The organism is Enterobacter cloacae complex sp. IR5418 (genome assembly GCF_049238105.1).
Lineage (GTDB): Bacteria > Pseudomonadota > Gammaproteobacteria > Enterobacterales > Enterobacteriaceae > Enterobacter > Enterobacter hormaechei.
In genome coordinates this window covers 1-107,182 of the sequence record NZ_JBMKHS010000013.1, presented here as the reverse complement: position 1 = coordinate 107,182, position 107,182 = coordinate 1, and the positions used below count along the sequence as shown (strand labels likewise).

Below are 107,182 nucleotides of genomic sequence, written 5' to 3'. Positions count from 1 at the left end.
AAACACAACCCGCTACGGGGGAGACTTACCCGAAATCTGATTTATTCAACAAAGCCGCTTCCCCACCGTGCACTGGGCCGTTCGTTGATGGTTAAGTTACCCGGATAATCGCTTTCCCACTTATCGCTGAAGGCACGATAAAAATCGTGTCCGACAGAGGAGACGGTGTGGTCGGTCAACAGTCCGGGGACTTCCACCTCAACAGCCTGAAGGTTTCCGGCAGCAAGCATAAAACCTGCGCCAGCAATCCAACGTAACGTGCGTTTCATGCTATTAACGCCTGAGGTTATCGTTTGCCCATGACACCGCCTGCGTGCGATTTTTAACAGCTATCTTTTTGAAAAGATTATAAAGATGCGTCTTAACCATATTTTCGCTGATAAATAACGAACGGGCGATTTCAATATTTGAAGCACCAATACGCAGTTTGTTCAGGATCTCTTTCTCACGGTGCGTCAGAAGAGCCGATTCTGAACTGTTATAGCGATAATTTCCGGAGTGGGTAATAAGGTAGCTGGCCAGCTTTTGCGAAAAATAGCACTCCCCCCGCAATATGCCCTGCAACCCCTCCACGACACGGTTTTCTTCTTCAGTGACGTAAAACACGCCGTTAATATGCGGCCAGCTCTCAATTTCGCGGAAAGGATACTCATCAGGCGTATTCAATAACAACACGCGGATATTATTGTTTTTCCTGCTTAAATTATCTTGCCAGTAATGGATGAGTTTTTTATCCGCTTCCATCATATCGAGAAGAATGATGCTGCCAGGAGCGATATCATCAAAAGAACGTTGAATATTATGCAGTTTCCCGTTAAGCGACAGGCATTGTTTTAAATGCTGCAATAACGCTGTCGCTTGTAAGGAAGGTTTGGTGATCAACAATAATGTATGACCGGGTAAGCTATGGACTTCATTAAACATGATGAAACCCCACGTTATTTATGACACCCGGCAGCTGCCCTTCGTATTATGTAAAGGGCACCAGAAGTACTGACAGGTGTGGCACTGCTGTGTGTAGTTAAAAAACCTTCCTCCAGAGGAGGCGGTAAATTTAAAAAACAAATAACGTACTGCTGTTTTCAATCTAGCTATTGCAAACTTTAAAGCAAGTGTTAATGGTGTAACATAATGTAAAATTCAATATTAATTTGTGTATTTGACGGTCGCAATAGATTTAAAGATAAGGGGAAAGTTGTACAGGTGTATAAACGTGCACACATTTTAAAATGCATGAAATATATTATAATTAATTGAATTATCTTGATTTATATTATTGTAAGCCAAGCGGCAAAAAGTATGAATGTCGATAAAAAGGTAAGACTTCTCTAAGCCGGACGGTTTTCTTAAGAAAACTTGCTTCGTGTCACGCACGTGATCAAGGGCACCGTTGTTTTTGTCTGAACAAGCTGACACAGGTTGGACAACCAGCCTCGCTGTTGTACAGGCGCCGGGAGAAGGCTGTTTTTCCGCATCAGATGCGCGCGGAGGGGTTTTTAGCCGGAACTTACGACTTTGAGGTGAATCAAAATATAAAAATAAGGCGCACGGGTGAGATATAAAACATGTTTCGGCAGACATACTCTTTTCCGTAACGCGGCGTTAACAAAATGAATCGCGTTAGCGGAGAACGGAACAGTTATTTAATCGCCAGGTCCAGGGTGACAGCATGAAAAACAAAACGTTGTTTATGATGTTTACATTACTGGGTGCGCCTGGGTATGTCATCGCAGGTGATTCAGATTTAGCCGCTTCTGAATATAATTTTGCGATAAATGAATTAAGTAAAGCTTCATACAATCAGGCAGCCATTATTGGTCAACAGGGTTCAGGTAATAATGCTGACGTTCGCCAGGGCGGTTCTAAATTACTGTCCGTTATTTCCCAGGAGGGTGGGAATAACCGAGCGAATGTTGATCAGTCAGGGACGTATAATCTTGCTTATATCGATCAGACCGGCAACGGTAACGATGCGAGTATTAAGCAGGGCGCTTTTGGCAACACCGCCATGATTATCCAGAAAGGCTCGGGTAACAGGGCGAATATAACGCAGTATGGTACGCAGAAAACAGCAGTTGTAGTACAGAGACAGTCGCAAATGGCTATTCGCGTTATTCAACGCTAGCGATGTGTGACGCCTTAATCAATCCGATGGGGGTTTACCATGAAACTTATCAAAGTGGCAGTTATTGCAGCAATCGTCGTTTCTGGCAGTGCTTTCGCAGGTGCGGTACCACAATTTGGCGGCGGCCACGGTGGTGGTTGGGGTGGCGGTAATAACGGCCCTGATTCAACCCTGAGCATTTACCAGTACGGCGGCGGTAACTCCGCGCTTGCTTTGCAGACGGACGCCAGAGATTCTGAATTGACCATTACCCAGCATGGTGGCGGTAACGGCGCGGATGTTGGACAGGGATCTGATGACAGCTCTATCGATCTGCTGCAAAAAGGCTTTGGTAACAGCGCCACCATCGACCAGTGGAATAGCAAAGACTCTGTTATCAATGTGAAACAGTTCGGCGGCGGCAACGGTGCGGCGGTAGACCAGACGGCGTCCGGTTCAACGGTGACTGTGCATCAGGTTGGCTTTGGCAACAACGCGACCGCGCATCAGTACTGATTTTTTCTGTATCCAAAAACAGGGCACAGGCCCTGTTTTTTTCGGGAGGATCTCATGAGCACCTTCATTCTCCTTGCCGCGCTTGCCAGCCAGATAACGTTCAGCACGTCACAACAGGAAAATATGACAACCATTATTCCTCAGGTCACCCTGGCGGACGCCTGCGAATGCCAGGTTGAGATGTTATCTGTTCGCGAGGGGCTGGTGGGAAAAAGTACATCGCGGCAGAAAAATACCCTTTTTATACCCGCTAATCAGCCGATTGATTTAAGCCGAATCAGTTTTAATAATCGCTCAGGGGATGCGGTAAAAATAATTGTCACCGTATCTGATGGAAAATCGCTCTATTTATCGCAGCAATGGACCGTACCGATGCACACGCTTTAATCATTCATTAAATCAATGATTTATAAAAGTGGCGGAGCTACGCAGTTAAGCTATGCTGATATCAAGAACCCGGCAATTTGGTTCCGTAAACTGATATTTCATAGGTCATAACGGAGCGTTTTTACCCCTCAAGGACGAATTACATTGAGGAGTACAAATAATGTTCAAATCCGCAGCGTCTATTATTTCTGGTCTGGGACTGCTTTTGTCCTCTTTTTTTTCTCCGGCTTATTCAGCAACCCTTGTAAATGGCGGGGTAATTCATTTTCGCGGCGCGGTGGTTGCTGACCCGTGCGAAGTGACGCCCCGGCATCAGCAGTTTGCAATCTCCTGTCCAAAAAATAACCGTATGGAAACGCATACTATCAGTTATGACGAAGCGCTCCGGGGCCATCGTACGCAATCCGAACTGGCCGCTGTCACCATGAAATACCTGAATGAAAAGAAAACGCTGGCGGTCGTTCAGGTGGATTACCGCTAGCGGCCGTTTCTTTCGCGGCGGTTTTTCTCCTTCTCCCTCTGCGATACACTTATGAAAAAGGCGGGTTGCAGAGGGTGTTTTATGAGACCGCAAATCGACGTTATTCATGGCGATATCACGACGGTACACGTTGACGTGATCGTCAACGCAGCCAACTCCTCCCTGCTGGGTGGGGGCGGCGTGGATGGAGCCATTCACCGGGCCGCAGGTCCTCAGCTTCTCGAAGCATGCAAAACCGTGCGCCAGCAGCAGGGAGAGTGTCCCCCGGGGCATGCGGTTATCACGCTCGCGGGCGATCTCCCGGCCAAAGCGGTGATCCACACCGTTGGCCCGGTCTGGCACGGGGGCGACCGCCATGAGGCTGAGATTCTGGAGCAGGCGTATCGTAACTGCCTGCGGCTTGCGGCAGATAACGGGTATAAAACCATGGCGTTCCCCGCCATCAGCACGGGGGTGTACGGTTATCCAAAGGAAGCGGCAGCAACGATCGCCGTGAATACCGTTTATCACTACCTTTCCCTCAAACCCATGCCGGAAAAAGTCATTTTCGTCTGTTTCGATGAGCAAACCGCCGACCTGTATCAGCGGATTTTGACCGAGCGTAGCCAGGCATTTTGATGCCTGAAATGCAAAAACGGCGCCCCGGAGGCGCCGTTTTGTTATTCCGCTTTAACCTGTGGTTTGCCTGAGAACAGGAAACGCAAAAGCGGGATCCGCAGGTGGATTTCATACAACACGATAGCAATGCCAACCACAAAGACCAGGCCGGTGAAGAAGCCCAGCGCATTCGAGGCGATATGCGGCGTAATGTATGCGCCGAAAAACAGCGTCAGCGGATGGTGAACCAGGTAGATAAACAGCGACGCATTAACGAAATAGGTTACGCGACTGGACTTAAAATTCAGCAGACGATGGCCCAGGGCGAACACCACGTTCACCATCCACAGCCCCATCAGCATCGTTATCACGCTCTCCGTCTCATACATCCATGCGTCGCCGCTGCCGTAGCGCTGATTGAGCAGATAGGCGGCAAAGGCCAGCGCGGCACCCACTGCACACCAGGGGGAGGGGGTAGTAAACAGCGGTTTAAGCCGGGGATGAATAAATGCCAGCGCCCCAATCAGGAAGAAGGGAATATAGAACAGTGTCTGCATCACCACGAAATTAAACAGCCCATCGCTCAAAATGGGTGGGTAGACAATGAACAGGGTACGCCTGACGGCGGCATAAGCGATGCCCAGCGCAAGAAACAGCAGCGACAGCTTGCCGTGGGTGATGTTGCCGAAGAAGGTCGAAGACGCGGTGCTCGCGCGCTGGCGCAGTTGACTGAAGATCAGCAAACTCACCGTGGTGAGCACCACCAGTACCAGCAGGAACCAGAGGTGCGAGATCAGCTCCCAGACCAGGGTATTGTATTTCTCATAGAGGGAGAGATTCGGCCAGTTTTCCGCCTTGCCTTTCACATATTGCAACATGATGAACTGCGGCAGCGTCAGCAGCGGGATGGCCGTCAGCATCGGTATACCCACGCGCTCCACGCGCACTTTCCACCACCGCTTCAGGGGATAGCGCAAGAAGAGCATATAAGAGAAATAGCCGGAAATGACAAAAAACACCTGCATGCGGAAGGCATGAATAAAATCGTTAAACAGCGTTAGCCACCAGGAGGGCAGCTGGCTGTTCACGTGCCAGGTGTGGCTGGAATAGATCAGTGAAATATGAAAAGGGATCCCCAATAGCATGAGCCATGCGCGGATCGAGTCGAGGAAATATTCACGTTGTACAGGGGTTGTGCTCATATAACTTTGCGCATTCTCAGACTTTTCGCCTTATCCCTAAGGCTCATAATGGTTACATTCGGAGCCAACCCTACACCAAGACCGACACCCTGTCTCCAGGATAAGCACGCAAAGTGAAATGCGGGTTCTTTCATTTGCTTAATCCATGAGCCAGCGAGCTGAACAAAGCAGTGATAATGTTGTCGGATTGCCTGAGTTTCCATTAAAATGGATCGGATCGATATAAGCACACAAAGGGGGAAGTGCTTACTTATTATGAAACATAAACCACAAATGATGAAAATGCGTTGGTTGGGTGTAACAGTGCTGTTGTCACTGTATACCTCATCTGCACTGGCCTTTAACATCGATGACGTCGCAAAACAGGCTAAATCGATGGCGGGCAAGAGCTACGAAGCGCCAAAAAGTAACCTGCCCTCCGTTTTCCGCGACATGAAATACGCGGACTATCAGCAGATCCAGTTCAATCACGATAAAGCGTACTGGAACAATATTAAAACCCCGTTCAAGCTTGAATTTTACCACCAGGGTATGTACTTCGACACGCCGGTTGCCATCAATGAAGTGACGGCGACCGCGGTACGCAAAATCAAGTACAGCCCGGATTATTTCAATTTTGGCGATGTGCAACACGATAAAGACACAGTGAAAGACCTCGGCTTTGCCGGCTTCAAAGTGCTTTACCCAATTAACAGCAAAGATAAAAACGACGAAATCGTCAGCATGCTTGGCGCCAGCTACTTCCGCGTGATTGGCGCGGGGCAGGTGTACGGGCTTTCTGCGCGCGGTCTGGCAATTGATACCGCGCTGCCATCAGGTGAAGAATTTCCACGTTTCCGCGAGTTCTGGATCGAACGTCCAAAACCAACCGACAAACGTCTGACAATTTATGCGCTGCTGGACTCCCCTCGTGCGACAGGCGCTTATCGCTTCGTGATCATGCCTGGGCGTGACACGGTCGTTGACGTGCAGTCTAAAGTTTACCTGCGCGATAAAGTGGGCAAACTGGGCGTCGCGCCGCTGACCAGCATGTTCCTGTTCGGGCCGAACCAGCCTTCTCCGGCGACCAACTTCCGTCCTGAACTGCATGATTCCAATGGCCTTTCCATCCATGCGGGTAACGGTGAGTGGATCTGGCGTCCGCTGAACAACCCGAAACATCTCGCCGTCAGCAGCTTTGCGATGGAAAACCCGCAGGGCTTTGGTCTGCTGCAACGTGGCCGTCAGTTCTCCCGCTTTGAAGATCTGGATGACCGCTACGATCTGCGCCCAAGCGCCTGGGTTACGCCGAAAGGCGACTGGGGTAAAGGTAAGGTTGAGCTGGTTGAAATTCCAACCAACGATGAAACCAACGATAACATCGTAGCGTACTGGACCCCGGATCAGCTGCCGGAAGCCGGTAAAGAGATGAACTTCAAGTATGCGATCACCTTCAGCCGTGACGAAGACAAACTGCACGCACCGGATAACGCGTATGTGATGCAGACGCGCCGTTCGACGGGTGACGTGAAGCAGTCCAACCTGATTCGTCAGCCGGATGGCACGCTGGCGTTTATCGTGGACTTCACCGGCCAGGATATGAAAAAACTGGCGCCGGATACTGCCGTGACGGCACAGGCCAGCATTGGCGATAACGGTGAAATCGTTGAGAACGCCGTGCGCTACAATCCGGTCACCAAAGGGTGGCGTCTGACCCTGCGCGTGAAGGTGAAAGATCCGAAACAGACCACTGAAATGCGCGCCGCGCTGGTCAGTAACGATAAGCCGCTGAGTGAAACCTGGAGCTATCAGCTACCTGCCAATGAATAATACATCTGAATATATTGATGCCATGCCGCTGACGGACATTGAAAAAGCGGCACTCCCTGCGAGCGACATCCGCGCGGTTCACACCGCGCTGGATGGTGAACATCGTCACTTTTCCCGTGATGATGATACGCCGCTGGGGTCAGTGAAGGCACGTCTGGAGCAGGCATGGCCGGACTCGCTGGCAGAAGGGCAGTTAATCAAGGATGACGAAGGGCGTGACCAGCTACAGGCGATGCCGAAGGCCACGCGTTCCTCTATGTTCCCCGATCCGTGGCGCACCAACCCGGTGGGCCGCTTCTGGGATCGCCTGCGTGGGCGTGACGTGACGCCGCGCTATCTGTCACGTCTGACCAAAGAACAGCAGGCGTCCGAGCAGAAATGGCGTACCGTGGGAACGATTCGTCGTTACATTTTACTGCTGCTGACGCTGGCGCAGACGGTTGTCGCCACCTGGTACATGAAAACCATTCTGCCGTACCAGGGCTGGGCGTTGATTAACCCTGCTGACATGATTGGCCAGGATATCTGGGTCTCCTTCATGCAGCTGCTGCCGTATATTTTACAGAGCGGCATCCTGTTGCTGTTCGCCGTGCTGTTCTGTTGGGTCTCTGCCGGGTTCTGGACAGCGCTGATGGGCTTCCTGCAACTGCTGATGGGACGTGACAAATACAGCATTTCCGCGTCGACGGTCGGGGATGAACCCCTCAACCCAGAGCACCGCACGGCGCTGATCATGCCTATCTGTAACGAAGACGTTGACCGCGTATTCGCCGGGCTGCGTGCTACGTGGGAGTCTGTAAAGGCGACCGGTAACGCAGCGCATTTCGACGTCTATATCCTGAGCGACAGCTACAACCCGGATATCTGCGTGGCAGAGCAAAAAGCCTGGATGGAGTTGATTGCTGAAGTGCAGGGCGAAGGGCAGATCTTCTACCGCCGTCGTCGTCGTCGTGTGAAGCGTAAGAGCGGGAACATCGATGACTTCTGTCGTCGCTGGGGTAACCAGTACAGCTACATGGTGGTACTGGACGCGGACTCCGTGATGAGCGGCGACTGCCTGAGCGGGCTGGTCCGTCTGATGGAAGCCAACCCGAACGCGGGTATTATTCAGTCCTCGCCAAAAGCATCCGGTATGGACACGCTGTATGCGCGCTGCCAGCAGTTTGCGACCCGCGTTTACGGCCCGCTGTTTACCGCCGGTCTGCACTTCTGGCAGCTGGGTGAATCTCACTACTGGGGCCACAACGCCATTATCCGCGTGAAGCCATTCATCGAGCACTGTGCCCTGGCACCGCTGCCGGGTGAAGGGTCGTTTGCCGGGTCCATTCTGTCGCATGACTTTGTGGAAGCGGCGTTGATGCGTCGTGCAGGATGGGGCGTCTGGATTGCCTACGATCTGCCTGGCTCGTATGAAGAGCTGCCGCCGAACCTGCTGGATGAACTCAAACGCGACCGCCGCTGGTGTCACGGTAACCTGATGAACTTCCGCCTGTTCCTGGTGAAAGGAATGCACCCTGTTCACCGGGCGGTGTTCCTGACGGGCGTCATGTCCTACCTGTCTGCACCGCTGTGGTTTATGTTCCTCGCGCTCTCAACCGCGTTGCAGGTCGTGCATGCCCTGACGGAGCCACAGTACTTCCTGCAACCGCGCCAGCTGTTCCCGGTGTGGCCGCAGTGGCGTCCGGAGCTGGCGATTGCGCTGTTCGCGTCGACCATGGTGCTGCTGTTCCTGCCTAAGCTACTCAGTATCATTCTGATCTGGTGCAAAGGTTCGAAGGAGTACGGTGGTTTCTGTCGTGTGACCCTTTCCCTGCTGCTGGAAGTGCTGTTCTCGGTTCTGCTGGCACCGGTGCGTATGCTGTTCCATACGGTGTTCGTGGTGAGCGCGTTCCTGGGATGGGAAGTGGTGTGGAATTCCCCGCAGCGTGACGATGACTCTACGCCGTGGAGTGAAGCCTTTATGCGCCACGGCTCTCAGCTGCTGCTGGGCCTGGTGTGGGCCGTTGGTATGGCCTGGCTGGATCTGCGTTTCCTGTTCTGGCTGGCGCCAATCGTCTTCTCGCTGATCCTGTCGCCATTTGTGTCGGTGATCTCCAGCCGTTCCACGGTGGGGCTGCGTACCAAACGCTGGAAGCTGTTCCTGATCCCGGAAGAGTATTCTCCGCCGCAGGTGCTGGTGGATACCGATACCTACCTGGAGCAGAACCGCAAACGCACGCTGGATGATGGCTTTATGCACGCCGTGTTTAACCCGTCATTCAACGCGCTGGCAACCGCAATGGCGACGGCGCGTCACCGCGCCAGCCAGGTGCTGGAGATTGCCCGCGACCGCCACGTTGAGCAGGCGCTGAACGAGACGCCAGAAAAGCTTAACCGCGACCGTCGTCTGGTGCTGCTGAGCGATCCGGTGACGATGGCAAGGCTTCATTACCGCGTGTGGTCCGCGCCGGAGAGATACTCTTCGTGGGTGAACTACTACAAGGACGTGAAGCTGAATCCGCTGGCACTGAAGGCGAAGTAACGCTTCTTTACCCGCCAAATAAAATACCGGCTTAATCGCCGGTATTTTTTTAGAGGTCAGAAATGAAAGTAATCATTGTCGTCATGATGGCATGCCTGCTCAGCGGCTGCGGCAGCATTATCAGCCGCACCATCCCCGGGCAGGGCCACGGGAATCAGTACTATCCCGGCGTACAGTGGGATGTTCGTGATTCCGCATGGCGCTATCTCACCGTGCTCGATCTGCCGTTTTCGCTGATTTTCGACACGCTACTGCTGCCCATCGATGCCAGCCACGGCCCTTACAAGTAACGACAGCTTATCGCTCGTCCCATTCATCCGCTGCGGCCTGACCCTCTTCGGTATCCAGCGGCGGTTCAAGCTGAAACTCACCTTCGTCCCATTCGTGCAGCGTATTTTCTTCCAGCCACTCCTGACGTAACTCAATTTCGTCATAGTCGCCGTCGAAAACCGCCTGCGCACCTTCACCACTCAGTATTGGCAGACATTCACCATCTTCACCCTCATCAGCAAAGAATTCGGCCTGCCACATAATATCGCCGTCCTGTAGGACGTATTTTTGGATATTGAGTTGTTGCACGTCAGCATCTTCTTCCTCAATGCCGGGATTATCGGCGAGGAACTCTTCGCGAGCGGCATCAATTGCTTCTTCCAGCGTGGCGTACATGGTCATTGGTGTCTCCCTGTTTTTCGTGAAGGTATTCAGGGAAAGAATAGCTGATTATATGATTTTGCAAGTATGAATGCGTAAATTAGCCGTCACGATGTTGTGTTATGCGCCCCGGGCGTAACGCCCGGGATAAACTGAGCCAGGAATAAACGGCGTTGAACAGCACAACGCCTGCCGTCACGATGAAGACCGCCCGGAAACCGAAACTGGCCGAAATCCCCGCGCCCACCAGCGGTCCGGTGACGTTACCCAGATCGCGAAACGACTGGTTGTAGCTGAAAATACGTCCGGCTATCTGGTTGGTGGAGTTATAGACCAGCAGCGTCTGTACAGCCGGAAGCAGTGCGCCATCCGCAGCCCCCAGCAGGAAGCGCAGGACGCCAAGCTGCCACGGAGTCTGCACCATCGCCATGGGGATCAGCAGCAGGACGGAGACGATCAGGGCACAGATCAGGATTTTTTCCGGGCCAATACGATCTCCCAGCTTGCCGAGCCGCGGTGCGCTCAGCAGCGCGGCCACGCCGGGAACAGAGGCGATCAGGCCGCTGATAAAGGCGATATTGCTGACGTTGCCGGCCAGGTCGCGGACATAGAGCGTCAGAATCGGCGCGATTGAACCGGTGGCCACCTGGATAATCATGGTGGTTACAAACAGGCTCAGCACCAGCTTTGGGTTTTTCAGCGAAGCCAGCACATCACGGGCGTGCAGCATCTCTTTTTTGGCCACGGGCGTGAAATGCTCGCGGATGCAGATAAGCGTCACGAGGAAACAGAGGAATAGCACGCTGGCGGTTATGAAGAATACCGGCCGAAGCCCGTAGTGGTCGGCCAGCAGCCCGCCTGCCAGCGGACCCAGCAGTGCGCCGCTGACACCGCCAGTGGAGAGCGTGCCCAACGCCCAGCCGCTTTTCTGGCGCGGGATTTGGGTGGCGATCAGGGCGTTGGCGTTAGGGATAAATCCCCCGAGCAGGCCCAGAAGCGCGCGTAATATCAGGAACTGCCAGACGTTCTGCGCCACCCCCATCAACAGCATAATGATCGCCATGCCGAGCGCGGAGCGCAGCAGCATAATTTTGCGGCCTTTACGATCCGCCAGCCCACCCCAGAACGGCGACGCAATGGCGGAGAACAGGAACGTAATGCTGAACACCAGCCCGGACCACATATTCAGTGCGCTATGACCGGTGACGCCGAGCTGTTCCACGTAGAGGGGCAGGAAGGGCATCACCAGGCTAAAGGCGGCGCCAGTAAGAAAACAACCCAGCCACGCAACCGTCAGGTTACGTTTCCAGTTTATGGGGGCATCTGTGGGGGACATAACTATCCGCATAATGAGGTGCAGGGCACCGTAAACAGTGAGGTAATAAGCCTGCTAATTATGCGCCTGGGGTATGATTGCCGCAATGACGGGGAGCTTTTAAAGCTAAAACAACATGCGGCCCGGAAGGCCGCATGCAGATTAATACCGGGAAGGGACGCCCTGAGGCCGGGTTTTGAAGCGGCGATGCAGCCACATGTACTGCTCCGGGGCGAGCATAATGCATTTTTCGACAATGCCGTTCATCCACCGCGCGGTGGTTTCCGCATCAATCAGCGGTGGCGCGAGTTCCGGCTCCAGCATGATGAGCTGATAGCCTGAACCGTCTGGTTTACGGCGCGGTACAAACGGCACGATAGCCGCTTTGGACATTCGCGCCAGCATCCAGGTCCCGGTCGTCGTCGCGGCATCGTCCACCGCAAAGAACGGAACAAACACGCTGGATTGCGGGCCATAGTCATGATCCGGGGCATACCAGACCACTTCACCTGATTTCAGGGCGCGGATCATCCCTTTCAGGTCTTTGCGGTCGATCATGCTTTTATTGGAGCGCATGCGTCCGTTGGTCTGGATCAAATCGATTACCGGATTATCGTTAGGACGATAAACGCCAATACCCGGCGCCTGCATGCCGAACATCCGCGCGCCAATTTCGAGCGTCAGGAAATGAACGCCAATCAGCAGGACGCCAGTCTGGTTGGCCTGAAGAGTATGCACCGGATCCATGCCGGTCCCGGCCACTTCCGTCCAGCGCGCCATGCGCTTATCCGACCAGAACCAGGCCATACCGGTCTCCATCAGCCCCATGCCGACCGATTCGAAGTTTTTAACCACCATGTCGTGGCGCTCAGATTCGCTCATATGAGGAAAGCAAAGCTCAAGGTTGCGGTAGGCGATCCTGGCGCGACGTTTCATAACCTGTTGAGCAATGCGGCCCAGTCCTTTACCCATGCGGAAAATGACGGGATAAGGCAGCTGTACAATAAGCCACAACAAGCCAATGCCTGACCATGTTAACCAATAGCGGGGGTGCAAAAGCGCGGCAGTAAATTTCGGTAACTGGGTCATGTCTGTCCTGTGTTCTAACGTCCTGAAGGGCTATTGTCTCATTTTTTAGGGCATAGCCAAAATGTCTGTCATCGAAACCTGAAAGAACAGGCAACTGTTAAGTATGATTTATCAGATTGACTGAAATGTAGCGTAAATTGTGTGGATGTAAATTGTCTTTGTTTGCTATATGATGCCGACCGATTTTTATTTCTCAACGATTGCAGGACTTGTACACCATGCCAGTGTTACACAACCGCGTTTCGAATGAGATGTTGAAAGCGCGCATGTTGGCCGAAACCGAACCGCGCACGACAATCTCTTTCTATAAATATTTCACCATCGACGATCCACAGGCGACCCGCGATGCGCTTTACCAGGCATTCACCGCCCTGAATGTGTTTGGCCGCGTCTATCTGGCGCGTGAGGGGATTAACGCGCAAATCAGCGTGCCGGAAAGCAAAGTCAGCGCCTTTCGCGATCTCCTCTACGGATTTGATCCGGCGCTTAACGGCTTACGCCTGAACATTGCGCTGGATGATGACGGCAAATCATTCTGGGTGCTGCGCATGAAAGTGCGTGAGCGTATTGTGGCGGATGGTATTGACGATCCGAGCTTCAATGCCGCTAATGTGGGGGAGTACCTCAAGGCCGCTGAAGTGAACGCCATGCTCGACGATCCGGATGCGGTGTTCATCGATATGCGTAACCACTACGAATATGAAGTGGGGCACTTCGAAAATGCGATGGAAATTCCTGCCGATACCTTCCGCGAACAACTGCCGAAAGCCGTTGAGATGATGCAGGAGCATAAAGACAAAAAGATCGTGATGTACTGCACCGGGGGGATCCGCTGCGAAAAAGCCAGCGCCTGGATGAAGCACAACGGTTTTAATAAAGTCTGGCACATTGAGGGTGGGATCATTGAATATGCCCGCCGCGCTCGTGAGCAGGGTTTACCGGTGCGTTTTATCGGTAAGAACTTTGTTTTTGATGAGCGTATGGGCGAGCGAATTTCCGAGGACGTGATCGCGCACTGCCACCAGTGCGGTACGCCGTGCGACACGCATACCAACTGCAAAAACGACGGGTGTCATCTGCTGTTTATTCAGTGCCCTGCATGTGCCGAGAAATTTAATGGCTGCTGTAGCGAGCTGTGCAGTGAAGAGAGTATCTTGCCAGAAGAAGAGCAACGTCGCCGCCGTGCCGGGCGCGAGAACGGGAACAAGATCTTTAATAAATCCCGGGGCCGACTGAATACCAAACTGGGTATTCCGGACCCCGAGTAAAACACTGCCCGGCGGCGCGAAAGCCTGCCGGGCCTGTTTTATGATTTCTGCTGAACGCCTTCCACCGAAATAATCAACTCCACATCCTGCGATGCCGGGCCTAAATCGGTGGTGATATTAAAATCTTTCAGATGAATTTTGCCTGCGGCTTCAAAGCCAGCACGTTTGCCACCCCACGGATCGTCGCCCTGTCCCATTAATTTGGCATCGAGTGTGACCGGTTTCGTCACGCCATTCAGCGTCAGGTTACCGGTAATAGCGAGCTTATCACCGTCTTTCTTCACTTCTGTCGACGCAAAAGTAGCTTGCGGGAATTTACCCACGTTCAGGAATTCAGCGCTGCGCAGATGTTTATCACGCTCGGCGTGGTTAGTATCGACGCTGTTGGTATTAATGGTGACGTTCACTTTATCGGCAGCAGGGTTTTTCTCGTCGAAAGTAAATGTGCCATCGAAATCATTGAATGTGCCATATAACCAGCTGTAACCCAGATGCTGAATACGGAAATTGACGAAGGCATGCTGACCCTCCTTATCAATTTTATAGTCAGCGGCAATGGCCGAACCGGTGGTAAATAGCAGCGAACCTAATGCGATACCCAACAGGCGTTTTTTCATTTTATGCTCCAGAGTCAACTGACGAACGGCCTAGCATGCGCTTCAGCGTATCGTCTTTATCAATAAAGTGGTGTTTCAGGGCCGCAAGGCCATGCAGGACAGACAGGATCACTACGCTCCATGCCAGCCACAGATGAACCACACCGGCGGTGTCAGCCTGTGAACCGGCGTCAGTCAGCGTGGCAGGGACGTCAAAAAGCCCAAACACGCTGATCGGTTTGCCGTCTGCGGTCGAAATGAGATAGCCGCTGATCAGAATGGCGAACAGCAGGGCATAGAGAGCGATATGTGCGCCAATAGCGCTTATGCGGGTAAGTCGGCCATGGCTTTTGGGGGCGGGAGGGGGCGTAGAGACATGTCGCCAGATCACGCGAAAAACCAGACCCATCATCAGCAGAACCCCAATGCTTTTGTGCAATTCGGGGGCCTGATGATACCAACCGTCATAATAGCTTAATGTCACCATCCAGAGGCCGAGACCAAACATGGCATAGACGGCAAGTGCAAATAGCCAGTGTAAACACATGGATATTATTCCGTAGCGGCTGGAGGAGTTACGCCATTGCATATGAATTTCCGTTCTCAAATGACTGAGCAATAAAAATGGCCGGATTAAATAAATAATGCAACTGAAAAAAATGAATAATGTTTTTTATTTAATTTATTTCAGCGAATTTGAATGTTTTTCCGCAATGTATTTCAATCGCTTCGTTCAATAAATTTGAGGTGAGGTTTTTTTAAAAATTATAGGTTAAATAAGTTTAAAGGAGTGTCAATAAATGTCAGTGAGGTTTTTCAGAAGAATACAATATAAATGACATCAATGATCGCCAGCAGCGACCAAAGGACAATGTAGAGCATGAAATGCTCGCGGATGTTATTAATGAGGTAATTCACCAGTCTGCGCATCTCGCCCCTCTCGCTAAACAGGCTCCGGTTATTCGGAGCCTGGAGCGGTATTATCGGTTAAAGCGCGAGAGCGCGAAGGGCTTGAGATCAAACGAAGGCGTGATCCCCTGAGCAAACTGGGCGGCAATTTCCCCTAACACCGAGGCAAATTTAAACCCGTGACCACTAAGCCCGGTTACAAGCAGGGTGTTGTCGTGTCCGGGCAGGGTGTCGATGATGAAGTCTTCATCCGGCGTGTTGTCGTAGGTGCACGCTGCGCCGTAAAGCAACCCGCCTACGCCTGGCAGGATATTTCGCAGGAACGTGAAGGCTTCGGAACCATCCTGCGCATAAGCGCCGTATGGCTTGCGTTCTTCCGCGGAGGAAATGACCTGTCCGCCGTTATGTTTGCCAATCTTGAGCGCGTCTTTTTCAGAGGGGAAACCGTAGAACTGATCGCCATTGGGTAACTCGCCGGTAAACGCCGGGAATTTGTTCTGGCTGCTGTAACGCCCGTCCGACTGGAACCATGAGAAGACTTTGCGCACCGGCTGAATGGGCAGGTCCGGCAGCAGTTTCGTCACCCACGTTCCCGCACTCACCAGCAGGCGCGTGGCGGTATATTCACCCTCAGAGGTGTTGACGGTGGAACCTTCCACATGGTGGGTGATACCCGTGACCGGACAGTTGAACAACTGCGCGCAGCCCGCTTTAGCGGCGAGATCAATCCAGGTTTTAATGGCCGTTTCGCTGTGCAGTACCCCGGAATTGGCTTCAAACAATCCAATGTAGTCTTCCGGGACAGAAATTTCCGGCCAGCGCGCCATGATGCCGTTCGCATCCAGACGCTCGACGTCCAGGCGGTAGGCTTTCGCGCTCTCCTCGACGGTCGCCAGAAACGTGGAGTTGGCTGGACCAAGGTTAATGATCCCGGTGCGCTCAAAAATGCGTTCTTCGGTGAGTGCGGCCAGCTCATCCCACAGCGTCTGAGCCCGAAGCACCAGCGGTACATAACGTTCACCTTCACCGTAAGCGTGACGGATCAGACGGGTATTGCCGTGATGGCTTCCTTCAGAGTGGGGAGGGAGGTGGGCATCAATCATCAGCACTTTCAGGCCCGCCTGCGTTGCGTAATAACCGGCGGCAGATCCTACGGAGCCGCTTCCGATAATGATCAAATCGTATTTCATAGGCTTCTCTTTACTAACGCTTTGTTAGCAGAGTAATTAACTATGGGGGCTTATACAAGAACGAAATAAATAAGGCACCGCGAGGGTGCCTGTTGAGTGAAAAGGAGCATAAGGGTTAATGCCGTTTATACTCATTTTCCTGATAGTCGCCAGATTCTATTTTTGCAATGCCTGCTTCCAAAATAGAGATAAACTGACGGGCGACGTCTGTTGTAAGCCACAGCGTCTGTCCAACTTCCGCTTCATCACGGTTTTGCTGATTTGGGGTCTGGTAGTGCAAACGCAGCATCAGCGCATCGTAGCTGTCTACGGTGCTGATATCCCAGCCAACGAGCGGATGGGTCTGGATGACATCACTATTCTTTTCCATTATAACCCCCTTAATGCGTGTTAGAAGACAACGACTTTGAGGTTCAATGCATGTTTTTCTGAAAGCAATTTCAGTATATCAATTAATAAGGGTTAAGAAGGAAAAAATAAACGGGTAGCAACACATTTTTCTGCTTTTTAGGATTGTTCGAACAATAAAACGCCATCTTGTTCACGATTTTCTAAGAAGATGCTGAAATAATTTGAACTTTCAGAAGACGAAACGAAAAAAAGCCGGGGCGACCCGGCAAAAAAACACAATGAGGGAGCAAATATTAATCAGTGATGAACCAGTCGTCGGCGCTTTCCCATGTTTCCTGCAAAATTTCGCTGATACGTTCTTTATCTTCTTTCGCGCCGCCGATGACGGAAAGATGGTTTGCCGTCGCATAACGTACCGTTACGGCGCCATCGTTTTCAGGAAAAGTGCTGTTAATACGTCGGGATAGCTCACCTGCCAGAGCGTCGAGTGCGCCAGCAGGCAGGACGGTGGTTTTGGCAATGGTGACTTCAATACGCATAAATGCCCCCTGTGTAATATACTGTTTATTTATACAGTTATCTTGTCTGTTTGGCAACAGGGGGGACGATTTTTTTAGCGTTTTACCGACCAGCTTACGGTTTCACCGGCCAGGAAGGGGATCAGCGTATCATCGGTAAGTGCAATCGATGCTTCAACCTGGCTGTCTTTACGCTCCAGCTCAATGAACGTGTCATTGACGGGCAGACCGTAGAAACGTGGGCCGTTGAGGGAGCAGAAGGCTTCGAAATAGTCTAATGCATTCATCTCTTCAAACACGGTTGCGTAACTTGCCAGGGCGGTCGGCGCGTTAAAGCAGCCTGCACAGCCGCAGCTCGCCTCTTTACGGTGACGGGCATGCGGGGCGGAATCCGTGCCGAGAAACGCGCGAGGGAAGCCGCTGGCAACCAGCTCACGCAACGCCTGCTGGTGAATATTGCGCTTGAGGATCGGCAGACAATACAGATGTGGACGAACACCGCCCACCAGCATGTGGTTACGGTTAAACATCAGGTGCTGCGGGGTAATGGTGGCGGCAATCAGCTCATTGCCATCCCGGACATACTCTGCGGCATCTTTGGTCGTAATGTGTTCAAACACCACTTTCAGCCCCGGCAGACGCTGGCGCAGCGGCTCCATGACCGTTTCAATAAAACGGGCTTCGCGATCGAAAATATCAATGTCAGCGTGGGTCACTTCCCCGTGCACCAGCAGCGGCATTCCCAGTTTTTGCATACGCTCCAGGACGGGCATGATGGCGTCGATGCTGGTCACCCCATGGCTGGAGTTGGTGGTGGCATTCGCCGGGTAGAGCTTCGCGGCGGTGAACACACCTTCGTTAAACCCGCGCTCAACCTCATTGGGATCCAGCGAGTCCGTCAGGTAGCAGGTCATTAACGGGGTAAAATCGTGCCCGGCCGGAACGGCATCAAGGATACGCTGGCGATAGGCAATCGCGGCCTCGACGGTAGTGACTGGCGGAACCAGGTTAGGCATAACAATCGCACGGCCATAAATTTCGCTGGTATACGGCACGACGGTTTTCAGCATGTCGCCATCACGAAGATGGATATGCCAGTCGTCTGGGCGGCGGATTTTGAGAACCTGGGATTGTACAGTCATGGAAGCTCCGGCTTGAAAGGGATCAGTCATAAGATGGCTGTTTTTGCCGGACACAAATCATAAGCGGAAACGTTTTCGTTTGCACACTATTCCGTTAAAAAAAACGGGCGCCTCAGCGCCCGTCATGTTTAGTCGGTGAAAGGAATGATGATTTCACCCGGTTTCACCTCTATCCCTTTGGCATGTTTTTTCGCCAGAGATTCGCCTTTGCTCTTGTCTTCGCTCAGAACATAGGCAGGCTGTTGGTTAAAGTAGTTCTGCAACGACTGGTTGAGATAAGGCATCAGCGTTTGCAGCACCGGTTTCATTTTATCCGGCGTCACTACTGCATCGACGATTTCCATCTCTTGCAGGAAAATTGCCCCTTTCTCTTTATTGAACACCGGCAGCGCCTTGAGCTTCAGCTTGATGTCCGCTTTCTGATTGCCGAAGAGCGAGGTCATGTCCAGGCTGGCATCGCCGGAAAGGGTGACTTTGTTCGGCTCTTCGCGCCCAATCTGGCTGGCGAGATTCGTCAGGACGATATGCGCATCCGCAAGGCCGGGTACGCCGATATCTTTTGAAAAGTTATTATGTTTTTCCAGCGCCTGATTAATCTCCTGCTCACTGACGGTGTACTGCGTAAGCTGGTTACAACCCACCAGCAGACCACTGACAATTAACGCAGCGGCAATAACGATCTTTTTCATGGCGTTCCTCAACATAAAATCGGCGCATCTGTCCTGATACGCCAGTATGTCAGGGTGATCCTACAGAAACCAGCAGAAAAAACTGATAGTGAAAGGAGGCTATGCGCCAGGCTCCAGCATCCCGCGGGTGCTGCGTTTATCACTGAACTGCCACCAGAGGGCAATCAGCGTCATAAAGCCGACCTTGCCGAGCATGACCCACGGCAGTTCCGGCTGATGAAGCGCTTTTCCGGCATCGAACAGCCAGCCGCCACCGGTATAACCCAGTGCGCCGCCAAGCGCCAGTCCGAGACGGCTGAACCCCATGTAGCTGCCACGGGCCCGGGCGTCGGCAAGTGACGCGCTCAGCGTTTCACGGGCTGGCTCGGCAATGATTGAGCCAATGTAGAAAGTGCAGATCAGCATAAACAGTTGCTGAAGCGAACTCACCAGACCGATGGGCATCATGCTCAGCGTCATCAGCAGCAGTCCGGCCATCAGACGGTGCTCAAGCCGGAAGCGGCGCTCGCTCCAGCGGGCAATTGGATAGAGCAGGGTCAAAGAGAGGCAGGCTTCAATGGCATACATCCATTTCACCGCTGCGGGTGTGCCTGCAATATCGTTAACCATAATCGGCAGCATCAGCATGACCTGCACGGCGAGCATGTAGTACCCGGTCAGCGTTAACACATACGTGACGAAGCGTTTATCGCTCAGCACGCGGTCAAGCCCTTCCCGCACTGGCGCTTTAACCGTCGACAGCTTCCACGCCGGGAGGAACAGACCGTTAAACAGCGCGCAGAGAATAAACAGTACCGCGCCGGTGGCGCAGACCAGACGGAAATCGTATTGCAGCAGCCAGCTTCCCAGCAGAGCGCCCACGACCGCACCGGCGCTGTCCTGCATCATCAAAATTGAGAAGAAGCGGCCCCGGTGTTGCGGACGGATAAGCTTGACCACCAGCGCGGTACGCGGTGGGTCGAAAAGGGTGCCGCCAATTCCGGAAAGGAAACAGGAGAACCACAGTAGCCAGGGTTCATGAGCGATGGCCATGGTGGCGAATCCCGCCGCACGTAACAGCATGCCGGTGACGATCATCGGTTTCGCGCCGAAGCGATCGGCTATTGCGCCGCCAAACACGCCCAGACCCTGTTGTACAAACTGGCGTAAGCCCAGCGCGATCCCGACCATCAACGCCGCCCAGCCCATTTGATCGACAAAACGAATCGATATAAGCGGAAAAACGACAAAAAAGCCGAGTACGACCAGCATGTTATCGACGAGCAGGAAATATTTACCCAGGCTCCTGGCCTGTGATACGCGGGACATTTTCCCTCCAGGGAAAATAAAAGGTGAGCACGTTAACATTCTGCGGTGTCGCCACGCTTTTTCCCATACCCGCTGGCGACAATATTTTTTTATCAAAAAGGTGCTTTGATAGAGAGTTCTCATCGAAAAATGTGAAAAGCGATCAAAATGGTATGTCACTGTTTTCACAGAAGGCACCGGCGCAGGTATAGTAAAGATAACAGGCAGAGCAGAAGCGACGGGAAGGAGTGGTATCGATGTTTGGCTATCGCAGTAATGTGCCAAAAGTGCGTCTGACGACGGACAGGCTGGTCGTTCGTCTGGTGCATGAGCGTGATGCCTGGCGTCTGGCGGATTATTACGCCGAGAATCGCCAGTTTTTAAAACCCTGGGAACCCGTTCGGGACGAGAGCCACTGCTACCCCTCCGGCTGGCAGGCGCGCCTCAGTATGATTGCGGAATTTCACAAACAGGGAAGTGCGTTTTATTTCGCGCTTCTCGACCCTGAAGAGAAAGAGATCGTTGGCATTGCCAATTTTTCAAACGTGGTACGCGGGTCGTTTCACGCCTGCTATCTCGGGTATTCCATCGGCCAGAAATGGCAGGGGCAGGGGCTTATGTTTGAAGCGCTGACGGCGGCGATTCGCTACATGCAGCGCACGCAACATATCCATCGCATTATGGCGAACTACATGCCGCACAATAAGCGCAGCGGAGATCTGCTGGCCCGTCTGGGGTTTGAGAAAGAGGGCTATGCCAAAGATTATCTGCTGATTGACGGCGAGTGGCGGGACCATGTGCTCACCGCGCTCACCACGCAGGACTGGACCGCGGGTCGTTAAGGAGAAAAAAATGAAATATCAGTTAAATGGCGCAGAAGCGCGCGTGATCGGCTGCCTGCTGGAAAAGCAGGTCACGACGCCGGAACAGTATCCTTTGTCCGTGAATGCCGTCACGATGGCCTGCAACCAGAAGACAAACCGTGAGCCGGTGATGAACCTGGGCGAACACGAAGTGCAGGATATCCTTGATGCGCTGGTGAAGCGCCACTACCTGCGCACCGTCAGCGGTTTCGGTAATCGCGTCACTAAATATGAACAGCGCTTTTGTAATTCTGAATTTGGCGATTTGAAACTCAGCGCCGCAGAAGTGGCGGTTATCACCACGCTGCTGCTGCGCGGCGCGCAGACGCCGGGCGAACTGCGCACCCGCGCCTCCCGCATGCATGAATTTCAGAACATGCAGGACGTTGAGCATACCCTGGAGGCGCTGGCCACGCGCGAGGACGGTCCTTACGTCGTCCGTCTGGCCCGCGAGCCGGGCAAGCGTGAAAGCCGCTATATGCACCTGTTTAGCGGCGACGTGGAGCCCTCTGCGCTGGCCGCAGAATCCGATACGGCAGCGTCAAACGACAGCCTGACCGCGCGCGTGGCCGCGCTGGAAGACGAGGTTGCCGGGCTGAAGCAGCGTCTGGATGCGTTACTCGCACATCTTGGAGATTAATCGTGACAACATTACGTATAGGTGTCGTGGGGCTGGGGGGGATTGCGCAAAAAGCCTGGCTGCCCGTTTTAGGCGCCGCGTCAGACTGGACGCTGCAAGGGGCGTGGTCGCCCACCCGCGAGAAAGCAGAGCGTATCTGTAAAACCTGGCGCATCCCTTATGCCGGTTCGCTTCAGGATTTAGCCCGTGAATGTGATGCGGTGTTTGTGCATACCTCAACCGCGACGCACTACCAGGTCGTGAGCGAGTTGCTGAATGCGGGCGTTCACGTCTGCGTGGATAAACCCCTGGCGGAGAATGTGCAGGATGCAGAACGTCTGATTGAGCTTGCCGCGCGGAAAAAGCTGACGCTGATGGTCGGTTTCAACCGCCGTTTTGCGCCGCTCTACCAGCAGCTTAAGGCCCGGTCCGGCTCGTTTGCCTCTCTGCGTATGGATAAGCACCGTACCGACAGCGTGGGGCCGAACGATCTGCGCTTCACGCTGCTGGATGATTATCTGCACGTCGTGGATACGGCCCTGTGGCTGAGTAACGGACATGCACAGCTGCAAAGCGGCACGCTCCTGACCAACGAGCAGGGTGAGATGGTCTATGCCGAACATCATTTTGCCGTTGAGCATTTGCAGGTAACGACCAGCATGCATCGTCGGGCGGGCAGCCAGCGCGAGTCCGTGCAGGCCGTAACGGATGGGGCGCTGTATGACGTTACCGATATGCGAGAGTGGCGGGAAGAGAAGGGCAGCGGCGTGGTCGCGTTACCCGTTCCCGGCTGGCAGAGCACGCTGGAGCAGCGTGGTTTTGTGGGCTGCGCACGTCACTTCATCACCTGCGTGCAGAATCAGACAGTTCCTGAAACGTCCGGGGAGCAGGCTATTCTGGCGCAGCGCATCGTGGAACGACTCTGGCGCGAAGCCATGAGCGAATAATTCACTGTTACATCTGCCGATAGTAATTCGTTGAAATCCGGTTAGACTAAGCGCCGCTTGTTGGCTTTGCCGGGTGGCGCTTTCGCTTACCTGGCCTACAAATCCGTAGGGTTGTGGAACTTCACGTTAATGAACTTATTAAAATCGCTGGCGGCCGTCAGCTCGATGACCATGTTTTCCCGCGTGCTTGGCTTTGCGCGCGATGCCATTGTGGCAAGGGTATTTGGTGCAGGGATGGCGACCGACGCCTTTTTCGTCGCGTTTAAGCTGCCGAACCTGTTGCGCCGTATTTTTGCCGAAGGGGCCTTCTCGCAGGCATTTGTCCCGATCCTCGCGGAATATAAAAGCAAACAGGGCGAAGATGCCACCCGCGTCTTTGTGGCCTACGTTTCCGGATTACTGACGCTGGCGCTGGCGATCGTGACCGTTCTGGGGATGCTGGCAGCACCCTGGGTGATCATGGTGACGGCGCCGGGTTTTGCGGACACGGCGGATAAATTTGCCCTGACCACGCAACTGCTGCGTATCACCTTCCCCTACATCCTGCTGATTTCACTGGCGTCGCTGGTGGGGGCCATCCTGAATACCTGGAACCGCTTCTCCGTTCCGGCCTTTGCCCCCACGTTCCTTAACGTCAGCATGATTGGCTTTGCGCTTTTCGCCGCGCCGCATTTTAACCCACCGGTGCTGGCGCTGGCCTGGGCCGTGACCGTCGGCGGGGTGTTACAGCTTGCTTATCAGCTTCCGCACCTGAAAAAGATCGGCATGCTGGTTCTGCCGCGCATTAATTTCAAAGATGCGGGCGCAATGCGCGTTATCAAACAGATGGGACCGGCGATACTCGGCGTGTCCGTCAGCCAGATCTCGCTGATCATTAATACCATCTTCGCCTCTTTCCTGGTGTCTGGCTCAGTATCCTGGATGTACTACGCCGACCGCCTGATGGAGTTTCCGTCCGGGGTGCTGGGCGTGGCGCTGGGGACTATTCTGCTGCCGTCCCTGTCGAAAAGTTTCGCCAGCGGCAACCATGACGAATACTGTCGCCTGATGGACTGGGGGCTGCGTCTCTGTTTTCTGCTGGCGCTGCCAAGCGCGGTGGCGCTGGGGATCCTGGCGAAACCGCTGACGGTGTCGCTGTTCCAGTATGGGAAATTCACCGCCTTTGATGCCGCCATGACCCAGCGTGCGCTGGTGGCTTACTCGGTGGGGCTGATGGGGCTGATTGTCGTGAAGGTGCTGGCGCCGGGCTTCTATTCACGTCAGGACATTAAAACGCCGGTTAAGATTGCCATTGTGACGCTGATCATGACGCAGCTGATGAACCTGGCGTTTATCGGACCGCTGAAACACGCGGGTCTGTCATTGTCGATTGGTCTGGCGGCCTGTCTGAACGCCGGGCTGCTGTACTGGCAACTGCGTAAGCAGGATATCTTCACACCGCAGCCGGGCTGGGCAAGCTTCCTGCTGCGTCTGGTGATTGCTGTAGTGGTGATGGCGGCAGCGCTGGTTGGCATGTTGTATGTCATGCCTGACTGGGCGCAGGGCACCATGCCTTATCGCCTGATGCGTCTGATGGCCGTGGTGGCCGTCGGTGTGGTGGCGTACTTTGCCACGCTGGCGGTGCTTGGCTTCAAGGTGAAAGAGTTCACCCGCCGCACGGTATAAACGCCAAAAGGGGAGTTCACCAGAAGGTGCTCCCCGTTTTATGACGTGCCGCTACTGCGTCAAATCGAAATCTTTTTCCCGCCCGTGATACGTGTCGTGGCCGTCTGACCATCCGCACCGTACAGCCCCGGCTCTTTATAGGGCTTTAACACTTCAAGCGCCTGCTGATTACGGATAATCTGACCTTCCAGCAGCCAGCCGTTGTGCTGGTTGAGATCGCGAAGATGCTGGGTTTTTTCTGTAATGGTCTGCCAGCGTTCATTGATCTCATCATTGGCGCTGCGTTTCGCGTCTTGCTCAGCGCGTCGCTGTTTTTCCAGATAATCCAGGGTCGCCAGCAGCGAGCTTTTATCTTCAGTAATGCGTTGCAACGCGCTGCCGTTGATTTGACCAGAAGAGAGGTGGTGCTGTTCTGCATCCATCACCGTTTTCAGGTCGTTCAGGACCACCGTCATCTGATCCAGTATTTCTGACAGTCGACTCATACGGTTAGTTACTCTGGAGGAAACTCTGTGCGTCCTGAATCAGCGCATCAGCGATTTTGCTGGTATCCATTTTCAGTTCGCCGTTACGGATAGCCGTTTTCAGCGCTTCAACACGTTCCATGTTGATATCGCTGCTGCCTGGCTGCATCAGCTTCGACTGCGCATCGCTCAGCGTGACGCTGGTGCTGTTAGCCGTCGACGTTTTTTCCAGACGCGTTTTTTGCGGGGCAGCCTCATTCGTTTCGCGAGGTTGTACAGTGCTAACCGGCTTCAGGGCTGATGTACGATCAATGCTCATAGTGTTGTCCTCATCGAGGGTTCGCGGCGTTTGCGCCTGACATCATCATTTGTTGAATATTTATCGGCAGTCGCCGCGAAATCTTTAAAAAGATTACAGGTTAATCAGAATATTCCCATCAGGACCGACCGTGCCGCTGACCACCTGGCCTGAGGACATTCTGACCCGGGCATTTTGCGCCACTGCGGCATTATTCAGCGCTTTTCCTTCGCTGTTGATACTAAAGCCTTCGCCATTAGCGACCACCATCACCTGTTGACCCGCTTTCACCCGCCACGCCTGACGCAGCATGGAGAGCTGTATCGCCTGTCCAGGGGCGACATCGCGCAGGCTCACCGCCTCCTGCGCCTGGTTAATATCCAGCATCGTTCGCGGTGGAAGCTGATCCAGGCGGCCTCGCTTCAGCGTTACGTTGTCAGGTTGCAGCAGGCTGCCCCGGGGAATTGGAACGGCTGCGACAACATAATTGCCCGTCGCCTGAACCGCAACCTGTAAATAGCGTTTTTCATTGGCGCACCGCGCCAGCACGTTCACGTTGCCCCATAGCCGGGTAGTGCCGGTCACGCTAAATGACGGGGCTTCGCAGGAAGGGTAAAGGTTGGGCGGAGTGCGCACGGTCACGCGTACGTCATCACTAAAACCGGCCAGCTTCTGCGCAAAAAATGTATTGAGCTGGTCCTCTAACCCCTCCGCCTGCACCAGAGGGCTTAAAAGCAGTAGGGTCGCCGCCAGGCCACGTTTAAAAGTCCGCATCGCACGTTCCACCATGTCCAGAATTAAGCAAATTCTACCCGCAGTGGTTTTCCATCAACGCAACAAATAGCGACGCATTTTGCGCTTATTCCGTCGATAAGGGAGACGCCTTGAGATTTAAGCTGTGAACTGAAATTTTCTCATCAGCGGAGGAGACATGCTCGATAAACTCGACGCCGCGTTACGTTTTCAGCAGGAAGCGCTCAATTTACGCGCCCAGCGGCAGGAGATTTTAGCCGCCAATATTGCCAACGCGGATACCCCCGGGTATCAGGCGCGCGATATTGATTTTTCCAGTGAACTCAAAAAAGTGATGGAGCGTGGACGTGCCGAAGGAACGGGTGTCTCACTGGCCCTGACATCTTCACGTCATATTCCCGCTCAGGCGATGACCGCGCCTTCGACCGACTTACTTTACCGTATTCCCGATCAACCCTCGCTTGATGGCAACACCGTCGACATGGACCGGGAGCGCACACAGTTTGCCGATAACAGCCTGCAATACCAGACAGGCCTGACGCTACTCGGCGGGCAAATCAAAGGCATGATGACCGTCCTACAGGGGGGCAATTAGTAAATGGCCTTGCTGAATATTTTTGATATCGCCGGTTCGGCATTAACGGCGCAGTCCAAACGACTGAACGTGGCAGCCAGTAACCTGGCCAACGCCGACAGCGTGACCGGCCCTGACGGACAACCGTATCGCGCTAAGCAGGTCGTCTTCCAGGTTGATGCTGCTCCGGGTGCGGCAACGGGCGGCGTAAAAGTGGCGGATGTGGTTGAGAGCCAGGCGCCCGACAAGCTGGTTTACGAGCCAGGCAACCCGCTCGCGGATGCCAGCGGTTACGTGAAAATGCCGAACGTGGATGTGGTCGGGGAGATGGTGAACTCCATGTCCGCGTCACGCAGCTACCAGGCAAACGTCGAAGTGCTTAATACCGTGAAGAGCATGATGCTCAAAACACTCACTCTCGGCCAGTAAAGGAGACACGCATGTCCATCGCCGTAAACGTGAATGACCCGACAAATACCGGCGTCAACAGCACCAGCAGTGCGACCGGTTCCAGCACCCTTACCGGGAGTAATGCCTCCGATTTACAGAGCAGCTTTCTGACCCTGCTGGTGGCGCAGCTGAAAAATCAGGATCCGACCAACCCGATGCAGAACAACGAACTGACCACGCAGCTTGCGCAGATCAGTACCGTCAGCGGCATTGAGAAACTGAACACCACCCTCGGCTCTGTCTCCGGTCAAATCGATAATAGCCAGTCCTTGCAGGCCGCCAACCTGATTGGTCACGGGGTGATGATCCCGGGGACCACGATTCTGGCGGGCACCAGCACCACCGATGGCACCTCAACCACCACCACCACGCCGTTTGGCGTTGAGTTGCAGCAGCCAGCCGACAAAGTCACCGCAACCATCACTGACGCTACGGGGGCAGTGGTACGCACCATTGATATCGGCGAGCTGAAAGCGGGCGTCCACACCTTTACCTGGGATGGCAGCCTGACCGACGGCACGAAAGCGCCAAACGGCTCTTACAACGTGGCAATCAGCGCCAGCAGCGGTACGACCCAGCTGGTGGCTCAGCCGCTTCAGTTTGCCCTGGTTCAGGGGGTCATCAAAGGTAGCGATGGCAACAAGCTGGATTTGGGTACCTCCGGTACCACCACACTCGACGAAGTTCGGCAGATTATCTAAGCCTTCATACTTATCAGGAGTAAGTCATGGCCTTTTCTCAAGCGGTCAGCGGCCTGAATGCTGCGGCCACCAACCTGGACGTCATTGGCAACAACATCGCCAACTCCGCGACCTATGGTTTTAAATCCGGTTCTGCGTCTTTTGCAGATATGTTTGCAGGCTCTAAAGTGGGCCTGGGCGTGAAGGTGGCGGGCATCACCCAGGACTTCACCGACGGGACGACCACCAACACCGGTCGCGGTCTGGACGTCGCCATCAGCCAGAACGGTTTCTTCCGTATGGTGGACGCCAACGGTTCCGTGTTCTACAGCCGCAATGGCCAGTTCAAGCTGGATGAAAACCGTAACCTGGTGAACATGCAGGGGCTTCAGTTAACCGGTTATCCGGTTGCGGGCACGCCGCCGACGGTGCAAACCGGTGCGAATCCGCAGGCGATCTCCATCCCAACGACGCTGATGGCGGCGAAGTCCACCACGACGGCCTCTCAGCAGATCAACCTGAACTCCACCGATACCGCGCCAACCGTCGCCTTCGACCCGGCCAACCCTGACTCTTACAACAAGAAAGGCACCGTGACGGTGTTTGACAGCCAGGGTAATGCGCACAACATGAACCTGTTCTATGTCAAAAACGCGACGCCAGCCAACTCCTGGAAGGTGTATTCGCAGGACGGCAGCGTGGCGGGAAGCGCGGTGACGGAAGAAACCACGCTGACCTTTAACGAGAGCGGTGTGCTGACGGGGGGCGGGAGTATTGATATCACCACGGGTACTGTTCCGGGCGCGACGCCAGCCACGTTTGCCATGAGCTTCGCCAACTCCATGCAGCAAAACACCGGTGCAAACAACATCGTGGCGACGAGCCAGAACGGTTATAAGCCGGGCGATCTGGTGAGCTATCAGATCAACGATGACGGCACCGTTGTCGGTAACTACTCCAACGAACAGACCCAGGTGCTGGGCCAGATCGTGCTGGCAAACTTCGCCAACAATGAAGGCCTGAAATCCGAAGGGGATAACGTCTGGTCTGCCACTCAGTCCTCCGGTGTTGCCCTGCTGGGTACTGCGGGTTCCGGCAACTTCGGTACGCTGACCAACGGCGCGCTGGAAGCCTCGAACGTCGATCTGAGTAAAGAGCTGGTGAACATGATCGTTGCGCAACGTAACTACCAGTCCAACGCGCAGACCATCAAAACCCAGGATCAGATCCTCAACACGCTGGTTAACCTGCGTTAAGCAGCTGACGGGAAAGCGCAATGGATCACGCAATATATACCGCGATGGGCGCAGCAAGCCAGACGCTCAATCAGCAGGCTGTTACCGCCAGCAACCTGGCGAACGCCTCCACGCCAGGTTTTCGTGCGCAGCTCAACGCGCTGCGCGCAGTGCCGGTAGAAGGGCTGTCATTGCCCACGCGTACGCTGGTCACCGCCTCCACGCCGGGCGCCGACATGACGCCAGGCCAGATGGATTACACCGCGCGTCCGCTGGACGTTGCCCTTCAGCAGGACGGCTGGCTGGCGGTGCAAACGGCTGACGGCGGGGAAGGGTATACCCGCAACGGTAATATCCAGGTAAGTGCCACCGGGCAGCTGACGATTCAGGGGCATCCGGTGATGGGCGAAGCCGGTCCGTTGACGGTGCCGGAAGGGTCAGAGCTGACCATTGCGGCAGACGGGACGATCTCGGCGTTAAACCCGGGTGACCCGGCTAACACCGTTGCGCCTGTCGGTCGTCTGAAGCTGGTGAAAGCGGAAGGCAATGAAGTGCAGCGTGGCGATGACGGGATGTTTCGTCTGACCCAGGCGGCTCAGGCCACGCGTGGCGCTACGCTACAGGCCGACCCGACCATCCGCGTGATGTCCGGCGTGCTGGAAGGCAGTAACGTCAAACCGGTGGAAGCCATGACCGACATGATCGCCAGCGCTCGCCGCTTCGAAATGCAGATGAAAATCATCAGCAGCGTCGATGAAAACGCGAGCAAGGCTAACCAACTTCTGGCTATGAGTTAACAGGACTCCCTATGATCAGTTCTTTATGGATCGCGAAAACCGGTCTGGACGCACAGCAAACCAATATGGATGTGATTGCCAACAACCTGGCAAACGTCAGCACCAATGGTTTCAAGCGTCAGCGTGCGGTTTTCGAAGATTTGCTTTATCAAACGATTCGTCAGCCGGGAGCGCAGTCTTCTGAGCAAACCACGCTGCCGTCTGGTCTGCAAATTGGTACTGGCGTGCGCCCGGTTGCCACCGAGCGTCTGCACAGCCAGGGCAACCTGTCCCAGACCAACAACAGTAAAGACGTTGCCATTAAAGGTCAGGGTTTCTTCCAGGTGCAACTGCCTGACGGAACCTCAGCCTATACTCGCGACGGTTCGTTCCAGGTGGACCAGAACGGTCAGCTGGTGACGGCGGGCGGCTTCCAGGTTCAGCCTGCAATCACCATCCCGGCGAACGCACTGAGCATCACCATTGGCCGCGACGGCATCGTCAGCGTCACGCAGCAAGGGCAGGCCGCGCCGGTCCAGGTTGGCCAGCTCAACCTGACGACCTTCATGAACGATACCGGCCTGGAAAGCATCGGTGAGAATCTCTACACCGAAACGCAATCTTCCGGTACGCCAAATGAAAGTACACCGGGCCTGAACGGGGCGGGGCTGCTGTATCAGGGGTATGTGGAAACCTCGAACGTCAACGTGGCGGAAGAGCTGGTGAATATGATCCAGGTTCAGCGCGCCTATGAAATTAACAGTAAAGCAGTGTCGACGACCGACCAGATGCTGCAAAAACTGACGCAACTTTAAGGTGTAGCCCGGTGCGGTAAACCCCGCACCGGCTCCCTGTTTTCGAAGATGAAGGCAATGCAAAAAAACGCGGCGTTTCGTTATCCGATCCTGACTGTTCTGGCCGTCACCCTCAGCGGGTGTGCCTGGATCCCGTCTAAACCATTGGTACAGGGTGCGACTACCGCCCAACCCGTTCCCGGCCCCGCGCCGGTGGTGAACGGCTCTATTTTCCAGACCGCGCAGCCGATTAATTACGGTTATCAGCCGCTGTTTGAAGACCGTCGTCCGCGTAACGTTGGCGATACGCTGACCATTGTGTTGCAGGAAAACGTCAGTGCGAGCAAAAGTTCGTCGGCGAACGCCAGCCGCGACGGCAAAACCAATTTTGGCTTCGACACCGTACCGCGCTATCTGCAAGGGCTGTTCGGCAACGCCCGTGCGGATGTGGAAGCCTCTGGCGGCAACACCTTTAACGGTAAAGGTGGTGCGAACGCCAGCAATACCTTCAGCGGAACGCTGACGGTAACGGTTGACCAGGTTCTGGTGAACGGCAACCTGCACGTGGTGGGTGAAAAACAGATCGCCATTAACCAGGGCACGGAATTTATTCGCTTCTCCGGTGTGGTTAACCCTCGCACCATCAGCGGCACCAACACCGTACCGTCCACCCAGGTGGCGGATGCGCGCATTGAGTACGTCGGCAACGGCTACATCAACGAAGCGCAAAATATGGGCTGGCTGCAACGCTTCTTCCTTAACTTATCGCCGATGTAAGCGAGGTGACCTATGTATAAATTTCTCTTCGCCGTGGCACTGACGCTGGTTGCAACCGTTGCGCAGGCGGACCGCATTCGCGATCTCACCAGCGTGCAGGGCGTGCGTGAAAACTCCCTGATTGGCTACGGCCTGGTGGTGGGGCTGGATGGCACAGGTGACCAGACGACCCAGACGCCGTTCACCACCCAGAGTCTGAATAACATGCTCTCTCAGCTCGGTATTACCGTACCGGCCGGGACCAACATGCAGCTGAAAAACGTGGCGGCCGTGATGGTGACCGCGTCTTATCCGGCCTTTGCGCGTCAGGGGCAGACCATCGACGTGGTTGTCTCGTCGATGGGTAACGCCAAAAGTTTGCGCGGCGGTACGCTGCTGATGACCCCGCTGAAAGGCGTTGACAGCCAGGTGTATGCCCTGGCGCAGGGCAACATTCTGGTAGGCGGGGCAGGCGCGTCGGCGGGCGGCAGCAGCGTGCAGGTGAACCAGCTGAACGGCGGGCGTATTACCAACGGCGCGATCATTGAACGTGAACTGCCGACCCAGTTCGGTACCGGCAACACCATTAACCTGCAACTGAATAACGAAGACTTTACGATGGCGCAGCAGATCGCTGACACCATCAACCGCAGCCGGGGTTACGGCAGCGCCACCGCGCTGGATGCCCGCACCGTGCAGATCCGCACGTCAACCGGGAGCAGTAACCAGGTGCGGATGCTGGCCGATATCCAGAACATGGAAGTGAACGTGCCGGTGCAGGATGCGAAAGTCATTATCAACTCCCGTACCGGCTCGGTGGTGATGAACCGCGAAGTGACGCTGGACAGCTGTGCCGTGGCGCAGGGTAATCTCTCCGTCACGGTTAACCGTTCGGCCAACGTCAGCCAGCCGGATACGCCGTTTGGTGGTGGTCAGACGGTAGTGACCCCGCAAACGCAGATTGATCTGCGTCAGAGCGGCGGTTCGTTGCAGAGCGTGCGTTCCAGCGCCAACCTGAACAGCGTGGTGCGTGCCCTGAACGCGCTGGGTGCAACGCCAATGGATCTGATGTCCATTCTGCAATCCATGCAAAGTGCAGGCTGCCTGCGCGCTAAACTGGAAATCATCTAAATGCTGACCGATAGCAAACTGTTGACCAGTGCCGCCTGGGATGCCCAGTCGCTCAACGAGCTGAAAACCAAAGCGGGCAAGGATCCGGCGGCGAATATCCGCCCGGTTGCCCGTCAGGTGGAAGGCATGTTCGTGCAGATGATGTTGAAAAGCATGCGTGAAACCCTGCCGAAAGATGGCATGTTCAGCAGCGATTCCACGCGGCTTTACACCAGCATGTACGATCAGCAGATTGCCCAGCAAATGACCGCCGGAAAGGGGCTTGGCCTGGCGGACATGATTGTGAAGCAGACCGCAGCCGCTCAGGGGCTGCCGCCTGAAGAGACCCCGCAGCAGGTGCCGCTGAAGTTTGATCTGGAAAAGGTGACCAGTTATCAAAATCAGGCGTTGACGCAGATGGTGCGTAAGGCGATGCCGAAGCCAGCAGAAACGCGTGACGAGCCGCTCTCTGGCGACAGCAAAGACTTCCTGGCGCAGCTCTCTCTGCCAGCGCGTCTTGCCAGTGAAGAGAGTGGCGTGCCGCACCATCTGATTCTGGCGCAGGCGGCGCTGGAGTCGGGCTGGGGTCAACGTCAGATCCGCAGGGAGAACGGTGAGCCGAGCTTCAACATCTTTGGCGTGAAGGCCACCTCCAGCTGGAAGGGGCCGACCACGGAAATCACCACCACCGAATATGAAAATGGTGCGGCGGTGAAGGTGAAAGCCAAATTCCGCGTCTATAGCTCGTATCTGGAAGCGTTGTCGGATTATGTCGGGCTGTTGAGCCGGAATCCGCGCTACACCGCCGTGACCCAGGCCGCCACGCCAGAGCAGGGCGCTCAGGCATTGCAGAATGCTGGTTACGCGACCGATCCAAACTATGCGCGCAAGCTGACCAGCATGATCCAGCAACTGAAATCCATGTCTGAGAAGGTCAGCAAAGCCTATAGCACAGATCTCGAAAATCTGTTCTGAAAGTTCTCAAGTCCCGGTGGAGGTTGCCGATAACCTTCATCAGGACTCGTGTCTGAACGTATAAAAGGAACCCCCATGTCCAGTTTGATTAACAGCGCCATGAGTGGCCTCAGTGCTGCGCAGTCGGCACTCAATACCGTCAGTAATAATATTTCAAGCTATAACGTGGCAGGTTATACCCGCCAGACCACCATTCTGGGGGCATCCAACAGCACCCTGACCGGCGGTGGCTGGGTGGGTAACGGGGTCTATGTCTCCGGTGTTCAGCGTGAATATGATGCGTTTATCACCAACCAGCTGCGCGCGGCGCAGAACCAGAGCAGTGGGCTGACCACGCGCTACCAGCAGATGTCAAAAATTGACGACGTGCTCTCGGATACCACTAATTCGCTCTCTGCCAACCTCCAGGATTTCTTTAAAAGTCTGCAAACGCTGGTAAGTAACGCAGAAGATCCGGCTGCACGCCAGACGGTGCTCGGGAAGGCGGATGGTCTGGTAAATCAGTTTAAAACCAACGATCAATATCTCCGCGATCAGGATGCGCAGGTGAATACGGCGATTTCTACCAGCGTCGATCAGATCAATAACTATGCGAAGCAGATTGCCAATCTTAACGATCAGATCTCCCGGCTGACTGGCGTTGGTGCGGGCGCATCCCCGAACGAACTGCTCGATCAGCGCGATCAGCTGGTGAGTGAACTGAACAAGATTGTCGGTGTGGACGTTACCGTACAGGACAGCGGCACCTACAACATCTCTATCGCCAACGGTTACACCTTGGTACAGGGCAGCAACGCCAGCCAGCTGGCGGCGGTGAAATCCAGTGCGGATCCTGCACGTACAACGCTTGCGTATGTGGATGCAACCGTGGGCAACGTGGAAATCTCAGAAAAACAGATCACCACGGGGTCGCTTGGGGGCCTGTTAACCTTCCGCTCTCAGGATCTGGATCAGGCGCGAAATACGCTTAACCAGATGGCGCTGGCGTTTGCGGATGCCATGAATACCCAGCACCAGGCGGGCTTTGATGCCAACGGGGACGCAGGCGGCAAGCTGTTTGATTTTGGCTCTCCGGCGGTGCTGAGTAACGGCAAAAACACCGGGAGCGCGTCCGTTACGGCAACAATGACGGACAGTACCAAGGTCCAGGCGACAAACTATAAAGTTGAGTACAACGGTACTGACTGGACAATCACGCGTTTGTCAGACAACACCAGCTTCACGGCCAAACCTGATACTGGCGGTAATCTGTCGTTTGATGGTCTCAACGTCAAGATTAGCGGCTCAGCCAATAATAAAGACAGTTTCATCGTTAAACCGGTGAATGACGTTATTGTGAATATGGACGTTGCGATCAGCGACGAATCCAAACTGGCGATGGCCTCCGCGAAAGGAAGCGGCGAAAGCGACAATACCAATGGCCAGAAGCTGCTGGATTTGCAGAGCGCCAAATTGGTGGGGGGGAATAAAACCTTTAACGATGCTTATGCCGCGCTGGTCAGTACGGTGGGCAGCACCACGGCGTCGCTGAAAACCAGCAGCGAAACCAAAGTTAACGTGGTGACGCAGCTGACCAAACAACAGCAGTCAATTTCCGGGGTTAACCTGGATGAAGAGTATGGCAACCTGCAACGCTATCAGCAGTACTATCTGGCGAATGCGCAGGTGCTGCAAACGGCGAGCACGCTGTTTGATGCATTGATCAATATCCGCTAAGGCTGAGGCATAAAAAATGCGTATTAGTACTCAAATGATGTATGAGCAAAGCATGCGCGGCGTGACGAACTCCCAAAGTCTCTGGCTCAGCTACGGCGAGCAGATGTCTACGGGTAAGCGCATCAACCGTCCATCTGACGATCCGATTGCCGCCTCGCAGGCCGTGGTGCTCTCTCAGGCTCAAACGCAAAACAGCCAGTATGCGCTGGCGCGCTCCTTCGCTACGACGAAAGTCTCGCTGGAAGAGAACGTGTTATCGCAAGTGACAACCGCTATCCAGGCTGCTCAGGAAAAGATTGTCAATGCGGGTAACGGTACGTTAAGTGACGATGACCGCGCTTCGCTGGCAACGAACCTGCAAGGTATTCGCGATCAGCTCATGAACCTGGCTAACAGCACGGATGGTAACGGTCGCTATATTTTTTCCGGTTACAAAACCGAAGCGGCGGCTTTCGACCAGACTACGGGTGATTATAAGGGCGGCGGAACGCCAATCAGCCAGCAGGTTGACTCCGCGCGCACGATGCAAATCAGCCATACGGGCACTGAAGTTTTCACCAGCTTCACCAGCAATGCGAAGCCAGAGCCAGATGGTAGTGCGCCAGAAACGAATTTGTTCAAGATCCTCGATGCTGCCATCGATGCGCTGAATGAACCGATTGGCGATGACGAAACGAAGTCTGAGGCGTTTACCGCGGCGATTGATAAAGCCAACCGTGGCCTGAGCAACTCCCTCAACAACGTGCTGACCGTGCGCGCCGACCTCGGCATCAAGCTGGATGAGCTGGGCAAGCTGGACGCTCTGGGTGAAGACCGCGCGCTGGGGCAGACTCAGCAGATGAGTAACCTGGTTGACGTGGACTGGAACTCGGTGATTTCGTCCTACACCATGCAGCAGGCGGCGTTGCAGGCCTCGTATAAAGCCTTTAGCGATATGCAGGGTATGTCTTTGTTCCAGATGAACAGATAAGACGCTGACCGATTGGAACATGTCATGAAACTGGGCATGTTTTGACTGCCCAACCCGTCCGGGTTGGGCATTTTTTTTACACACTTTCGGCCTGTGCGGACAGCACCCGGGCGCCTTCAATCACTCTGATAGCCAGCGCAATGGCACCGCACAGGGTTGCCAGCGCCACCACGCCAGACCAACCTGCCAGCGTATAGATATTGCTGCCTAATGCTGAACCCAGCGCCATTCCGATAAAAATGACGGTAAACAGCAGGGCGTTCAGACGCCCACGTGCCTGCGGCTCAAGGCTGTAGACCAGATTCTGGTGGGCCACAAGACTGGACTGTAAGCCAAGATCGAAACCGACCGCAGAGAGAGCAATCAGGATCAACTGACCGTGTACACCCAGTGCTGGCATCAGGAACATCAGGGCAAACGAGAGCGTCACCAGCGCGGCACCCAGTTGGGTCACTTTACCGGCCCCCAGCTTATCCGCCAGACCCCCTGCCAGCGGTGCGGCCAGCGCGCCTGCGGCACCGGCAATACCAAACCCACCCGCCACGGCGCTGCCAAGGTGATACCGTTCCAGCAGCATTACCGCCAGCGTTGACCAGAATGCGCTAAAGGCAATCGACAGAAAACCCTGGGCCAGTGCGGCCCGACGCAGCGCCGGGTAGCGACGCCAGAGGTGTGCCATGGAGCGCATCAGCGCCGGGTAGCTCAGCGTGGAGTGAACGGCGAAGCGGGGAAGCACGGCCCACATCACCACGCCGACAAAGGCAATACTTGCGGCGGCCAGTTGATACATCACCCGCCAGCCAAAGGCTTCACCCACCACGCCGCTCACGGTTCGGGAGAGCAAAATCCCCAGCAGCAGGCCGGTCATCACCGTGCCGACCGTTTTTCCCTGTTTGCCTTCCGGCGCGAGGATCGCTGCGGCCGGGACAATATCCTGCGCCATGGTGGCGGCCATGCCAATCAGCAGGCTGGTGAGCAACAGGGAGTGCAGTTGTCCGGTCAGGCTACAGCCCAGCAGGAACAGCGCCAGGGCCGCACTTTTTATCAGGATCAACGTTCTGCGGTCATGGCGATCGCCGAGCGGAAGCAGAAACAGGATGCCCAGGGCATAACCCGCCTGGGTGAGTGTCGGGACCAGGCCCATGCCTTCGATGCTCAGGTGCAGGTCTGAACCCATCAGCGGCAGCAGAGGCTGGGCATAATAGATGGATGCCACGCTGAAGCCCGCACCGAGCGCCAGCATTAAAATTACCCAGCGGCTTACGGCCCGGGTGGTGGTGGTTATGTTCATAGGATGTTCCTCATTCGTCGTGTGCGGCTATTTTTTATCAGTACCCCTTGCGACGGTAGCGGGCGCGGTGGTAAAACGCTTATACGTGTAGCGTATGAGTAAGAATGAGATGAAAAGGTCTGAGCGTATAGATCGCGTAGAACTGATGCGGACGTTCGTTCGCATTGTTGAGGCAGGTTCCCTTTCTGCGGCGGCACGCCAGCTGGCAACAACCCAGGCCACGGTGAGCCGACGGTTGCAGTCGCTTGAAACTATGCTGGGCGTGCGCCTGATGCTGCGCACAACGCATACGACCCGGCTGACCGATGACGGCGAACGCTGCTATCAGCATGCCCGACGGGTGATTGACAGCTGGCTGGCGCTGGAAGACGAGGTGGGGCAGACGGAAGATGAGCCTGTCGGGGTGCTGAGGGTGCGCGCTCCACACGCGTTTGGCCAGGATCAGCTTCTGAAACCGTTAACCGAGTTTTTGCAGCGTTATCCGCAGTTGTCTGTTGAGTGGATGCTCAACGATCGGTCAGCTGATTTCCTTGGTGATAATCTGGACTGCGCTATTCGGGTAGGCGCAGAAGTCGATCCGGCGACCGTATCTGTGCTGCTGGCCGAGGTGCCGCGCTCGGTGGTGGCGTCACCGGAACTACTGGCCCGTTATCCCGCGGTTAACACGCCGGACGATTTGCAACAGCTTCCCTGGATTGCCATCAGCTCTTTTTATCAACGCCATGTGGAGCTTTTCCACGATGCATCATCTGCCCCGGCGCGGGTTACCATTACGCCACGCCTGAGTACAGACAGCCTGTATGTGGCGCGCAATACGGCACTCACCGGGCTTGGCGTGGCGGTGGTTTCCAGCTGGACGGTACAGGATGATATTCAGGAAGGACGACTGGTGCATTTACTGCCAGAGTGGCAGCCGGCAGCGTTACCGGTACATCTGGTTTACCCCTGGTCTCGTTATTATCCGGCGCGCTTGCGGCGTTTTCTGGAGTTAATGCGGCAGATAATGCCGGAGGTGACCGGGATGAGAAAGCCCCTGCAACAGCCATAAAAAAGCCGACCCGAAGGTCGGCTTTCAGTCTTAGCGTGCGTTATTCAACAGGCTGAGGACGGGTAGCAGGGGCAGTAGCCATGTGCGTCGCACTGTGACCACCGGCAGCACCTTTACCTTCGAAGTTGAAGTCCGGACGAACCCAGTCGCTATGGCGCGGCGCTTCAGGAACATACTCAGGTGCCGGGGCGCGAGTCATTGGCGCGGTAGCAACGTGAGCAGGCGCTGGCGCGGCAACGGCCTCAACTGGCTCGGATTTCACTTCAGGCGCTTTGACCTCTTCAACAACAGGTTCAACCTGAATATCAACGTCCTGAACAACCTCTTCCGTCACAGTTTCAACGGCAACGTCTGCGGTTTCTTCTGCTACGGAGACCGGCTCAGCTTCTTCCGCGACTTCTTCAGCCACCACGGTATCTTCTTCGGCGATGATCTGCGGGGCGGCATCGACCGGCGCAGCAATCACTTCAGGATGGGTCGTTTCCACTTCCACGGCCTGCGGTGCCGCCGTTTCAACTACCTGCGGTTCAACCACGGTTGCCGCTTCAGTCACGACCTCTTCCACCGCCGCTACCGGTGCAATCACCTCTTCGGTCACAGCCTGTTCTTCAACAGCCTGCTCCGGGCGAGCAACCGGATAACGGATCCAGACTTTACCGGATGCCATTTCAGGTGACGCGCACGCCACGGTCAGTGGCATTGGAGATAGAGTCGGGTAACGCTCGTCACGGTAACGACGACGACGCTGACCGCTCACGCGCAGATGACGTGGAGAACGGCGGGAGCGACGCGGCATACCCGCGTTATCACGGTTTTCGCTGCTTTCGTCCTGCTCAACCTGATTTTCCACTACGGCTGGCAGGTCAACTTTCGCAACCTGTGTACCCGTTGTGCTTTCTGCCGCTTCAACCGCGATAACGTCGTTTTCTTCCGCCTGAACAGCACCCACACGTACTTTCTGGGTCAGCTGACGCTGCTTACGACGCGGCATAACCTGAGTACGCTCTTCCTGCTCCGTGTCCTGCTGTTCTACAGGCGCTTCGCGGTTCAGGTTTTTGACTTCCTGCTGGGCCTGGCGTTTCTCGTCGTTACGACGACGGTTACGCTCGCGGCGAGGCTGCTGCTCGTCACGCTGTTTGCTCTTCTCGGACTCATCGCCCGCCTGCTGGCGAATGTCACGATCTTCAACGTTCTGCTGTTGCTTCTCGCGACGGTTGCGACGGTTGTCCTCGCGTTGCTCACGACCTTCGTTGTTCTCGGAACGATTATCACGGCGCTCGTTACGATCGCTACGGTCGTTGCGGTCATTGCGATCGCGACGATTGTTCTGACGCTTACGACGGTCCTGCTGACGCTCTGGCTTCGCTTCTTTTGGTGCTTCTTTCGGCTGCTCAGGCTGTACTTCTTCGCCAGCAAACATTTTTTTCAGCGCACCGAAGATGCGGCTCAGGAGACCCGGTTGCTCAGGCTGCGCTGTTGGCGCGGCAGGCGCCGCTTTTTGCACAGCAGGTTTTGCCGCTGGTTTTTCCAGCGTTGCTTCCGGCGGTGCTTCCGGCATGATGAAGGTTGCTAATGCTGGCTGCTCAGGCAGTTTACGCTCGGCAGGCTCTTCATCAGATGGCAGCGCCATTTCTTCTTCATGCAGCTTCGGCAGCAGGTAGCTGAGGGTGCTTGTCTCTTCGCCTTTACGCACGCGCAGTACGTGATAGTGCGGGGTTTGCATCTCGTCGTTTGGCACGATGATGCAGCGAACGCCACCCTGACGCGCTTCGATTGCGCTCACCGCTGCACGTTTTTCGTTCAGCAGGTAAGAGGCAATCGGCACCGGAACAATGGCGTGAACCTCTTTGGTGTTCTCTTTCAGCGCTTCTTCTTCAATCAGACGCAGAATAGAGAGGGAGAGAGATTCATTGTCACGCACGGTACCCGTACCGGAACAGCGCGGGCAAACATGATGGCTGGACTCGCCGAGTGACGGGCTGAGGCGCTGACGGGACATTTCCAGCAGGCCGAAGCGCGAGATATGGCTAATCTGAATACGGGCACGATCCTGGCGCACCGCTTCACGCAGACGGTTTTCAACCGCACGCTGGTGGCGAACCGGGGTCATGTCGATGAAGTCGATAACGATCAGACCGCCCAGGTCGCGCAGGCGGAGCTGGCGGGCGATTTCATCTGCGGCTTCAAGGTTGGTGTTGAAGGCGGTCTCTTCGATGTCGCCGCCGCGGGTTGCACGCGCGGAGTTGATGTCGATAGCGGTCAGCGCTTCGGTGGTATCGATAACGATAGAGCCGCCGGACGGCAGACGCACTTCACGCTGGAAGGCAGACTCGATCTGGGATTCAATCTGATAGTGGCTGAACAGCGGGATTTCACCGGTGTACAGTTTAATTTTGCTGGTGAAATCCGGGCGACCCAGCGCGGCGATGTGCTGGCGAGCCAGCTCAAGCACTTTCGGGTTATCAATCAGAATTTCACCAATGTCCTGACGCAGATAATCACGGAAAGCACGCACAATAACGTTACTTTCCTGGTGGATCAGGAACGGAGCAGGACGGCTTTCAGCCGCTTTCTTAATGGCTTCCCAGTGCTTCAGGCGGAAGCTCAGGTCCCACTGCAACGCTTCGGCAGATTTGCCGACGCCTGCGGTGCGCACGATAAGGCCCATGCCGTCTGGCAGCTCAAGACTTGCCAGCGCTTCTTTCAGCTCGGTACGGTCATCGCCTTCGATACGGCGAGAGATGCCACCCGCACGCGGGTTGTTTGGCATCAATACCAGATAGCTGCCTGCCAGACTGATAAAGGTGGTCAGTGCGGCACCTTTGTTGCCGCGCTCTTCTTTATCGATCTGAACGATAACTTCCTGACCTTCACGCAGAACATCTTTGATGTTCGGACGGCCATGGGAGTTGTAGTTGGCAGGGAAATATTCGCGGGCAATTTCTTTGAGAGGAAGGAAACCGTGACGCTCAGCACCGTAATCGACAAATGCAGCTTCAAGGCTTGGTTCAATGCGGGTGATTTTGCCTTTGTAAATGTTCGCTTTTTTCTGTTCGTGTCCAGGACTTTCGATATCCAGATCGTACAGGCGCTGCCCATCCACAAGGGCGACACGCAACTCTTCTTGTTGAGTTGCGTTGATTAACATTCTTTTCATCGTAACTTACTCGTTATTCTTACATTGACGACAAAGCTGCGGGCAAGGTGACGCTTTCCGGGGTATGAACCGATGGCCTCGTGTCTGTTCACGTCGCCAACCTCACGGTTGTCGCTCGCTTAAGAGGCGCAGAGTGTCGGTTGCCTGTATTTCATACGGAAACACAGCGCAATTATCAGGGGAATTGCCTGGGAAAACTCTCCAGAAAACAATCCTTATACCGGGAAGTACTGCAACCCGCAGCCCGCTAACTGCCTGAAAGATCAATACGTCTTACGCCATTGCTGCGTGGATGATCGGTCAGACAAAATTGGTCATTCCGTCGATATCCTTACAAAACCCGGATTTAACGCGGAAAACGGATTCATTATTCCACTGCTCGCCGGGTTATAGCAAGATGACTTTTACCAATTATCACCCGGTTACTCACAGTTTCTTCACTTCAACGGGGTGATTGGTTTAATAACCACCAAATCGATTGCGCGAAAGGGGAGTGGTCCGGATAAAAGTAAATATAAGCATAGAAAAATGAGTGGCGCTAATGCCTGACGCTATTTAGAATCGCCAACCATGAAAACAGAGACTCCAGCCGTAAAAATGGTTGCCATCGCCGACGATGAGGCGGGGCAACGTATCGATAATTTTTTGCGCACCCAGCTTAAGGGCGTGCCAAAAAGTATGATTTATCGCATCTTGCGTAAGGGCGAGGTGCGGGTGAACAAAAAACGCGTGAAGCCCGAGTATAAGCTCGAGGCGGGCGATGAAGTCCGCATTCCGCCGGTACGTGTTGCAGAGCGTGAAGAAGAGGTCGTTTCTCCGAAGCTGCAAAAAGTTGCGGCCCTGAGCGACGTTATCCTTTATGAGGATGACCACATTCTGGTGCTGAATAAACCGTCCGGAACGGCGGTGCACGGGGGGAGCGGCCTGAGCTTCGGTGTGATTGAAGGTTTACGCGCCCTGCGCCCGGAAGCGCGTTTCCTCGAACTGGTTCACCGTCTTGACCGTGATACCTCTGGCGTGCTGCTGGTGGCGAAAAAACGTTCTGCGCTGCGTTCCCTGCATGAACAGCTGCGCGAAAAAGGGATGCAGAAAGATTATCTGGCGCTGGTGCGCGGTCAGTGGCAGTCCCACGTGAAAGTGGTGCAGGCCCCGCTGCTGAAAAATATTCTGCAAAGCGGCGAGCGCATTGTTCGTGTTAATCAGGAAGGGAAACCGTCTGAGACGCGCTTTAAAGTCGAAGAGCGCTACGAATTCGCCACGCTGGTGCGCTGTAGTCCAGTGACAGGGCGTACCCACCAGATTCGCGTCCATACCCAGTTTGCGGGCCATCCGATTGCGTTTGATGACCGCTATGGCGACCGTGAGTTTGATAAGCAGCTGGCGGGCACGGGGCTGTCGCGTCTGTTCCTGCATGCGGCCGCACTGAAGTTTACCCATCCTAATACCGGTGAAGTGATCCGTATTGAAGCGCCGCTGGATGAGCAGTTGAAACGCTGCCTGAAGGTTTTGCGCGGCTGATTTTGCCTTCCTCCCTCTCCCTGTGGGTGAGGGAGGAAGGCCGCAACGCTCACGCCGTCAGCGGATTACACTCTTCTCGCCTTAACATCTGGCACAGCGCAATCAGCGGCAACCCCACCAGCGTGTTCGGATCCCGACCGTCCAGCTTATCGAACAGCGCAATCCCCAGTCCTTCGCTTTTAAAGCTTCCTGCGCAGTTCAGCGGACGTTCACGGCGCACGTAATTCAGAATCTCCTGCTCGCTGAGATGGCGGAAGTGGACATCAAACGGTTCACATTCGGTTTGCAGATGACCGGAGGCAGAATTATAAAGCGCCAGGCCCGTATAAAAGGTCACGATACTGCCTCGCGCACGCAAAAGCTGCTGGCAGGCGTTTTCTTCCGTATGCGGTTTGCCGGTGATTTCGCCGTCCAGCACACAAACCTGATCGGAGCCTATAATCAGATGAGCGGGGTAACGTACGGCCAGCGACTGTGCTTTCTCTTTCGCGAGACGGGCCACCAGATGACGCGGTGACTCGCCCGGCTGTGGTGTCTCATCCACTTCCGGCGCAGCGCATTCAAACGGGATCCCGAGCTTTTCCAGCAGCATTCGGCGATAAGGTGAAGTGGAAGCAAGGACGAGATTTGGCATATTTTTATCACCAGATATAGCGTATCGATGCCAGCCATTTTAAACTACAGGCCGCAATGTGTGCGAATAATTGGCAAAAGGCAGCTCTGGTTGCCTTTTTCTTTGACTCTATGACGTTACAAAGTTAATATGCGCGCCCTATGCAAAAGGTAAAATTACCCCTGACTCTTGATCCGGTTCGTACGGCTCAAAAACGCCTCGATTACGAAGGAATCTATTCTTCCGATCAGGCTGAGCGTATTGCCGAATCTGTAGTCAGTGTGGACAGTGATGTAGAATGCTCCATGTCGTTCGCTATCGACAACCAGCGCCTCGCCGTGTTAACCGGTGATGCAAAGGTGACGGTAACGCTCGAATGTCAGCGTTGCGGGAAACCGTTTGTACAGCATGTTCACACAACGTATTGTTTCAGTCCGGTTCGTTCTGACGAACAGGCTGAAGCACTCCCGGAAGCGTATGAGCCGATTGAGGTTAACGAATTCGGTGAAATCGATCTTCTGGCGCTGGTTGAAGATGAAGTCATCCTCTCCCTGCCAGTCGTTCCGGTGCATGATTCTGAACACTGTGAAGTGTCCGAGGCGGACATGGTCTTTGGGGAACTGCCTGATGAAGCGCAAAAACCAAACCCATTTGCCGTATTAGCCAGCTTAAAGCGTAAGTAATTGAGGAGTAAGGTCCATGGCCGTACAACAGAATAAACCAACCCGTTCCAAACGTGGCATGCGTCGTTCCCATGACGCGCTGACCGCAGTTACCAGCCTGTCTGTAGACAAGACTTCTGGTGAGAAACACCTGCGTCACCACATCACCGCTGACGGTTTCTACCGCGGCCGCAAGGTTATCACTAAGTAATCACGCGTCAGCGTGATTAGGCTTAGTGAGGAACTTCCCCGTGCAAACGGGGAGTTTACCGAACCAGGCTGCGACGATACCTTGACACGTCTAACCCTGGCGTTAGATGTCATGGGGGGAGATTTCGGCCCTACCGTGACAGTGCCTGCAGCATTGCAGGCACTGAATTCTAATTCGCAACTCACACTTCTTTTAGTCGGTAATCCCGACACAATCACGCCATTACTTGCAAAAGCTGACTTTGAACAACGTTCGCGTCTGCAGATTATTCCTGCGCAGTCAGTTATTGCCAGTGATGCCCGGCCATCGCAGGCTATTCGTAATAGCCGCGGCAGCTCTATGCGAATGGCGCTGGAGCTGGTGAAAGAGGGGCGCGCCCAGGCTTGCGTCAGCGCGGGAAATACTGGCGCGCTGATGGGGCTGTCGAAATTATTGCTCAAGCCGATTGAGGGCATTGAGCGTCCGGCGCTGGTGACGGTGTTGCCGCACCAGCAGAAGGGCAAAACGGTGGTGCTCGACCTGGGCGCTAACGTGGATTGTGACAGTACAATGCTGGCTCAGTTTGCCGTTATGGGGTCAGTGCTGGCAGAAGACGTGGTCGGGATTAACAATCCCCGCGTTGCGTTATTGAATATTGGTGAAGAAGAGACCAAAGGCCTGGACAGTATTCGCGACGCTGCGGAAATACTCAAACAGGTCCCCTCCATCAACTATATTGGTTATCTCGAAGCCAATGAGTTGCTGACGGGCAAAACGGATGTATTAGTGTGTGATGGCTTCACCGGAAACGTAACGTTGAAGACCATGGAAGGGGTCGTAAGAATGTTCCTTTCTCTGCTGAAATCGCAGGGGGAGGGTAAAAAAAGGTCCTGGTGGCTGATTTTATTAAAGCGTTGGTTACAAAAAAGCCTGACGCGGCGATTCAGTCACCTCAACCCCGACCAGTATAATGGCGCCTGTCTGTTAGGATTGCGCGGCATCGTGATTAAGAGTCATGGCGCCGCCAATCAGCGAGCATTTACCGTCGCGATTGAACAGGCAGTGCAGGCGGTGCAGCGACAAGTCCCTCAGAGGATTGCCGCTCGCCTGGGATCTGTATTAGCTAAAAGTGACTGAGCGTACATGTATACGAAGATTTTAGGTACCGGCAGCTACCTGCCAAAACAAGTGCGTACCAACGCCGATCTTGAAAAAATGGTAGATACGTCTGACGAGTGGATTGTCACGCGCACAGGTATCCGTGAACGTCGTATCGCCGCGCCAGACGAAACCGTGTCCACCATGGGCTACGAAGCCGCTCAGCGTGCGCTTGAGATGGCGGGCATTGATAAAGAACAGATCGGGCTTATCGTGGTGGCAACCACCTCAGCCACGCATGCCTTCCCAAGCGCAGCGTGCCAGGTACAGAACATGCTCGGCATCAAAGGCTGCCCGGCATTTGACGTTGCTGCTGCATGCGCGGGCTTCACCTATGCGTTGAGCATCGCCGATCAGTACGTAAAATCGGGCGCCGTAAAATATGCGCTGGTGATCGGGGCTGACGTGCTGGCGCGTACCTGCGATCCAACCGATCGCGGCACGATCATTATTTTTGGCGATGGTGCGGGCGCGGTGCTGCTGGGACAGTCCGAAGAGCCGGGTATCATCTCCACGCATCTGCATGCTGACGGTCGCTATGGCGAGCTGTTAACGCTGCCTAACGCCGATCGCGTTAATCCGGACAGTTCGATCTACCTGACGATGGCGGGTAACGAGGTGTTCAAAGTCGCCGTGACTGAACTCGCTCACATCGTTGATGAGACGCTGGAAGCGAACAATCTGGATCGCGCTGCGCTCGACTGGCTGGTGCCGCATCAGGCTAACCTGCGTATTATCAGCGCGACGGCGAAGAAGCTGGGTATGTCTATGGATAACGTTGTGGTGACGCTTGATCGCCACGGCAACACCTCTGCGGCATCGGTACCGTGCGCATTTGACGAAGCGGTACGCGATGGACGAATTAAACGGGGCCAACTGGTCTTGCTTGAAGCCTTTGGTGGCGGGTTCACCTGGGGTTCCGCGCTGGTTCGTTTCTAGGATAAGGATTAAAAAATGACGCAATTTGCTTTTGTGTTCCCGGGACAGGGCTCGCAAACCGTTGGGATGTTGTCTGAAATGGCAGCAAACTATCCGGTAATTGAAGAGACTTTCCGTGAAGCTTCTGATGCGCTGGGTTATGATCTGTGGGCGCTTACCCAACAGGGCCCCGCTGAAGAGCTGAACAAAACCTGGCAGACCCAACCGGCGCTGCTGGCAGCCTCCGTCGCATTGTGGCGCGTATGGCAGCAGCAGGGCGGCAAAGCGCCAGCGCTGATGGCGGGTCATAGCCTGGGTGAATACTCTGCGCTGGTCTGCGCAGGCGTGATTGCCTTCGCTGACGCGGTACGTCTGGTTGAATTGCGTGGTAAATTCATGCAGGAAGCGGTGCCAGAAGGCACGGGCGGCATGTCTGCCATTATTGGTCTGGATGATGCTGCTATCGCTAAAGCCTGTGAAGAATCTGCTGAAGGTCAGGTCGTTTCTCCGGTAAACTTTAACTCGCCAGGCCAGGTGGTTATCGCGGGTCATAAAGAAGCGGTTGAGCGTGCTGGTGCTGCCTGCAAAGCTGCGGGTGCAAAACGTGCACTGCCACTGCCGGTGAGCGTGCCATCCCACTGTGCGCTGATGAAGCCCGCTGCCGATAAGCTGGCGGTTGAGCTGGAAAAAATGACCTTTAACGCACCGACGATTTCCGTTGTGAATAACGTCGATGTGAAGTGCGAAACCGCACCCGACGCTATCCGTAACGCGCTGGTTCGCCAGCTTTACAGCCCGGTGCAGTGGACCAAAACCGTTGAGTTTATGGCGTCTCAGGGCGTTGAACACCTGTATGAAGTCGGCCCTGGTAAGGTCCTTACTGGCCTGACAAAACGTATTGTAGACACCCTGACTGCCTCGGCGATTAACGAGCCGGAAGCAATGAAAGCGGCACTCTCGCAATAAAAGAGGAATACCATGAGTTTTGAAGGAAAAATTGCCCTGGTGACCGGCGCTAGCCGCGGTATCGGGCGCGCTATTGCTGAAACACTGGTTGCGCGCGGCGCGACGGTGATCGGGACTGCGACCAGCGAGAATGGCGCACAGGCCATCAGCGACTATCTGGGTGCGAACGGTAAAGGTCTGGTACTGAATGTGACTGAACCAGCATCTATCGAATCTGTTCTGGAAAATATTCGCGCAGAGTTTGGCGAAGTGGATATTCTGGTCAATAATGCCGGGATCACTCGCGACAACCTGCTGATGCGAATGAAAGACGACGAGTGGAACGATATTATCGAAACCAACCTGTCATCTGTATTCCGTCTGTCAAAAGCGGTAATGCGCGCTATGATGAAAAAGCGTCATGGTCGTATTATCACTGTAGGTTCTGTGGTTGGTACCATGGGAAATGCTGGTCAGGCTAACTACGCTGCGGCGAAAGCAGGTCTGATCGGTTTCAGTAAGTCGCTGGCGCGTGAAGTCGCGTCCCGCGGAATTACTGTAAACGTTGTTGCTCCGGGCTTTATTGAAACGGACATGACGCGTGCGCTGACCGATGATCAGCGTGCGGGTACGCTGGCGGCAGTTCCAGCGGGTCGTCTTGGCGACCCTAAAGAAATCGCCAGCGCGGTTGCATTTTTAGCCTCTGACGAAGCGGGTTACATCACTGGTGAAACCCTCCACGTCAACGGCGGGATGTACATGGTTTAATCACGATCGAAAATATTTGCGTTATTTGGGCAAATGGCCTCAAAATAACGTAAAATCGTGGTAAGACCTGCCGGGATTTAGTTGCAAATTTTTCAACATTTTATACACTACGAAAACCATCGCGAAAGCGAGTTTTGATAGGAAATTTAAGAGTATGAGCACTATCGAAGAACGCGTTAAGAAAATTATCGGCGAACAGCTGGGCGTTAAGCAGGAAGAAGTTGTGAACTCCGCTTCCTTTGTTGAAGACCTGGGCGCAGATTCTCTTGACACCGTTGAGCTGGTAATGGCTCTGGAAGAAGAGTTTGATACTGAGATTCCGGACGAAGAAGCTGAGAAAATCACCACCGTTCAGGCTGCCATTGATTACATCAACGGTCACCAGGCGTAAGTGAACATCTCCAGGCGGTCATTCGACCGCCTGAGTTTTATCTTTTGTCGTCCCACGAATCTCTTTTTTTATCCCTCCCTGGAGGACAAACGTGTCTAAGCGTCGTGTAGTTGTGACCGGACTTGGCATGTTGTCTCCTGTCGGCAATACCGTAGAGTCCACCTGGAAAGCTCTCCTTGCCGGTCAGAGCGGCATCAGCCTAATCGACCATTTCGATACTAGCGCCTATGCAACGAAATTTGCTGGCTTAGTAAAGGATTTTAACTGTGAAGAGATCATCTCGCGCAAAGAACAGCGCAAGATGGATGCCTTCATTCAATATGGAATTGTCGCTGGCGTTCAGGCCATGCAGGATTCTGGCCTTGAGATTACGGAAGAGAACGCGACCCGTATCGGCGCCGCTATCGGCTCCGGGATTGGCGGTCTTGGTCTGATTGAAGAAAACCATACATCTCTGATGAATGGTGGCCCGCGTAAAATCAGCCCGTTCTTCGTTCCGTCTACCATTGTCAACATGGTGGCAGGTCACCTGACCATTATGTTCGGCCTGCGTGGCCCAAGCATCTCAATCGCGACAGCTTGTACGTCTGGCGTGCATAACATCGGCCAGGCCGCGCGTATCATCGCGTACGGCGATGCAGATGCTATGGTTGCGGGCGGCGCTGAAAAAGCCAGTACCCCACTGGGCGTCGGTGGCTTCGGTGCAGCGCGTGCGCTCTCTACCCGAAACGATAATCCTCAGGCGGCGAGCCGTCCGTGGGATAAAGACCGTGACGGTTTCGTGCTGGGTGACGGTGCAGGCATGATCGTACTGGAAGAGTACGAACACGCGAAAAAACGTGGCGCGAAAATTTATGCTGAAGTTGTTGGCTTTGGCATGAGCAGCGATGCTTATCACATGACGTCTCCTCCAGAGAACGGCGCGGGTGCTGCGCTGGCGATGGAAAACGCCATCCGTGATGCGGGCATTACGCCGGCACAGATTGGCTACGTTAACGCGCACGGCACTTCTACGCCAGCAGGCGATAAAGCAGAAGCGCAGGCGGTGAAGTCTATCTTCGGCGAATCTGCCAGCCGTGTACTGGTTAGCTCCACGAAATCCATGACCGGTCACCTGCTGGGTGCTGCGGGGGCAGTAGAGTCAATCTACTCTATTCTCGCGCTGCGCGATCAGGCTGTACCGCCAACCATCAACCTGGATAACCCGGATGAAGGTTGCGATCTGGACTTCGTACCTCACGAAGCGCGTCAGGTTAGCGGTATGGAGTACACCCTGTGTAACTCCTTCGGCTTCGGTGGCACAAACGGTTCTCTGATCTTCAAAAAGGTCTGAGTCTGATTAGTCGCTGACGATAAAAAAGGTCCGCTTGCCGGGCCTTTTTTATTAGGTGAAATCCCCTTGTCCGGCTATCCACATCCTGCCAGACTGAGCCACCACGCATAAGGAGCCACCATGTTTTTAATTAATGGCCTTGAGCAAGAAACGCTGCCAGCAAGCGACAGGGCGACCCAGTTTGGCGATGGCTGTTTCACCACTGCGCGTATTCTCAACGGTGACATATGCCTGCCTGATGCCCATATCCTTCGTTTACGAAAAGCCTGCGAGACATTACTGATCCCCTTCTCGCAGTGGGACACCCTTGAAAGTGAAATGCGGCAGCTGGCGTCAGGCAAAGCATGCGGTGTTTTGAAAGTCATCATCAGCCGCGGCAGCGGTGGCCGGGGCTATAGCGGCTCTGCCTGCCTGCGTCCCACGCGGATCCTTTCCGTTTCTGATTACCCTTCCCATTACGCGCGCTGGCGTGAAGAGGGCGTAGTCCTGGCGCTTAGCCCGGTACGTCTGGGGCGAAACCCGATGCTCGCTGGCATAAAACATCTTAACCGCCTTGAACAGGTGCTTATTCGTACTCATCTTGAGCAGACGGAGGCCGGGGAGGCGCTGGTTCTTGACAGCGAAGGGTACATTACGGAATGCTGTGCGGCTAATTTACTCTGGCGGAAGGGCAGTGACGTGTTCACGCCTTCGCTGGAGCAGGCCGGAGTCAACGGCATTATGCGGCAGTTTTGTTTGCAACAGCTGGCACGCGCAGGCTTTCGCGTTGTCGAAGTCAACGCAAAGGAAGAGGCGCTGATGGTCGCTGATGAAGTCGTTATCTGCAATGCGCTGATGCCCGTTGTGCCCGTTCGCGCTTATGGCCACAAGTGCTGGTCATCCCGCGAGCTGTTCCAGTTTTTAGCCCCGATATGTGAGCAAACCAGATAGTCATGAAGAAAATGTTGCGCTTTGTCCTTCTCCTTATTGTTGCGTTGGGTATCGCTGGCGGAGCGGGAGTATGGAAAGTTCGCCAACTGGCGGACAGTAAAATCCTGATTAAAGACGAGACGATTTTTACCCTGAAAGCGGGGACCGGGCGGCAGGCGCTTGGTCAGCAGCTGTATGGCGACAAAATTATTAACCGCCCACGCGTTTTCCAGTGGCTGCTGCGTATTGAGCCGGAACTGTCCCACTTCAAGGCGGGCACCTATCGCTTTACCCCTGGCATGACCGTGCGCGAGATGCTGCAACTGCTGGAAAGTGGTAAAGAAGCCCAGTTCCCGCTGCGTTTTGTGGAAGGTATGCGTCTGAGCGATTATCTCCGGCAGTTGCGTGACGCGCCGTACATCAAGCATACGCTGAAAGATGATCGCTACCAGACCGTGGCAGACGCCTTAAAATTCGAACATCCCGAGTGGGTTGAAGGCTGGTTCTGGCCCGATACGTGGATGTATACGGCAGGTACGACGGATGTGGCCATTCTGAAGCGCGCGCACAACAAAATGGTCGCGGCGGTAGAAGCTGCCTGGAAAGGGCGAGCGGATGGCCTGCCGTATAAAGATCAGAACCAGTTCATGACGATGGCCTCGATCATCGAGAAAGAGACGGCCGTTGCTGCCGAACGTGACCAGGTTGCTTCGGTGTTTATAAACCGTCTGCGCATCGGCATGCGTTTGCAAACCGATCCTACCGTCATCTATGGCATGGGCGAAAACTACAACGGCAGGATCTCCAGAAAAGATCTGGAGACGCCAACGGCGTATAATACCTACGTGATTAGCGGCTTGCCGCCTGGACCGATTGCGACGCCGAGTGAAGCATCGTTGAAGGCCGCCGCGCACCCGGCCAAAACGCCGTATCTCTATTTTGTGGCTGACGGAAAAGGGGGGCACACGTTTAATACCAACCTGGCCAGCCACAATCGCTCCGTTCAGGACTATCTGAAGGCACTTAAGGAAAAAAATGCGCAGTAAATACATTGTCATTGAGGGACTCGAAGGGGCGGGCAAAACCACCGCCCGTAACGTGGTGGTTGATACGCTGAAATCGCTTGGCGTCGCCGACATGGTCTTCACCCGCGAGCCGGGCGGTACGCAGCTGGCGGAAAAACTGCGCAGCCTGGTTCTGGATATCAAATCCGTTGGCGATGAAGTTATTACCGACAAAGCGGAAGTGCTGATGTTCTATGCGGCGCGCGTTCAGCTGGTAGAGACGGTGATCGCGCCCGCTCTGGCAGAAGGGAAATGGGTGATTGGCGATCGTCACGATCTCTCAACCCAGGCGTATCAGGGCGGTGGCCGGGGTATCGATCAGACCATGCTGGCTACGCTTCGCGACGCGGTTCTGGGCGATTTCCGTCCTGACCTGACGCTGTATCTGGACGTAACGCCTGAGGTGGGCCTGAAGCGCGCCCGGGCCCGCGGCGAACTGGATCGCATTGAACAGGAGTCTTTCGACTTCTTTAACCGCACCCGCGCGCGGTACCTGGAACTGGCCGGGCAGGACGATACCATTCGTACCATCGATGCGACGCAATCCCTGGAAGACGTTACGCGTGATATTCAGCAAACCGTTACGCAGTGGCTACAGGAGCAGCAGGCATGAAATGGTATCCATGGTTGCGCCCACACTTTGAACAGCTGATCGGCAGCTATCAGGTTGGTCGGGGGCATCATGCGTTACTGATCCAGGCGCTGCCGGGAATGGGGGATGATGCGCTGATTTACGCCATCACCCGCTTTCTGATGTGCCAGCAGCCGGAAGGGCATAAAAGCTGCGGTAAGTGCCGGGGTTGCCAGCTCATGCAGGCGGGTACGCATCCTGACTATTACACCCTCGAACCGGAGAAGGGCAAAAATACGCTCGGTATTGACGCGGTGCGTGAGGTTAGTGAGAAACTGTACGAATATGCGCGTCTGGGCGGGGCGAAAGTGGTGTGGCTGAAAGACGCCGCGCTGCTCACGGAAGCGGCCGCCAACGCCCTGTTAAAAACCCTGGAAGAGCCGCCAGAGAATACCTGGTTTTTCCTCTCCTGCCGTGAGCCGGAACGCTTGCTGGCGACGCTACGCAGTCGCTGCCGTCTTCACCACCTCGCTGTACCTCAGGAGTCCTGGGCGCTCGCCTGGCTTGAGCGAGAAGTGACGGTGTCACAAGATGCGGCGCGCTCGGCGTTACGCCTGTGCAGCGGCGCGCCTGCGGCTGCGCTGGCCTTATTGCAGCCGGAGGTGTGGTCCCAGCGTGAAACGCTTTGTCGTGCGGTTGAATCCGCCCTCGACAGCCACGACTGGCTTAGCGTAATGCCAGCGCTGAACAGCGATCAGGCTGCGGAACGGCTCCACTGGCTGGCTGCGCTGCTGCTGGATGCGCTCAAGATCCAGCAAGGGGCTACCCTTCTGACTAACCCTGACGTGTGGACGCTGGTCACCACGCTGGCGAATTGCCTGTCAGGGCAGTCGCTGCTCGCTATCCTTCATGATATCTGCCAGAGTCGTGAACAACTTTTGACAGTGACCGGTCTTAATCGTGAGCTTTTACTGACCGACCAGTTACTGCGTATCGAACACTACCTGCAACCGGGTGTAATACCACCGGTTTCCCACCTCTGAGAGAGACATTATGTTTTTAGTCGACTCACACTGCCATCTTGATGGCCTGGATTATCAATCCCTGCATAAAAATGTGGACGACGTGCTGGCGAAAGCCGCCGCGCGTGATGTGAAATTTTGCCTGGCTGTGGCGACCACGCTGCCGGGTTATCGCTCCATGCGTGAACTGGTTGGCGAGCGCGATAATGTCGTTTTCTCCTGTGGCGTACATCCGCTGAATCAGGACGAGGAGTATGACGTTGAGGACTTACGGCGCCTTGCCGCAGAAGAGGGCGTTGTGGCGATGGGTGAAACCGGTCTCGACTATTTCTACACCCCGGAAACAAAACCTCGCCAGCAGGAATCCTTCCGCAACCACATCCGTATTGGTCGTGAACTGAATAAGCCGGTTATCGTTCATACCCGCGATGCACGCGCCGACACGCTGGCGATCCTGCGGGAAGAAAAGGTGACGGATTGCGGTGGCGTACTACACTGTTTCACAGAAGACAGAGAAACGGCGGGTAAGCTGCTTGATTTAGGCTTTTATATCTCGTTTTCGGGGATCGTCACGTTCCGCAATGCTGAGCAACTGCGTGATGCGGCGCGTTATGTTCCGCTGGATCGTATTCTGGTGGAAACCGATTCCCCGTACCTGGCGCCGGTGCCTCATCGTGGTAAAGAGAACCAGCCAGCGATGACCCGGGATGTCGCTGAGTATATGGCCGTTCTGAAAGGTGTCAGTATTGAAGAGCTGGCTCGCGTGACGACGGAAAACTTCGCCAGCCTGTTCCATATCGACCCCGCCCGCCTGCAATCTGTCTGATACACCTGTTATTTTTAGGCTCGTAATTAATAAGTAAAACGAGTAAAGTTCACCGCCTCATTTGGGGCGGTGATGGCGTTTTTAGACACATCCAGACATGCTTTATGTAAATATCTGCAAGTTTTTTGACCGTCTTGAACTGAAACGTGATAGCCGTCAAACAAACTCAGAGGGAATTATTTTACTCTGTGTAATAAATAAAGGGCGCTTAGATGTCCTGTCCACGGCGCGGTACTCCCCCCGGGCCAATGCGTGAAAGCGTAAAAAAAGCACAAATACTCAGGAGCACTCTCAATTATGTTTAAGAATGCATTTGCTAACCTGCAAAAGGTCGGTAAATCGCTGATGCTGCCAGTATCCGTACTGCCTATCGCAGGTATCCTGCTGGGTGTCGGTTCTGCAAACTTCAGCTGGCTGCCAGCCGTAGTTTCCCACGTGATGGCCGAAGCAGGCGGTTCTGTTTTTGCTAACATGCCGCTGATCTTCGCTATCGGTGTTGCTCTGGGCTTCACCAATAACGACGGTGTATCCGCTCTGGCGTCCGTTGTTGCTTACGGCATCATGGTGAAAACCATGGCTGTGGTTGCGCCACTGGTACTGCATTTACCTGCTGAAGAGATTGCCGCTAAGCACCTGGCGGACACCGGTGTTCTCGGTGGTATTATCTCCGGTGCGATTGCAGCGTACATGTTTAACCGCTTTTATCGCATCAAGCTGCCTGAGTATCTGGGCTTCTTCGCGGGTAAACGTTTTGTGCCGATCATTTCTGGTCTGGCCGCGATTTTCACCGGTGTAGTCCTGTCCTTCATCTGGCCACCAATCGGTACGGCAATCCAGACCTTCTCTCAGTGGGCAGCTTACCAGAACCCGGTTGTGGCGTTCGGTATCTACGGCTTCATTGAGCGCTGCCTGGTACCATTTGGTCTGCACCACATCTGGAACGTTCCATTCCAGATGCAGATTGGTGAATACACCAACGCAGCAGGTCAGGTGTTCCACGGTGATATTCCTCGCTACATGGCAGGCGACCCAACGGCAGGTAAACTGTCTGGTGGCTTCCTGTTCAAAATGTACGGTCTGCCAGCCGCTGCAATTGCTATCTGGCACTCTGCTAAACCAGAGAACCGTGCAAAAGTGGGCGGTATCATGATCTCCGCAGCGCTGACCTCGTTCCTGACCGGTATCACCGAGCCGATCGAGTTCTCCTTCATGTTCGTTGCGCCGATCCTGTACATCATCCATGCGGTACTGGCAGGTCTGGCATTCCCAATCTGTATTCTGCTGGGTATGCGTGACGGTACGTCCTTCTCTCACGGCCTGATCGACTTCATCGTTCTGTCCGGTAACAGCAGCAAGCTGTGGCTGTTCCCAATCGTGGGTGCGGGCTACGCAGTGGTGTACTACACCGTCTTCCGCGTGCTGATCAAAGCACTGGACCTGAAAACTCCGGGTCGTGAAGATGCAACTGAAGACAGCAAAGCCGGTGTGACCAGCGAAATGGCACCTGCTCTGGTCGCTGCCTTCGGCGGTAAAGAAAACATCACTAACCTGGACGCGTGTATCACTCGTCTGCGTGTGAGCGTTGCCGACGTGGCGAAAGTAGACCAGCCGGGTCTGAAAAAACTGGGCGCAGCGGGCGTCGTTGTTGCAGGTTCTGGTGTTCAGGCAATCTTCGGTACGAAATCCGATAACCTGAAAACCGAAATGGATGAGTACATCCGCAACAACTAAGCTGTGACCTGGGGAGACTAAGGCAGCCGAATGGCTGCCTTTTTTATTACTGCGGTTTGTGGTGCCGGGTGGCGGCTGCGCCTTACCCGGCCTACGTGATGGGTAGGCCCGGTAAGCGCAGCGCCACCGGGCTTCTGTCACTCAGAAATCGTAGCTTGCGCTCACCGAAACGTTCAGCGGCGCGCCATACACCACATAAGATCCAACGTAGTCGTAATACTCTTTATCGAACAGGTTGTTGACGTTAGCCTGAACAGCAAAGTCTTTGGTGACCTGATAACGGCTGAACAGATTCACCAGCCCATAGCTGCCTTGCTCTGCGCGGGAGCGTCCTGCCGGGCCGCCTTCCACGTCCGTCCACACTTTATTCTGCCAGTTGACGCCACCACCCACGGTCAGTTCCGGCAGCATTGGCAATTGATAACGGGTGAACAGCTTCATGGTCGTGCGCGGCTGATCGGAGCTGACGGCGTTGCCATTCTTATCTTCTGCAATGTAACGCGTCGCGCCGAAGGTCAGTTGCCAGTTATCGGTAAGCGCACCGTTTAGCTCAAACTCAACCCCTTTGCTGACCACGCCGTCCAGCGATTCATAGATCGATTCACCGCTCGGCATGTAGGTATAGGTGTTGCTGGCGACGTTATCCTGCTCAATGCGGAAAATTGCCAGCGAGGTAGTGAGGCGGGTATTAAACCAGTCTGCCTTCACCCCGGCTTCGTAGCTTTTGCCCGTGGTCGGGTCGAGATAACGTCCGCTGGCATCGCGCTTATCCTGCGGCTGGAAGATGGAGGTATAGCTGACGTAGGTCGACCAGTCCTCATTGATGTCATACACCAGGCCAGCGTACGGCGTGACGTCATCTTTAGTGCTTTCCAGACGGGTATTCGGCGATCCTGCCGGGTTATAGCGAATGTTGTATTGGGTGTAGCGCGCGCCCAGGATCAGGTGCAGCGGATCGGCCAGCGAGAAACGCGCAGAAGAATAGGCTGAAGACTGACGAATATCATCCTTGCTGTAGAGTTTCCACGGCGTCCACTGCGGATCGGCAATGTTCCCGTTCCAGTTCTTAAAGTTGCCGACATCAACCATGCCGTATACCGCATCCGGCATGGTATTGTCGTAATGGTTACGCTGACGGCTGAAGCTGCCGCCGAACATCATTTCGTGCTGACGGCCAAAGAGATCGAAGCCGCCACGCAGGAAGGCGTCAACCGCATCCTGTTTACGTTCCCCGCGGTTCCAGCCGCCATAACCCACCAGGCCCGCGCCGGTCTCTTTATCCGGATAGCCGGACATATACATCAGTTTGGAGTCGAACTTGGTTTCAGCATGCATGCCGTTGATGTGCGCTTCCCAGCCATTATCGAAACGCTGAGTCAGGTTTGCGAAGATGCGGGTGCTGTCTTTATCTGAATAAGCCCAGTCAGGTGCGACGGTCTGGCTGCGATTGTAGTGGGTCTTACTTCCGTCGCTGTACCAGGTCGGCAGTCCGCCCCATGTCGGGTCGGCGGTATGGCTTTCCTGATACTCATACCCTACCGAGAGGGTCGTGCTGTCGGTGACATCCGCGTCCATCACACCGTAGAGGAATTTTTTCCGGTAGTGGTAGTTATCCACGAAGCTGTCGTTGTCCTGATAACCGGTGATCAGACGGCCCCGTACCTTACCTGACTCAACCAGCGGCGCCTGGAGATCCAGCACGTAGCGCTGCTTGTCCCAGCTGCCGTAGCTGGCGGAGACGTTACCTTTAAATTCCGGGCTGTCCGCATGCTTACGCACCATATTAACGTATGCCGCCGGGTTGCCCGTGCCGGACATCAGGCCAGTGGCACCGCGGACTACTTCGATGCGGTCATAAATCGCGGTATCGGCGGCGGTATCACCAAAGTTCCACACTTCACTGATAGACGTCGGCAGGTCGTCGTAGGCGTAGTTGCTGACGAAAAACCCACGTGAGTAGAACACGGTACGGTCGCTGTCCTGCACCTGCGCCGTAATGCCCGTGGTGTTCGTCAGCACCTGTCCGATGGATTGCAGATTCTGGTCAGCCATACGCTGCTGGCTGATAACGCTGACGGACTGCGGAATATCGCGAGGGACCAGCAGCAGTTTAGTGCCGGTGGTGGTGGTTTTTACGCTGTAATCCTGGTCCTGGCTGGCAGACAGATCCTGTGTGTTGTCAAAACCGCCATCAACGACAACGGTATCTTCGGTTGTAGAGGCAGCGAAAGCGGTGGTTTGCGTCAATGCCATAGCAATGCAGGCGGCCAGCAACGAAGGTGTTGCGGCAGGCTGACGTTGCCCATCCCTGGTGTGATTAATGAAAGACATCATCAAACCCTTAGTGAATGGTGAAGGTAGTTCGCGACAGTCCCGCTAGCACGGGCTGAAGTCGTTTTCTATGTTAAAAATGCGCATGAAAATGCAAATGCGAAATATACGCATTGTGATTAACGCTGTAAACAGATGTTTCGGGATGAACTGAAATCAGGTTTCAGAAAAGAAATGTCCTAAAGCGATGCCTCTTCAGCCAGATGGGGGCCAATCAGGAAAGAAATCACGGGAGAAGGTTGAAAGGACAGGAGAAACTCGCTCATACTCTTGTCTTGTGTCACACAGTAAAACAGTCAATGTGTGTTAACAACGGACGCACGACGCCAGATTAAACTTAAAAGGAAAAGGTCATGGCTGAAGAAACGATTTTCAGTAAAATTATCCGCCGCGAAATTCCGTCGGATATTGTCTATCAGGATGAACTGGTCACGGCTTTCCGCGACATTTCTCCCCAGGCGCCGACGCACATTCTTATTATTCCCAATATTCTGATCCCGACCGTCAATGACGTTAAAACCGAGCATGAAGTGGCGCTAGGTCGTATGCTTACGGTGGCCGCGAAAATCGCCGAGCAGGAAGGGATTGCTGAAGACGGATACCGTCTGATCATGAACTGTAATCGCCATGGCGGGCAGGAAGTCTATCATATTCATATGCATCTGCTGGGTGGACGTCCACTGGGACCGATGCTGGCACATAAAGGTCTTTAATATGTTTATTGGGCGTATTGCAGCGCTGATCGTAACGCTGGTCATGGTTGGGTGCAGCGCGCGTCCCGCCATCCCGGTCAGTGAGGAACAGACGCTGGTGATGGAGTCCTCAGTACTTGCTGCGGGCATCACGGCGGAGAAGCCTTCGCTGACCATAAGCGAAATTCAGTCTTCTGCCTCCTCTACGCTCTATAACGAAAGGCAAGAGCCAGTGACGGTGCATTATCGCTTCTACTGGTATGACGTGAGAGGTCTTGAGATGCACCCGCTTGAGGCGCCGCGCAGCGTGACGATCCCGGCAAGATCGTCGGTTACGCTTTACGGCAGCGCCAGCTATCTGGGTGCACATAAGGTGAGACTTTATCTTTATTTGTAAGGAGTGAACCTTGATTAAAACAATGAGCCGTTATGCGCTCCTGAGTGCCTTTGCACTCTTTCTGGCGGGTTGTGTGACGCGAACGGAAGAACCTGCACCGGTAGATCAGGCGAAGCCGGGAACGGAACAGCCAACAACCCCAGCGCAACCTGTTCCAACCGTGCCGTCTGTACCGACCATCCCGGCACAGCCTGGTCCGATCGAACATCCGGACGACACCGCACAGCCTGCGCCGCGAGTACGTCACTATGACTGGAACGGTGCAATGCAGCCGATGGTAGGCAAAATGTTGCAGGCGCAGGGCGTTACGCCTGGCAGCGTGTTGCTGGTGGACAGCGTGAACAACCGTACAAATGGTTCCCTGAATGCGGGAGAAGCGACGGAAACCCTGCGTAACGCGCTGGCGAATAACGGTAAATTTACGCTGGTCTCAGCCCAGCAGCTCGCGGTGGCTAAGCAGCAGCTTGGCCTGTCGCCTCAGGACAGCCTGGGTTCCCGCAGTAAAGCGATCGGTATTGCCCGCAACGTAGGCGCGCAGTATGTCCTTTATTCTAACGCGACAGGCAACGTGAACACGCCGTCGTTGCAGATGCAGTTAATGCTGGTGCAGACCGGCGAAATTATCTGGTCAGGTAAAGGTGTCGTTACGCAACAATAAGCGCACGCGTCATGATGTCCTGACGCGCTATTTCCCTCAGTACCGTGTTATCGCGCCGCAAGCCCCCGCCGGGCTTGGCGGCGCGAGTTGCATTATTGAGCGTGGCGACCATCGGCTGGTTTTACGCCAGCATCACGATGCCGCCGCGCCTGCCTCCCATTTTCGTCGCCAGTTCCGCGCCCTGAAGCGCCTGCCCGCCGACCTTGCACCGCAACCGCATCTTTTTATCAGAGACTGGATGGCGGTGCAGTTTATTGCGGGTGAGATCAAAAGCGAGCTACCCGATACGCCCACGCTGGCAGCCATGCTGTATCATCTGCATCGCCAGCCGCGTCTGGGCTGGCGGGTAATGTTGCTCCCCTTGCTGGAACGCTACTGGCAGCAGGCTGCGCCTGAACGACGCACTCCTTACTGGCTGGCGCAGCTTAAGCGGCTGCGCAGAGCGGGCGAGCCGCAGGCGTTACGCCTGGCGCCGCTGCATATGGATGTCCACGCGGGGAATATCGTTCATACCACGGCGGGCGAGAAACTTATCGACTGGGAGTATGTCGGGGACGGTGACGTGGCGCTCGAACTCGCTGCGGTCTGGATGCCAGATGAGGCCTCGCGCGAGCAGCTTGTGATCGCCTATGCCCGAAACGCCAACTTCAATGCGCTCACCCTTGCGCGGCAGGTCGCGCGGTGGCGTCCGTGGGTGCTGATGCTGATGGCGGGATGGTTTGAAATGCGCCTTCAGCAGACACGTGACAAACAATTTATTGCGCTGGCAAATGATGCCTGGCGTCAGTTACAAACGAAAGGATAAGAGAGGTTGGTGTGGGTCCAGTAATGTTGGATGTTGAAGGGTTTGAGCTGGATGCGGAAGAGCGCGAAATTCTGGCGCACCCGCTGGTCGGGGGGCTGATACTTTTCACCCGCAATTATCATGATCCGGAGCAGTTACGTGAGCTGGTTCGCCAGATCCGCGCGGCGTCACGCAATCACCTGGTGGTGGCCGTAGACCAGGAAGGGGGACGCGTGCAGCGTTTCCGCGAAGGCTTTACCCGTTTACCCGCCGCGCAATCTTTTGCTGCGCTGCTGGGGACCGAAGAGGGCGGTCAACTGGCGCAGGACGCTGGCTGGCTGATGGCCAGCGAGATGATCGCCATGGATATCGACATCAGCTTCGCCCCGGTGCTGGACGTAGGACACATTAGTGCGGCAATTGGTGAGCGTTCGTATCATGAAAATCCGCGTATCGCGCTGGCCATGGCGACGCGCTTCATCGACGGTATGCACGATGCGGGCATGAAAACCACCGGCAAACATTTCCCGGGCCACGGGGCGGTAACGGCGGATTCCCATAAAGAAACTCCGCATGACCCGCGCCCGGAAGCCGACATTCGCGCGAAAGACATGTCTGTTTTCCGCTCGCTGATTTCCGATAACAAGCTGGATGCCATCATGCCAGCGCACGTCATCTACAGTGAGGTCGATCCGCGTCCGGCCAGCGGTTCTCCGCACTGGCTGAAAACCGTGCTGCGTCAGGAGTTAGGCTTCAATGGCGTGATTTTCTCTGACGATTTATCCATGGAAGGGGCGGCGATCATGGGCAGCTATGCTGAACGTGGGCAGGCATCTCTCGATGCGGGTTGCGATATGATCCTCGTCTGCAATAATCGTAAAGGGGCGGTGAGCGTGCTGGATAACCTGTCGCCGATCAATGCTGAACGTGTTACACAATTGTATCATAAAGGTTCATTTAGTCGTCAGGAGCTGATGGACTCGGCGCGCTGGAAAACAGTAAACGCCCGGCTTGAAGCCCTGAACGAGCGCTGGCAAGCACATAAAGCAGCCCTTTAATTCATCCCGGAAGGCGTAGCGTGGTGAGACGATGATCATCTATTTACACGGTTTTGACTCAAACAGTCCTGGTAATCATGAGAAAGTGCTGCAATTGCAGTTTATCGATCCGGATGTCCGGCTGATCAGTTACAGCACACGTCATCCGAAGCATGACATGCAACATCTGCTGAAAGAAGTGGACAAAATGTTGCAGCTCAATATCGACGATCGCCCGCTAATCTGCGGCGTGGGGTTGGGGGGATACTGGGCAGAGCGTATCGGTTTTTTGTGCGATATCCGTCAGGTCATTTTTAACCCTAACCTGTTTCCAAACGAAAACATGGAAGGCAAGATTGACCGTCCGGAAGAGTACGCCGATATCGCAACCAAATGCGTGAGCAATTTCCGTGAAAAGAACCGCGACCGGTGCCTGGTGATCCTCTCCCGCAACGATGAGGCGCTGAACAGCTCCCGCGCCGCCGAGCTTCTGCATCATTACTACGAAATTGTCTGGGACGAAGAGCAGACCCACAAATTCAAAAACATTTCGCCGCATTTGCAGCGCATTAAAGCCTTCAAAACGCTGGGCTGACCTCCCTGAACCTGACAAAGGCCCGGTACGTGAAAGCGTGCCGGGCCTCTTTTTTGTCAGACTTGTCTACTTTTAAACCATCAAAACTTGATACATATCAATTTTGGTATGACCAATGCGCCTGACGTGCTATTCTCAATGAATCTGAATGGTTTCAGCGCAGTAACCTGTTGTTAATTAAGGGTTATTTATATAACTTTTAATTAACAATTGGTTAATAATTTGAGGGGGTCACGTTGACTACGCCATTGAAAAAGATAGTGATTGTCGGCGGTGGTGCTGGCGGACTGGAGCTGGCGACACAGCTGGGTAAGAAGCTGGGGCGCGGTAAGAAAGCCAAAATCACGCTGGTGGATCGTAACCATAGCCACCTGTGGAAGCCGCTGCTGCACGAAGTGGCGACCGGGTCGCTGGATGAGGGTGTGGATGCGCTGAGCTATCTGGCGCATGCGCGTAACCACCATTTCCAGTTCCAGCTGGGTTCGGTGGTGGACATCAACCGTGAAAACAAAACCATCACGCTGGCTGAGCTGCGCGATGATAAAGGCGAGCTGCTGGTTCCTGAGCGCAAGCTGGCCTATGACACGCTGGTGATGGCCCTGGGCAGCACCTCTAACGACTTCAACACCCCGGGCGTGAAAGAGCACTGCATCTTCCTGGATAACCCGCATCAGGCGCGTCGTTTCCATCAGGAGATGCTTAACCTGTTCCTGAAGTACACCAATAATATGGGTGCCAACGGCAAGGTTAACATTGCTATCGTGGGTGGCGGCGCAACGGGCGTTGAGTTATCGGCTGAGCTGCATAGCGCGGTGAAACAGCTGCACAGCTATGGCTACAAAGGGCTAACTAACGAAGCGCTGAATGTGACGCTGGTGGAGGCGGGTGAACGCATTCTGCCTGCGCTGCCGCCGCGTATTTCCGGCGCGGCGCACAACGAGCTGACCAAACTGGGCGTACGCGTACTGACCCAGACCATGGTGACGAGTGCGGATGAGGGCGGCCTGCATACCAAAGACGGCGAATACATCCAGGCCGACCTGATGGTCTGGGCCGCGGGGATCAAAGCGCCTGATTTCATGAAAGATATCGGTGGGCTGGAGACGAACCGCATTAACCAGCTGGTGACAGAGCCGACGCTGCAAACCACGCGCGATCCTGAAATCTTTGCCATCGGCGACTGTGCCTCCTGCGCACGTCCGGAAGGCGGGTTTGTACCGCCTCGCGCTCAGGCCGCGCACCAGATGGCAAGCCTCGTGCTGCATAACATCCTGGCGCAGATGAAAGGCAAGCCGATGAAAGCCTATGTCTACAAAGATCATGGCTCTCTGGTATCGCTTTCAAACTTCTCCACCGTGGGCAGCCTGATGGGCAACCTGATGCGCGGCTCCATGATGGTGGAAGGGCGCATCGCCCGCTTCGTGTACATTTCTCTGTACCGTATGCACCAGATTGCGCTGCACGGCTACTTCAAAACCGGCCTGATGATGCTGGTCGGCCGCATCAACCGCGTGATCCGCCCACGCCTGAAGCTGCACTAATTTCTCTCTCCCTCCGGGCTCTCCGGAGGGAATTTTCAGCACATCATGCTGTTCATCTCGCTCCAGACCCCTTAAGAGTTCTCCTAAACAGACGCTATCCCAGCTCATCGCCCCGGTTTTTGATCCTTTATCTTATTGGCGAAGCGTTTACTGCGCTGCAAAATTGCTACCAATTGCAACAAAGGAGGAAGTCCCGTGAATAAATCAATGTTGGCGGGTATAGGGATTGGCGTCGCTGCTGCGTTAGGTGTGGCTGCCGTTGCCAGTCTGAACGTACTTGATCGTGGCCCGCAGTATGCGCAGGTGGTTTCCGCTACTCCGATCAAAGAGACGGTCAAGACACCTCGTCAGGAGTGCCGTAATGTTTCTGTCACCCATCGTCGTCCGGTTCAGGATGAAAACCGTATCGCTGGCTCCGTGCTGGGTGCGGTAGCAGGTGGGGTGATTGGTCATCAGTTTGGTGGTGGCCGTGGTAAGGATGTTGCGACCGTTGTCGGTGCGCTGGGTGGCGGTTATGCCGGTAACCAGGTGCAGGGCGCGATGCAGGAAAATGATACCTACACCACAACGCAGCAACGGTGTAAAACCGTGTATGACAAGTCTGAAAAAATGCTGGGTTACGACGTAACCTACAAAATTGGCGATCAGCAGGGGAAAATCCGCATGGATAAAGATCCGGGCACGCAGATCCCTCTCGACGGTAATGGTCAGCTGATACTGAATAACAAAGTGTAAAAAAGATGTTCTCTGAACTTAGCTCCTCATGCGCTCAGGCTGAGGAGCTTTTTTTTGCGTCAGAGTTTAAGCAGTTCAGGCCACAGGCGCAGCGTGGTTTGCGTAATCCCCTGCAATTTTTCCAGCGTTGCCCCTTCACGGGCACTGATGGACATCCCCTGTAAAATACAGCTCAGATACCGGGCAAGCTCCTGCGGACGGCAATGCGCCGGGATTTCGCCGCGCTGCTGACGCTGAGCCAGAAACGTGCTGAGCGTCTCCTCCTGCATCGCATGCCGGGATTTAACCGTATTGGCTATCTCCTTAGACGATGCCGCAAGGGTGGCGGAGGTGTTGATCATAAAACAGCCCGCAGGCGTGTCTTTACTGGTATAGCAGGATGCGATTGCCGTGAAATAATCCTGCAAAGCCTGCTCAACGGATTTTTCTTCGCAGAACAGCTGGGCTTCATGTTTTGCCGCGAAGCGCGAGATGTATCTGTCCAGAACGGCCCGGAATAAGCCTTCTTTGTTGGTGAACTCTGCGTACAGGGTAGGGGCTTTCGCGCCCGTCGCTTCCACCAGATCGGAAAGCGACGTGGCTTCATACCCATGCTGCCAGAAGAGCGTCATGGCCTTATCGAGCGCCGCATCCCTGTCGAACACTTTTGGTCGGCCACGGCTTTTCTTTGCGCAACGCGTGACATCGGTTGTCATGTGCCGTTGGTCCTCTGTTGTTTTGTTGAATAATCATTATAAAAATAAACGCCTGCGACGACCAGCGGTGATTTCTGAAAAATAATTTAATTTTATCTTTATGAAATATAAGGCAAATGAAATTAATTTAACGGTTGTTATAAAAATGAGTTGATGTGTGACCTGGATCACACCTATCATTTACCTATCGATCGTTAACTACATAACTAACGACCACTACATCATCTGCCTAAAGGTACAAAATCATGAAAAACGTTAAAACCCTCATCGCTGCCGCTGTTCTGAGTTCACTCTCTTTCGCAAGTTTCGCTGCTGTTGAAGTGCAATCTACTCCAGCAGACCAGCAAAAAGTCGGTACCATTTCTGCCACAGCCGGGACTAACCTGGGCTCACTGGAAGATCAGCTGGCGCAAAAAGCTGACGAAATGGGTGCGAAATCATTCCGCATCACCTCTGTGACCGGTCCTAACACCCTGCACGGTACCGCAGTTATCTACAAATAAGCGTAACGCAACCCTCCGTTATGCCACTGCAATAAAAAACGCCCTACATTAGCAGGGCGTTTGTCGTTCTAACCGTTCTACATTGATTGCTGAACAACCTCATTATGTCGCGTGACATCGGTTGGCATACCCGAGCGCGCTTCCATCGCCCGCTCCATTACCGCGCCATCGGTGTTGGCGTTCGTTTTAAAGCTCACCATCGACGCATTCAGGTTAATCGGCAGCGTCTGCGGATCGTCATTGATATTTTTCGACAAAGGCTGGTGGATCTCAACCAGACGGACGCCACCCGGCTCTTCAGACACTTTAATCGGGGTATTGATGATATTTACTTTTGTGCCAGGAGAGATCACGCGGTAGAGCGTTTTGATGTCGTCATCACGCAGGCGAATACAGCCGGAACTGACGCGCATTCCGATCCCGAAATCCGCATTCGTGCCGTGCAGAAGATAAACCCCACCGTAGGCCGCCAGGCGGATCGCATGGTGCCCCATCGGGTTATCCGGGCCAGCGGGCACCACGGCAGGAAGATCGATACCTTGTGCTTTATAACGGGCGCGAATGTTTGCCGTCGGGGTCCAGGTGGGATTCGCGCGCTTATCAGAGACGGTGGTGACCATGGTAGGCGTGAGCGTATCGCCCCCCAGCTGACCAATACCGATAGGGTAGACGGTCACTTCATTCTTGCCCGGTGGGTAGTAATACAGACGCAGCTCGGCGAGGTTAATCACAATGCCCTGACGCGGCGCGTCCGGCAGGATGGTTTGCAGCGGAATCGTCAGTACGCTGCCCGCCCGGGGTACATACGGATCAACGCCCGGATTGGCCTGCAACAGTGCCAGGAACCCGACGTTATATTTTTTGGCAATCGCTTCCAGCGAACCGCCATCGTTTTCAACCACGTGAAAGCGGTTTTCACCTACGACGTTGCTGCCAGCAGGCGGGAGAGGCCAGGTATTGGCGCGAGCAGGGAGCGCGACGGCAACCGTCGCGGCCAGCGCAAACAGAGTCAGCCAGCGGGTAAAACGCGAAGAGGTCATCATTATCATAATCCATATAAATGATAAGGTTATTGTTTTATAAGGCGTTAATGATAATTATGGCGAATGTATAGTCGGGAAGTTCGGGCGAAGTGCAAAGAGTTTGTAAATTGTCCCCCACCAGCCGGGCGCTGATGGGGGATCCGTTATGCGATAGCGTTCTCTTCCAGCTGGCGCATAAAGTTACGCACCCAGTCCATGCGGGTTTTACGCTCCGTCAGATCCTGGGTAAATTTCAGGCGCGTCGGGCCATCAAGACGGAAATGCTGCGGCTGTTTTTGCAGCAGGCCAATCAGCCACATCGGATCGACATGGTTCTTCTCGGCAAACTCAATCACGCCGCCTTTCTCATTGCCTTCAAGTTTGCGGATCCCCAGCTTCTGCGCCTGCTGACGCAGCCGGGCAATATCCAGCAGGTTGCGCGCCGCATCGGGCAATATGCCGAAACGGTCGATCAGCTCGACTTTGATCTCCTCCAGCTCGCCTTCGCTTTTCGCGCTGGCAATGCGTTTGTAGAACGACAGCCGAGTATTCACGTCAGGAATAAAATCATCCGGCAGCAGGGAAGGCATGCGCAGCTCCACTTCGGTCTGCTGGCTGGTGAGATCTTCAAGAGACGGTTCACGTCCGGCTTTAAGCGCGTCGACGGCATTTTCCAGCAGCTCCATATACAGGGAGAAACCGATGGTTTCCATGGAGCCGCTCTGGTCTTCACCCAGCAGTTCACCGGCGCCGCGGATCTCCAGGTCGTGCGTCGCCAGTGCAAAGCCAGCACCCAGATCTTCCAGCGAGGCGATAGCTTCCAGACGCTTTTGCGCGTCGGTGGTCATCGCCTTCGGATGCGGCGTCAGCAGCCAGGCGTAGGCCTGATGGTGCGAACGCCCGACACGCCCGCGCAGCTGGTGCAGCTGGGCCAGGCCGAAGTGATCCGCGCGTTCGATGATAATCGTGTTCGCGGTCGGGATATCAATGCCGGTTTCAATGATGGTGGTACACACCAGCACGTTGAAACGCTGGTGGTGGAAGTCGTTCATCACCCGCTCCAGCTCGCGCTCGCGCATCTGCCCGTGACCAATGGCGATGCGCGCTTCCGGCACCAGTTCTGCCAGCCGGTCAGCGGCTTTCTGAATGTTTTCAACGTCGTTATACAGGTAATACACCTGGCCGCCGCGCAGCACTTCGCGCAGGATCGCCTCGCGCACCACCAGGTTGTCGTACTCGCGAACAAAGGTTTTCACCGCCAGACGGCGCGCCGGAGGTGTGGCAATAATCGACAGATCGCGCATGCCGCTCATTGCCATATTCAGGGTGCGCGGGATCGGCGTGGCGGTCAGGGTCAGAATGTCGACGTCAGCGCGCATCGCTTTGATGCGCTCCTTGTGGCGCACCCCGAAGCGGTGCTCCTCGTCGACAATCAACAGCCCCAGATCTTTCCACTTCACGTCGCTTTGCAGCAGCTTGTGGGTGCCGATCAGAATGTCAATTTTGCCTTCGCTTGCCTGTTCGAGGATCTGCGTCTGCTCTTTGGCGCTGCGAAAACGCGACAGCATCTCGATGCGCACCGGCCAGTTGGCGAAGCGGTCGCGGAAGTTGTCGAAGTGCTGCTGGGCGAGGAGGGTAGTCGGCACCAGCACCGCCACCTGCTTGTTGTTTTCCACCGCAAGGAAGGCGGCGCGCATCGCCACTTCGGTTTTGCCGAAGCCAACGTCACCACACACTAAGCGATCCATCGCCAGCGGCTGGCACATGTCGCTCAGCACGGCGTTAATGGCCTGGGCCTGATCCGGCGTGGTTTCAAACGGGAAGCTCTCGCAGAACAGCTGATACTGTTCTTTATCATGCTTAAACGCATAGCCCTCTTTGGCCGCGCGCTGGGCGTAAATATCCAGCAGCTCGGCCGCCACGTCGCGCACTTTCTCCGCCGCTTTCTGCCGCGCGCGCGCCCAGGCATCGCCGCCCAGCTTGTGCAGCGGCGCATTGTCTTCGGCACCGCCCGCGTAGCGGCTGATCAGATGGAGGGAGGAGACCGGGACATACAGTTTGGCGTCGTTAGCATAAGTCAGCATCAGGTATTCACCTTTGATGCCGCCTGCTTCGAGGCTGGTCATACCCTGATAGCGACCCACGCCGTGTTCAAGGTGAACGATCGGCTGACCGGGGTGCAGTTCGGCCAGGTTGCGGATCAGGGTGTCCGGGTTGATGGTGCGACGGCTGTCCTGACGACGGCGCGCGACACGCTCGCCCAGCAGATCGCTTTCACAAATCAATGCCAGGTTATTGAGCGTATCAATGAATCCGTGCTCGGCGGCGCCGATCATCAGGTAACGGCCGTTTCCGGTGGCTTCGCTCAGACGAAGAATGCGTTTAGGCGCGACTTTAATCCGTCCCAGCAGTTCGCCCAGCGCTTCACGGCGGCCTTCACTCTCAACGGAGAACACCACCGGTCCGGTAAAGGACTCAAGGAATTTACGCAGATTATCCAGCGGGGATTTCTGCTGCGCCTGGACGGCCAGGTCCGGCAACGTCCGGAACGCGAGATTGGTGTTCGCCGCCTTATCGGCAAGCGAATCGGTTTTTAGCTGCATACGCGGCCAGCGTTTCAGCTCGGCGTTAAGCTCGTCGGTACGTAGCCACAGCATTTCCGGCGGCAGCAGCGGACGCATCGGGTCAACGCCCCGGTTTTCAAAGCGGGCGCGCGTTTCGCTTTCAAAACGGCTGGCGCTGGCATCGATATCCCCGGTATTCACAATCAGCGTATTCGCCGGGAAGTAGCTGAACAGCGCCGGCAGCGGTTCGTTAAAGAACAGGGGCTGCCAGTATTCGATCCCGGCCGGAAGGGTGCCTTTGCTGACCTGCTGGTAGATATGTTCGGCATCGCGCTTCACATCGAACCTGTCGCGCCACTGGCTGCGGAACAGTTCGATGGCGGTTTTATCCGTCGGAAACTCATGGGCGGGGAGCAGGTTAATGGAATCCACTTCTTCCAGCGTGCGCTGGGTGTCGGCGTCGAACACGCGCAGGCTGTCGATCTCATCATCGAAGAAATCCAGACGATACGGTCGGTCGCTGCCCATCGGATAGAGATCCAGCAGCGCACCGCGCGTCGCGTATTCGCCGTGCTCCATCACCTGGTCGACATGCCGATAACCGGCTCCGTCCAGCTGCACGCGCAGGGCATCGCGCGACAGGCGCTGGCCTTTTTTCATCACCAGCGCATGGCCGTGCAGATAGCTGTGGGGGCAGACGCGCTGCATCAGGGTATTCACCGGCACAATCAGCACGCCGCGCTGCATGGTGGGGAGCTGATACAGTGTCGACAGGCGCGAGGAGATAATCTCCTGGTGCGGAGAGAAACTGTCGTAGGGAAGCGTTTCCCAGTCGGCCAGGCTGAATACCAGACTGTCGGTGAACTGACGGATTTCGTCGTGCAGGCGCAGGGCGTTTTGCATGTCCGGGGCAACCAGCACCACCGGGCCAGGATGCCGCTCGGCAATTTCTGCCACCAGCGTGGCGCAGGCCGCGCCCGTGAGTTCGCCCAGCTGGCGCTGGTCGCCCGCTTTGACAGGCAAGGAGTAACGATAGTGTTCAGGCATGGCTATGTCAGAGTCTCTTGGGGATATACCAACAGTATTGGGGCATATCACTGATACGCAATGTCTTTATTATCCTCGATCGTTTTACATAAGCAAATCGTAACCGCACAAGAGGGAAAGTGCCCCCGGATGGGGGCAGCGAAGATTAACGGGTAGCGGTCTGTGGCGTAAGGCGCGCGGGAGGAGAGAAGAAAAGATCGCCAAAGAGGGCGGTCGACAGCTTACGTGTCCCCAGCCCAACCAGCGTACAGACGAGCAGGCTGATAAACGGATAGACCAGAATCAGCGTTAATTCTGCCCAGACAGGCCAGTACGCCGCATTCATTTCGCGAATCAGGAGCAGGCTAAACGCCTCAATTAAAATGCGGTGAGTGGTATAAATCGCGATGGTGTTTGAACCGATGACGTTCAGCAGGTTATTGGGATGAACGGCATAACGCTGCTCGAAGCTGTAAAAGAGTTTCATGATAACCACGATCGACAGCAGAGAGAGCGGCAGAGGGACGTTAGCGAACCACAGCACCACCGACACCGCGCCAGAGGCAATAAGTACCAGCCAGCTACGGCGCAGATCCATCCCTTTCATCCACGCCATCAACTGCGCACCGTACCATGCGCCGAGGCTGTAGTAGATCATGTTGCGCACCACGCTGTTCATTCCCCACCACGGTAACGGCAGGAAGTTAATGGCGATGCTTGCCAGCGCCAGCAGCCCCAGCATCGGCAGTTTCCAGCGGCTCAGCAGTTTACAGAGCGTAAAGTAGACCACTAACGCGTACAAATACCACAGGCTGGTGCTGGCCGTGAGCATCCCCAGCACAAACCCTGAAACGGAATCGGCGTAGGCCGCATTGGCTGATGTCGCCAGTTCTCGCTCGGGGGCGAGCCAGGCATTCAGATGGGTCAGTGCCTGCCATTGCAGGACGCCCCACAGGGCCAGCACCCAGACAATGCTCCAGATCCGCTTGTCGAGACTGGTGCGCCAGTTCACCTCGTCAATATATCGACGGATCAAATAGCCGGAGATAACGAAAAACACCGGCATACGGAACGGGGCGAGGTAAAGATTAAAGTAGACCCAGCATTTGGCGAGCAGGCCCGATAACGGATGCTGTAGCCCGTCCAGGTGAGGATAAAAGGTGATCACCGAGTGGTAAATCACCACCAGGCAGATGCACAGACCTTTTATCTGGTTAATCCATAATGCTTTTTGTTTCATTGTGCGTGACGACCTTGTTGCCATAAACGAAAGGTCGATTGTTGTAAAATGAAACTCCGATGTAATGGGTAACAGTCTGTATCAGGACGATTTTCGGAAAAGGTGGAGGCTGTCTGGCGGAAGTTCGGTCAGTAGCATGATGATTTATCTGAATTTTTCGGAAAAATGATTACCGAATCTTACGGTTTCAGTCATTTACGCTTAACGGATTCGCTTATATACTCGTGGGTCTGCTATCAGCAAACAGACGGATTTCATGTATCAACCTGTCGCACTCTTCATAGGCTTACGTTACATGCGTGGGCGCGCCGCGGACCGCTTCGGTCGCTTTGTCTCCTGGCTTTCGACTATTGGCATTACGCTTGGCGTGATGGCTCTGGTGACGGTACTTTCCGTCATGAACGGCTTCGAGCGCGAGCTGCAAAACAATATCCTGGGGCTGATGCCGCAGGCCGTTCTCTCTTCCACTCACGGTTCCGTTAACCCGCAACAGCTGCCGGAAAGCGCGGTGAAGTTACAGGGTGTCACGCGCGTTGCGCCGCTCACAACGGGCGATGTAGTGCTGCAAAGCGCCCGCAGCGTGGCGGTTGGGGTGATGCTGGGGATTGACCCGGCGCAAAAAGACCCGCTGACGCCGTTTCTGGTTAACGTGAAGCAAACCGACCTGGAAGCGGGTAAATACAACGTTATCCTCGGCGAGCAGCTTGCCGGGCAGCTTGGGGTTAACCGTGGCGATCAACTGCGCGTGATGGTGCCCTCGGCCAGCCAGTTTACGCCAATGGGGCGTCTGCCAAGCCAGCGCCTGTTCAATGTAATTGGCACGTTTGCGGCGAACAGCGAAGTCGATGGTTACCAGATGCTGGTGAACATTCAGGACGCCTCGCGTCTGATGCGCTACCCGGCGGGGAACATTACCGGCTGGCGTCTGTGGCTGGATGCGCCGCTGAAGGTGGATACCCTTAGCCAGCAGACGTTACCGGAAGGGACGAAATGGCAGGACTGGCGCGACCGGAAAGGCGAGCTGTTCCAGGCCGTGCGCATGGAGAAAAACATGATGGGGCTGCTGCTAAGCCTGATCGTGGCCGTTGCCGCATTTAACATCATCACCTCGCTGGGGCTGATGGTGATGGAGAAGCAAGGCGAAGTCGCCATTCTGCAAACCCAGGGGCTGACCCCGCGCCAGATCATGGCGGTCTTTATGGTTCAGGGTGCCAGCGCTGGCATCATCGGCGCGCTGCTCGGCGCGGCGCTGGGTGCGCTGCTCGCCAGCCAGCTCAATAATCTCATGCCGATCATCGGCGCGCTGCTTGATGGCGCGGCGCTGCCGGTGGCTATCGAGCCGCTCCAGGTGGTCGGCATTGCGCTGGCCGCGATGGCCATTGCGCTGCTTTCTACGCTTTATCCTTCCTGGCGGGCTGCCGCCACTCAACCCGCTGAGGCTTTACGTTATGAATAAGATCCTGTTGCAGTGCGACAACCTGTCCAAACGCTATCAGGAAGGCACTGTGCAGACCGACGTGTTGCACAATGTGAGTTTTAGCGTGGGTGAAGGCGAGATGATGGCGATTGTCGGCAGCTCCGGCTCCGGTAAAAGTACGCTGCTGCACCTGCTTGGCGGGCTGGACACGCCAACCGAAGGCGATGTGATCTTCTCCGGGCAGCCGCTGAGTAAAATGTCGTCTACGGCGAAAGCCGAGCTGCGTAACCGTGAGCTGGGCTTTATCTATCAGTTCCACCATCTGCTGCCGGACTTCACGGCGCTGGAAAACGTGGCGATGCCGCTAATGATTGGTAAAAAGAAGCCCGCGGAAATTAATGCCCGCGCCAGCGACATGTTGAAAGCGGTAGGGCTGGGTCATCGCGGGAATCACCGTCCGTCTGAGCTTTCCGGCGGTGAGCGTCAGCGTGTGGCCATCGCCCGTGCGTTAGTCAACAACCCGCGTCTGGTGCTGGCGGATGAACCGACGGGTAACCTCGATGCGCGTAACGCAGACAGCATTTTCCAGCTGCTCGGCGAACTGAACGCCGCGCAGGGGACGGCGTTCCTGGTGGTTACCCACGATTTGCAACTGGCTAAACGGATGGGACGTCAGCTGGAAATGCGCGACGGTCGTCTGAATGCAGAACTGACGCTGATGGGAGCGGAGTAATGGCTTCACCGTTATCGTTACTCATCGGGTTACGCTTTAGCCGCGGTCGTCGCCGGAGTGGGATGGTATCCCTTATCTCCGTGATCTCCACTATCGGGATCGCCCTGGGCGTGGCGGTGTTGATCGTGGGCTTAAGCGCCATGAACGGCTTTGAGCGTGAACTGAATAACCGCATTCTGGCCGTTGTCCCCCACGGCGAAATCGAGCCGGTTAACCAGCCGTGGTCCAGCTGGCGTGATGCCCTTAACAAAGTGGAAAAGGTGCCCGGCATTGCGGCGGCTGCACCGTACATCAACTTTACCGGGCTGGTAGAGAGCGGGGTAAACCTGCGCGCCATTCAGGTGAAAGGGGTAAATCCTCGCCAGGAGGAGCGTCTGAGCGCGCTGCCGCGCTATGTGCAAAATGGCGCATGGGCAAACTTTAAGGCCGGTGAGCAGCAGATCATTATGGGCAAAGGCGTTGCCGATGCGCTGAAGGTGAAGCAGGGCGACTGGGTATCGATCATGATCCCGAATGCCAGCGCTGACCACAAATTGCAGCAGCCTAAGCGCGTGCGTCTGCACGTCACCGGTATTTTGCAGCTGAGCGGCCAGCTTGATCACAGCTACGCGATGGTGCCGCTGGAAGATGCGCGCCAGTATCTGGATATGAGCGACAGCGTGACAGGCATTGCCATTAAGGTTAACGACGTCTTCAACGCCAATAAACTGGTGCGTGACGCGGGCAGTGTGACCAATAACTATGTCTACATCAAAAGCTGGATCGGCACTTACGGGTATATGTACCGTGATATCCAGATGATCCGCGCGATTATGTATCTGGCGATGGTGCTGGTGATTGGCGTGGCGTGCTTTAATATCGTCTCGACGCTGGTGATGGCCGTTAAGGATAAGAGCGGCGACATTGCCGTGCTGCGTACCTTGGGGGCGAAAGACGGGCTTATTCGCGCCATCTTCGTCTGGTACGGTTTGCTGGCGGGGCTGTTTGGCAGCCTTTGCGGCGTGGCGATCGGCGTGGTGGTCTCCCTTAAGCTGACGCCGATTATCAACGGGATTGAAGCGCTTATCGGCCATCAGTTCCTGTCGGGTGATATCTATTTTATTGACTTCCTGCCGTCTGAACTGCACTGGCTGGACGTTATTTACGTGCTGGTTACAGCACTTTTACTGAGTCTGCTGGCAAGCTGGTATCCGGCGCGTCGCGCAAGCCGAATTGATCCGGCGAGGGTATTAAGTGGCCAGTAATTTCGTCATGGTTTAGCGGTCTTTTGGCCGCTGAATCAAACAGAGGAATGCATCATGTATTACGGATTTGATATTGGCGGCACCAAGATTGCGCTCGGCGTGTTCGATAAAGACCTTAAGCTACAATGGGAAACCCGCGTCCCTACGCCGCGCGAAAGCTACGATCAATTTTTAACCGCCATTGCCGCGCTGGTGGCGCAAGCGGATGAACGGTTTGGCGTCAAAGGCAGCGTTGGCATCGGTATTCCGGGTATGCCCGAAACCGACGACGGTACGCTGTATGCCGCCAACGTGCCTGCCGCCAGCGGCAAACCGCTGCGCGCCGATCTCTCTGCTCTCCTTGAGCGCGACGTGCGCTTAGACAACGATGCCAACTGCTTTGCCCTTTCCGAAGCCTGGGACGACGAGTTTCGTCGCTATCCGCTGGTGATGGGGCTGATCCTCGGGACGGGGGTGGGTGGCGGGATTGTCATTAACGGCAAGCCCATTACCGGGCGCAGCTACATTACCGGCGAATTTGGTCATGTCCGTCTGCCGGTGGATGCGCTGGATGTCGTCGGACGTGATTTCCCGCTAACCCGCTGCGGCTGCGGCCAGCACGGCTGCATCGAGAACTATCTCTCAGGCCGCGGGTTTGCATGGCTTTATGAACACTTCTATCATCAGAAACGTGAGGCCCCTGAGATCATAACCTTGTGGGAACAAGGGGATGCGCAGGCGCGCGAGCATGTTGAGCGCTATCTCGATCTGCTGGCGGTGTGTCTGGGGAATATCCTGACCATCGTCGATCCGGATCTTCTGGTGATCGGGGGAGGGCTGTCAAACTTCACCGCGATTACGGAACAGTTGTCCGGGCGTCTGCCCCGACATTTATTGCCGGTCGCCCGCGTGCCGCGCATTGAGCGTGCGCGACACGGGGACGCAGGAGGCATGCGCGGAGCCGCATTCCTTCATCTCACCGATTAGTTTACGAGGTTATTATGCTGTCGCGTCGCCAGGGTCGACTCAGCCGTTTTCGCAAAAATAAACGCCGCTTACGTGAACGCCTGCGTCAGCGGATCTTTTTCAGAGACAGGATGATGCCAGAAGCGATGGATAAACCCAGAGTGGTGGTGTTGACCGGGGCGGGGATCTCCGCCGAATCCGGTATTCAGACCTTCCGCGCAGCGGACGGACTGTGGGAAGAACACCGGGTTGAAGATGTGGCGACGCCGGAAGGTTTCGCTCGCGACCCGGCGCTGGTGCAGGCGTTCTATAACGCCCGCCGTCGCCAGCTTCAGCAGCCGGAGATCGCGCCGAATGCGGCGCACCTGGCGCTGGCAAAGCTGGAAGAGGCGCTGGGAGATCGTTTTCTGCTGGTGACGCAGAACATCGATAATCTTCACGAAAGGGCCGGGAACCACAACATCATTCACATGCACGGCGAACTGCTCAAAGTGCGGTGCGCATGGAGTGGTCAGGTGCTGGACTGGAAGGAGGACGTGCTGGACGAAGACCGCTGCCACTGCTGTCAGTTCCCTTCGCGTCTGCGTCCGCATGTGGTCTGGTTTGGCGAAATGCCGCTGGGAATGGATGAGATTTACAGTGCCCTGGCCATGGCGGACGTCTTTATCGCCATCGGTACTTCGGGACATGTCTATCCGGCGGCGGGATTTGTTCACGAAGCGCGACTGCAAGGTGCCCATACGGTGGAACTCAATCTGGAGCCAAGCCAGGTCGGGAGCGAGTTTGAAGAGAAGCATTACGGTCTGGCGAGCGAGGTGGTGCCAGCCTTTGTGGATAAACTCCTGAAGGGGCTGTAAGAGTAACGGGCGACGTTGCGTCGCCCGTTGTGCATTAACGGCCTGCTTTTAGTTTCTGGTAATACTCTTCATACAGGCGGCTCGCGTCACCGACGTCGTTCTGCCATTCCCCTTTGCTGATGGTTTCAGCGTCCGGATAGAGCGATTTATCATTCGCCACTTCAGGGCTGAGCAGCTTACGTGCGGCCAGGTTCGGCGTTGGATAGCCGATGGTTTCCGCCACCTCTTTTGCCACATCCGGGCGCAGCAGGAAGTTAATCAGCTTCAGGGCACCTTCGACGTTTTTCGCATTCGCCGGGATCGCGAGGCTGTCCATCCAGAAGATGCCGCCTTCTTTCGGCCAGACTACCTCCAGCGGCGTCCCGGCCTGACGCGCCACAAACGCAGAGCCGTTCCAGACCATCCCCAGATTCACTTCACCTTCCATATACGGGTTAGCCGGGTTATCCGAGTTGAACGCCGCCACGTTTGGCATCAGCTTTTTCAGTTCGTTATACGCCGCTTCGATCTCTTTCGGGTCGGTGGTGTTGCCGGAATAGCCGAGCTTACGCAGCGCAATCTGGAACACTTCGCGCGCATCGTCGGTTAACAGCAGGCTGCTTTTGTATTCCGGCTTCCACAGATCAGCCCAGGATGAAACCGTTTTGGGATCGATGGCATCGCTGTTGACGCCAATTGCCGTCGCGCCCCAGATGTACGGAATAGAGTAGTCGTTGTTCGGGTCGAACGGCTTGTTGAGCATTTCAGGATCGAGGTTTGAGAAATTGGTTAGCTTCGTTTTGTCGATCTTCTGGATCATGCCCTCTTTGCGCATTTTGTCGACGAAATAGGTCGACGGCACCACCAGGTCATACGCGCCATCTTTGTAAGTTTTAAGCTTGGCGTACATGGTTTCATTCGACTCGTAGGTGGAATAGATAACCTTGATGCCCGTCTCTTTGGTGAACTGTTCCAGCAGGCCCGGCGGCACATACTCGGTCCAGTTGTAGAAATAGAGCGTTTTGCTGTCATCAGCATGCGCGGCACCCATTCCGAGCACCAGTGCCGCAGCGGCAAGCATTTTTTTCATTTCCGTGTCCCCTGAGATTTTGTTTTATCACGAGCAATAACCTGGCTGGCAATCACCAGAACCAACGATAACATCAACAGAATAGTCGCCAGCGCGTTCACTTCGGGTGAAACACCGACTTTAACCATTGAGTAGATCTTCAACGGCAGAATTTCATAGCTCGGCCCGGTGACGAAGGAGGAGACAACCACGTCGTCCATCGACAGGGTAAAGCTGAGCAGCCATCCGGCTGCCACGGCGGGCATCGCCAGCGGCAGAATGATTTTGCGCAAGATGGTCATCTCGCTGGCACCCAGATCTTTCGCCGCTTCCAGCATCCGCACGTCGAACCCTTTCAGGCGCGCGTAGACGGTCACCACCACAAACGGCAGGCAGAAGGTGATATGCGAGAACAGCAGCGACCAGAAACCGAGCTGGACGCCCAACAGCATAAACAGCACCAGCAGTGAAATGGCCATCACGATATCCGGGGACATCATGACCACAAATAACATGCCGCTGACGAACGGCTTACCGCGAAAACGGTAGCGGTACAGCGCCACGGCGGTCAGCGAGCCAATCAGCGTCGCGAAGGTGGCAGAGAACACTGCCATCGTCAACGAGTGCTGAGCGGCCTGAAGCAGGCTGTCGTTGTTCATCAGCAGGCCATACCATTTGGTGGTAAACCCCTGCCAGTTGATCCCGAAGCGTGAGCTGTTAAAGGAGTTCACGATCAAAATGATTATCGGGATATAGAGATACGCATAAATGGCGGTCATAAAACCGCCGCGAAGCAGTCGACCGATCATTCCAGATCCACCTTCTTATTCAGCAGGCGCGAGGCACGCCAGTAGACCAGCAGCATCAGCCCCATCACCACCGTCAGCGTAATGCTGGTGGCCGAGCCGAACGGCCAGTCGCGGATGTTCAGGAACTGACTTTTAATCACGTTACCGATAAGCAGGTTTTTCGCTCCGCCCATCAGGTCCGATACGTAGAACAGGCCCATCGCAGGCAGCATGACCAGCAGACATCCGGCGATAATTCCCGGCATGGTCAGCGGAATAATGATGCGGATGAAGGTTTGTAACTTACTGGCGCCCAGGTCCTTCGCCGCTTCCAGCAGCGGTTTATCGAGCTTTTCAATGCTGGAATAGAGCGGCATCACCATAAACGGCAGCAGGATATAGACCAGGCCGACAATCACCGCGCTTGGGGTGAACATGATGCGGATCGGCGTCTCAATCACCCCCAGCCACAGCAGAAACTCGTTCAGATAACCTCTGGTGCTGAGAAAGATTTTCAGCCCATAGATGCGGATTAACGAGTTGGTCCAGAAGGGCACAATCAGTAAAAACAGCAGCAGCGGCCGCACTTTTTGCGGCAGGCGGGCCAGGAACCACGCGAACGGATACCCCAGTACCAGACAGGCGAGGGTGGCAATCAGCGCCATATTGAGCGAGTGCAGGAGCACGTCAAAATAGAGCGGATCGAGCAGACGCGCGTAGTTGTCCAGCGTAAAGACCATCGCCACGAAGTTCGCGTCGTCGCGGGTCAGGAAGCTGGTTACGATGATCATCAGGTTGGGAAGAAAGACAAACAACACAAGCCAACCGACGATCGTGGCAATCACCACATTCTGGAACTTACTTGTGTTCTTCATCAGCCAGTACAACCTCCCAGCTTTCTACCCAGTTGATGACCATTTTCTGATCCAGTGAGTGGTCGAAGTCCGGATCGTCCTCGTTAAAGAACTCGCTGACCATCACCATTTTGCCGTTTTCCAGTTCGACAACGGATTCAAGGGTCATGCCTTTATAATTGCGTTCGCGAACGTAACCGATCAGCCCTTCGACGTCAGCCGTGTCGTGGATCTCATCAACGCGGAGATCTTCCGGGCGCAGCAGGACGTTGAGCTTTTGACCCTTCTCGACGGCAAAGTTGACGGTAATATTGCATTCGCGGCCTTCTACGTTCGCGCGGACGCGCCGATCGTCCAGATGCTCAATCACCGTGGCGTTAAAGATATTGATTTCGCCAATGAAGCTGGCGACAAACAGGTTTTTCGGCTCTTCGTAAATTTCACGCGGCGTGCCGTCCTGTTCAATCTTGCCGTCGCGCATTACCACGATACGGTCTGACATGGTCAGGGCTTCTTCCTGATCGTGCGTGACAAATACGAACGTGATGCCGAGCTTACGCTGAAGCGCTTTCAGCTCGTTCTGCATCTGCTTGCGCAGTTTGTAGTCCAGCGCGGAGAGGGATTCATCCAGCAGGAGCAGGCGCGGTTTGTTGACCACGGCGCGGGCGATGGCCACACGCTGCTGCTGTCCGCCGGACAGCTGATGCGGCTTTCGCTGGGCGAACGCCTCCAGCTGCACCATGCGCAGGGCTTCGGTAACGCGCGGCGGGATCTCGCTGGCCGGTGTTTTTTGCATCCGCAGGCCAAACGCCACGTTCTCAAACACGGTCATGTGCGGGAACAGGGCATAGCTCTGAAAGACGGTATTGACGTGGCGATCTTCGGCAGGAACCTGGGTAATGTCCTGGTTCTCAAGATGGATATGTCCATTATCGACGCTTTCCAGCCCGGCGATAAGGCGCAGGACGGTGGTTTTGCCGCAGCCGGAGGGGCCGAGCAGCGTGAGAAACTCACCGTCATTGATGGTCAGATTAAGGTCGGAAATGACATCTTTGCCATCGAAACTTTTACGAATTCGTTCCAGTTGCACCAGCGGTGAAAGGGAACGGGGTTGTGTATTCAATTTTCGCGCTGTCCCATATAGACGCCTCAGGCAGCAGACTGAAGCGGGGTTTGTGTGTAACCACCTTGGTGACTCGTAATGAGGGCGGACATTCTACGGCAAACCCATTGAATCGCCAATCCTTCTCACTTATTCATAGGCTACATTTATTAACGCAGAACGATATAAACGTAAAAAGTTCTCGTTTGCGGGATAAAAGTGACTTGACGCAATATTTGCGTTTTGCTGCTTAATGATAATGTTGTCACAAAAAGTGAGGGTGACTGCATGGATAAACTACTTGAGCGTTTCTTTCATTACGTTTCGCTGGATACCCAATCTAAGCCAGGGGTCCGACAGGTGCCAAGCACCGAAGGCCAGTGGAAGCTGCTAAATCTGCTGAAAGAGCAGCTGGAGGCCATGGGGCTGGTCGACGTCACGCTGAGCGAAAAAGGGACCGTGATGGGAACGCTGCCGGCGAATATTGACGGAGATATCCCGGCAATTGGCTTTATTTCTCATGTCGATACCTCACCTGATTTTAGCGGTAAACACGTTAATCCGCAGATTGTTGAAAACTACCGCGGCGGTGATATTGCGCTGGGCATTGGCGACGAAGTGCTGTCGCCGGTGATGTTCCCGGTACTGCATCAGTTACTGGGGCAGACGTTAATCACCACCGACGGCAAAACCTTGCTGGGTGCCGATGACAAAGCGGGCATCGCCGAGATCATGACGGCGCTGGCGGTGCTGAAGGGCAAAAATATCCCGCATGGCGATATCCGCGTGGCCTTCACGCCGGATGAAGAGGTTGGAAAAGGCGCGAAACACTTTGACGTTGAGGCGTTCAACGCGCAGTGGGCCTACACCGTCGACGGTGGCGGCGTGGGTGAACTGGAGTATGAAAACTTCAACGCGGCATCGGTGACGATCAAAATCGTCGGGAATAACGTACACCCGGGGTCTGCGAAAGGGGTGATGGTGAATGCCCTGTCGCTGGCCGCGCGTATCCATGCGGAAGTGCCCGCCGAAGAGAGTCCGGAGATGACGGAAGGGTATGAAGGTTTTTATCACCTGACCAGCATCAAGGGGACCGTGGACAGTGCGCAGATGCACTATATTGTCCGCGATTTCGATCGCAAAGCCTTTGAAGCGCGCAAGCGTAAGATGATGGAGATCGCGAAAAAGGTCGGCAAGGGGCTGCACCCGGATTGCTATATTGAGCTGATCATCGAAGACAGCTATTACAATATGCGCGATAAGGTGATGGAGCATCCGCACATTCTTGATATCGCCCAGCAGGCGATGCGCGATTGTGACATCGAGCCGGTGATGAAACCGATCCGTGGCGGTACCGATGGTTCCCAGCTGTCGTTTATGGGCCTGCCGTGCCCGAACCTGTTTACCGGTGGATATAACTACCACGGCAAGCATGAATTCGTGACGCTGGAAGGGATGGAGAAAGCGGTGCAGGTGATCGTGCGGATAGCGGAGTTAACCGCGAAACGGTAGCCGTGTTATGCCGGGTGGCGGCTACGCCTTACCCGGCCTACATTTCGATCGTAGGCCCGGTAAGCGCAGCGCCACCGGGCATTAAAGCGGCTCAGTCCTCAAAAAACCAGTACCCGCTGTTCACCAGCGCGGCCAGCATGGCGAGGAAGGAGGGATCGTCCAGCGCGTCACCAAAGGTTTCCGCAGTCAGCACCATATGGCTGGCAATCGCTTCCAGTGCCGGGCGGTGCGGAGAGTCCAGTCGCTCGCCGTTAACGAATACCTCTTCGCCAATGCGCAGTACGCGTAACCCGCCCAGACGAACCAGCTTATCGCCCTGCTGGAGTGCATCATAAATTTCATCCGCCTGATACGGCGGCTCTGGCGGTGCGACGTCCAGCTCGTGACGCGACTGGCTGATAAACTCGCCAAACCACTGTCTGAAGTGCTCCGGTTCGTTGATCAGATCCAGCATCATACCGCGCAGCTTATCCAGCTCCTCTGGCAGAATATCCGCCGGGTGCGCACGCGCCGGAACGTCCGGATCGCTGTACCGGTAGCTGCCCAGCTCGCGCTGTAAAACATAGTCAGCAAATCCGCTGATCATCTCGCGTCCGCTGGGTGCGCGGAAACCGACCGAATAGTTCAGCGAGTTTTCCAGGGAATAACCTTCATGCGGGAAACCCGGCGGGATATAAAGAATGTCGCCTGGCTCCAGCTCTTCATCAATGATCCCTTCAAACGGATCAACCTGAAGCAGGTCCGGGTGCGGGCAGTGCTGCTTCATTGGCACTTTTTCGCCCACGCGCCAGCGACGGCGCCCGGTACCCTGAATGATAAACACGTCGTACTGATCGAGATGCGGACCCACGCCGCCACCGGGCACCGAGAAGGAGATCATCAGATCGTCCATTCGCCAGTCTGGCAGGGCGCGGAACGGACGCATCAAGGCTGCGGTGGGTTCGTGCCAGTTATTGACCGCCTGCACCAGTAAAGACCAGTTGCTTTCACCCAGGTGATCGTAGCTTTCAAAGGGACCGTGGCTGACCTGCCATTTCCCGTCCTGGTGGCTCACCAGTCGGCTGTCTACCTCGTTTTCCATCGCGAGACCAGCGAGTTCGTCAGGAGAAATAGGGTCGATAAAATTGCTGATCCCGCGTTTAAGAACGACCGGGCGTTTTTGCCAGTAACGTTCAATAAATTCGGGCCAGTTAAGCGTTAATTGATAATCCATATTTTTGTATTCCGCAGGCTCTTACTGAGACGGATTATAACGGAAGCACCGCCCCCTGGCTGCGAGATCCGCTTATTTTTCACCTTTCGGGTTAACTATCGTTCGATACGGGATGCTGGCGGCCAAAAATGACTTCCATACGGGCACCTCCCAGCAAACTTTCACCGGTATCAATCTTACCTTCGTATTGATCGACAATTTCCCTGGCGACGGATAATCCGACACCCTGGCCCGGCCGCAGCGTATCGGCCCGCTGACCGCGATCGAACACCACTTCGCGTTTATTACGGGGAATGCCAGGACCGTCATCCTCAACGATAATATGCAGTTCGTTATCCGTTACCCGCGCGGACACCTCGACAAACTCCAGACAATATTTGCAGGCGTTATCGAGCAGGTTTCCCATCACTTCCATAAAGTCATTTTTCTCACCGACAAAGCTAATTTCAGGTGAGATATCCAGGCTGATGTTAACCCCTTTACGCTGGTACACCTTGTTCAGCGCAGAGGTGAGGTTATCCAGCAGCGGAGCTACCGGGTGCAGTTCACGGCTCAACAGGGCGCTTCCGGAACGCATGCTGGCGCGGTGCAGATAATAGCCAATCTGCTGTGAGATCCGGCTGATTTGCTCCAGCATCACCGGTTCGGCGTCATCCACGCTCATTTTCGAACTGCGCATGGAACGCAGGGTACTTTGCATCACGGCCAGCGGGGTTTTCAGGCTGTGCGTAAGGTCGGTGAGCGTCGTGCGATACTTGTCGTAGCGTTCACGTTCGCTTTTCAGCAGTCGGTTGAGGTTGCGCACCAGGCTGGTCAGCTCACGCGTGGTCTCCGGGTTGAGCTTCTCGCGGTGATGTTCCTCCAGCTCGCGCACCTCTTTGGCAAGAGATTCGATCGGTCGAAGGCTCCACCACGCAGCGACCCACAGGAGAGGGATCACCAGCAGCAGGTTGGCAGCCAGAACATACACGAACCAGTTCCAGACCATATACGAGCGTTTCAGCTCAACCGGTATGGTATCGATCACCACAATGGTTAATTGCGGCATGTGCAGCGTGGCGGGATAAAGGTTAATCGCGACCGAGTGGGTCATTTCCGTGTCGTCATCTTCGGCACGGATCTCATTAAGCTTGAGCTGTAAGGCGCGATCGTCACGCAGAAGGCTGCTGGTGGAGTTGAGGTCGGCTTCTATTTCATGAAAACCGTTGGTTTTCAGCCATTCTGGACGGATGCGATTTTTCAACCACGGGACATCGCGCTGCGCCCAGAGTAGTTTCCCTTTTTCATCGTAGATCAGCGCCAGCGTCGGGCTTTGCTGGTTGAGATTTTCCGGCATCTCAACGGTGATCCGGTTGTTCTCCCACTTCGCCAGGGTATAAAACAGGTTACTTTCACCGCGAAGCAGGCGGAAGGTGGTTTTATCGAAGCTCACGCTATACCCGACCAGCGCCACCATCCCGTAAGAGAGTGACAGCACCAGCACGACGGCGGCGGTTGCCAGCAAAAAGCGAACCCGCAGCGAAAGGGGTAAAATATGGCGCAAAATTCCTTTCATTTAGCGTAATTCGAACAGGTAGCCCTGACCACGCACGGTGGTGATCACGTCATGCGGGTACTGCGCCTGTATTTTTTTACGCAGGCGCCCCATCAGTACGTCGATGGTGTGGCTTTCGCGCAGCTCGGCATCCGGATAGAGCTGAAGCATCAGGGAATCTTTACTCACCACTTTACCGTTGTTACGGATCAGTGTTTCCATGATGGTGTATTCAAATGCGGTCAGCTTGATCACTTCATCATTAATAGAAAATTCGCGGCGAGAGAGGTCCACCTGGAACGGCGGCAGAGAGATCACCTGCGACGCCAGCCCGCTGTTGCGGCGCAGCAGCGCCTGCATACGCGCGGCAACCTCTTCAATATGGAAGGGTTTGGTCACGTAATCATCCGCGCCAGCGCTCAGGACTTCAACCTTGTCCTGCCAGCCTTCGCGAGCGGTCAGCACCAGTACCGGCAGAGAAACGTCATGGCTACGCCAGCGGCGTATAAGGGACAAACCGTCTTCATCCGGCAGCCCTAAATCGACAATGGCGATGTCCGGCAGGTGTTCATTGAGATAATAATCGGCCTCTTTTGCGTCTTCAGCATCGTCCACCTGATGACCCATCTCCTGAAGTTGAACTTTCAGGTGATGACGTAGCAATGCGTTATCCTCAACAACCAGTACGCGCATCATCATTTCTCCCTTTATAAATGGTATGAATAGTTTAACGCTGATTATCCAGGTTGCACCAGCGTGATGAAATTAAATGATTTTTTTAGGCTCCTGAACACAGGAGGCATTGCGCGGGTAATATAAACTGCCTTGTTTTCGCAAGCTTCCGTAATTCGCATAAAACAACCATCCGTTTACTGGCTGTTGAAGGCGCGTCGCTTTTTGGTCTGAACGGGCTCGCTAGTTTTGTAAATATTGCCCTTTTTTTTGTAAGGATGTTCTCACTTTTGCCATCTTTATCTACGCTTATTTTATGGTGCGAAATTAGATTTGCATAAGATGTGCCAGAAAAGCAGCATTTTTACACAACAAAACAGCAATATAGCGAGTAAAGAGGATTTTATGGAATGGAAGGTTGTTGAGACTATTGCGAGTCCGGAAAGCGGAACCATCTTTTGCAAAGTTGAGACACAGTATGGCCTGAATTATATCCTGTGGTTAAAGGGAGATTATTACGTTCGGGCAGGTGAAATCATCATCACATCAAACCAGGGGATCCTGATTAACGATCGGCGCAGAAGAGTATGGATAGCACAGGCAATGCCATTTACATCAATAGGCTGGATGGGATTCAGGCAGAAAAACGCGTGTCCAGGCAACCGACAGGAGATGGAGCGCCCGTGCGCGGTTGACACCCCGTGTCAGTTCAGGCTATGCCCGTCCGGCTTAAAACGCTATATTCCGGAAAGTTATTCCACGACGAAAAATAACAATCTGCCTGACGGCAGGCGTTAATTCAGGCAAAGCCTGTCATGGGACGAGAAAACGTCAACACGATAATGAAAAGCAGCCCCCTTTCCGGGTGGAAAGGGGGAAGGGCAATTACTTCAGCTCATCAACCATGGTAATGGCGCGGCCAATATAGTTTGCCGGAGTCATCTCTTTCAGGCGCGCTTTTTCTTCTTCTGGCAGCGCCAGACCGTCGATAAACTGTTTCATACCTTCAGCATCAACGCGCTTACCGCGGGTCAGCTCTTTGAGTTTCTCGTACGGTTTTTCGATGCCATAACGACGCATCACGGTCTGAATCGGCTCCGCCAGCACTTCCCAGTTGTGATCCAGCTCGTCCAGCAGACGATCGCGGTTCACTTCCAGCTTGCTCACGCCTTTCAGGGTGGACTGGTAGGCGATCAGCGCGTAGCCAATGCCCACGCCCAGGTTACGCAGTACCGTGGAGTCCGTCAGGTCGCGCTGCCAGCGGGACACCGGCAGTTTGCTCGCCATATGCTGCAACACGGCATTTGCCAGGCCCAGGTTACCTTCGGAGTTTTCGAAGTCGATTGGGTTCACTTTGTGCGGCATGGTGGACGAACCGATTTCACCGGCGATGGTCTTCTGCTTGAAGTGATTCAGGGCGATGTAACCCCAGACGTCACGATCGAAGTCGATCAGGATGGTGTTGAAGCGCGCAATGCAGTCAAACAGCTCGGCGATGTAGTCGTGCGGCTCAATCTGGGTGGTGTACGGGTTCCACTGGATCCCCAGAGAGGTCACGAACTCTTCGCTGAACTGGTGCCAGTCCACTTCCGGGTACGCGGCGATGTGGGCGTTGTAGTTACCCACCGCGCCGTTGATTTTGCCGAGGATCTCAACCTGCTCCAGCTGACGATACTGGCGTTCCATGCGGTACGCCACGTTCGCCATCTCTTTCCCCATGGTGGATGGGGTTGCTGGCTGGCCGTGAGTACGGGACAGCAGCGGAATGTCGCGGTATTCCACGGAGAGCGCTTTCACCGCGTCGATGATTTTACGCCAGTAAGGCAGCACCACTTCTTTCCGCGCGGTGGAGAGCATCAGCGCGTGAGACAGGTTGTTGATATCTTCAGATGTACAGGCGAAGTGAATAAATTCAGACACAGCATGCAGGGCAGGGACGCTTTCCACTTTCTCTTTCAGGAAGTACTCAACCGCTTTCACGTCGTGGTTGGTGGTGCGTTCAATGGTTTTAATGCGCGCAGCATCTTCTTCGCTGAACTCAGCAACGATTTTATCAAGGTAATCGTTTGCCTTTGCGTCAAAAGCAGGAACTTCCTTGATTGCTGTCTGGGCGGCCAGCTTTTGCAGCCAGCGTACTTCAACCTGAACACGGAACTTCAGCAGGCCATATTCGCTGAAGATCTCGCGCAGCGCGCTGACTTTATCGCCGTAGCGTCCATCGACAGGGGATACGGCGGTCAGTGAGGATAATTCCATAATTCGCAACTCCGGGAGGTTAACAATGAGCAAGAATTTGTTTTGCCTGAGTCGTCAGGCGATGACGAGAAAACATTAACTGTAGGCGGCCACCGCCGACCTGTTGCCACAGCACGGCGGCACGGATGCCTGCCAGCAGCGAAGCGCGTACCTTCGCCTGTACCTGTGGGCTTTGCAATACGGCAGGCGAACCGGTGACCTGAATACGCGGGCCGAGCGGGCTAATCACGTCGACGTAGATACCGGCCATCGCGCTCAGCAGGGTCTCGGACTGGAGGTCAAAATGGTCGAGCTGGCGCTGAAGCCCGGCGATGCGATCGCCCAGGGTATTCATTGCGCCTTTTGCCGCGTTCAGCTTACGCTCCAGCACCATCAGGCTTAAGGTGTAGCGGGTCAGTTCCGCGTTCAACCCCTGACGGTTGCTGGCGTTGAGCACGCCGAGCAGGGTTTCAAGACCGAGACGAAGATTGGTTTCACTGCCGCCAAAGACGCCCAGCGTGGAGCCGGGGTTAAGATCGATAACGCTGTTGAGTGAAACGTGCAGGGCATCAGCGTCACAATGACCCTGATGCGCCAGCTGTTGCACCAGACGGGCAGACTGGCAAATTCCCGCCAGCGCCAGGGTGATGTCGTAATAGTTCTTCGCCACACGGTCTCCTTTATGTGTGCAAACGGTTTAAACAGCAGGCAGCGGCAGGCGCTGTTCGATGATCCCACCGCCGAGGCAAATTTCGCCGCTGTAGAAAACAGCAGACTGGCCAGGGGTAACGGCGGAAACCGGCTCGTCGAAACGCACGTCAATGCGATCGTCATCCAGTGCGGTTACGGTGCAAGGGATGTCTGTCTGGCGGTAGCGCGTTTTCACGGTGCAGCGCAGCGTGCCTTTCAGCGGCTCGCGATCGACCCAGTGCAGCTGTTGCGCGATCAGTCCAACGGACATCAGACGCGGGTGGTCGTGACCCTGAGCCACCACCAGAATATTATTTTCGACGTCTTTGTCGACTACGTACCACGGATCTTCGCTGCCCTCTTTGGTGCCGCCGATACCCAGACCTTTGCGCTGGCCGAGAGTGTGGTACATCAGCCCCTGGTGCTGACCAATTTCATCACCGTCAACGGTGACGATTTTGCCCGGCTGTGCAGGCAGGTAGCGACCCAGGAACTCGCGGAATTTACGCTCGCCGATAAAACAGATACCGGTGGAGTCTTTTTTCTTCGCGGTGATCAGATCCAGATCTTCTGCAATCTTACGCACTTCCGGCTTCTCCAGCTCGCCAACCGGGAACAGGCTCTGGGCAATCTGTTCGTGGCTCAGCGTGTAGAGGAAGTAGCTCTGATCTTTGTTGCCGTCCAGGCCGCGCAGCAGCTGGCTTTTGCCATTCACATCCGCGCGACGCACATAGTGGCCGGTCGCAATGTAGTCTGCGCCGAGGTCTTCCGCGGCGAATTCGAGGAAGGCTTTGAATTTGATCTCTTTGTTGCACAGGATATCCGGGTTTGGCGTGCGGCCCGCTTTGTACTCTTCGAGGAAGAGTTCAAAGACGTTGTCCCAGTATTCTGCGGCAAAGTTAACGGTGTGCAGTTCGATGCCGAGCTTATCGCACACGGCCTGCGCATCGGCGAGATCCGCAGCGGCAGTGCAGTATTCCTCGCCATCGTCTTCCTCCCAGTTCTTCATGAACAGGCCCTCCACCTTATAGCCCTGTTGCTGCAACAGGTAGGCGGAAACGGAGGAATCGACACCGCCGGACATGCCGACGATCACTTTTTTCTGGCTGTTATCTGACATGGAATACTCACGACATTGAACTTCAAGGCGGCGTATTCTATCACGCCCCCCCACCATTGACACCCTCTGTAAACGGCCAGTTAAATTCTGCAATGACATCCAGCGGCAGGCGCGCCGCAGACTGCCAGCAGCGGATGCTTTCCGCAACCAGCGGGGAGCGCAGGTTTGGCGCGTTCAGGATCTCTTCTGCGGTCACCCACAGGCAGCGATCGATATCGTCGTCGTGCGGTTCAGTGGCGCACATTTCGCTAAGCTCAACGGCGAATAAAAAACGCAGGAAAGGGGTGTGGTCAGGCGCTATCCACTGATGCATACGAATAAAATGCTGCGGTTCAGCGCGGATACCCGTCTCCTCCCACAGCTCGCGCCTGGCCGCCTGGCGTAAGGTTTCATTGGCTTCAAGATGCCCGGCGGGCTGATTCCACAGCGCTTTGCCGTTGATGGTCTCTTCCACCACCAGGAATCTCCCCTGCGCATGGACCACGCAGGCGACCGTAACATGAGGTTTAAACATCAGTTCTCCTTAGGGGTAACATCCCGCCATTCCCCGTTTGCCAGCAAATCCAGCGTATAGCTGCCCATGGCGTAGCGAATGAGTCGCAGGGTAGGGAAGCCCACATGCGCAGTCATGCGCCTGACCTGTCGGTTGCGGCCTTCATACAGGGTGATTTTAAGCCAGCTGGTGGGAATGGATTTGCGCTCACGAATCGGCGGGTTGCGCGGCCACAGCCACTCTGGCTCATTCACGCGCTCAATACCAGCCGGCAGGGTGGGACCGTCGTTCAGCGTTACGCCGTTGCGCAGTTTTGCCAGCGATGCGTCGTCCGGCTCGCCTTCAACCTGCACAAAGTAAATTTTCCCGGTACGCTTGCCCGGCTGAGTGAGCCTGGCCTGGAGCACACCGTCATTGGTGAGCACCAGCAACCCCTCGCTGTCGCGATCCAGTCGCCCGGCCGCATAGACTCCCTGTACGGGGATAAAATCCTTCAGCGTGCTGCGCCCGGCCTCGTCGGTAAACTGCGGCAAAACATCGTAGGGTTTATTGAACAGTATGACCCGCGTTGGCTGGGGTTCTGGCGTTCTTCTGGTGGCTTGTCGTGAGCTGAATCGCTCAACCCGGTGTTTTCTAAAAGAAGTTTTCTTCATGGTATTTTCAGGCGTTATCAATTGCCGCATTATAGCCTAATAACGAAGACCTTTCATGGCGTCGGACAATCAGGTACTATCGGAAGGCTCATTACAATTTATTAACATAAGATCAGTAACAACCAGAAGCGCTCGAAGGAGAGGTTAATGGAAAGCAAAGTAGTTGTTCCGGCGGAAGGTAAAAAGATCACCCTGCAAAACGGCAAGATTAACGTTCCTCACAACCCGATTATCCCGTTCATTGAAGGTGACGGTATCGGTGTAGACGTTACCCCGGCAATGCTGAAAGTGGTTGATGCCGCTGTTGAGAAAGCCTACAAAGGCGAGCGTAAAATTTCCTGGATGGAAATTTACACCGGTGAAAAATCGACTCAAGTTTATGGCCAGGACGTCTGGCTGCCAGCCGAAACGCTGGACCTGATCCGCGACTATCGCGTTGCTATTAAAGGCCCTCTGACCACGCCAGTAGGCGGCGGCATTCGCTCCCTGAACGTGGCGCTGCGTCAGGAACTGGATCTGTATGTGTGTCTGCGCCCAGTGCGTTATTACCAGGGCACGCCAAGCCCGGTTAAGCACCCGGAACTGACCGACATGGTTATCTTCCGTGAAAACTCAGAAGACATCTACGCCGGTATCGAATGGAAAGCGGACTCTGCTGATGCAGAAAAAGTGATCAAATTCCTGCGCGAAGAGATGGGCGTGAAGAAAATTCGCTTCCCTGAGCATTGCGGCATCGGCATTAAGCCGTGCTCCGAAGAAGGGACCAAGCGTCTGGTGCGTGCAGCCATCGAATACGCTATCACCAACGATCGTGACTCTGTGACCCTGGTTCACAAAGGCAACATTATGAAGTTCACCGAAGGCGCGTTCAAAGACTGGGGCTACCAGCTGGCGACCGAAGAGTTCGGCGGTGAACTGATCGGCGGCGGCCCATGGCAGAAAATTAAGAACCCGAACACCGGTAAAGAGATCATCATTAAAGATGTGATCGCCGATGCGTTCCTGCAACAGATCCTGCTGCGTCCTGCTGAGTATGACGTGATCGCGTGTATGAACCTGAATGGTGACTACATCTCCGATGCGCTGGCCGCACAGGTGGGTGGTATCGGTATCGCCCCGGGCGCGAACATCGGCGACGAGTGCGCGCTGTTCGAAGCAACGCACGGTACTGCACCTAAATACGCAGGCCAGGACAAAGTGAACCCAGGCTCTATCATTCTGTCCGCAGAGATGATGCTGCGTCATATGGAGTGGTTCGAAGCCGCAGACCTGATCGTGAAAGGTATGGAAGGCGCGATCAACGCCAAAACCGTAACTTACGATTTCGAACGTCTGATGGAAGGCGCTAAGCTGCTGAAATGTTCAGAGTTTGGCGACGCGATTATCGCGAATATGTAATCCAGAGACTGGATTAAACAAGAACGGGAGCCATCAAGCTCCCGTTTTTATTTTATAGTTTTCGAACGGTTATCAAAATTTTATCAAAACTTTTTATCAAAACAGCCGATCCTTGCAAGGATAAAGCGCTGATTTTAAAACTTTGGCGCTGAACCCATTTACATAGGCTCCTCAGGTTTTGATACTTCCTTGATGAATTTTTGTGCTACAGCTGACTCGTATTTTCTGTAGTCATCCAAATACTGTACATCTATATGATTGTTATACCGAACGTTAAATTTTTTAGCATTACCTGTAGAACTATCTTTACGTTCATCAGTCGGTCTAAAGAATTTATTATAACGACGAGGTGATACTCCTTCAAAATCACAAAAAGAGACTTTAGATGATTCTTCATTTTTAGTAATTGCATCATTATGAAGATCAAGCGCTAAACTCTTGTCGAAAGGTTCGATATAAACTACTTTTTTTATACCTGCCGCAACTATATGCCTTGCACAATTATGACAAGGGTAAGTTGTTGTATAAAGTATCTTGCCTTTTGTATCACCTGAAGATTTACGTGCCATTGTTGTAATGACATCCATTTCAGCATGTATGGATCTTGAATACTCCATGACTGAAGATATTTTACTATCTTTGTATAAACTATCAGCTATATGTCCTAAGTTTCCTAATAACCTAGATATATTTATATCAGCAACACTTTGTCCAGCCGTAATACCTAATACAGCATTCACTTCACGTGACAGTACTTCTTTTATTCTATTTTTAATCTTTAATTTGTTTGTGTCATTGTAACATTTACCACTTTTATGAACGCAACGGTGATCACCATCAAAGTCATCGCTCGAATATAACCCGCCTCCAGCCTTAGGCACATCATTTTTACCGACAGCTAATAGATTGCCTTCTTCATCGAGTAATGCAGCCCCGACCTGACGAGATAGACATGCGGATTGAAGTGACGTGGCATAAGCGGCATACATTCCTTTTTCATTTAATGACGGTGTAAGCCCATTCTTACCATGAATTAATCCAAAGAAACGTTCGATCTTTTTCTTAATTTCACTTTTCTGACTGAAGTTATTTTTTATGAAAAAATCTGAGTCTAGAATAGTGTCACCAGTTCTTTGTCCATGGATGTCATTAGATTTATTATCAATATTTATAATTAAATGTAAATCGTCCTTCGTTGACTCATCAGCAATCAGGTTAGGAATTCTGTAATCAAGATCTCTTAAAATTCCTATTAAATAAAAGTTGTGCTGATATATAACTCTAAATAACTCTACTTCTTCAGGGCGTTTGAATTGATCTATTATGAAAACTGTACCTTTATAGTTCTCATTGCTGTAATCTATTTTTTTCTTTTCAGCAGCTATTGCTGCAATAGCTGCTTCCGCTAGCAGTTCATTTCTATTATAATATTTTCGCAGGCCATTAGCTATTTCTTGTAACTTTAAATGTCTATTTGTTTTAAGACTTTTAGCCGCCATTATGGCTGGTAATTCAAAATATATCGGGCTTTCCATTAGAGCGCTAACGCGAATATGAACAACATTGTAACGCCAATCTCTTGATATTTCTTCTGTTATTTCTTTTATGGTACGCATGCCACATCCGACATACCCACATAGCCCTAAATAGATATCTTTAGATTGCCGTGATTCAAGGAAATCCATTGATGAAACAGAGGTTGTTTCGCTTTTTAATTCTCTCTTTGGAGGGTTTTTTTTAGCCGGTTCTGCCATTGCTGTAGTCCTAATCAAATATTATATCAGTATTCATAATTTCAACAAAAGCTTCTAATGTTTCTCTTTCTTGTTTTATATTTTCAAATGAAATAACATTTGAGTTTATATTAGTTATACATTCGACACGGATAGTATCAACAAGCTCATTAGCGACCTCAGCTGATTCTATATTGTCAAATGTTATTAATCTCATTTATTTTATCCTACTATTAAAAAAACAATTAATGCTAATTCTACTACAAAATCTAAGTTTTGCCCCTTTTTGTGAAGGGAAATAAGGTAAATTTATGTGCAGCAAATCATGTTTTTTCCTCGTTAGTCAAATTCGTCCAGTTGGAGTTACCATGATCGTGGAGATTTTTCAAGGAAAATATGCAAATGCTATAATTATGTTAAATCTCTGACCTATTTTGAATTAAACTAATAATATCAGAAGCATACGAATATACGCGTTTACTGGGTAGCATTCTCTTTTATCTCGGTTTTTTAATTAAATGACTGAATTATATTGATATTTTAACCCAGCCTTTTCCTCGATCATCATGGTATCGCGCTGTCTGATTAGGCGATTTATGTCCCAGAAGTTTTTGGGTATCGATACCCTGAGCTTCGTACAGACGCTCAGCTAAAGATCGTTGTTCATGGAAGGTTGCTGGCGTGCCGTCCCCCCAGTTTATTTCTGCTTTTTCACGAGCCTTACTGAAATTCATTGTTAATGTGTTCGATTTTACCTGTGCACCTCGTTCTGCCATTGAGGTTGCCCGGAAGAAGTGGATTAGGTATGGACTCACTGCATAGTCACGACAACGCGCAACTACTTCCCTCAAACTCCAGTCAATCGCGTTAAGTCTAAGTGATAGGGGAATCGCAAGCTTGCTCCCCGTCTTCTCCTGTACGACATGCAGATGGTCATCCCAAATATCGCTAAACTTCATGTTGGAAATATCCCCGAGGCGCTGACCAGTAACGAGCGCCAATAGCATTGCATTTCCCATGTATTGATGGCGGGCATCAGCTATCGCGAAAATCTTTTTCCATTCGTCGAGGTTTAGACGTTGTCGGCTAATCCGCCGACGCGGTTGTTTTGTAGCAAGGGCCGGGTTATAACCCGGCGGTACCTCGCCATAATGTTGGGCTTCCTTGAAAACATCGATTAAAACAGAGCGGATTACCTGGGCCATCCTTGGTTGACCTTCTGCAACATAGGACTCCAGTATCTGGGCAACATCCCGAACATCGACGGATGAAATCAATTTCATTCCCACGCTCTCACGAAGTAGGGCTACTGGTTTAGCCTTTTGCTTATGAGTGTTCGGCTTGATATCACCGTTCTCCAGTCTTTCATCCTGAATTTTCCAATAACGATCTAACCACGTATTTGTTGTTATCGCCTTTCCTTTGCTGGAGGCGATCTTGTCGCTTATAGCCAAAACCTGCCTGGTGCGCTGTTCAGCTAGTCGCTCATTGGCTTCGATTGCTATTGCTGTTGCTTCGGCCTCGTTAGTTCCAAGACTATGAAACTTACCTGTAACGGGATGCTTATACCGCCAGTAGATTTTATTTACCTTACGACTGTAGAGTGGATAAAGATTAGGTATCTTAACGTTGTTTTTACGTGGTCGGGCAGCCATCAGACAGTATCCTTTGAAGCATAGGAGAATCAGATTTTTTAATAACGGGCTGGGTTAAATTACCTGTAATCTCGGCATCTTCTCTTACCCGCCAGTATCTTCCTTCTTTGGTGGCCGGGGGAGTGAACATGCTCTCTTTAGCGTATCGGCGTAAAGTATTCAAACTTGGAGGATTACTCCGGTATTTTTCCGCAGCCCATTCTTCTAAAGTCAGCATTTGAAGCATGTGATTTACCTCATAATGGCCCATATCAGGGCCATTTTCTGAAATTAAAAAATCAGTGTTCAGTCAGACGCTGCCAGATTGCTGACACGTATTTGACCTGATGAAGAGCATCCGAAATAGCCTTGTGAGGTTCTCCATCAAATGGGATCTCATAGCGAGGCTCGCAGCCAACGGCTTTACCCAACTCGACAACAGTTCTTACATCCCGGTTATTCCAGAACTTCCATGGGCAGGGGATCCCCGTCCGGTCATAAGATGCCTCAAGCAGGACATTGTCATAAGTGGCACCATTCCCCCAGACCTGTACAGATTCAGGACCGTTAGCCGCATTCTCAGCTATAAACTCATTTAGCTGTAGCAAGGCGTCATCGAGCGGAATAGCATCATCCATCACTAACTCTGAACGAGCTTCAGGCGAAGCTTTAAGCCAGAAGATTATGGTAGATGCATCCGGAACCCCGCCGCTGGCCATGGCAGATTCCAGACTAATCACTTTGTAAAACTCCGAACCGGTATTACCTGTAGATGGATTAAAGAACACGGCTCCGATAGATACGACTGGTGAATCAGCCTTTTTGCCAAAAGCTTCAATGTCGACCATAAGGTGTGTATAGAGCAGTTCAGTCTCGGCATGGTTATGATGACCGGAATCATTATTTATGGCAGCTGTGCTGCTATAATTTTCAGTAGTGCTTGTGCCTGAGAAAGATTCTTTCGAGCCTTCTGATAACGCAGAGCTGTTCGGGATTTCATCATTGCAAGTTTCTTCCATCTGCACATTATCAACGTACTCCGCCGCGGTATTTTGTTGGACATTTACAGCGTTGCTGGTGGCTAGCCCTTCAATAGAAAAAAGACCATTACCAACTTTTTCGAGAACCGGCAGCGTGCCGCCGTCGACTTGTGCACCTTCATTCTGGCCGCCAGTTTCAAAAGCAGAATCAGTCAATATCTCGTTTGTCCAGCTCACCTCAGGGTTATGGCGCGCAGCCGCAAGAGTTTCGTCTGATGGAGCAGAATGATCGCTTTCAGTCAGGTTCGCGTTAATGAATCCGCTGAGACGTGCCGGATAAAGGTAATGCTCTGGGTGAGCGCTGCGGATAAGTGCAAAGATAGCTGCACGGGAGTAATCCAAAACCCCCGGAGTCGCGCGAAGAGCTCTAGACCATTCTTTGAATGGACTTTCTTTTTTACTAACGATCTCTTTTGCCCGACGGAAAACACCACCAGGGATATCATAAATGTTGAAATCCATTGGTAACGTGGCCAGCGCAATTTCTAAATCGAGAGTGTCGAGATCATGTTTAAGGTCAGGGTTTCTGTCGGTCTTGTTGCCTCCGCCAGCATTCGTGCCGCTTTCAGTACGCTGTATTTCTGCAATGCGATTGCCTTTGGCCCATTCTTTTACCAGAAGGCCGCGGTCTATGTAATCAGTCGCCGCCCAGATTCTGGTGAATCGGAGAACCAAAGCGAGTTCGTGACGCTTTTCCTGGCTGAACACTTTGCGAATGGCGTCGGTATAGCGCCACAGGTCTTTGGTGTCGTAACCCTTAACCTGTTCGCAGTTTTCTGCCGCCAGCAGCATGTTCTGGACATAGCTATTGTCAGTGTCCATCTCCAGCGCGCTGATACCTTCGTATTCATCGCGTGTAATGTGGTGGCGCAGTTCGTCGGAGGTGAACTGGGCGAGTAGCTGCTTGCGGAAGGGCATGCGAACGACTGGATAACGTGTGGTTTCGTCATCATTCTCGTCAATCTGCATACCGTTATCAGGTTCAAGACCCTGACCTGCTATAACGTCGGTTTCGCTGGTGCTTTCAGATTTCACATGGGTAAATTTGCCGCTGCGCCAGGCTTCCACTATTTGGTTGCGATCGCTGGCATCTGCTTTAGCCCAGTCAGCCATGAATGCAGCGATATTTTCAGTTTCGTGAACTACATCTGGCGCGAATACCTGCTTAATCGCCTGAACGAGTTTCCACTCAGCGTTCAGGCTGAGTTCGACTACTTCAGGGATGTCGTTCTTCGCCAGCAGCAGGTTCTGGAGATAGGTGTTGCCTTCATCCAGTGACATTTCGCTGGCAGCCAGCTGCTGCTCTTTAGTGATATGTGACTGGTATTTGTCGCTGATCAGGTGGACGGCAAAACGCACCGCTGGAGTGCGGTTTTCAAGAGGAACACTCTCGACGGTAGCTTCGACTTTAACGGTCGGTTCCGGTGCTGCAGTATTGTCCACGGCTCCAGTAGACTCAGCACCAGCCTTTGGCAGCCAGGTGTGTCCATCGTCCTGGAGTTCGTAGCGTTTGCACCAGGTGTAATCCACTGTGCTTTCTTCCGGCAGGTCGTTGTAAACAGGGAAATCGGTACGGACAGGCTTGCTATAATCCTTGCCCCGGCCGGTTTCAATGCCAGCATCTTCCAGCTCAACATCCAGCTGCAAATTGGCTCGCGCTTCTGATTTAGCAGTGAACCAGATAACGGCATCTTCTTTGCCGGATTTCTGTGTTGCCTTGATTAAATGAAAGAATTCCATATCGGGTCCTTAATTTTGGTTGTAAGATACCCGCAGCTAGTGATTGCCGCCTTGGGTAGTGGTCATTGGTCAAAACTCGATTCCGGAAAGCTTTGGTCGGCTGACCGGGTACTTAACCCGCCTTGCGCGGGTTTTGTGCTTTATGAAGCGCTGGGATCGCCTTTTTGAGCGAGGGCGTAGCAAATGCGGCGGACTACCACCCAAAAATAGGGTAGATGTACGGCCTGGCACCGTGCTGGTTTTCTAGCGAAATCGGTCATAGTTGATCTTCTCCTGTTAATGCCTGCCTTTTAACCACCTCAGTCTCAGTGCTATCCTGAAATCTGAAATCAGCCTGCAAGGACATAAAAATGGCAACCCGTCCAATAAGTGTTTATTGGTTCAAAAACCGCGACCAATATGATTCCTGCATAGAGTTACTGACAGATTCGTGGGTTCTACCTGACGATTACCGGGATTGGCTTATCCGTTTCAATCAGATGATTGATCGTTATGAACGCAGCGGTATCGAGGTTATCAAAGTAGAAATAGAGCCCAACGAGTTCACCAACTGGTGCCTCGCCAACGGGTGTGAAATAAGCACCAAGAGCTGCAACGACTTCGCTGTTTTCCATGGCGGAAGCCAGTCGCTCCGCTACAGAGATTCTGATGGGGGATATGAGTAAACAAGCTCGCCCTTCAATTCTGAAAATTTCGATATGCATTATTTCCTACCTTGATATTTAACCCCTGTGTCGTTTGTCCCAAGGGGGCTCACTAATTTCGCCTTATCGCCGGCTAGCGGAACGTTAAACCTGCTGCGCGATTGTCTTGCCATCTCATCCGGTGTTTCGTATGCCGCCGGCAGCTACTTCGTGGGCGTCCTGCCTCGATGACTCGTTGCGATAGATATATTATTATCAATACAATCGATATGTGTCAAATTAAATCGATAGTTGGGGGCGAGAAAAACCTAGGGTCATTGATGACCCGAGCACAAGAGGGTGAATTAAAAGAAAGGCTATTTGGTTGGCGGGATCAGATTACGTTTCTGCAGATAAGTCTTTGCAAAATTATCGAGCTCTTCAAGTCTAAGGTCTATTATCTTGATAATTCGTTCTTTTTCATCATCTGTCGGCAATTGTTCGAATGCTTCCAGAAGTCTTTCTTGAAGTTCTGTTGACGGCTTAACTTTTGGTTTTGGTGCCCAAGGATCGTGCTCTTCGAGGGTCTCACCATCCTCCATAAAGAACCATGAGAGTGGATACCCAGTCGCAGCGGGAAGAAGGTTCAGTATTTCAGATCTGGGTAAAATATCAGAATTGCACCAGCCATTAACAGATTGAGCCTTGACTCCCAGTCTGCGTGCCAGCTCAGATTGTGATATTTCGAGATCTTTTATCGCCTTTTGCAATCTCTTACCGAAGTTCATCTCTTCATCCAATTCATCTAGTTATTAGCAATTATACAGATTTTTTCTGTAGCTCTTACTATCGAAATAATTTGACGATATCGATTTAATTTGTTTTATTGTCACTCATCGTTAACTACTGAGAACAACTGATGAAGACATCAATTCAAAAAAAGCTCTTATCGATTTGCAGTCAGGCTGAGCTAGGACGCCGGATGAAAAGGAGAGCCCAAACTGTAAACGGCTGGTTTAAAAACAAAATTCCCGGAGAGCTGGTGCTCAAAGTGAGTAAGGCCGTTGATTGGCAAGTTACTCCTAATGAATTACGTCCTGATCTTTATCCCAATCCAAAAGATGGTTTACCTCGGAAGGAGGCTTAATCATGCAGTCAGCCACATATCAATATCATAACCAACGTTTGGCCGGACAGTTGAAAATTCAAAATCAGTTTATGGCGCATCGGCGAGATAACTTTAAGCACCATTCAATACAGGTTGCAGTTCGGGAGTGGGAATCCACTTTGCCCGGCCAGGCGCAGGAGAAAATCGCTCAGATGGTGGCTGAGCAGTGGGCGAAGGAAGGGGGCCGCGGTATCGCGGTCAACAAGCAGAATTTATTCCGGTATCTGAAAAACGAAGGTGGTTCGGAAAAATACACCGCATACATCATGCAACTGTCGGGGGCAATCGTCGCCGCTATGCCCATTGAGATCGCCAGAAAGCATGGACTCAGTAACGCCAGAACGGAAGCCGAGCTGGTGGCGAGCGCTATCAAAGAATGCAGTGAGGCACATCAGGCGAAGTTGCTGGGCGCACCGCTGCAAAAGCTTGAGAAGGAGATCCGCGAAGCGGCAATCGCTTTATTCAACCTGTTACCTGCTGACGCGGCGGGACCACTACTGGCGAGTATCAGCGCCGTAGCGCCGCAATTTTTTTAATCGAGTTTTGACCAATGAATTCAACCCGGAGGCTTCATGAGCATTGATGCAATGCGGTGGGCCAAGAAAGTTAAGACCGGAAAATCCTCCAGTAAGGCGATCCTGACCTGGCTGGCTGATATGTGCGGCGCTGACTTGTGCGCTTACCCGTCCGTCGCTGCGCTTGCAGAGGCTACTGAGATGGACAGAAAGACGGTGCTTGCAGGCTTGCAGCATCTGCAGGAAATCGGCCTGGTTGTCGACACAGGTGAACGGCGCGGCAGGACAAAGCAAATTCCTGTGTACAAGCTGGTCGGTGTTGAGGAAAGCATCCCCGATGCAGAACAGACCCAAAACCGGAACTCTTTAAAGGATCCCAAAAACGGTACGGTTGATTTGAACCGTACCGAAAACGGAACTGTTAATACAAACAGTGCCATTAACGGGACTCTTTCAGGTAATAAGGGTACCAAAAACGGGATTGTTAACAGGTCAGATTTTAACCAAAGAGTACCATTTTTCCCTTTAAACAGTCCCAAAAACGGGACACGGAATCTACCAAGGAACCATAAAGATCTAAACCCCACACATACAGAACTGGTCGAACCTGTTATTCCTGATTATCCGGATCAGCCAGGTATCGGATTTGGGCAACAGCAGCCATTCGGCAAATTCCGGATGTTTAAAAACTGGAATCCAACAGCCGACTTTGCACGACAAGCAAACCTGTGGGGCATGCCGATCAAGGCGGGCATAAATATTGAAGCCGAGCTGAGCAGTTTCATCGCTTACTGGCAAGCCGAAGGGAAAGTGTTTCATCAAATTCAGTGGGAGCAGAAATTCGCTCGCCACCTGGATCGCGCAAAGGTTCTGAAAGCACCACAAACGGGAGGTACCGAGAATGCATCAGTTCGACCACAGCCAGCAGCATCCCGGGCTGTTCAGCAAATACAGTCAGCACACGCAGAGTGGCGACGCCGGAACGGACTTGATGGCGACGGAGACGGCGTGGCGGTTATGGCAGGTGATGGGGGAAATCTTCTCGAACCGCTGGACGCAGAAGAATGGGGCAGAACCCACGGCCCTGTGGATAGCTCAGATAGGTTCGATGACTGAGGACCAGATCAAACTGGTTTGTCAGCAATGTATGGACCGTTGCGCAGCAGGTAATACATGGCCCCCGGATCTTGCTGAGTTCGTTTCGCTGGTTTCAGAGAGTGGTGCCAATCCGTTCGGGCTGACATCTGACCGGATGATGAGTGAATACCGTCGCTGGCGTAACGAGTCGTATCGTTTTTCGGGTAGTGACAAATATCCGTGGCCGCAGCCGGTGCTGTATCACATCTGCATCGAAATGCGCAGAACTGGTGTTGAGCGTCAGATGACCGAGGGGGAACTAAAAAAACTGGCAGAGAAGTTATTAACTAAATGGACGAAGCACGTAAGCAACGGGCTTTCAGTTCCACCAATCCGTCGACAGCTAGCTGCACCGCAGCATCCGGCAGGACCAACTCCGGCACAGCTGCTGATGGAAGAATATCAACGCCGCAAAGCGGCAGGTTTAACGAACTAATCGAGTATTGACCAATGACCAAAGCATTAACACAAAAACAGCAGGTAGCAGTGTTTGTGCGCTACCAACCGAACTGCGCCGTAGGCGATGTTGCAGAGGCACTGGATATGTCAGGTGCAACAGCTGGCAAATTGCTTCGTGACTTAAGCGACCAAGGTGTGATCGTTCGTTCCCGGAATAGTGTTCAGTACACATACGAGGTGGTACCAGACGCGGATATTCCGGATGTAATCCTTCCGTGTATGGCGGAAAAAAGCGATCCAGTCAGGATGCAGGCCGCAGAGGAGAAAGCGAAGGCGCTTGAGGCAAAAGGCCTATGGCGAAGAGTAGCTGCGGTGTATTCAGAAATGTTTGGCATAGCTGGTAGTGCTGTTGAGGTCGCCCGTATCGCCAAGCGTCGTAAAGACTGCCTGCGTCAGGCGGGGAGGGCGTAACCGATGCCGAGACCAAAAACACAGAGTGAACGCAACCAAATCATATCAAGGATCATTGAGTTGGTGAAAAAGCATGGCCGTATCACAACGAAAGAAGTCGTTGCGATGTTCGATCTGCATCGCACCACCGCAGAGAAATACATACGAATAGCCATTGCACGGGACGAATTGATCCGTTACGGTCGTTGCGGCATTTTCCGTGACCAACGCACAATTATCGATTTCGACCTGAAACGCTTCTCACACACCAGAAAGTAAGGTGAATGTAGAAGATAATGCCACTTAACCGCGGCATCTCTATGCTCATGAAGGTCCGCTTTGAGCGAGGAGCGGACCTTCAGATTATTTACAGCAATAACTATTTTAATAGTGGAGCATTTAATGATTGCACTATGTATAAAACGCTGTAAAAATGAAGGTGCAGGATTTATCATGGCGTTAATATCAACACGCCCTTATTATTTACTAAATAGTTAAATGTCATTATGCGAAAGAAATTATATATTATAAGGCAGGAAAAGTTAGAGGTTGGCGATGTGATTTTTACCTCTGAGAAAAGTTTTATAAGTTGGTTCGTTAGGCTGGTTACATTTAGCAAATTCTCCCATGTAATGTTATATGTTAATGGCACTACAATTCATTCTGTAAGTGGTGGTGTATATTCAAAAAACCTCCAGCGACTGCTATTTAAAAAACAAGATAAAGTTAAGGTTTTCAGACCCAAAAAAAAATTAACCGCAGCGGAACAGTCTAAAATTTGTGAATATGCAAGAAATAAAGTTTTATCAGTATATGCTTTACTTGAAACGATTTATGTTGTTATTCCGTTTACAAGTATAGCTAGTAAAAAACAATTTTGTTCTAGGCTAGTTGCCCAATCGTACAAAGCTGCAGGGAAAATAATTGTAAGAGACCCAAACTACTGCAGTCCAAAACAAATAATGATGTCTGACTTTTTTTATGAGGTAACCGATTGCATAAAACCTGCCAGCGAAGAGGAAATTGAGTTCACCAAAAAGTTTAATCCAATACAAATCATTGAAAATAGTACGGTATCTATGATAAAAGAAGTGAGGAGGATATACGGTAAAAAAATACAAACAATTCATGACATAATTAAGCTCCTAATCATTCATCCTGAAGCTGATGACTCCGTTACATCGTCAGCACATAAATTTGGTTACTTTGAACATGCTCACTTTGACTTAAAAATAAACTCATGGAGATATAATGTAAAAGATTTTATGAACTATATTAATTCATTGGAGTTAAATGACAATGAGATCAACAGTCTGGCTCATGAGGTATATAATGTTGGGAGTGATGCAGCTAATGTTCATGCTAACGAATTTTATTTATACACTATTCTGTATGAAAAATACAAGCTTACCTTCTTTTATGATAGTATGATTTTATACAAAAAACTTATTGATACTGATATTTTAAGGAAAAATACAGCCATTTCTGTATTGTCACGATAGATATTTTAAAATGATAAATTGGCATTTAATTATTATTGCTTCTATCAAACGCTATTACTATAGCATTTTGTTTCTAAACTTCAGATTACATAGTTACAATTATGCTAGCAACTATTATTATCTACTGGAATGTAAAGTAAAGGGTGGTTAAGTATCAACCACTCACACTTGCTTGATTATAAATAACTATTTTAATTTTGGTATTTTTCGTTATTAATTGTTTATATATTTCATACGTTATTAGTAGCGTCCGCATTTGGTACGGAACGGACTGGCTAACTGGGCATGGGCCCACTGTGAGAGAGGAGATGACACCCTGTCTCACAAAAAGTACTATTGTTCTACAAGCAGCTTTCATAATGAGGTTTTATGAAAATAAGAAGGTTCCGTAATGGGGATGAAATCCCATTATTTAACGTGTTTTATTCTTCTGTACATACCATCGCATCAGACTACTACACACATGAACAAATTGATGCTTGGGCCCCGGCAGAAATCGACTTGGAACAATGGGCCAATCACATGAGGCAACTACGCCCTTTTGTTGTAGAGCTTGATGGTGAAATAGCTGGATATGCAGATCTCCAACCAAATGGGTACATTGACCATTTTTATGTCTCAGGAATCTATTCAGGACAGGGGGTAGGGACGTTACTAATGAATTGCATTCATGAGGAAGCGAGGCAACATGGAACTAGTGAGCTTACTTCAAATGTAAGTAAGGCTGCGGAAGCGTTCTTTCTACGACACGGCTTTCATGTAGTGGAGAGAGGTTTTCCTATTTGCCGTGGAATTACATTAGAAAATGCACTGATGCGAAAACATTTGGCAAAATAATAAATAACCTGCAGCAGGCAGCATTGTTTGCCTGTTTGAGCTCAACAAACCAGTACAATGAATGTCCGCTCCTTTCACACTGGGGAATTATATGGCACAGCCAAAAATTACATCCTGTGATAAGCACTTGAAATATAGATTAAATCGTTGATTTAAATTCTTTTTTTAGTAAGGCATAAACAAATGTATTATCATATCTTTCCTCGCCTTCATCCGTAATAAATGAAACAAACTCTTTAAAGCAACCCTCCTGTCGCATACCAAGGCGGGAGCACAATCTTTGAGAGGACAGGTTGTAGTCTTCAACGTACGCATAGATACGCCTTGCCTGTTTCACGTTAAACAAATATTTAAACAGGGCCCCAACTGATTCTGTTGCATACCCGTACCCTTCATAGCGCTGATTGAAGTGCCAACCTACGGACCACGTATTAGCATCTGGCTCGCCACTATTTTCTGCAAACAGATGGCCAATAAGGAGGTCGGTGTCTTTGAGGCAAACAGCAAATTGGCTTGGATCTTTTGCCCTTCTGCATACTTCATCTACGGCATCCTCAACTGAGTTGAGCGTTTCATCCTGAAAACAGGGAGTACGTGGCGAAGATAGATAATCCAGAAGTGCTAAAGCATCACTCTCTTTAAAAGAACGAAGAATGAGTCTGGGTGAAATGGCTATTGTCATGGCTTGTCGATTCCATTAAAGATTAGTTATATGGTGCTGATTTAATGAAGAATTCATTGGGTGAATATTACTTGCTTCGACATTAACGCCCACTGTCCTGTTTGTAAACAACACAATCATACTTTAACAATTCGTGCTGTTAAGGCGTTGATCAAACTTCTTCATAAGTGTACTGTATAAACATACAGTTTTTGTGGTGGAGGCGCTTATGAAAGTTGAATTAACCATTGATCGTACTAAAGAACTTCCAGAGGGTGCAGTCCCGGCACTTGAGAGAGAATTATTAAAACGACTCCAGAGTCAGTTCGATGAGTGCTGTCTGATTGTGCGTCGCGCAGGTTCCGATGGGTTAAGTGTTTACGGTGGCGAAAAAGAAGCCAAGAAGAAGGTTGAGGAAATCCTCCAGCAGACCTGGGAAAGTGCAGACGACTGGTTTTATTGAAACAGCATGCAGAAATTTTCCAGTTTGGAGGGGAGATTGGTGAAGCAAAAAGAAGAATTACCTAACAATGGCTACGCGATTATCAGATGCAACGATGGGGTTATCGTTGCGAGACTGCACTCATTTCCAGATTGTGACCGCGCTTTGATGTATAGGCGTGGGGATATGGTGTCGTTTACTCCTTTGCGGGACGAAGAAATTATTGGTACACCAACGCTATTTACCCAAATGTTGGAAAAAGCAGGATATCGTGTTCATTTGCCGTCAAGTTAGTTTCAGGCAAGTAAACATTTCAATTTTGAATATAGAGTTGTTGGTGCAGCAATAACTCTATGTTCTCATTCTCGGAATCGACTACATGGCATTCTGTAGATGATCCCCTTTTCATACGTATATCTCCTCCCAACCTACTGTTTTAGAGATAATAAAAAACTACCAATTTTCGTTTTTTGTATCTTTCCACATTGACTTTAAAGCAGCTCGGGAATAGCATAAAACCACTGTATTTATGTGGGTCTTCCCCGATCATGGTGGGAAGGCTCAGAACGCCATATTCAGCTTTCCGTAGTG

113 protein-coding genes and 1 pseudogene are annotated in these 107,182 nt (G+C 53.5%); 67 read left to right on the top strand and 47 right to left on the bottom strand.

The window, feature by feature from the left end; genetic code table 11:
• Nucleotides 1-56: 56 nt before the first annotated feature.
• The 3 genes and pseudogenes from ACOTX7_RS12635 to ACOTX7_RS12625 form a co-directional block, all read right to left on the bottom strand.
• A pseudogene (locus tag ACOTX7_RS12635) lies at nucleotides 57-269 on the bottom strand (CsgE family curli-type amyloid fiber assembly protein); the annotation flags it as partial.
• A gap of 4 nt (nucleotides 270-273) precedes the next feature.
• Nucleotides 274-924: a biofilm master transcriptional regulator CsgD gene (csgD, locus tag ACOTX7_RS12630; RefSeq protein WP_221255782.1), complete on the bottom strand. Its 651-nt coding sequence runs from the start codon at nucleotides 922-924 to the stop codon at nucleotides 274-276.
• A gap of 300 nt (nucleotides 925-1,224) precedes the next feature.
• A complete protein-coding gene (locus ACOTX7_RS12625; RefSeq protein WP_221813566.1) occupies nucleotides 1,225-1,581 on the bottom strand; it encodes a hypothetical protein in 357 nt (118 codons plus the stop codon).
• Nucleotides 1,582-1,669: 88 nt separating this feature from the next.
• Between ACOTX7_RS12625 and csgB the strand changes: the two genes are divergently transcribed.
• The 5 genes from csgB to ymdB all read left to right on the top strand — a co-directional run bounded on the left by csgB (nucleotide 1,670) and on the right by ymdB (nucleotide 4,106).
• Nucleotides 1,670-2,125 carry a curli minor subunit CsgB gene (gene csgB / locus ACOTX7_RS12620; RefSeq protein WP_000792383.1) on the top strand — a complete coding sequence of 152 codons (456 nt, stop codon included), beginning with the start codon at nucleotides 1,670-1,672 and terminating at the stop codon, nucleotides 2,123-2,125.
• Nucleotides 2,126-2,164: 39 nt separating this feature from the next.
• A complete protein-coding gene (csgA, locus tag ACOTX7_RS12615) occupies nucleotides 2,165-2,620 on the top strand; it encodes a curli major subunit CsgA (RefSeq protein ID WP_006809292.1) in 456 nt (151 codons plus the stop codon).
• Nucleotides 2,621-2,674: 54 nt separating this feature from the next.
• Complete coding sequence (csgC, locus tag ACOTX7_RS12610) at nucleotides 2,675-3,007, top strand: curli assembly chaperone CsgC (protein ID WP_221255783.1); 333 nt, start codon at nucleotides 2,675-2,677, stop codon at nucleotides 3,005-3,007.
• 160 nt (nucleotides 3,008-3,167) lie between these two features.
• Nucleotides 3,168-3,488, top strand: a complete 321-nt coding sequence (locus ACOTX7_RS12605; RefSeq protein ID WP_205924095.1) for a type 1 fimbrial protein — start codon at nucleotides 3,168-3,170, stop codon at nucleotides 3,486-3,488.
• An 81-nt stretch (nucleotides 3,489-3,569) separates the two neighbouring features.
• On the top strand, nucleotides 3,570-4,106 hold the full coding sequence (gene ymdB, locus ACOTX7_RS12600) for an O-acetyl-ADP-ribose deacetylase (protein ID WP_006809289.1): 537 nt from the start codon (nucleotides 3,570-3,572) through the stop codon (nucleotides 4,104-4,106).
• A gap of 41 nt (nucleotides 4,107-4,147) precedes the next feature.
• Here the strand turns inward: ymdB and mdoC are convergent, their stop codons facing one another.
• Nucleotides 4,148-5,287: a glucans biosynthesis protein MdoC gene (gene mdoC / locus ACOTX7_RS12595; protein ID WP_221255784.1), complete on the bottom strand. Its 1,140-nt coding sequence runs from the start codon at nucleotides 5,285-5,287 to the stop codon at nucleotides 4,148-4,150.
• Nucleotides 5,288-5,542: 255 nt separating this feature from the next.
• On the opposite strand from mdoC, the gene mdoG reads away from it, so the two are divergent.
• From mdoG to ACOTX7_RS12580, 3 genes are all read left to right on the top strand, one after another.
• On the top strand, nucleotides 5,543-7,096 hold the full coding sequence (mdoG, locus tag ACOTX7_RS12590) for a glucan biosynthesis protein G (protein ID WP_221255785.1): 1,554 nt from the start codon (nucleotides 5,543-5,545) through the stop codon (nucleotides 7,094-7,096).
• Nucleotides 7,089-9,617, top strand: a complete 2,529-nt coding sequence (gene mdoH / locus ACOTX7_RS12585; RefSeq protein WP_015570846.1) for a glucans biosynthesis glucosyltransferase MdoH — start codon at nucleotides 7,089-7,091, stop codon at nucleotides 9,615-9,617. The genes mdoG and mdoH overlap by 8 nt, the downstream gene beginning before the upstream one ends.
• Nucleotides 9,618-9,679: 62 nt before the next feature.
• The gene (locus ACOTX7_RS12580) at nucleotides 9,680-9,907 is read left to right on the top strand and encodes a YceK/YidQ family lipoprotein (RefSeq protein ID WP_221255786.1); all 228 of its coding nucleotides are present in this window, start codon (nucleotides 9,680-9,682) and stop codon (nucleotides 9,905-9,907) included.
• 7 nt (nucleotides 9,908-9,914) lie between these two features.
• Here the strand turns inward: ACOTX7_RS12580 and ACOTX7_RS12575 are convergent, their stop codons facing one another.
• From ACOTX7_RS12575 to ACOTX7_RS12565, 3 genes are all read right to left on the bottom strand, one after another.
• Nucleotides 9,915-10,289, bottom strand: a complete 375-nt coding sequence (locus ACOTX7_RS12575; protein ID WP_003858026.1) for a MysB family protein — start codon at nucleotides 10,287-10,289, stop codon at nucleotides 9,915-9,917.
• A 79-nt stretch (nucleotides 10,290-10,368) separates the two neighbouring features.
• Nucleotides 10,369-11,604, bottom strand: coding sequence for a multidrug efflux MFS transporter MdtG (mdtG, locus tag ACOTX7_RS12570; RefSeq protein ID WP_047353560.1), 1,236 nt, complete (start codon nucleotides 11,602-11,604; stop codon nucleotides 10,369-10,371).
• A 141-nt stretch (nucleotides 11,605-11,745) separates the two neighbouring features.
• Nucleotides 11,746-12,672 carry a Kdo(2)-lipid IV(A) acyltransferase gene (locus ACOTX7_RS12565; RefSeq protein WP_006809282.1) on the bottom strand — a complete coding sequence of 309 codons (927 nt, stop codon included), beginning with the start codon at nucleotides 12,670-12,672 and terminating at the stop codon, nucleotides 11,746-11,748.
• Between the two features lie 218 nt (nucleotides 12,673-12,890).
• Here ACOTX7_RS12565 and ACOTX7_RS12560 point away from each other — a divergent pair, with 218 nt between their 5' ends.
• Nucleotides 12,891-13,940 (top strand): rhodanese-related sulfurtransferase, encoded by a 1,050-nt coding sequence (locus tag ACOTX7_RS12560; protein WP_015570841.1) that lies wholly within the window; start codon nucleotides 12,891-12,893, stop codon nucleotides 13,938-13,940.
• Between the two features lie 38 nt (nucleotides 13,941-13,978).
• Here ACOTX7_RS12560 and ACOTX7_RS12555 read toward each other — a convergent pair whose 3' ends face one another.
• From ACOTX7_RS12555 to mdtH, 9 genes are all read right to left on the bottom strand, one after another.
• Nucleotides 13,979-14,557 carry a YceI family protein gene (locus ACOTX7_RS12555; protein ID WP_006809280.1) on the bottom strand — a complete coding sequence of 193 codons (579 nt, stop codon included), beginning with the start codon at nucleotides 14,555-14,557 and terminating at the stop codon, nucleotides 13,979-13,981.
• A 1-nt stretch (nucleotide 14,558) separates the two neighbouring features.
• A complete protein-coding gene (locus ACOTX7_RS12550; protein ID WP_221255787.1) occupies nucleotides 14,559-15,125 on the bottom strand; it encodes a cytochrome b in 567 nt (188 codons plus the stop codon).
• A gap of 227 nt (nucleotides 15,126-15,352) precedes the next feature.
• Nucleotides 15,353-15,466, bottom strand: a complete 114-nt coding sequence (locus ACOTX7_RS12545) for a YceO family protein (RefSeq protein WP_003858014.1) — start codon at nucleotides 15,464-15,466, stop codon at nucleotides 15,353-15,355.
• A gap of 50 nt (nucleotides 15,467-15,516) precedes the next feature.
• Nucleotides 15,517-16,635, bottom strand: a complete 1,119-nt coding sequence (solA, locus tag ACOTX7_RS12540; protein ID WP_221255788.1) for an N-methyl-L-tryptophan oxidase — start codon at nucleotides 16,633-16,635, stop codon at nucleotides 15,517-15,519.
• 115 nt (nucleotides 16,636-16,750) lie between these two features.
• Nucleotides 16,751-17,005: a biofilm formation regulator BssS gene (gene bssS, locus ACOTX7_RS12535; protein ID WP_006809277.1), complete on the bottom strand. Its 255-nt coding sequence runs from the start codon at nucleotides 17,003-17,005 to the stop codon at nucleotides 16,751-16,753.
• Between the two features lie 274 nt (nucleotides 17,006-17,279).
• Nucleotides 17,280-17,525, bottom strand: coding sequence for a DNA damage-inducible protein I (gene dinI / locus ACOTX7_RS12530; RefSeq protein ID WP_006809276.1), 246 nt, complete (start codon nucleotides 17,523-17,525; stop codon nucleotides 17,280-17,282).
• A 74-nt stretch (nucleotides 17,526-17,599) separates the two neighbouring features.
• A complete protein-coding gene (gene pyrC, locus ACOTX7_RS12525; protein WP_221255789.1) occupies nucleotides 17,600-18,646 on the bottom strand; it encodes a dihydroorotase in 1,047 nt (348 codons plus the stop codon).
• A gap of 128 nt (nucleotides 18,647-18,774) precedes the next feature.
• Nucleotides 18,775-19,335 carry a lipoprotein gene (locus ACOTX7_RS12520; RefSeq protein ID WP_221255790.1) on the bottom strand — a complete coding sequence of 187 codons (561 nt, stop codon included), beginning with the start codon at nucleotides 19,333-19,335 and terminating at the stop codon, nucleotides 18,775-18,777.
• A gap of 99 nt (nucleotides 19,336-19,434) precedes the next feature.
• Nucleotides 19,435-20,643 carry a multidrug efflux MFS transporter MdtH gene (gene mdtH / locus ACOTX7_RS12515; RefSeq protein ID WP_221255791.1) on the bottom strand — a complete coding sequence of 403 codons (1,209 nt, stop codon included), beginning with the start codon at nucleotides 20,641-20,643 and terminating at the stop codon, nucleotides 19,435-19,437.
• Nucleotides 20,644-20,879: 236 nt separating this feature from the next.
• On the opposite strand from mdtH, the gene rimJ reads away from it, so the two are divergent.
• The 4 genes from rimJ to murJ all read left to right on the top strand — a co-directional run bounded on the left by rimJ (nucleotide 20,880) and on the right by murJ (nucleotide 24,716).
• Nucleotides 20,880-21,464, top strand: a complete 585-nt coding sequence (gene rimJ, locus ACOTX7_RS12510) for a ribosomal protein S5-alanine N-acetyltransferase (RefSeq protein ID WP_047353553.1) — start codon at nucleotides 20,880-20,882, stop codon at nucleotides 21,462-21,464.
• 10 nt (nucleotides 21,465-21,474) lie between these two features.
• Complete coding sequence (locus tag ACOTX7_RS12505) at nucleotides 21,475-22,125, top strand: YceH family protein (protein WP_221255792.1); 651 nt, start codon at nucleotides 21,475-21,477, stop codon at nucleotides 22,123-22,125.
• A gap of 2 nt (nucleotides 22,126-22,127) precedes the next feature.
• Nucleotides 22,128-23,051 carry a Gfo/Idh/MocA family protein gene (locus ACOTX7_RS12500; protein ID WP_047353551.1) on the top strand — a complete coding sequence of 308 codons (924 nt, stop codon included), beginning with the start codon at nucleotides 22,128-22,130 and terminating at the stop codon, nucleotides 23,049-23,051.
• 129 nt (nucleotides 23,052-23,180) lie between these two features.
• Nucleotides 23,181-24,716, top strand: coding sequence for a murein biosynthesis integral membrane protein MurJ (gene murJ / locus ACOTX7_RS12495; protein WP_039273546.1), 1,536 nt, complete (start codon nucleotides 23,181-23,183; stop codon nucleotides 24,714-24,716).
• Between the two features lie 59 nt (nucleotides 24,717-24,775).
• Here murJ and flgN read toward each other — a convergent pair whose 3' ends face one another.
• From flgN to flgA, 3 genes are all read right to left on the bottom strand, one after another.
• A complete protein-coding gene (flgN, locus tag ACOTX7_RS12490; protein ID WP_421626087.1) occupies nucleotides 24,776-25,201 on the bottom strand; it encodes a flagella biosynthesis chaperone FlgN in 426 nt (141 codons plus the stop codon).
• Nucleotides 25,202-25,205: 4 nt separating this feature from the next.
• Complete coding sequence (gene flgM, locus ACOTX7_RS12485; protein WP_003858002.1) at nucleotides 25,206-25,499, bottom strand: flagellar biosynthesis anti-sigma factor FlgM; 294 nt, start codon at nucleotides 25,497-25,499, stop codon at nucleotides 25,206-25,208.
• A 93-nt stretch (nucleotides 25,500-25,592) separates the two neighbouring features.
• Nucleotides 25,593-26,252 (bottom strand): flagellar basal body P-ring formation chaperone FlgA, encoded by a 660-nt coding sequence (gene flgA, locus ACOTX7_RS12480; RefSeq protein WP_221255793.1) that lies wholly within the window; start codon nucleotides 26,250-26,252, stop codon nucleotides 25,593-25,595.
• Between the two features lie 157 nt (nucleotides 26,253-26,409).
• Here flgA and flgB point away from each other — a divergent pair, with 157 nt between their 5' ends.
• The 11 genes from flgB to flgL all read left to right on the top strand — a co-directional run bounded on the left by flgB (nucleotide 26,410) and on the right by flgL (nucleotide 36,267).
• Nucleotides 26,410-26,826 carry a flagellar basal body rod protein FlgB gene (gene flgB / locus ACOTX7_RS12475; RefSeq protein ID WP_047353550.1) on the top strand — a complete coding sequence of 139 codons (417 nt, stop codon included), beginning with the start codon at nucleotides 26,410-26,412 and terminating at the stop codon, nucleotides 26,824-26,826.
• A gap of 3 nt (nucleotides 26,827-26,829) precedes the next feature.
• Nucleotides 26,830-27,234 (top strand): flagellar basal body rod protein FlgC, encoded by a 405-nt coding sequence (gene flgC, locus ACOTX7_RS12470; RefSeq protein ID WP_003857997.1) that lies wholly within the window; start codon nucleotides 26,830-26,832, stop codon nucleotides 27,232-27,234.
• A gap of 11 nt (nucleotides 27,235-27,245) precedes the next feature.
• Entirely contained in the window at nucleotides 27,246-27,956 is a 711-nt protein-coding gene (gene flgD / locus ACOTX7_RS12465; protein ID WP_221813565.1) for a flagellar hook assembly protein FlgD, read from the top strand.
• Nucleotides 27,957-27,982: 26 nt separating this feature from the next.
• Entirely contained in the window at nucleotides 27,983-29,191 is a 1,209-nt protein-coding gene (gene flgE / locus ACOTX7_RS12460) for a flagellar hook protein FlgE (RefSeq protein ID WP_006809264.1), read from the top strand.
• A gap of 20 nt (nucleotides 29,192-29,211) precedes the next feature.
• The gene (locus tag ACOTX7_RS12455) at nucleotides 29,212-29,967 is read left to right on the top strand and encodes a flagellar basal body rod protein FlgF (RefSeq protein WP_006809263.1); all 756 of its coding nucleotides are present in this window, start codon (nucleotides 29,212-29,214) and stop codon (nucleotides 29,965-29,967) included.
• An 11-nt stretch (nucleotides 29,968-29,978) separates the two neighbouring features.
• On the top strand, nucleotides 29,979-30,761 hold the full coding sequence (flgG, locus tag ACOTX7_RS12450; protein WP_000625853.1) for a flagellar basal-body rod protein FlgG: 783 nt from the start codon (nucleotides 29,979-29,981) through the stop codon (nucleotides 30,759-30,761).
• Between the two features lie 57 nt (nucleotides 30,762-30,818).
• A complete protein-coding gene (flgH, locus tag ACOTX7_RS12445; protein ID WP_003857987.1) occupies nucleotides 30,819-31,517 on the top strand; it encodes a flagellar basal body L-ring protein FlgH in 699 nt (232 codons plus the stop codon).
• A 12-nt stretch (nucleotides 31,518-31,529) separates the two neighbouring features.
• The gene (locus ACOTX7_RS12440; RefSeq protein WP_006809261.1) at nucleotides 31,530-32,627 is read left to right on the top strand and encodes a flagellar basal body P-ring protein FlgI; all 1,098 of its coding nucleotides are present in this window, start codon (nucleotides 31,530-31,532) and stop codon (nucleotides 32,625-32,627) included.
• Nucleotides 32,628-33,581 carry a flagellar assembly peptidoglycan hydrolase FlgJ gene (flgJ, locus tag ACOTX7_RS12435; RefSeq protein ID WP_006809260.1) on the top strand — a complete coding sequence of 318 codons (954 nt, stop codon included), beginning with the start codon at nucleotides 32,628-32,630 and terminating at the stop codon, nucleotides 33,579-33,581.
• A 75-nt stretch (nucleotides 33,582-33,656) separates the two neighbouring features.
• Nucleotides 33,657-35,297, top strand: coding sequence for a flagellar hook-associated protein FlgK (flgK, locus tag ACOTX7_RS12430; protein ID WP_205921091.1), 1,641 nt, complete (start codon nucleotides 33,657-33,659; stop codon nucleotides 35,295-35,297).
• A gap of 16 nt (nucleotides 35,298-35,313) precedes the next feature.
• Nucleotides 35,314-36,267, top strand: coding sequence for a flagellar hook-associated protein FlgL (flgL, locus tag ACOTX7_RS12425; protein ID WP_205921090.1), 954 nt, complete (start codon nucleotides 35,314-35,316; stop codon nucleotides 36,265-36,267).
• Between the two features lie 76 nt (nucleotides 36,268-36,343).
• Here flgL and ACOTX7_RS12420 read toward each other — a convergent pair whose 3' ends face one another.
• A complete protein-coding gene (locus ACOTX7_RS12420; protein WP_350364096.1) occupies nucleotides 36,344-37,558 on the bottom strand; it encodes an MFS transporter in 1,215 nt (404 codons plus the stop codon).
• A gap of 109 nt (nucleotides 37,559-37,667) precedes the next feature.
• On the opposite strand from ACOTX7_RS12420, the gene ACOTX7_RS12415 reads away from it, so the two are divergent.
• Entirely contained in the window at nucleotides 37,668-38,606 is a 939-nt protein-coding gene (locus tag ACOTX7_RS12415) for a LysR family transcriptional regulator (protein ID WP_185812648.1), read from the top strand.
• 40 nt (nucleotides 38,607-38,646) lie between these two features.
• Here the strand turns inward: ACOTX7_RS12415 and rne are convergent, their stop codons facing one another.
• Nucleotides 38,647-41,763 (bottom strand): ribonuclease E, encoded by a 3,117-nt coding sequence (rne, locus tag ACOTX7_RS12410; protein WP_221255797.1) that lies wholly within the window; start codon nucleotides 41,761-41,763, stop codon nucleotides 38,647-38,649.
• Nucleotides 41,764-42,333: 570 nt separating this feature from the next.
• Here rne and rluC point away from each other — a divergent pair.
• Nucleotides 42,334-43,281: a 23S rRNA pseudouridine(955/2504/2580) synthase RluC gene (rluC, locus tag ACOTX7_RS12405; protein WP_003857970.1), complete on the top strand. Its 948-nt coding sequence runs from the start codon at nucleotides 42,334-42,336 to the stop codon at nucleotides 43,279-43,281.
• Between the two features lie 49 nt (nucleotides 43,282-43,330).
• Here rluC and ACOTX7_RS12400 read toward each other — a convergent pair whose 3' ends face one another.
• Nucleotides 43,331-43,915: a Maf family protein gene (locus ACOTX7_RS12400; protein WP_221813562.1), complete on the bottom strand. Its 585-nt coding sequence runs from the start codon at nucleotides 43,913-43,915 to the stop codon at nucleotides 43,331-43,333.
• A gap of 140 nt (nucleotides 43,916-44,055) precedes the next feature.
• Between ACOTX7_RS12400 and yceD the strand changes: the two genes are divergently transcribed.
• From yceD to ptsG, 14 genes are all read left to right on the top strand, one after another.
• On the top strand, nucleotides 44,056-44,577 hold the full coding sequence (yceD, locus tag ACOTX7_RS12395) for a 23S rRNA accumulation protein YceD (RefSeq protein WP_003857966.1): 522 nt from the start codon (nucleotides 44,056-44,058) through the stop codon (nucleotides 44,575-44,577).
• A 16-nt stretch (nucleotides 44,578-44,593) separates the two neighbouring features.
• Nucleotides 44,594-44,767, top strand: coding sequence for a 50S ribosomal protein L32 (rpmF, locus tag ACOTX7_RS12390; RefSeq protein ID WP_003857964.1), 174 nt, complete (start codon nucleotides 44,594-44,596; stop codon nucleotides 44,765-44,767).
• Between the two features lie 81 nt (nucleotides 44,768-44,848).
• Nucleotides 44,849-45,883: a phosphate acyltransferase PlsX gene (gene plsX, locus ACOTX7_RS12385; RefSeq protein WP_017693638.1), complete on the top strand. Its 1,035-nt coding sequence runs from the start codon at nucleotides 44,849-44,851 to the stop codon at nucleotides 45,881-45,883.
• Between the two features lie 6 nt (nucleotides 45,884-45,889).
• Nucleotides 45,890-46,843 (top strand): beta-ketoacyl-ACP synthase III, encoded by a 954-nt coding sequence (locus tag ACOTX7_RS12380; protein ID WP_003857960.1) that lies wholly within the window; start codon nucleotides 45,890-45,892, stop codon nucleotides 46,841-46,843.
• A gap of 15 nt (nucleotides 46,844-46,858) precedes the next feature.
• Nucleotides 46,859-47,788 (top strand): ACP S-malonyltransferase, encoded by a 930-nt coding sequence (fabD, locus tag ACOTX7_RS12375; RefSeq protein ID WP_006809252.1) that lies wholly within the window; start codon nucleotides 46,859-46,861, stop codon nucleotides 47,786-47,788.
• Between the two features lie 12 nt (nucleotides 47,789-47,800).
• Nucleotides 47,801-48,535, top strand: a complete 735-nt coding sequence (fabG, locus tag ACOTX7_RS12370) for a 3-oxoacyl-ACP reductase FabG (protein ID WP_006809251.1) — start codon at nucleotides 47,801-47,803, stop codon at nucleotides 48,533-48,535.
• A 154-nt stretch (nucleotides 48,536-48,689) separates the two neighbouring features.
• On the top strand, nucleotides 48,690-48,926 hold the full coding sequence (gene acpP, locus ACOTX7_RS12365; RefSeq protein WP_003857954.1) for an acyl carrier protein: 237 nt from the start codon (nucleotides 48,690-48,692) through the stop codon (nucleotides 48,924-48,926).
• Between the two features lie 91 nt (nucleotides 48,927-49,017).
• Nucleotides 49,018-50,259 (top strand): beta-ketoacyl-ACP synthase II, encoded by a 1,242-nt coding sequence (fabF, locus tag ACOTX7_RS12360; RefSeq protein ID WP_003857950.1) that lies wholly within the window; start codon nucleotides 49,018-49,020, stop codon nucleotides 50,257-50,259.
• A gap of 120 nt (nucleotides 50,260-50,379) precedes the next feature.
• The gene (gene pabC, locus ACOTX7_RS12355; RefSeq protein WP_221255798.1) at nucleotides 50,380-51,189 is read left to right on the top strand and encodes an aminodeoxychorismate lyase; all 810 of its coding nucleotides are present in this window, start codon (nucleotides 50,380-50,382) and stop codon (nucleotides 51,187-51,189) included.
• 2 nt (nucleotides 51,190-51,191) lie between these two features.
• On the top strand, nucleotides 51,192-52,214 hold the full coding sequence (yceG, locus tag ACOTX7_RS12350; RefSeq protein WP_047353541.1) for a cell division protein YceG: 1,023 nt from the start codon (nucleotides 51,192-51,194) through the stop codon (nucleotides 52,212-52,214).
• On the top strand, nucleotides 52,204-52,845 hold the full coding sequence (gene tmk / locus ACOTX7_RS12345) for a dTMP kinase (RefSeq protein ID WP_221255799.1): 642 nt from the start codon (nucleotides 52,204-52,206) through the stop codon (nucleotides 52,843-52,845). The genes yceG and tmk overlap by 11 nt, the downstream gene beginning before the upstream one ends.
• Nucleotides 52,842-53,846, top strand: a complete 1,005-nt coding sequence (holB, locus tag ACOTX7_RS12340; RefSeq protein ID WP_221255800.1) for a DNA polymerase III subunit delta' — start codon at nucleotides 52,842-52,844, stop codon at nucleotides 53,844-53,846. The genes tmk and holB overlap by 4 nt, the downstream gene beginning before the upstream one ends.
• A 10-nt stretch (nucleotides 53,847-53,856) precedes the next feature.
• A complete protein-coding gene (locus ACOTX7_RS12335) occupies nucleotides 53,857-54,651 on the top strand; it encodes a metal-dependent hydrolase (RefSeq protein WP_006809246.1) in 795 nt (264 codons plus the stop codon).
• A 297-nt stretch (nucleotides 54,652-54,948) separates the two neighbouring features.
• Nucleotides 54,949-56,382 carry a PTS glucose transporter subunit IIBC gene (gene ptsG, locus ACOTX7_RS12330; RefSeq protein ID WP_006809245.1) on the top strand — a complete coding sequence of 478 codons (1,434 nt, stop codon included), beginning with the start codon at nucleotides 54,949-54,951 and terminating at the stop codon, nucleotides 56,380-56,382.
• A 141-nt stretch (nucleotides 56,383-56,523) separates the two neighbouring features.
• On the opposite strand, the gene fhuE is transcribed toward ptsG, so the two are convergent.
• Complete coding sequence (fhuE, locus tag ACOTX7_RS12325) at nucleotides 56,524-58,713, bottom strand: ferric-rhodotorulic acid/ferric-coprogen receptor FhuE (RefSeq protein WP_221257228.1); 2,190 nt, start codon at nucleotides 58,711-58,713, stop codon at nucleotides 56,524-56,526.
• A 353-nt stretch (nucleotides 58,714-59,066) separates the two neighbouring features.
• On the opposite strand from fhuE, the gene hinT reads away from it, so the two are divergent.
• The 8 genes from hinT to ACOTX7_RS12285 all read left to right on the top strand — a co-directional run bounded on the left by hinT (nucleotide 59,067) and on the right by ACOTX7_RS12285 (nucleotide 65,152).
• Nucleotides 59,067-59,426 (top strand): purine nucleoside phosphoramidase, encoded by a 360-nt coding sequence (gene hinT / locus ACOTX7_RS12320; RefSeq protein WP_006809243.1) that lies wholly within the window; start codon nucleotides 59,067-59,069, stop codon nucleotides 59,424-59,426.
• A gap of 1 nt (nucleotide 59,427) precedes the next feature.
• On the top strand, nucleotides 59,428-59,802 hold the full coding sequence (locus ACOTX7_RS12315) for a YcfL family protein (RefSeq protein WP_006809242.1): 375 nt from the start codon (nucleotides 59,428-59,430) through the stop codon (nucleotides 59,800-59,802).
• A gap of 13 nt (nucleotides 59,803-59,815) precedes the next feature.
• A complete protein-coding gene (gene lpoB, locus ACOTX7_RS12310) occupies nucleotides 59,816-60,460 on the top strand; it encodes a penicillin-binding protein activator LpoB (RefSeq protein WP_221257229.1) in 645 nt (214 codons plus the stop codon).
• Nucleotides 60,441-61,265 (top strand): thiamine kinase, encoded by an 825-nt coding sequence (gene thiK, locus ACOTX7_RS12305; protein ID WP_221255801.1) that lies wholly within the window; start codon nucleotides 60,441-60,443, stop codon nucleotides 61,263-61,265. Before lpoB ends, thiK begins: the two co-directional genes overlap by 20 nt.
• Before the next feature lie 11 nt (nucleotides 61,266-61,276).
• On the top strand, nucleotides 61,277-62,302 hold the full coding sequence (gene nagZ, locus ACOTX7_RS12300; protein ID WP_221255802.1) for a beta-N-acetylhexosaminidase: 1,026 nt from the start codon (nucleotides 61,277-61,279) through the stop codon (nucleotides 62,300-62,302).
• Nucleotides 62,303-62,333: 31 nt separating this feature from the next.
• On the top strand, nucleotides 62,334-62,876 hold the full coding sequence (ycfP, locus tag ACOTX7_RS12295; RefSeq protein WP_006809239.1) for an alpha/beta hydrolase YcfP: 543 nt from the start codon (nucleotides 62,334-62,336) through the stop codon (nucleotides 62,874-62,876).
• A 236-nt stretch (nucleotides 62,877-63,112) separates the two neighbouring features.
• Nucleotides 63,113-64,417 (top strand): NAD(P)/FAD-dependent oxidoreductase, encoded by a 1,305-nt coding sequence (locus tag ACOTX7_RS12290; RefSeq protein WP_221255803.1) that lies wholly within the window; start codon nucleotides 63,113-63,115, stop codon nucleotides 64,415-64,417.
• A gap of 195 nt (nucleotides 64,418-64,612) precedes the next feature.
• Nucleotides 64,613-65,152 (top strand): glycine zipper 2TM domain-containing protein, encoded by a 540-nt coding sequence (locus ACOTX7_RS12285; protein WP_006809237.1) that lies wholly within the window; start codon nucleotides 64,613-64,615, stop codon nucleotides 65,150-65,152.
• Between the two features lie 59 nt (nucleotides 65,153-65,211).
• Here ACOTX7_RS12285 and comR read toward each other — a convergent pair whose 3' ends face one another.
• Nucleotides 65,212-65,847, bottom strand: coding sequence for a TetR family copper-responsive transcriptional repressor ComR (gene comR / locus ACOTX7_RS12280; protein WP_006809236.1), 636 nt, complete (start codon nucleotides 65,845-65,847; stop codon nucleotides 65,212-65,214).
• Between the two features lie 245 nt (nucleotides 65,848-66,092).
• On the opposite strand from comR, the gene bhsA reads away from it, so the two are divergent.
• Nucleotides 66,093-66,350: a multiple stress resistance protein BhsA gene (gene bhsA / locus ACOTX7_RS12275; RefSeq protein WP_006809234.1), complete on the top strand. Its 258-nt coding sequence runs from the start codon at nucleotides 66,093-66,095 to the stop codon at nucleotides 66,348-66,350.
• A 77-nt stretch (nucleotides 66,351-66,427) separates the two neighbouring features.
• Here the strand turns inward: bhsA and ldtC are convergent, their stop codons facing one another.
• From ldtC to ACOTX7_RS12260, 3 genes are all read right to left on the bottom strand, one after another.
• Nucleotides 66,428-67,393 carry a L,D-transpeptidase LdtC gene (gene ldtC / locus ACOTX7_RS12270; protein ID WP_221255805.1) on the bottom strand — a complete coding sequence of 322 codons (966 nt, stop codon included), beginning with the start codon at nucleotides 67,391-67,393 and terminating at the stop codon, nucleotides 66,428-66,430.
• Nucleotides 67,394-67,536: 143 nt separating this feature from the next.
• The gene (gene mfd / locus ACOTX7_RS12265; protein WP_221255806.1) at nucleotides 67,537-70,983 is read right to left on the bottom strand and encodes a transcription-repair coupling factor; all 3,447 of its coding nucleotides are present in this window, start codon (nucleotides 70,981-70,983) and stop codon (nucleotides 67,537-67,539) included.
• 145 nt (nucleotides 70,984-71,128) lie between these two features.
• Entirely contained in the window at nucleotides 71,129-72,202 is a 1,074-nt protein-coding gene (locus tag ACOTX7_RS12260; RefSeq protein ID WP_221813561.1) for an acyltransferase family protein, read from the bottom strand.
• Between the two features lie 256 nt (nucleotides 72,203-72,458).
• Between ACOTX7_RS12260 and lolC the strand changes: the two genes are divergently transcribed.
• Genes lolC through cobB form a run of 5 tightly spaced genes read left to right on the top strand, consistent with a single transcriptional unit; the run spans nucleotide 72,459 to nucleotide 77,398 of the window.
• Nucleotides 72,459-73,658, top strand: a complete 1,200-nt coding sequence (gene lolC / locus ACOTX7_RS12255; protein ID WP_006809230.1) for a lipoprotein-releasing ABC transporter permease subunit LolC — start codon at nucleotides 72,459-72,461, stop codon at nucleotides 73,656-73,658.
• The gene (gene lolD / locus ACOTX7_RS12250; RefSeq protein ID WP_006809229.1) at nucleotides 73,651-74,352 is read left to right on the top strand and encodes a lipoprotein-releasing ABC transporter ATP-binding protein LolD; all 702 of its coding nucleotides are present in this window, start codon (nucleotides 73,651-73,653) and stop codon (nucleotides 74,350-74,352) included. Before lolC ends, lolD begins: the two co-directional genes overlap by 8 nt.
• A complete protein-coding gene (gene lolE, locus ACOTX7_RS12245) occupies nucleotides 74,352-75,596 on the top strand; it encodes a lipoprotein-releasing ABC transporter permease subunit LolE (protein WP_047354419.1) in 1,245 nt (414 codons plus the stop codon). The genes lolD and lolE overlap by 1 nt, the downstream gene beginning before the upstream one ends.
• A 54-nt stretch (nucleotides 75,597-75,650) precedes the next feature.
• Complete coding sequence (gene nagK, locus ACOTX7_RS12240) at nucleotides 75,651-76,562, top strand: N-acetylglucosamine kinase (protein WP_221255808.1); 912 nt, start codon at nucleotides 75,651-75,653, stop codon at nucleotides 76,560-76,562.
• 14 nt (nucleotides 76,563-76,576) lie between these two features.
• On the top strand, nucleotides 76,577-77,398 hold the full coding sequence (cobB, locus tag ACOTX7_RS12235; protein ID WP_006809226.1) for a Sir2 family NAD+-dependent deacetylase: 822 nt from the start codon (nucleotides 76,577-76,579) through the stop codon (nucleotides 77,396-77,398).
• A 34-nt stretch (nucleotides 77,399-77,432) separates the two neighbouring features.
• On the opposite strand, the gene potD is transcribed toward cobB, so the two are convergent.
• Genes potD through potA form a run of 4 tightly spaced genes read right to left on the bottom strand, consistent with a single transcriptional unit; the run spans nucleotide 77,433 to nucleotide 81,241 of the window.
• Nucleotides 77,433-78,467: a spermidine/putrescine ABC transporter substrate-binding protein PotD gene (potD, locus tag ACOTX7_RS12230; RefSeq protein ID WP_047353885.1), complete on the bottom strand. Its 1,035-nt coding sequence runs from the start codon at nucleotides 78,465-78,467 to the stop codon at nucleotides 77,433-77,435.
• Nucleotides 78,464-79,255, bottom strand: a complete 792-nt coding sequence (potC, locus tag ACOTX7_RS12225) for a spermidine/putrescine ABC transporter permease PotC (protein ID WP_205924072.1) — start codon at nucleotides 79,253-79,255, stop codon at nucleotides 78,464-78,466. The genes potD and potC overlap by 4 nt, the downstream gene beginning before the upstream one ends.
• Entirely contained in the window at nucleotides 79,252-80,109 is an 858-nt protein-coding gene (gene potB, locus ACOTX7_RS12220) for a spermidine/putrescine ABC transporter permease PotB (protein ID WP_205921072.1), read from the bottom strand. The genes potC and potB overlap by 4 nt, the downstream gene beginning before the upstream one ends.
• Nucleotides 80,093-81,241, bottom strand: a complete 1,149-nt coding sequence (gene potA / locus ACOTX7_RS12215) for a spermidine/putrescine ABC transporter ATP-binding protein PotA (RefSeq protein ID WP_162837483.1) — start codon at nucleotides 81,239-81,241, stop codon at nucleotides 80,093-80,095. The genes potB and potA overlap by 17 nt, the downstream gene beginning before the upstream one ends.
• Nucleotides 81,242-81,478: 237 nt before the next feature.
• Between potA and pepT the strand changes: the two genes are divergently transcribed.
• On the top strand, nucleotides 81,479-82,702 hold the full coding sequence (pepT, locus tag ACOTX7_RS12210; RefSeq protein ID WP_221255809.1) for a peptidase T: 1,224 nt from the start codon (nucleotides 81,479-81,481) through the stop codon (nucleotides 82,700-82,702).
• Between the two features lie 91 nt (nucleotides 82,703-82,793).
• On the opposite strand, the gene ACOTX7_RS12205 is transcribed toward pepT, so the two are convergent.
• The 3 genes from ACOTX7_RS12205 to phoP all read right to left on the bottom strand — a co-directional run bounded on the left by ACOTX7_RS12205 (nucleotide 82,794) and on the right by phoP (nucleotide 86,142).
• Nucleotides 82,794-83,915, bottom strand: a complete 1,122-nt coding sequence (locus ACOTX7_RS12205; RefSeq protein WP_221255810.1) for a cupin domain-containing protein — start codon at nucleotides 83,913-83,915, stop codon at nucleotides 82,794-82,796.
• A gap of 91 nt (nucleotides 83,916-84,006) precedes the next feature.
• Nucleotides 84,007-85,470, bottom strand: a complete 1,464-nt coding sequence (gene phoQ / locus ACOTX7_RS12200; protein WP_221255811.1) for a two-component system sensor histidine kinase PhoQ — start codon at nucleotides 85,468-85,470, stop codon at nucleotides 84,007-84,009.
• The gene (gene phoP, locus ACOTX7_RS12195; protein WP_026094318.1) at nucleotides 85,471-86,142 is read right to left on the bottom strand and encodes a two-component system response regulator PhoP; all 672 of its coding nucleotides are present in this window, start codon (nucleotides 86,140-86,142) and stop codon (nucleotides 85,471-85,473) included.
• Nucleotides 86,143-86,454: 312 nt separating this feature from the next.
• On the opposite strand from phoP, the gene ACOTX7_RS12190 reads away from it, so the two are divergent.
• Nucleotides 86,455-86,919 (top strand): hypothetical protein, encoded by a 465-nt coding sequence (locus ACOTX7_RS12190; protein ID WP_421626086.1) that lies wholly within the window; start codon nucleotides 86,455-86,457, stop codon nucleotides 86,917-86,919.
• 87 nt (nucleotides 86,920-87,006) lie between these two features.
• Here ACOTX7_RS12190 and purB read toward each other — a convergent pair whose 3' ends face one another.
• Genes purB through rluE form a run of 5 tightly spaced genes read right to left on the bottom strand, consistent with a single transcriptional unit; the run spans nucleotide 87,007 to nucleotide 91,342 of the window.
• The gene (purB, locus tag ACOTX7_RS12185) at nucleotides 87,007-88,377 is read right to left on the bottom strand and encodes an adenylosuccinate lyase (protein WP_006809214.1); all 1,371 of its coding nucleotides are present in this window, start codon (nucleotides 88,375-88,377) and stop codon (nucleotides 87,007-87,009) included.
• 19 nt (nucleotides 88,378-88,396) lie between these two features.
• On the bottom strand, nucleotides 88,397-89,026 hold the full coding sequence (gene hflD, locus ACOTX7_RS12180) for a high frequency lysogenization protein HflD (protein ID WP_006809213.1): 630 nt from the start codon (nucleotides 89,024-89,026) through the stop codon (nucleotides 88,397-88,399).
• Nucleotides 89,027-89,053: 27 nt separating this feature from the next.
• Nucleotides 89,054-90,166, bottom strand: a complete 1,113-nt coding sequence (mnmA, locus tag ACOTX7_RS12175) for a tRNA 2-thiouridine(34) synthase MnmA (protein ID WP_032103856.1) — start codon at nucleotides 90,164-90,166, stop codon at nucleotides 89,054-89,056.
• A 40-nt stretch (nucleotides 90,167-90,206) separates the two neighbouring features.
• Complete coding sequence (locus tag ACOTX7_RS12170; protein ID WP_205921070.1) at nucleotides 90,207-90,680, bottom strand: NUDIX hydrolase; 474 nt, start codon at nucleotides 90,678-90,680, stop codon at nucleotides 90,207-90,209.
• Nucleotides 90,680-91,342: a 23S rRNA pseudouridine(2457) synthase RluE gene (gene rluE / locus ACOTX7_RS12165; protein ID WP_221255814.1), complete on the bottom strand. Its 663-nt coding sequence runs from the start codon at nucleotides 91,340-91,342 to the stop codon at nucleotides 90,680-90,682. Before rluE ends, ACOTX7_RS12170 begins: the two co-directional genes overlap by 1 nt.
• Before the next feature lie 117 nt (nucleotides 91,343-91,459).
• Between rluE and icd the strand changes: the two genes are divergently transcribed.
• Nucleotides 91,460-92,710 carry an NADP-dependent isocitrate dehydrogenase gene (icd, locus tag ACOTX7_RS12160; protein WP_221255815.1) on the top strand — a complete coding sequence of 417 codons (1,251 nt, stop codon included), beginning with the start codon at nucleotides 91,460-91,462 and terminating at the stop codon, nucleotides 92,708-92,710.
• Nucleotides 92,711-92,868: 158 nt separating this feature from the next.
• On the opposite strand, the gene ACOTX7_RS12155 is transcribed toward icd, so the two are convergent.
• The 7 genes from ACOTX7_RS12155 to ACOTX7_RS12125 all read right to left on the bottom strand — a co-directional run bounded on the left by ACOTX7_RS12155 (nucleotide 92,869) and on the right by ACOTX7_RS12125 (nucleotide 100,268).
• Nucleotides 92,869-94,464 (bottom strand): anti-phage dCTP deaminase, encoded by a 1,596-nt coding sequence (locus tag ACOTX7_RS12155; RefSeq protein WP_049023556.1) that lies wholly within the window; start codon nucleotides 94,462-94,464, stop codon nucleotides 92,869-92,871.
• A 10-nt stretch (nucleotides 94,465-94,474) separates the two neighbouring features.
• Nucleotides 94,475-94,660 carry a hypothetical protein gene (locus tag ACOTX7_RS12150; protein WP_075210532.1) on the bottom strand — a complete coding sequence of 62 codons (186 nt, stop codon included), beginning with the start codon at nucleotides 94,658-94,660 and terminating at the stop codon, nucleotides 94,475-94,477.
• A gap of 310 nt (nucleotides 94,661-94,970) precedes the next feature.
• Nucleotides 94,971-96,098, bottom strand: coding sequence for a site-specific integrase (locus ACOTX7_RS12145; protein ID WP_221813560.1), 1,128 nt, complete (start codon nucleotides 96,096-96,098; stop codon nucleotides 94,971-94,973).
• Nucleotides 96,079-96,324, bottom strand: a complete 246-nt coding sequence (locus tag ACOTX7_RS12140; protein WP_071785721.1) for an excisionase — start codon at nucleotides 96,322-96,324, stop codon at nucleotides 96,079-96,081. The genes ACOTX7_RS12145 and ACOTX7_RS12140 overlap by 20 nt, the downstream gene beginning before the upstream one ends.
• Nucleotides 96,325-96,376: 52 nt before the next feature.
• Nucleotides 96,377-98,857, bottom strand: a complete 2,481-nt coding sequence (locus tag ACOTX7_RS12135; RefSeq protein WP_221813559.1) for an exonuclease — start codon at nucleotides 98,855-98,857, stop codon at nucleotides 96,377-96,379.
• A gap of 437 nt (nucleotides 98,858-99,294) precedes the next feature.
• A complete protein-coding gene (locus ACOTX7_RS12130; protein ID WP_157986882.1) occupies nucleotides 99,295-99,561 on the bottom strand; it encodes a hypothetical protein in 267 nt (88 codons plus the stop codon).
• A gap of 296 nt (nucleotides 99,562-99,857) precedes the next feature.
• Nucleotides 99,858-100,268, bottom strand: coding sequence for a helix-turn-helix domain-containing protein (locus ACOTX7_RS12125; protein ID WP_045350084.1), 411 nt, complete (start codon nucleotides 100,266-100,268; stop codon nucleotides 99,858-99,860).
• A gap of 131 nt (nucleotides 100,269-100,399) precedes the next feature.
• Between ACOTX7_RS12125 and ACOTX7_RS12120 the strand changes: the two genes are divergently transcribed.
• The 8 genes from ACOTX7_RS12120 to ACOTX7_RS12085 all read left to right on the top strand — a co-directional run bounded on the left by ACOTX7_RS12120 (nucleotide 100,400) and on the right by ACOTX7_RS12085 (nucleotide 105,488).
• The gene (locus tag ACOTX7_RS12120) at nucleotides 100,400-100,627 is read left to right on the top strand and encodes a transcriptional regulator (protein WP_221813558.1); all 228 of its coding nucleotides are present in this window, start codon (nucleotides 100,400-100,402) and stop codon (nucleotides 100,625-100,627) included.
• Nucleotides 100,628-100,629: 2 nt separating this feature from the next.
• Nucleotides 100,630-101,184, top strand: a complete 555-nt coding sequence (locus ACOTX7_RS12115; protein WP_221813557.1) for a toxin YdaT family protein — start codon at nucleotides 100,630-100,632, stop codon at nucleotides 101,182-101,184.
• Nucleotides 101,185-101,220: 36 nt separating this feature from the next.
• Complete coding sequence (locus ACOTX7_RS12110) at nucleotides 101,221-102,279, top strand: DnaT-like ssDNA-binding domain-containing protein (RefSeq protein ID WP_248057990.1); 1,059 nt, start codon at nucleotides 101,221-101,223, stop codon at nucleotides 102,277-102,279.
• The gene (locus tag ACOTX7_RS12105) at nucleotides 102,191-102,736 is read left to right on the top strand and encodes a replication protein P (protein WP_260630864.1); all 546 of its coding nucleotides are present in this window, start codon (nucleotides 102,191-102,193) and stop codon (nucleotides 102,734-102,736) included. Before ACOTX7_RS12110 ends, ACOTX7_RS12105 begins: the two co-directional genes overlap by 89 nt.
• 14 nt (nucleotides 102,737-102,750) lie before the next feature.
• Nucleotides 102,751-103,170 carry a PerC family transcriptional regulator gene (locus ACOTX7_RS12100; RefSeq protein WP_221813555.1) on the top strand — a complete coding sequence of 140 codons (420 nt, stop codon included), beginning with the start codon at nucleotides 102,751-102,753 and terminating at the stop codon, nucleotides 103,168-103,170.
• Nucleotides 103,171-103,173: 3 nt separating this feature from the next.
• Nucleotides 103,174-103,428: a DUF977 family protein gene (locus ACOTX7_RS12095; RefSeq protein WP_180257225.1), complete on the top strand. Its 255-nt coding sequence runs from the start codon at nucleotides 103,174-103,176 to the stop codon at nucleotides 103,426-103,428.
• Nucleotides 103,429-103,655: 227 nt separating this feature from the next.
• Complete coding sequence (locus tag ACOTX7_RS12090; protein ID WP_421626085.1) at nucleotides 103,656-104,651, top strand: YiiX/YebB-like N1pC/P60 family cysteine hydrolase; 996 nt, start codon at nucleotides 103,656-103,658, stop codon at nucleotides 104,649-104,651.
• 369 nt (nucleotides 104,652-105,020) lie between these two features.
• Nucleotides 105,021-105,488 (top strand): GNAT family N-acetyltransferase, encoded by a 468-nt coding sequence (locus ACOTX7_RS12085; protein WP_045350068.1) that lies wholly within the window; start codon nucleotides 105,021-105,023, stop codon nucleotides 105,486-105,488.
• A gap of 139 nt (nucleotides 105,489-105,627) precedes the next feature.
• Here ACOTX7_RS12085 and ACOTX7_RS12080 read toward each other — a convergent pair whose 3' ends face one another.
• Nucleotides 105,628-106,170 (bottom strand): GNAT family N-acetyltransferase, encoded by a 543-nt coding sequence (locus ACOTX7_RS12080; RefSeq protein ID WP_221813553.1) that lies wholly within the window; start codon nucleotides 106,168-106,170, stop codon nucleotides 105,628-105,630.
• Nucleotides 106,171-106,378: 208 nt separating this feature from the next.
• On the opposite strand from ACOTX7_RS12080, the gene ACOTX7_RS12075 reads away from it, so the two are divergent.
• Both ACOTX7_RS12075 and ACOTX7_RS12070 read left to right on the top strand, forming a co-directional pair.
• Complete coding sequence (locus tag ACOTX7_RS12075) at nucleotides 106,379-106,612, top strand: DinI-like family protein (RefSeq protein WP_023315838.1); 234 nt, start codon at nucleotides 106,379-106,381, stop codon at nucleotides 106,610-106,612.
• A gap of 39 nt (nucleotides 106,613-106,651) precedes the next feature.
• A complete protein-coding gene (locus ACOTX7_RS12070) occupies nucleotides 106,652-106,885 on the top strand; it encodes a hypothetical protein (protein ID WP_230201754.1) in 234 nt (77 codons plus the stop codon).
• Nucleotides 106,886-107,182: the final 297 nt, after the last annotated feature.

What these genes read in the sequence shown, in the direction of transcription:
- mdtG (WP_047353560.1), bottom strand. Translation starts at nt 11,604, where the DNA reads ATGTCCCCCACAGATGCCCCCATAAACTGGAAACGTAACCTGACGGTT.
- pabC (WP_221255798.1), top strand. Translation starts at nt 50,380, where the DNA reads ATGTTTTTAATTAATGGCCTTGAGCAAGAAACGCTGCCAGCAAGCGAC.
- murJ (WP_039273546.1), top strand. Translation starts at nt 23,181, where the DNA reads ATGAACTTATTAAAATCGCTGGCGGCCGTCAGCTCGATGACCATGTTT.
- potD (WP_047353885.1), bottom strand. Translation starts at nt 78,467, where the DNA reads ATGAAAAAAATGCTTGCCGCTGCGGCACTGGTGCTCGGAATGGGTGCC.
- pyrC (WP_221255789.1), bottom strand. Translation starts at nt 18,646, where the DNA reads ATGACTGTACAATCCCAGGTTCTCAAAATCCGCCGCCCAGACGACTGG.
- ACOTX7_RS12550 (WP_221255787.1), bottom strand. Translation starts at nt 15,125, where the DNA reads ATGCAATGGCGTAACTCCTCCAGCCGCTACGGAATAATATCCATGTGT.
- flgG (WP_000625853.1), top strand. Translation starts at nt 29,979, where the DNA reads ATGATCAGTTCTTTATGGATCGCGAAAACCGGTCTGGACGCACAGCAA.
- ymdB (WP_006809289.1), top strand. Translation starts at nt 3,570, where the DNA reads ATGAGACCGCAAATCGACGTTATTCATGGCGATATCACGACGGTACAC.
- ACOTX7_RS12260 (WP_221813561.1), bottom strand. Translation starts at nt 72,202, where the DNA reads ATGAAACAAAAAGCATTATGGATTAACCAGATAAAAGGTCTGTGCATC.
- ycfP (WP_006809239.1), top strand. Translation starts at nt 62,334, where the DNA reads ATGATCATCTATTTACACGGTTTTGACTCAAACAGTCCTGGTAATCAT.
- csgC (WP_221255783.1), top strand. Translation starts at nt 2,675, where the DNA reads ATGAGCACCTTCATTCTCCTTGCCGCGCTTGCCAGCCAGATAACGTTC.
- acpP (WP_003857954.1), top strand. Translation starts at nt 48,690, where the DNA reads ATGAGCACTATCGAAGAACGCGTTAAGAAAATTATCGGCGAACAGCTG.
- mdoC (WP_221255784.1), bottom strand. Translation starts at nt 5,287, where the DNA reads ATGAGCACAACCCCTGTACAACGTGAATATTTCCTCGACTCGATCCGC.
- ACOTX7_RS12085 (WP_045350068.1), top strand. Translation starts at nt 105,021, where the DNA reads ATGAAAATAAGAAGGTTCCGTAATGGGGATGAAATCCCATTATTTAAC.
- flgD (WP_221813565.1), top strand. Translation starts at nt 27,246, where the DNA reads ATGTCCATCGCCGTAAACGTGAATGACCCGACAAATACCGGCGTCAAC.
- ACOTX7_RS12565 (WP_006809282.1), bottom strand. Translation starts at nt 12,672, where the DNA reads ATGACCCAGTTACCGAAATTTACTGCCGCGCTTTTGCACCCCCGCTAT.
- ldtC (WP_221255805.1), bottom strand. Translation starts at nt 67,393, where the DNA reads ATGATGACCTCTTCGCGTTTTACCCGCTGGCTGACTCTGTTTGCGCTG.
- rluC (WP_003857970.1), top strand. Translation starts at nt 42,334, where the DNA reads ATGAAAACAGAGACTCCAGCCGTAAAAATGGTTGCCATCGCCGACGAT.
- ptsG (WP_006809245.1), top strand. Translation starts at nt 54,949, where the DNA reads ATGTTTAAGAATGCATTTGCTAACCTGCAAAAGGTCGGTAAATCGCTG.
- icd (WP_221255815.1), top strand. Translation starts at nt 91,460, where the DNA reads ATGGAAAGCAAAGTAGTTGTTCCGGCGGAAGGTAAAAAGATCACCCTG.
- flgE (WP_006809264.1), top strand. Translation starts at nt 27,983, where the DNA reads ATGGCCTTTTCTCAAGCGGTCAGCGGCCTGAATGCTGCGGCCACCAAC.
- ACOTX7_RS12155 (WP_049023556.1), bottom strand. Translation starts at nt 94,464, where the DNA reads ATGGCAGAACCGGCTAAAAAAAACCCTCCAAAGAGAGAATTAAAAAGC.
- flgM (WP_003858002.1), bottom strand. Translation starts at nt 25,499, where the DNA reads ATGAGCATTGATCGTACATCAGCCCTGAAGCCGGTTAGCACTGTACAA.
- flgA (WP_221255793.1), bottom strand. Translation starts at nt 26,252, where the DNA reads ATGCGGACTTTTAAACGTGGCCTGGCGGCGACCCTACTGCTTTTAAGC.
- solA (WP_221255788.1), bottom strand. Translation starts at nt 16,635, where the DNA reads ATGAAATACGATTTGATCATTATCGGAAGCGGCTCCGTAGGATCTGCC.
- ACOTX7_RS12130 (WP_157986882.1), bottom strand. Translation starts at nt 99,561, where the DNA reads ATGCATATCGAAATTTTCAGAATTGAAGGGCGAGCTTGTTTACTCATA.
- ACOTX7_RS12545 (WP_003858014.1), bottom strand. Translation starts at nt 15,466, where the DNA reads ATGCGCAGACTGGTGAATTACCTCATTAATAACATCCGCGAGCATTTC.
- lolD (WP_006809229.1), top strand. Translation starts at nt 73,651, where the DNA reads ATGAATAAGATCCTGTTGCAGTGCGACAACCTGTCCAAACGCTATCAG.
- csgD (WP_221255782.1), bottom strand. Translation starts at nt 924, where the DNA reads ATGTTTAATGAAGTCCATAGCTTACCCGGTCATACATTATTGTTGATC.
- dinI (WP_006809276.1), bottom strand. Translation starts at nt 17,525, where the DNA reads ATGCGTATTGAAGTCACCATTGCCAAAACCACCGTCCTGCCTGCTGGC.
- flgB (WP_047353550.1), top strand. Translation starts at nt 26,410, where the DNA reads ATGCTCGATAAACTCGACGCCGCGTTACGTTTTCAGCAGGAAGCGCTC.
- yceG (WP_047353541.1), top strand. Translation starts at nt 51,192, where the DNA reads ATGAAGAAAATGTTGCGCTTTGTCCTTCTCCTTATTGTTGCGTTGGGT.
- flgJ (WP_006809260.1), top strand. Translation starts at nt 32,628, where the DNA reads ATGCTGACCGATAGCAAACTGTTGACCAGTGCCGCCTGGGATGCCCAG.
- potB (WP_205921072.1), bottom strand. Translation starts at nt 80,109, where the DNA reads ATGAAGAACACAAGTAAGTTCCAGAATGTGGTGATTGCCACGATCGTC.
- holB (WP_221255800.1), top strand. Translation starts at nt 52,842, where the DNA reads ATGAAATGGTATCCATGGTTGCGCCCACACTTTGAACAGCTGATCGGC.
- yceD (WP_003857966.1), top strand. Translation starts at nt 44,056, where the DNA reads ATGCAAAAGGTAAAATTACCCCTGACTCTTGATCCGGTTCGTACGGCT.
- comR (WP_006809236.1), bottom strand. Translation starts at nt 65,847, where the DNA reads ATGACAACCGATGTCACGCGTTGCGCAAAGAAAAGCCGTGGCCGACCA.
- mdoH (WP_015570846.1), top strand. Translation starts at nt 7,089, where the DNA reads ATGAATAATACATCTGAATATATTGATGCCATGCCGCTGACGGACATT.
- ACOTX7_RS12110 (WP_248057990.1), top strand. Translation starts at nt 101,221, where the DNA reads ATGAGCATTGATGCAATGCGGTGGGCCAAGAAAGTTAAGACCGGAAAA.
- rimJ (WP_047353553.1), top strand. Translation starts at nt 20,880, where the DNA reads ATGTTTGGCTATCGCAGTAATGTGCCAAAAGTGCGTCTGACGACGGAC.
- ACOTX7_RS12135 (WP_221813559.1), bottom strand. Translation starts at nt 98,857, where the DNA reads ATGGAATTCTTTCATTTAATCAAGGCAACACAGAAATCCGGCAAAGAA.
- tmk (WP_221255799.1), top strand. Translation starts at nt 52,204, where the DNA reads ATGCGCAGTAAATACATTGTCATTGAGGGACTCGAAGGGGCGGGCAAA.
- nagK (WP_221255808.1), top strand. Translation starts at nt 75,651, where the DNA reads ATGTATTACGGATTTGATATTGGCGGCACCAAGATTGCGCTCGGCGTG.
- ACOTX7_RS12170 (WP_205921070.1), bottom strand. Translation starts at nt 90,680, where the DNA reads ATGTTTAAACCTCATGTTACGGTCGCCTGCGTGGTCCATGCGCAGGGG.
- ACOTX7_RS12420 (WP_350364096.1), bottom strand. Translation starts at nt 37,558, where the DNA reads ATGAACATAACCACCACCACCCGGGCCGTAAGCCGCTGGGTAATTTTA.
- flgL (WP_205921090.1), top strand. Translation starts at nt 35,314, where the DNA reads ATGCGTATTAGTACTCAAATGATGTATGAGCAAAGCATGCGCGGCGTG.
- ACOTX7_RS12115 (WP_221813557.1), top strand. Translation starts at nt 100,630, where the DNA reads ATGCAGTCAGCCACATATCAATATCATAACCAACGTTTGGCCGGACAG.
- pepT (WP_221255809.1), top strand. Translation starts at nt 81,479, where the DNA reads ATGGATAAACTACTTGAGCGTTTCTTTCATTACGTTTCGCTGGATACC.
- csgB (WP_000792383.1), top strand. Translation starts at nt 1,670, where the DNA reads ATGAAAAACAAAACGTTGTTTATGATGTTTACATTACTGGGTGCGCCT.
- phoQ (WP_221255811.1), bottom strand. Translation starts at nt 85,470, where the DNA reads ATGAAAGGAATTTTGCGCCATATTTTACCCCTTTCGCTGCGGGTTCGC.
- ACOTX7_RS12120 (WP_221813558.1), top strand. Translation starts at nt 100,400, where the DNA reads ATGAAGACATCAATTCAAAAAAAGCTCTTATCGATTTGCAGTCAGGCT.
- cobB (WP_006809226.1), top strand. Translation starts at nt 76,577, where the DNA reads ATGCTGTCGCGTCGCCAGGGTCGACTCAGCCGTTTTCGCAAAAATAAA.
- flgK (WP_205921091.1), top strand. Translation starts at nt 33,657, where the DNA reads ATGTCCAGTTTGATTAACAGCGCCATGAGTGGCCTCAGTGCTGCGCAG.
- ACOTX7_RS12080 (WP_221813553.1), bottom strand. Translation starts at nt 106,170, where the DNA reads ATGACAATAGCCATTTCACCCAGACTCATTCTTCGTTCTTTTAAAGAG.
- fhuE (WP_221257228.1), bottom strand. Translation starts at nt 58,713, where the DNA reads ATGTCTTTCATTAATCACACCAGGGATGGGCAACGTCAGCCTGCCGCA.
- ACOTX7_RS12560 (WP_015570841.1), top strand. Translation starts at nt 12,891, where the DNA reads ATGCCAGTGTTACACAACCGCGTTTCGAATGAGATGTTGAAAGCGCGC.
- ACOTX7_RS12335 (WP_006809246.1), top strand. Translation starts at nt 53,857, where the DNA reads ATGTTTTTAGTCGACTCACACTGCCATCTTGATGGCCTGGATTATCAA.
- flgH (WP_003857987.1), top strand. Translation starts at nt 30,819, where the DNA reads ATGCAAAAAAACGCGGCGTTTCGTTATCCGATCCTGACTGTTCTGGCC.
- ACOTX7_RS12095 (WP_180257225.1), top strand. Translation starts at nt 103,174, where the DNA reads ATGCCGAGACCAAAAACACAGAGTGAACGCAACCAAATCATATCAAGG.
- hinT (WP_006809243.1), top strand. Translation starts at nt 59,067, where the DNA reads ATGGCTGAAGAAACGATTTTCAGTAAAATTATCCGCCGCGAAATTCCG.
- ACOTX7_RS12455 (WP_006809263.1), top strand. Translation starts at nt 29,212, where the DNA reads ATGGATCACGCAATATATACCGCGATGGGCGCAGCAAGCCAGACGCTC.
- ACOTX7_RS12415 (WP_185812648.1), top strand. Translation starts at nt 37,668, where the DNA reads ATGAAAAGGTCTGAGCGTATAGATCGCGTAGAACTGATGCGGACGTTC.
- flgC (WP_003857997.1), top strand. Translation starts at nt 26,830, where the DNA reads ATGGCCTTGCTGAATATTTTTGATATCGCCGGTTCGGCATTAACGGCG.
- ACOTX7_RS12125 (WP_045350084.1), bottom strand. Translation starts at nt 100,268, where the DNA reads ATGAACTTCGGTAAGAGATTGCAAAAGGCGATAAAAGATCTCGAAATA.
- fabD (WP_006809252.1), top strand. Translation starts at nt 46,859, where the DNA reads ATGACGCAATTTGCTTTTGTGTTCCCGGGACAGGGCTCGCAAACCGTT.
- ACOTX7_RS12555 (WP_006809280.1), bottom strand. Translation starts at nt 14,557, where the DNA reads ATGAAAAAACGCCTGTTGGGTATCGCATTAGGTTCGCTGCTATTTACC.
- ACOTX7_RS12625 (WP_221813566.1), bottom strand. Translation starts at nt 1,581, where the DNA reads ATGTCTGCCGAAACATGTTTTATATCTCACCCGTGCGCCTTATTTTTA.
- ACOTX7_RS12145 (WP_221813560.1), bottom strand. Translation starts at nt 96,098, where the DNA reads ATGGCTGCCCGACCACGTAAAAACAACGTTAAGATACCTAATCTTTAT.
- ACOTX7_RS12580 (WP_221255786.1), top strand. Translation starts at nt 9,680, where the DNA reads ATGAAAGTAATCATTGTCGTCATGATGGCATGCCTGCTCAGCGGCTGC.
- rpmF (WP_003857964.1), top strand. Translation starts at nt 44,594, where the DNA reads ATGGCCGTACAACAGAATAAACCAACCCGTTCCAAACGTGGCATGCGT.
- ACOTX7_RS12075 (WP_023315838.1), top strand. Translation starts at nt 106,379, where the DNA reads ATGAAAGTTGAATTAACCATTGATCGTACTAAAGAACTTCCAGAGGGT.
- ACOTX7_RS12315 (WP_006809242.1), top strand. Translation starts at nt 59,428, where the DNA reads ATGTTTATTGGGCGTATTGCAGCGCTGATCGTAACGCTGGTCATGGTT.
- ACOTX7_RS12090 (WP_421626085.1), top strand. Translation starts at nt 103,656, where the DNA reads ATGCGAAAGAAATTATATATTATAAGGCAGGAAAAGTTAGAGGTTGGC.
- rluE (WP_221255814.1), bottom strand. Translation starts at nt 91,342, where the DNA reads ATGCGGCAATTGATAACGCCTGAAAATACCATGAAGAAAACTTCTTTT.
- potC (WP_205924072.1), bottom strand. Translation starts at nt 79,255, where the DNA reads ATGATCGGTCGACTGCTTCGCGGCGGTTTTATGACCGCCATTTATGCG.
- mdtH (WP_221255791.1), bottom strand. Translation starts at nt 20,643, where the DNA reads ATGTCCCGCGTATCACAGGCCAGGAGCCTGGGTAAATATTTCCTGCTC.
- ACOTX7_RS12605 (WP_205924095.1), top strand. Translation starts at nt 3,168, where the DNA reads ATGTTCAAATCCGCAGCGTCTATTATTTCTGGTCTGGGACTGCTTTTG.
- ACOTX7_RS12205 (WP_221255810.1), bottom strand. Translation starts at nt 83,915, where the DNA reads ATGGATTATCAATTAACGCTTAACTGGCCCGAATTTATTGAACGTTAC.
- lolC (WP_006809230.1), top strand. Translation starts at nt 72,459, where the DNA reads ATGTATCAACCTGTCGCACTCTTCATAGGCTTACGTTACATGCGTGGG.
- ACOTX7_RS12505 (WP_221255792.1), top strand. Translation starts at nt 21,475, where the DNA reads ATGAAATATCAGTTAAATGGCGCAGAAGCGCGCGTGATCGGCTGCCTG.
- phoP (WP_026094318.1), bottom strand. Translation starts at nt 86,142, where the DNA reads ATGCGCGTACTGGTTGTTGAGGATAACGCATTGCTACGTCATCACCTG.
- flgN (WP_421626087.1), bottom strand. Translation starts at nt 25,201, where the DNA reads ATGAGTCGACTGTCAGAAATACTGGATCAGATGACGGTGGTCCTGAAC.
- lolE (WP_047354419.1), top strand. Translation starts at nt 74,352, where the DNA reads ATGGCTTCACCGTTATCGTTACTCATCGGGTTACGCTTTAGCCGCGGT.
- purB (WP_006809214.1), bottom strand. Translation starts at nt 88,377, where the DNA reads ATGGAATTATCCTCACTGACCGCCGTATCCCCTGTCGATGGACGCTAC.
- mnmA (WP_032103856.1), bottom strand. Translation starts at nt 90,166, where the DNA reads ATGTCAGATAACAGCCAGAAAAAAGTGATCGTCGGCATGTCCGGCGGT.
- ACOTX7_RS12150 (WP_075210532.1), bottom strand. Translation starts at nt 94,660, where the DNA reads ATGAGATTAATAACATTTGACAATATAGAATCAGCTGAGGTCGCTAAT.
- ACOTX7_RS12520 (WP_221255790.1), bottom strand. Translation starts at nt 19,335, where the DNA reads ATGAAAAAGATCGTTATTGCCGCTGCGTTAATTGTCAGTGGTCTGCTG.
- mfd (WP_221255806.1), bottom strand. Translation starts at nt 70,983, where the DNA reads ATGCCTGAACACTATCGTTACTCCTTGCCTGTCAAAGCGGGCGACCAG.
- mdoG (WP_221255785.1), top strand. Translation starts at nt 5,543, where the DNA reads ATGAAACATAAACCACAAATGATGAAAATGCGTTGGTTGGGTGTAACA.
- ACOTX7_RS12575 (WP_003858026.1), bottom strand. Translation starts at nt 10,289, where the DNA reads ATGACCATGTACGCCACGCTGGAAGAAGCAATTGATGCCGCTCGCGAA.
- ACOTX7_RS12380 (WP_003857960.1), top strand. Translation starts at nt 45,890, where the DNA reads ATGTATACGAAGATTTTAGGTACCGGCAGCTACCTGCCAAAACAAGTG.
- ACOTX7_RS12440 (WP_006809261.1), top strand. Translation starts at nt 31,530, where the DNA reads ATGTATAAATTTCTCTTCGCCGTGGCACTGACGCTGGTTGCAACCGTT.
- csgA (WP_006809292.1), top strand. Translation starts at nt 2,165, where the DNA reads ATGAAACTTATCAAAGTGGCAGTTATTGCAGCAATCGTCGTTTCTGGC.
- bhsA (WP_006809234.1), top strand. Translation starts at nt 66,093, where the DNA reads ATGAAAAACGTTAAAACCCTCATCGCTGCCGCTGTTCTGAGTTCACTC.
- ACOTX7_RS12100 (WP_221813555.1), top strand. Translation starts at nt 102,751, where the DNA reads ATGACCAAAGCATTAACACAAAAACAGCAGGTAGCAGTGTTTGTGCGC.
- ACOTX7_RS12140 (WP_071785721.1), bottom strand. Translation starts at nt 96,324, where the DNA reads ATGCTTCAAATGCTGACTTTAGAAGAATGGGCTGCGGAAAAATACCGG.
- ACOTX7_RS12105 (WP_260630864.1), top strand. Translation starts at nt 102,191, where the DNA reads ATGGGGGAAATCTTCTCGAACCGCTGGACGCAGAAGAATGGGGCAGAA.
- ACOTX7_RS12400 (WP_221813562.1), bottom strand. Translation starts at nt 43,915, where the DNA reads ATGCCAAATCTCGTCCTTGCTTCCACTTCACCTTATCGCCGAATGCTG.
- bssS (WP_006809277.1), bottom strand. Translation starts at nt 17,005, where the DNA reads ATGGAAAAGAATAGTGATGTCATCCAGACCCATCCGCTCGTTGGCTGG.
- fabG (WP_006809251.1), top strand. Translation starts at nt 47,801, where the DNA reads ATGAGTTTTGAAGGAAAAATTGCCCTGGTGACCGGCGCTAGCCGCGGT.
- rne (WP_221255797.1), bottom strand. Translation starts at nt 41,763, where the DNA reads ATGAAAAGAATGTTAATCAACGCAACTCAACAAGAAGAGTTGCGTGTC.